Below are 81,484 nucleotides of genomic sequence, written 5' to 3'. Positions count from 1 at the left end.
GGGCATGGCTGGGGTGGTCATGGTCATCACGGATGGCGCCCGCGCCATCATGGTTGGGGTCACCACCACCACCATCATCATGGGCATCGCCACGGCGGCCACTACCGCTTCTAGTGAAAAGGCCCCGGCGGGTTCATCCGCCGGGGCCTCTCTTGCTGGTCTCCCATCGCGGCCCGTCGAATGGCGGATGGTTTGAGGGATCGATCTCACATCCGCACTACGGAAGAGGAGCTTCCGTTCTGTTGCCACGTCCGCATCCGCCGGCACGTCCGGCCAGCTTTAGGAATGGACGCGCGGCGTCGTTCCCCTGTGCGTGCCGGATACCGTGCTCGTCAGGCGATCCGCTGGATGATGTCCGGTCGTGGCAGCGGGGCGGCGGCTGCGATCCGGTAGGCGGCCCGCAGGGCCGCTTCGGCGGCATCCGCTTGGCTTTCGGTGCGGGCATGGACGATACCGAGCAAGTCGGCGGCATCCCCCGGACGGGCGAGAGCCGAGAGCCCCACCGCTGGATCGATGTCGTCCTGGGGCCGGGTACGCCCGCCGCCCAGCGCGATGATGGCGAGCCCGATCGCGCGGGTTTCGATCTGCGAGACGACGCCTGTCGTGAAAGATCGCACCGGGCGGATCACCGGTGCGATGGGACAATACCGGTCGGCCTTCTCTATGAAGTCGGCAGGGCCACCCAATGCGGAGACCATGCGCCCGAAGATTTCTGCGGACCGTCCTGAATCGCGGGCGTCTTCGACCCTTTGCGCCGCTTCGGCGATGTCCCTGGCGAGGCCGCCCAGCATCAGCATTTCGGCGCAGAGTGCCACGGTCACGGCGTGGAAGGCAGGCTCGCATGTGCGGCCGGTGAGGTAATCGACGGCGTAAGCCACTTCCAGCACGTTCCCGGCGGAAGAGGCCAGCGGTGCGTCCATGTTGGTGATGAGCGCCACAGTGTTCAGACCGGCGCCGTTGGCCACCGAGACGATGCTTTCGGCCAAAGCTCGTGCCTCGTCGGCCCCCGCCATGAAGGCGCCGGAGCCGGTCTTCACATCCATCACGAGGCCGCCGAGTCCGGCCGCGAGCTTCTTCGACAGGATCGAGGCGGTGATGAGGTCGAGGGATTCCACCGTGCCGGTAACGTCGCGGATGGCGTACAGCCGCCGGTCCGCCGGGGCGAGATCGTCTGTCTGCCCAATGATGGCGCAGCCGATGGAGCGGGTGACGCTGCAGAAACGGTCGAGGCCGGGCGTCGCGTCGTAGCCGGGAATGCTCGCGAGCTTGTCGAGGGTACCGCCGGTATGCCCAAGGCCGCGGCCGGAGATCATCGGCACGTAACCACCGCAGGCGGCGACCATCGGGGCGAGGGCAAGGCTGACCGTATCGCCAACGCCTCCGGTCGAGTGCTTGTCGAGGACGGGGCCGGGTAAATCCCAATTCAGCACTGTGCCGGACCCAGTCATTGCCCGCGTCAGGGCCACGCGCTCGGGCAGCGACAGGCCGCGGAAGAACACCGCCATGGCGAAGGCGGCGGCTTGCCCCTCGGTCACCCGCCCATCGGTGAGGCCGGAGACGAAGTCGGCGATCTCAGCATCCGTGAGGCCGCGTCCGTCCCGCTTCGCCCGGATCAGCTCCTGCGGCAGCATCATGCATGGCCACCGAGGCTGGTGGTCAGCGCGTCATGCAAGCTGCTTGCCCCGATGCGGAAGGTCGTCGGCTCGACCCAGCCCGGCCCCATAATCCGGTCGGCAATGGCAAGATACAGGGCGGCATCGGCCACGGTCCGTAATCCGCCTGAGACCTTGAACCCCACGGGCCGCCCGCTCTCGCGGATGGCGACAAGCATGGCCTCAGCGGCATCGGGCGTTGCCGAAACGGCGCTCTTGCCGGTGGAGGTCTTGAGAAAATCCGCTCCCGCGGCAATGGCGAGACGGCTGGCTTCGGTGACTTGCCTCGTCTCCGGCATGGCGCCGGATTCGAGAATCACCTTGAGGATCGCGCGCCCAGTGATCTCCCGCACGGCGGCGATCATCTCAGTTGGCATCCCCGCATCGCCCGCGAGAAACGTCCGGTAGGGCATGACGAGGTCGATCTCATGCGCTCCGTCATCCAGCGCCTCGGCGGCATCGTCGACCGCGCGCTCGATATCCGTGCCGCCAGCGGGGAAGTTGATCACCGTGGCGATGCGGACGGAAGTCCCGGCCAGCAATTCGGCACAGCGCCCGATATGCTGGGGCCAGACGCAAACCGCGGCGACGCGGCTCGCCCGGGCCTTGCCGCAGAGCGTCGCGATGGCCTGATCCGAGCAGGAATCGCCGAGATCGGTGAGATCCAGAAGGGGCAGGGCACGCCGGGCAATGGCGGTGTCGGGATGATGGGGATCGACGATCATGCCCCTGTCCTACAGCCGTGCGACGAACGCGTCGATGAGACGGGCGAGGTCGAACGCGGCGGCGGCGGCGGCGCGCTTGGTCTCGTCATGATGCGGATCTCCGTCTCCGATTCCCGCAGCAAGGTTCGTGACCACCGAGATTGCCGCGACCCTCAAGCCGAAGAACCGAGCGAGGATCACCTCCGGTACCGTCGACATGCCGACGAGATCGGCGCCGAGGCGCCCCGCCATGCGGATCTCGGCTGGAGTCTCGAAGCTGGGGCCGGAGAACCACGCATAGACGCCTTCATGCAGTGGAATCGCACACGCGCGTGCCGCCTCGTGGAGAATTCTGCGCGCCGCTGAATCGTAGGCTCCGACCATGGGGACGAAACGGCCATCGCCCGCCTCGCCGATCAGCGGATTGAGGCCCGAAAGGTTGATGTGGTCGGTGAGCGCCACGAGACTGCCCGGCCCTGCCCGCGCCATCAGCGATCCGGCTGCATTGGTGAGGAGGAGGAGCGGGACGCCGAGCGCCGCAGCGACGCCCAGCGGCACCTTCATGACGGCGGCGTCACCGGTTTCGTAGGCATGGCTTCTCCCTTCGAAGACCAGTACCCGCCGCCCGGAGAGGCCCCCGGCATGGAGGGTGCCGCCGTGACCGGTCACGCCGGGAGAGGGAAATCCTGGAATCTTTGAATAGGCGAGGGAGAGGCCGTTTTCGAGCTTGCCGGCGACGAGTCCGAGGCCCGTTCCCGTGACGATGGCGGCCTCGAAGGGACCGCCGAAACCGTGGCTCCGTACAGTGGCGGCGGCGAGGGAGATCGCTGCGTCAGGCATCGGCGCCCGGGTTCTTGCGGCGCAGATTGTCAGGGCCGAACGAGTCGGGAAGCAGCGCCTCCAGGGTGAAGCTGCGGCGGATTCCCTCCGGTCCGGCGATGTGGATCGGCGTTCCGGGGTCGGCGAACTCCCTGATGCGCTGCCGACAGGCGCCGCATGGCGTCACGAGAATCGGGCCGTCGCCTGTGATGAGGATGGTGGCGATGGCGCGTCCGCCGGCTGCGATCATCGCCGAGATGGCGCTTGCTTCGGCGCAGGTGCCGACGGGGTAGGCGGCGTTCTCGACGTTGCAGCCGGCATGCAGGCGGCCGTGCTCGTCCCTCAGGGCGGCGCCGACGGGGAAGTTCGAATATGGCGCGTAGGCCAGGGACTTAGCCGCAGCGGCCGCCTGGAACAGAGCCGCGAGATTCGCGCCGATCGTGTCCGTCATCGCATCGGGTCCGGTGGGAGGATTCGAGGGGTGTTAGAACAGGAACGCCACCCCCCTGTCGAGCGCCATCGGACCCCTTGTTCGAGCGCCATCGGATGCCTTTTCGAGCGCCATCGAACGTCATCGACATGGCGCCGTCGCGATCCTAGAACGCTCTATCGATGCTCTCAGTTGGGAAGCGGGCGAGACATGCTGGGTCGGTTCGAACGCAAGGCCTCCGGCGAGGCGACGGTGGAGTATGGCGACGGCACCATGCGCATCGTGAAGCCAGGCAGTTTCGTGCGCTGCGCGGTGACCGGCGAGCCGATCGCCCTCGACAGCCTGCGCTACTGGAGCGCCGAACTGCAGGAGGCCTACATTACGCCCGAGGCGGTGATGAAGCGTCTGGCCGGACTGGGACGGTCGCCGGGCTGAACGCCTCGATCGCGCGGCGCAGCTGGCCGAGGAGGCTCCCCTCGTCGTCGAACCGGAGGGTGACGCCGAGTGCCGTCACCCCGGCGGCGAAGTCCGCCGGCAGGCGCACCATGTCCTTCTCCGTCGTCACCAGCATCGCGCCCAGGGCATCGGCCCATGCCGCGAGGCCGGCGAGATCCGCGGCGCGATAGGGGTGGTGATCCGGAAAGGTCCGGGTCTCGATGACGCTCGCCCCGGCCTGGGCCAGGGTCTCGAAGAATTTCTGCGGTCGCCCGATCCCGGCAAAAGCCAGCACGGGCTTTCCCGCGACGGCTGCCGGCGCTGTCGGAACCAGCTTGCCCCGATGGACCGGTAGCCCCCGCAACGCCGCCTCCACCGCCACTGCCTCACCCTGGGCGCCCTCGCCGATGACGACGAGGCCGTGGACATGGCGCCATTGCCGCGCGAGCGGGGCCCGCAACGGGCCGGCCGGGAAGGCCAGCCCGTTGCCGATACCGCTGCCGGCATCGACCACCGCAAGGGACAGATCCTTGGCGAGGCTCGGATTCTGGAGCCCGTCATCCATCACCACCACATCCGCCCCGAGAGCCCGGCAGAGCCTCGCCCCTTCGGGCCGGTCGCGGGCGAGGATTGTGCGGGCGCCGCGCGCGAGGAGGAGCGGCTCGTCGCCGACATCCAGGGACGTATGCCGGGTCGGATCCACCGCCACAGGGCCGGACAGACGCCCGCCATAGCCACGGGTCAGGAAGGCGGGCTCCGCATCGATCCTCGTCAGCAACGCCGCCACCGCGAGGGCGGTGGGGGTCTTGCCCGCCCCGCCGAGGGTGAAGTTGCCGATGCAGATGACGGGGCATGCCGCCCGCACGCCCGCGCGGTCCATGCGGGCGGCGACGCGCGAGCCGTAGTGATGCCCGAGGGACGCCAGGGCCCGGCCCAGGGGATGACCGGGGACATCCCAGAAGGCCGGGGGCCGCATCAGGAGCCGGCCATGGCCGCGAGCTTCATCTGGGCGATGAAGGGGTCGAGAATCGCGAGGGTGCGCTCCACCGCCCCTTCGAACGGTCGCAGGGCGGCGTTGCCGGCGTCCGCCATGGCGCTGGATCGGGGTGTGTCGAGGAGGAGGTCGCCCACGGCGGTCGCCAGTTCCGCGGCATCCGCCACCATCATCGCCCCACCGGCCTCGTCGAGGGCGCGATAGACCTCGGCGAAATTCTGGACGTTCGGCCCGTGCAGGATCGCCGCGTCGAGGCGGGTCGGCTCGATCGGGTTCTGGCCCCCGCGCGGCGTCATCGAGCCACCGAGGAACACCAGCGGCGCGAGGCGGTAGAACAGGCCCAACTCCCCGAGCGTATCGGCGACGTAGAGATCGACGCCGCCATGGGGGCGGCCGCCGCGCGAGCGCAGGCCGCTCCGCAGGCCGACGGCGGTGGCGCATTCCGCGACGTCCCCGCCACGGTGGGGATGGCGCGGCACCACGATGGTCAGCAGGTTCGGCAGTCGCGCCCTCAGGGTCGCGTGGGCCTCGGCCACCATGGCATCCTCGCCCGGATGCGTACTGGCGGCGACCCAGACCGGCCGGTCGCCGACGACGTCGCGCAGATAGGCAAGCTGCTGATCGTCCGCAGGGGGGACGGCCGAATCGTATTTCAGGTTTCCGGCGACGCTGACGCGAGGCGCGCCGAGCCTTTCGAAGCGCTCGGCATCGTCCTTGGTCTGCGCGAGGCAGATGGCGATGCGCGAGAGCAGGGCCTCCGCCGTGCGCGGCGAGCGCGCCCAGCCCTTGAACGAGCGTTCCGACATCCGGCCGTTGACGAGGAGGAGGGGGATGCCGCGCTGGTGCAGGGCGATGACCGTGTTCGGCCAGATCTCGGATTCCGCCACCAGCGCCAGATCCGGCTGCCAATGGTCGATGAAGCGCTCGATCCAGCGCGGCGCGTCGAGGGGCATGTATTGATGCACCGCGCCCTCCGGAAGGCGCCGGCCGATCAGTTCGGCGGCGCTGCGTGTTCCCGTGGTGACGAGGACGCTGAAACCCCGTGCGATCATGCCGTCGATCAATCCGACGAGGGAGAGCACCTCGCCGACGCTGGCGCCGTGCATCCAGGCCAGGGGCCCGGTGGGGCGGGCTCGCCCGGCAAGGCCACGGCGCTCGGGCAGCCGACCGGGGTCTTCCTTGCCCTTGCGCGAGCGCCAGGCCAGCAGGCCGGCCACCGCCGGCTCTCCCACATAGAGCCCGTAGCGATAGGCCTGGAGGGCGATGGTGAGGGGAGGTGTCTTCACGCAAACGGCCCGAGGGCGAGGGACCCGGCCACCGGATCGACGACCCGGTCGAGGCGGCCGACGAGGGTGTAGGCGCGGTCGTGGACCCGGTTCATCTCGTGCTCCAGGCGCTGACGCAAACGCTCCAGTTCCTCCGGTTCGACATCGCGCGGGACGAGGACCGGCTCGCCGAAGACCATGGCGCCCCTGCCGAAGGGCAGCCCGAAACAGGCCTTGTCCCAGCTGTTGAAGCGCAGGTGCCGGCTCGTCACCACCGCGACGGGAATGATCGGCCGGCCGGAGAAGCGCGCCAGGGTGAGGATACCGACGTCGCATCGGCGCGACACCTTGGGCACATCGGCGCTGAAGGCGACGCTCTCGCCGTCCTTCAGGGCGCGGATCATGGCGCGCAGGCCTTCTGCCCCGCCCTTCGCCCTGACGTCCCGCACGGCGCGGCCACGGGCCCCGGAGGCGCGGATGACGCGAACCCCCATCCGGGTGAGGGCGATGGTGTTGATGTTGCCGTCCGCCGAGCGCGAGATGATCGTGGCGATCCGGTCCTGCGGCCGGCGCATGAACGAGATCATCGTATGCTGGCCGTGCCACATCCCGGCGATGAACGGCGACAGACCGTCGAGCCACCGGTGCGGCCCGGCCGGTTCCACCGTGAAGCGGTTGGTGGCGCGCACGAGGCGCAGGTAGTGATAGGCGGCAAAGCCGAGGCTTTTCTGAACCGGTGGAGACCGGCCGATGCGTTTGAGAAGGCTCATTCACTCGGTTCCACGGGCCGCCGGATCGGCCATCCGTCCAGTCGGTGCCCGAGACGTCCACGCCCGGTTGCGCCGCCGGCGCATCCGCCGAACGTCGCCCGCTCGGGAGCCATACCGGTCCCGCAGGGTCTAACGCCGTTCGAATTGCCCGCGCAACCATGCCGGGACCGCTTCACCCCGTCCGGCCCGGTCGCTCGATCTTCACATGCGTGAGAGCGTCGCGGCGGGAGCGACGGCGCTTCAAGCAGAGCGCGTCCCTCTCCCCACAAGGGCTACGGCATCCCCACATCTCGCGGGCCGCTCGGGTCCCCTCCGCTGGAAGGAGAAGGACAGGGTGAGGTGTGTGACCTTTTCGCAGACGGACCACACCTCACCCCAGCCGTCTCCTGGAAGAAGAGGGAGCCGGTCGCGCCTCACGCCGAACCTGCTTGAATAGAGCGAACAGGCTTCGAGCAGATGTGTGAACCCAGTAGCCCACAAGGGGGAGGAGGGCAGGGCGGCGCATCCTGCGAGACGTGTGAACATCTTAGGGAATGACGGCGTGGGTGTCGAAACCGGTGTGAACGGTCCCGCAGATCAGATGGCATCGACCCGAATTCGAAGTCCCGCCGGAAAATTGTCGAGGCTTGACGCGGTAGCCGGGAGTGACGATGGCGGGCGCCTGTTTCGAAACGGAGACCGATGTTCCGCCTCGCTCACCTCACCGATCCGCATGTCGGCCCCATCGCCCGTCCGCGCCTGCGCCAGCTTCTGAGCAAGCGGGCTACCGGCTACGTGAACTGGCGGCGCGGGCGCAGCCGGCACCACGATATGGAGATCCTCGCGGCGCTGGTGGCCGATCTGTGGACGCAGCCCCACGATCACGTCGCCTGCACCGGGGACCTGTGCAACATCGGCCTGCCGAGCGAGTGGGCGACGGCCAGGGATTTCCTCGAAGCGCTCGGCACCCCGGACACGGTGAGCTTCGTTCCGGGCAATCACGACGCCTATGTGCGCGGTTCGCTCGAGGGGCTGTTGAAGGCCTGCGCTGCCTGGACCTCGGGCGACGACGGCACCGACGGGGCGTTTCCGTATCTCAGGCGGCGCGGTCCGCTCGCGCTCATCGGAGTGTCGTCGGCCATTCCGACGAAGCCCTTCGTTGCGAGCGGCCGGCTCGGCCCCCCTCAGATCGAGACCGTCGAGGCGATTCTGACACGGTTGGGCCGCGAGCCCGAACCGCCGTTTCGCGTGGTTATGATCCATCATCCGCCCCAGCCCGGAGGCGCATCGCCGGGGCGCGAATTGAAGGATGCGGAGACGTTCACGGCGATGATCGGTCGCGCCGGCGCGGACCTGATCCTGCACGGGCACAACCATGTGGGGAGCATCAGTTTCGTCCGCGGGCCAGACGGCACCAGCGTCCCCGTGGTCGGCGCACCCTCGGCCTCGGCGGTGTCGCATGGCGGCGCGTTGCACCGCCGAGCGAGCTATCATGTCTATGCGGTGACGCGAGCGGACGACCGCTATGTCATCGAGGCCAAGGAACGCGGCCTGACGGAGGCCGGGACGATCGCCGACCTCCGGGTCTTGACGCTGACGCGGCGATGATCGCCCCTCCGCGGTCTGCGCCCGATCAGGCCGACAATGCCACGAGGGGGCGTTGCGCCTGGCGGGTGATGCTGGCTTGATACAGCTCTGCCTGGAGCCGGGTGAGGCCGCTCACGAGGGCCGTCGGCCCGCGATAGACCGTGTAGGTGCCGTCATGGGTCGGTTTGACGTGAATCGTCTGGGACATGGCGTGTCTCCCGGCCTCAACGAATCAGTCGATTCGTTCTTTCGGAGTAGGCAGTGTTAATCGGGCGTTCATCAGCCGCAAGGGCAGCGGCCGCCTGTCCCGCCGACATTCGTCATTGCGCCGCACTGTGACAATGTGGGCCGGCCCGCGGCCTCCGGCGTGAAACCCGCGCGCGTTCAACGGGTAACCGCCGGGCGAGTGCGGCGCACAACAATCCGGGAGCGTTTTTCGTGATGAACCTGAAGCGGGTTGGCGAGGCTCTTTCGGATGAGGAGCCATGCCGGAGCGCGATCGCGCGACGCCCAGCGCCGATGTCGACGGGTGGGGTCCCCCAGAGCCCGCCGAAGGACCGGCGACTTTTAAGGAAGTAGAAGCGCCTCCTGATACCATCATGCCGAAACACAGGGTCTGCGACGGAGAGCCGGGGTCGGCGTTCATGGCGTGACCGGAGCGACCAGGGCGGACCACGATGGCAGGCCACGAGCGATCGCCTGAGCGACCGGGGAGGCTCCTCGAACTCGACGCCCTGCGCGGGATCGCCGCCGTCCTCGTGGTCGTCTTCCACTTCACGGCCGCTTACGGCCATGAGATCGGGTGGAGCGGCACTGAGCCTCTGTTCCGTTTCACATCGGGCCAGGCCGGGGTGGCGCTCTTCTTCGTCATCAGCGGCTTCGTCATCGCGATGACGCTGGAGCGGTCGCGGACGGCCCTCGACTTCATCGTGAGCCGCTTCGCCCGGCTTTATCCGGCCTTCTGGTTCAGCGCTCTGCTCACCACCGGTCTGATCGTCGCCACCGGGTTTAATCCGTTCCACCTGACGATCCGGGGCTTCCTGGCTTCGCTGACCATGGCGAACGGCCTGACCGACATGCCCTTCATCGACCCGGCCTACTGGACGCTGACGCGGGAGATCCTGTTCTACGCGTTCTTCGCCGCCGCCTATTTCGGGCTCGGGGCCCGTCACACCACCGGCGTGCTCCTGGCGTGGATCGTCGTGACCTCGCTCTACAACGTGTTCGTGGCCGATACGAACGTCTATGCCTGCCGGACGGCGGCGAGTTGCGGCGCCATCCTCCTCAACGCCACCTTCGCCCATCTGTTTGCCGCCGGCGCACTCGCCTACAAGCTCCATCGCGGCGAGCGCACGCCCCTGGTCCTGGCGAGCCTGTTCCTCGCGATCGCGGCGGCAAGCGTCTCCTTCTGGCCGGAGCATGGGTTCCAGCCATCCGCGTCGGCGAAGGCGGCGTTCTTCGTCGGACTCGTGATGGCCGCCGCCGCGGGATATCTCAAGGTCCTCCGGTCCCCCGTGCTGATCTTCCTCGGAGCGATCTCCTACTCGCTCTACCTGCTGCATCAGGTGATCGGCTATTTCCTCATCGGCGGGCTCGTCCGGTGGGGGCTCGGCGCCGATCTGGCGATCCTGACGGCGTTCTGTCTCGTCACGATCCTGGCGAGTGCCGTCTGCTACGGTGTCGAACGTCCCTCGCAGCGCGCCATTCTCCGGCTCTATGCGCCCTATCGGGAACGGCGGCGCCTCGATGCCGTCCCCACGGTCTGACGTGACATCGGGTCAGCGCGTCATCAGCTGACGGATGCGCGCGTGGATGGCGCCCCCGAGAAGGGCGTAGCCGAGGCTCGTCGGGTGAAGGCGGTCGGCCATGACCTGGGGTGAGAAATGACCCGCCGCATCGACCATGGCGCGGCCGGGATCGAGATAGATCACGTGCCTGTCGTCGCCGCAGCCGCGGATGAGGTCGTTCACCCGCGCATTCACACGGCGCTCGGGCGACGTCGCGTCCTCGCCCCGTGGCAGGAGGCCGAGGAGAAGGACCCTGGTGTCCGGCGAGCGGGCCTGAAGGACGCGGATGATCTCGGCGATGCCGAGCGCCGTGTCTTCGGGCCGGCTGCCCTTGTCGGCATTGTTGGTGCCGATCAGGAGCACCACGAGATCGGGTTTCAGGGATGGCGGCCATTGCCCGTGATCGAGGCGCCAGAGCACGTCCTGCGTACGATCGCCCCAGAGCCCCAGATTGAGCGGCGACCATTCCCCCCAGAACATGCCCCAGAGGCCGGGATCCCATCCTTGCGTGATGGAATCCCCCAGGAAGACGAGGCGGTGCGCGCCGAGATCCCGTCCACTCAGCTGCGCGGAGAGCGGAGCGCTGCGCTCACGCAGCTCGGCCACGGACACCGACTGGGGCTTTGCCTCCAGCGGCATCGGCTGATGTGGCGCAAGCGCCGGACAGCCGGGCGAAGCGATCCCCGATCCTGCGGCGCAGAGGAGGGCGACACTGACGAGGCTATGGAGCAGAGTACGGTGCATCGCCGGCCTCGGGCCGATCCGGGGGAAAGGGCGAGGCTGTCGTGTCAGGATGACTGACCTGCAAGAACCGCTGGCGCTCCCAAGGGGAATCGAACCCCTGTTTTCGCCGTGAGAGGGCGACGTCCTAGACCGCTAGACGATGGGAGCTTTCCGGCCGGTTGGCGATCGTATAGCGACGGTCCGGCGGGGGAGCAAGGCCTTCCGCGTGCTTAAATTTCATCGGCATCGAAAGAGATCACATCGTGCAAGAACCGCAGGACCGCCGTGTCGTCCTCGACCTGGACGCGCAGGCGGAGCGCATCGACAGGGCGCTCGCCCGCGCGCTGCCGGACGTGTCGCGCTCGCGGCTGCAGGAGTTGATCCGCACCGGCCAGGTGAGCAAGGACGGGGTCGTCGTCCTCGACCTGTCACTGAAGGTTGGCGCGGGCGCCGTCCTCGACGTGATCATTCCCGCGCCGGTGGATGCGACGCCGGTGGCGGAGACCCTCGATCTCGTCATCGTTCACGAGGACGACGACCTGATCGTCATCGACAAGCCGGCGGGGCTGGTGGTCCACCCGGCACCCGGCCACGATGCCGGAACCCTGGTGAACGGCCTCATCGCCCATTGCGGGGAGAGCCTGTCGGGGATCGGCGGCGTGCGGCGGCCGGGGATCGTGCATCGGCTCGACAAGGACACGAGCGGTCTCCTCGTCGTCGCCAAGAACGATCTCGCCCATAAAGGGCTCACGGCGCAGTTCGCCGACCATGGCCGCAACGGACCCCTGGAGCGCGCCTATCTCGCCCTCACCTGGGGAGCGCCGGAGCCCCGGCTGGGCACCATCGACGTCGAACTCGGACGCAGCCAGCGCAACCGCGAGAAGATCGCCATCATGCGCCCGGGCGAGGGGCGCACGGCGATCACGCATTACGTCGTCGAGGACATCCTGGATGCGGGAACCGAAGTCGCCCTGGTCCGGTGCCGGCTCGAGACCGGGCGGACCCACCAGATCCGCGTCCATCTGAGCCATCGCGGCCATCCGCTTCTCGGCGATGCGGTCTATGGCAACGCCTTCAAGACCAAGGCCGCGCGCCTCGGGCCGGCGGCGCGGGCCGAACTCGAAGCGTTGGGGCGCCAGGCGCTCCATGCCGCCATCCTCGGGTTCGAACATCCCCGCACCGGCGAGGTCCTGCGCTTCGAGAGCCCGATCCCGCCGGACATGGCCTCTCTCATCGCCGCGCTGAGGGCGAACGATCGCTCCTGAGGAGGCGGAAGCGCGCGTGGGCGCGGGGCTGCGGCCGCCGCGGGAACCCTTGGCCCGCGGTCCTGTTGCCCGAGTGTCGCTGTCAAGGGTCGCCGGCAAACAGGTGTGCCGGCGCACCCCGGGCCGCGGCCTTTCGTGCCACCTTCGGGCGATCGGCTCGCTGGCGCGTTGATGGCGATGGTCGAGTCACGGACCGCTACCGCACCGTTTCCTTTCCGAGTAGGTTCGGGGAGTGGGACGGTCGGCTCGAAGAGCGGCGGTTCGTTTCTGGTCTGCCCGTTCGGGGGACCTTGCAAGGAGAGATGACTATGGCAGGCGCACTACCCGTGCTCGCCACCGAGGGTGGCCTTTCGCGCTACCTCGATGAAATCCGCAAGTTTCCGATGCTCGAGCCGAACGAGGAGTTCACGCTGGCCAAGAACTGGCGTGAACAGGGCGATCGCGATGCGGCGCACCGGCTCGTCACGTCGCATCTGCGGCTCGTGGCCAAGATCGCCATGGGCTACCGCGGCTATGGACTGCCGATCGGCGAGGTCGTGTCCGAGGGCAATGTCGGCCTGATGCAGGCCGTCAAGCGCTTCGAGCCGGACAAAGGCTTCCGCCTTGCGACCTATGCCATGTGGTGGATCAAGGCCGCGATCCAGGAATACATCCTGCGCTCGTGGTCGCTGGTGAAGATGGGCACCACGGCCAACCAGAAGAAGCTGTTCTTCAATCTCCGGAAGGCCAAGGGCAAGATATCCGCCCTGGACGAGGGTGACCTCAAGCCGGATCAGGTGGCTCAGATCGCGGTCAAGCTCGGCGTGCCCGAGCAGGACGTGATCGACATGAACCGCCGCCTCTCCGGCGACACCTCCCTCAACGCGCCGCTGCGTGAGGAAGGGGAGGGCGAGTGGCAGGATTGGCTGGTCGACAACAGCCCGAGCCAGGAAACCGTGCTCGCTCGCGAGGAAGAGGGCCAGAACCGTCTGACCGCCCTGCGCGACGCGTTGTCTGTGCTGAACCCGCGCGAGCGCCGCATCTTCGAGGCGCGCCGTCTCGCCGATGACCCGATCACCCTCGAAGACCTGTCGGGTGAATTCGGGGTGTCGCGCGAGCGTGTCCGCCAGATCGAGGTCCGGGCGTTCGAGAAGATCCAGGAAGCGGTCAAGCGCAACCTCGCCACCCGCGAGGCACCACGGGCCGCCGCGCACGCCTGAGACCGGGCCTCGATGGGCCCAATTCATCGAGGGCTGCCCGCGCGACTGCGCGGCGGCGGTCGTCCGCCGGACCTCACTGTCCCTGACCTGTGGGTCAGGGTCCGTGGAACGTCGTATGAATCGCTGCCTCGGGGATCGATGATCGAAAAGCCGGTTCCGCGAACGCGGGACCGGCTTTCTTCGTATCCGCGCCTATCGACGCCACTGTTCGAAGGCGGAGCGGATGACCTGATTGCCCGACGAGCCCTTCTCGAAGGTCAGCACGCCGCGGGGCCCGGCGGCGAACTTCATCGGCAGGTCGAACCAGTTGCGGTGCTCCAGAAGGTCGGTGTTGCGGTCCACGTCGGCCTGCAGCGACGACAGGCCGATCAGGAACAGGTTCTCCTTCACGCGCACCGGCAGACCCGACACCGGCGACCCACGGCCTCCCTCTTCATCCTTCGCGCTCAGCAGGCCGATATCCTGCACGGAATGCGTGTCCCCGGCCGGACTCGTCGTGGTGAAGGCCAGTTCGATGGTGTGGGAGGCGGGGAAGGTGGCGTCGAGGTTCCGCCTGATGGTCATCACCAGAGCCAAGCCGGCCTCGGCGAAGGTCAGACGTCCCCGGATGACGGTTTCCAGCGGCTGGCCCTGCTCGCCGTTGATCGCCTCCAGGCGCCACACCACGACGCCCTGGAAGGTGATCGGCTGGGCGTTTCCTCCCGCCGTGTTTTCCTCGAAGAGAACGGCGCGCTGCGCCACCGCCACGTCGGGCTGGGCCGGTGGCTTGGTCGGATCGGCCGGCGTCGTGGCTGGCGACCGGGCGGGCGTCTGGCGGGCGAAGGAGTCGCGTCGTTCCGGGGAGGCGGGAGCCTCCCCGCCGATCCGGTCGGCATATTTCGCGGCCCCGGAATCGGTCGCTTCTCCCTGGGCCTCGGTATCGCCGGGCTGCAGGTCCGAGGGCTTGTCGCGCAGCATGAAGGCCGCCACCGCGATCAGCCCGACGACGATGAGCAGGACGCTTCCGACAAAGATGTTGCGGATCAGGCGAGGGCGGCTCTTGCGCGGGGCGACGACGTCGATGCGCGGGCGATGGCGCCCATTGGCGCCCTCCGCCGCTGCGGGGATCGTTGCGCCTTCGGCGACCGGCGGCTCGGGCGTCGGCTCGCTGGCCGGTTCCGGCTCGGTCGCTTCGCTCGCGGCCTCGTCGTTCGACGCTTTCCGCGCGGCGTCCCGCGCGGCCTTCCTGTCGGCAACCTTGTCCGCGGATTTCGCCTTCCGGGGCTTGATCGGCAGGACCGGCGCGGGCTCCCGGGAGACCGGAGCCGGTCCATCCCCCGCCGACGGCAGCGGCTCGGGCGTCGACGCATCGGGCTGCGCGCCCGGCTGGCGCTCCGGCCGGGTCGGGCGGATGCCGAGATTCGGCTCAGGGGCCGGCGGTAGGCCGGGCTCGGCGATGCGATCTCTCGCATTGTCGGCGGATCGATCGGGCGCCGCCGCTTCCGGCAGCACGTCGCGCTCTTCCGGCACGGCGAAGACCGGTGGCGCGACATCGTTGGCGACGGCGGCGGGTGGCCCGCCATGTTCGCTCTCGACCCTGCTGATCGCGGTTTCGAGAGCCTTGCTCTCGAGGTCGATATCGGCTTCGGACAGGGGCGGTTCGAGCGAGCGAAGCTGCCCGATCAGGGCGCCGCGTGCCCGGTCGTAGACCGCCTTGCGCAAGGCCGGAGAACGATCCGGCATCGCTTGGAGCGCTCGTGCCAGCAGGGGGTAATAGTCGGCCATCGAACCTCGGTCCGCCCTATACGGGCCGGCCGGCAGGCCGCCCTCTTCTCACGGCAGGGATGGAACACCCTTGGGCGAGGCACGTCCGCATCATCCGCGATGTCCACCCTCCGGACGAGGCACCATCGCCCCGCACGGCGCCTCATCCCCTGTCATTCGTCCACCGGTCGCCCTGGAGGAACCGGTGGGCATCGCCTTGGCCGGACGCTCAATCCTCGAAGGGATTGTGCATCAGGATGGTGTCGTTGCGCTCCGGTGACGTGGAGAGCAGTGCCACCGGCGCTCCGATCAGTTCCTCGATCCGGCGCACGTACTTGATCGCCTGAGCGGGAAGATCGGCCCAGGAGCGTGCTCCGGCGGTGGTGCCGGACCAGCCCTCGATGGTCTCGTAGATCGGCTCGACCTTGGCCTGCGCGGCCTGGTTGGCGGGAAGGTGGTCGAGCACCTGTCCGTCGAGGCGGTAGCCGGTGCAGACCTTGATCTCGTCGAACCCGTCGAGGATGTCGAGCTTGGTCAGGGCGATCCCGTCGATGCCGGAGGTCCGCACGGTCTGGCGAACCAGGACGGCGTCGAACCAGCCGCAGCGACGCTTGCGCCCGGTATTGACGCCGAACTCGCGGCCCTTGGCGCCGATCGTCTCGCCGATCTCGTCGAAGAGCTCCGTCGGGAACGGTCCCTCGCCGACGCGGGTCGTATAGGCCTTGGCGATCCCGAGCACGTAGCCGATCGCCGACGGCCCCATGCCGGAGCCGGTGGCGGCCTGGGCGGCGACGATGTTCGAGGAGGTGACGAACGGGTAGGTGCCGTGATCGACGTCGAGGAGGGCACCCTGAGCGCCCTCGAACAGGATGCGCTTGCCGGCCCGGCGTTCGTCGTCGAGCAGTTTCCACACGGTGGTGGCGTAGGGGAGGATCGTCGGCGCGATGGCCTTCAGTTCGGCGAGGAGCGCGCTGGCATCGACCTCGTCGATCCCGAGACCCCGGCGCAGGGCGTTGTGATGGGTGAGCACCCGCTCGATCTTCGATTCCAGGGTGCTCTCGTCGGCCAGATCCACCACGCGGATGGCCCGGCGGCCGACCTTGTCCTCGTAGGCGGGGCCGATGCCGCGCTTGGTCGTGCCGATCTTGAGGCCGGCATTCGACGTCTCGCGAAAGTGGTCGAGTTCGCGGTGCAACGGCAGGATTAGCGTCGCGTTGTCGGCGATCCGGAGGCTCTTGGGCGAGATCTCGACGCCCTGCGCCTGAAGCCGGGCGATCTCGTCCACGAGGTGCCACGGATCGACGACGACGCCGTTGCCGATCACCGACAGCTTTCCGCCACGGACGACACCGGACGGGAGCAGGGCCAGCTTGTAGGTCACGCCATCGATGACCAGCGTATGCCCGGCATTGTGACCGCCCTGGAAGCGGACCACCACGTCGGCCTGCTCCGAGAGCCAGTCGACGATCTTACCCTTGCCTTCGTCGCCCCATTGGGCGCCCACGACGACGACGTTCGCCATTCACTTCAACCTGTCCGGTGCCCGCGTGGAAACGCCCCGCCGCGAGGGCGGGCCGACACGCATCTCCGGGGTCTTTCCGCGATCCCTCGCAGGAAATCAAGCAAACCGGGCCCGAACGCTTGGGGGGCACCCCATTCCTAGCGCGCTTCCGTCCCCGGTTCGCGGCCCGGCAGCTGACCGGGCTTGATCACCGGCATGCCGCTGCTCTCGGACTCGGGAGGCTTGACCACCAGGCCCGGGGCGGAATTGCCGGGCGGCGTGATGACGCCGTCGTTCTTCTCCAGCTTGTCGCTCAGGGTCGAACCACCGGTTCCTTCCTCGGACGGACGGACCTTCTCCGGCACCGTCTCCGTCGATGGCGGGATGTTCGGGGAGGTGTCGCGCCCTTTCAGCGGTGCATCGGGCGACTGGGCATAGGCGCCCGACGCCGTCAGGGCGAAAGCGAGCAATGCGGCGTGACGAAACGGTGTCGGCATCGATGTCCCCCAGGAAGTCGGGAGACAAACCGCTCCGGCGGCGATGCAGTTCCTGTGGCCGCGCCGGATGACGGATGAGACCGGCCCGTCCTTATGCCCCGGCCATCTCCAGATAAAGCGCACGCAGACGCTTTGTCAGCGCGCCCGGCTTGCCGTCGCCCAGTTCGTGGCCGTCGATGTCGATGACGGGCATCACAAAGGCCGAAGCGCTCGTATAGAAGGCCTCCTCCGCCGCGAACGCCTCCTCCACGGAGAACAGCCGCTCCTCGATCGTCAGACCGGCTTCCTCGGCAAGGCGCATCACGGCGAGGCGCGTGATGCCCGGCAGCAGGGCGGTGGAGAGCGGGCGGGTGACGATCGTCCCGCCGGCGATGATGAAGGCGGTCGAGGAGGAGCCCTCGGTGACGAAACCGTCCTCCACCATCCAGGCTTCCGCAACGCCGGCCTTGGCCGCTTCCTGCTTGGCCAGCACCTGGGCGAGGAGCGCCACCGACTTGATGTCGCGCCGCTTCCAGCGGATGTCCGGGACGGTGATGACCTTGGCGCCGCGCTCCGCCAGCGGGTTCCTGGCCACGGTCTTGGCCTGCGTGAACATGACCACGGTGGGTTCGGTCTCGGCCGGCGGGAAGGCGAAATCCCGCTCGTAGGCGCCCCGCGTCACCTGCATGTAGACGAGGCCTTCGTCGACGCCGTTGCGGCGGACCAGCTCGGTCTCGAGCCGGATCCAGTCTTCGGTCGGGTAGGGATTGCGGATGCCGATCTCACCCAGCGACCGGTCGAGCCGGGCCAGATGCGCCTCGTTATCGACGAGGCGCCCGCCGAGGACGGCCGATACTTCGTAGATGCCGTCCGCGAACAGGAAGCCCCGGTCCATGATCGACACGGTCGCCGCCTCGAAGGGCACGAACTCGCCGTTGACGTAGACGATGCGCGACATGGAATTTCCCCTCGATTCGGACAAGCTCGGCGGTTTCTCCGCCACGCGAAGCATAAACCGTGCATCGCGTGGCAGGTCGGCAGATGCGCCCTTTGCTCAGGCCGTACCGAAGACGCGCGAAAAAATCGTGTCCACGTGTTTGTAATGGTAGCCGAGGTCGAAGCACTCCTCGATCTGCTCCGGGCTCAGGGACGCGGTGACGTCCGCATCGGCCTTCAGGAGCGTGAGGAAGTCGCCTTCGCCGCGCCAGACCGGCATCGCGTTGCGCTGGACCAGGCGATACGCGTCCTCACGGGACACGCCCGCCTGCGTCAGGGCCAGAAGCACCCGCTGCGAGTGGACGAGGCCGCCGAGCTTGTCGAGATTGCGCTGCATCTGCTCGGGATAGATCAGCAGCTTGTCGATCACGCCGGTCAGCCGCGCCAGGGCGAAGTCGAGGGTCACCGTGGCGTCAGGGCCGATCATGCGCTCCACCGAGGAATGCGAGATGTCGCGTTCGTGCCAGAGCGCCACGTTCTCCATGGCGGGCAGCGCGAAGGAGCGCACCATGCGGGCGAGGCCGGTGAGGTTCTCGGTAAGCACGGGATTGCGCTTGTGCGGCATGGCCGACGAGCCCTTCTGGCCCTCGGAGAAGAACTCTTCCGCCTCCAGAACTTCCGTGCGCTGCAGGTGGCGCACCTCGATGGAGAGACGCTCCACCGAACTCGCGACCACGCCGAGGGTGGCGAAGAACATGGCGTGGCGGTCGCGGGGGATGACCTGCGTCGAGACCGGCTCGGGCGTGAGGCCCATCGCCTTGGCGACATACTCCTCCACGCGCGGGTCGATATTGGCGAAGGTGCCGACGGCGCCCGAGATCGCGCAGGTGGCGACTTCCTCGCGGGCGGCGACGAGACGGGCGCGGGCGCGCTCGAACTCGGCATAGGCCTGGGCGAGCTTCAGCCCGAAGGTCACCGGTTCGGCATGGATGCCGTGCGAGCGACCGATGGTCGGGGTCAGCTTGTGCTCGAAGGCCCGGCGCTTGATCGCGGCGAGCAACGCATCGACATCCTTGATCAGGATGTCGGCGGCCCGGACGAGCTGGACGTTGAAACAGGTGTCGAGGACGTCCGACGAGGTCATGCCCTGGTGCACGAACCGCGCATCGGGTCCGACGATCTCGGCGAGATGCGTCAGGAAGGCGATGACGTCATGCTTGGTGACCGCCTCGATGGCGTCGATGCGGGCGACGTCGAACACCGCGTCGCGGCCCTTCTCCCAGATCGTGGCGGCGGCCTCCTTGGGTACCACGCCAATCTCGGCGAGCGCCGTGGTGGCGTGGGCCTCGATCTCGAACCAGATGCGGAAGCGGCTCTCGGGAGACCAGATCGCCGTCATCTCGGGGCGGCTATAGCGGGCAATCATACGGGCGCCTCGGGTCGGACGGATCGGGACAAGGAGGCTGGCGCCTAGCATGAGCGGGGCCTGCGCTCAACGCGGGGCCGCGGGGGCGCTCTGTGCGAAGTGATACATTTGTGCATCGCCCCGGCGAAACCAGAGGCGCCGGAATCGCCGCACCGGAATGGGGCGAGGAATTTTCCGTCCCGCGTTCCGCAGCTTAGTCGACAAGTTAGAACGTTTATCAAGAGATCCATCAATTTAGAATGTGGTCAAACCCGCCGCAACAGGTTGCCGATCAACTATGCGTGTCTATTAGACGAGGGTGGTCTGCAGGCGATCGTAATATTGTGCCGTTAATGCAGAATAATTCTAATAGAACTGAGACGCGCCGATGCATCCCTTCGCCCGTATACGCCTGATCACGGTTCTTTCGGCCGTGCCTTTCCTATCGGACGTACGGGTCGCCGAAGCACAGGCCGTTGCCGTCGATCCTGGCAACCACACTGAAGTCACCCTGGATCAGCTCAGTGTCGATGGCGTCGGGGGCAACACGGTGGGCTACCGCGCCAACCGCAGCCGGAGCGCGACGAAGACGGACACCCGGCTGATCGACACCCCTCAATCGGTGACGGTGGTGACGCGGGAACAGGTCCAGGATCAGGGTTTTCAGGGCGTCACCGAAGCGTTGCGCTACGTGCCCGGCGTGTTCCTGCATCAGGGCGCCGCAAACCGGGACGAGGTCGTGATCCGCGGCCAGCAATCCAGCGCCGATTTCTACGTCAACGGCATTCGCGACGACGCGATGTACTACCGCGATCTCTACAACGTCGAGCGGATCGAAGTGCTCAAGGGACCGAACGCGATGATCTTCGGTCGCGGCGGCGGCGGCGGCGTCGTCAACCGCGTTCTCAAGGACGCCACCGGAGCTCCGGTTCGGGAAGTCATCCTTCAGGGTGGCCAGTATTTCAACAAGCGGGTCGCCGTGGATGTCGGCGACCGGGTCTCGGACAGCGTGTTCTTCCGCCTCAACGGCATGTTCGAGGATAGCGGCACCTATCGCGACTACGTCGACCTGCGGCGCTGGGGCATCAATCCGACGGCGACGATCCTGCTCGGGCCCGAGACGACGCTGAAACTGTCCTACGAGTACTTCCACGACGACCGAACGGCGGATCGCGGCATCCCCTCCCAACTCGGGCGGCCCTATCGCTACCGCGACAACATCAGAACCTTCTTCGGCAATCCCGACCTCAGCTACGCCCGCGTGGATGCTCATATCGCGACGGCGGTTCTCGATCACCGCTTCGCCTCGGGCGTCGAGATGCGCAGCCAGTTCCGCTACGCCGATTACGCCAAGGCCTATCAGGTCGTATATCCGAGCATCCGGTCCGGCGGCGCGGTCAACGCCGCCGGGACGGCCGTCGATCTCAGTGCGTTCAACAACGTGACGCCGAGGACGAACTTCTTCAACCAGAACGATTTCACCTACAAGTTCGCTACGGGGCCGCTGGCCCATACGCTGCTCGCGGGGTTCGAACTCGGCAAGCAGGAAGGCATCACCTATCGCGAAGACGGATTCTTCGCGACGACCGGAACGCAGACGCTGACCGTCAATCCGCTCTCGCCGGTCTCGCGGGTCCCCGTCAGCTTCCGCAACTTGGCCTCGGCCTCCAACAGCCGCTACGACCTCGGATTGGCTGCCGTCTACGTCCAGGATCAGATCGAGATCGGTCCCCATGTCCAGGTGATCGGCGGCTTGCGCTACGACCACTTCGATTTCTCCTCGACGGACCGACGCACCAACGTCACCAATTCCCGCATCGACGATCTGCTGTCGCCCAGGGTCGGGCTGGTGTTCAAGCCGGTGGATAATCTGGCTTTTTACGGCAACTACAGCGTGTCGTACCTGCCATCGGCCGGTGATCAGTTCAGCGCTTTGTCCGAGGGGCTCGCCATCGCCGAGCCGGAGCGGTTCGAGAACCGCGAGGTCGGCGTGAAATGGGACGTTTCGTCGACGCTCCAACTCACCGGCGCGCTCTACGACCTCGACCGGTTCAACCAGCGCCTCGCCGACCCGAACCGCCCCGGCTTCTTCCTGCTGAGCGGCCAGACCAACGCGAAAGGTGTCGAGATCGGCGCCAACGGCTTCGTCACCGATTGGTGGCAGGTCGCGGGCGGCTATGCCTTCACCGATGCGCGCATCGTCAGCGGGTTCAGTTCGGCCCTCATCGTTCCGGGCAACCATGTCGGGCTGGTGCCGTTCAACGCGGTCACCCTGTGGAACAAGTTCGCGGTCACGCCGTCCTTCTCGTTCGGTGTCGGCGCGATCCACCAGACCCACACGTTCGCGGCGGCCGACAACACGGTCAGGCTCCCGGGCTACACCCGCTTCGACCTCGGCCTCTTCTATCAGGTCACGGATCTCGTGCGGGCGCAGATCAACATCGAGAACGTCTTCGACAGGGGCTACATCGCCACGGCGGACGGGAACAACAACATCAGCCCCGGCGCGCCGAGGATCGTTCGCGCTCAGGTCATCGCCAAGTTCTGATGATGGCCAAGTTCTGATCATCACAACGTTCTATTCGTGGCCAAGTTCTGACCATGGCCAAGTTCTCGGTTCATCCGGACTTTTGGTGCCGAGAGGTGTCGGGGGCCCGATCGATGCAGTTGGACCGGCCCCTCGGCTGATCACGCGGCATGGAGCAACCGCTCCACGAGCCCACTCTGCTGCAGGAGGTCGAAGCCGGCACGACCGTTTTTCGGCGCAGGTCGCGCGGCGAAGGCTCCACCTTCCCGCTCAACGTCGGTCGCGGCCTCTGGACGGGCGGATCGAACACCGTCGCCCGCGCGACGGGGTGTCTCGACGACCCCTCCGTGGCGCGGGATCCAAAAAAACTTTTGCGCCGCGACATTTTCCCCGCGCCGCAGCAAGCTGAACGGAGTATTAACCGACCCAATGGCTTGAGTTGTGCATCGCAAAGAGCACGATCTGACCTAGAGGTCTCCTTAATATGCCGGCGACGACCACCTCCAGTGCCGACCTCGCCCCGCCGAATTTCACCTCCGGCGAGGCCCATTCCGAGGTGACCCGGAGCCTCTCGCTCCAACCGCGCATCCTCTACGCGACCCCGGAAATGGCGGACTTCATCAAGACCGGCGGACTCGGCGAAGTCGCCGGCGCCCTGCCACGGTCGCTGCGCCGCCATTACGACGTCCGTGTCCTCATTCCCGGTTATCGCCAGGTGGTGGACCGGTTCGATCACATCCCCGTCGTCGCCCATCTGCGCGGCCATGCCGGCATACCGCCCTGTGATCTCGGTCTCATCGAGACGGGGGACGGCCTCAAGGTCTATATCATCCTGAGTTCCGACCTCTATCAGCGCGACGGCACGCCGTATGGCGACGCGCAGGGCGATTTTCGCGACAACGACCTGCGCTTCGCGCGCCTCAGTCTCGCGGCGGCGGAATTGACCGGCGGGGTCGATCCCTCCTGGTCGGCGGACCTGCTTCATCTCAACGACTGGCAGACGGCGCTCGCCCCCGCCTATCTCGAATGGACCGGCCAGCGCGTCCCCAGCGTGCTGACGATCCACAACCTCGCCTATCAGGGCCTGTTCCCGAGCGATTCCCTGGGGCGCCTCGGCATCCCGGACGGCGCCTTCCAGATGGATGGCTGCGAGTTCTACGGGCATCTCTCCTTCCTCAAGGCCGGCATCTTTTACGCCTCGCACGTCACCACGGTGAGCGAGACCTATGCCCGCGAGATCATGATGCCGGAATCCGGTTGCGGCCTCGACGGCCTGCTGCGCACGCGCGCCTCCCAGGGGCGGCTGGCCGGCATCCTCAACGGGATCGACGAGAGCTGGGACCCGCGCACCGATCCCCATCTCGCCACCCGCTTCGAGGCCGACGACTGGAAGGGCAAGCGCGCCAATGCCGAGACGGTCCGCCGCCATTTCGGCCTCGCGGTCTCGCGCGGCCCGCTCTTCGCCATCGTCTCGCGCCTCGTCCACCAGAAGGGCATCGACCTCAGCCTCAGCGCGGCCGAGACCATCGTGGCCGAGGGCGGCCAGATCGTCGTCATCGGCGAGGGCGAGCGCCGGTTCGAGACCGCGCTCAGCGATCTCGCCCGCCGCCATCCCGATTCCGTCGGGGTCCAGGTGGGGTTCGAGGAGAAGGAAGCCCGGCGGATGTTCGCCGGAAGCGACTTCCTGCTGATGCCCTCGCGCTTCGAACCCTGCGGCCTCGCGCAGATGTACGCCCAGCGTTTCGGCTCTCTGCCGATCGTGCGCCGCACCGGCGGCCTCGCCGATACGGTGGAGGACGGCGTGACCGGCTTCACCTTCGGCGAAGCCTCGCAGAAGGGGTTCCTCGGCGCGGTCCGCCGGGCCCTCGACACGTTCGGCGAGAAGAAGCGCCTCAACGCCATGCGCCGCCGCGCCATGTCCCGCTCCTTCACCTGGGACGGTGCGGCCATGGATTACTCAGCGCTCTATGCGCGGGCACTGGGCAATGGCAGCGGTCTTCGCGCCCGCACGGCCTGAACGCACGCCTCGGACCAATCTACCCCATCTGTTTGAGGTGTTTGCCCAAGGCGCTACCTCATCCCGAGGTACTGCGTAGCGGCCTCGAAGGAGCCCTCCAGGGATCGCATCGGCCGCGGGAGGGCTCCTTCGAGGCCTCCGCTACGCTTCGGCGCCTCAAGGATGAGGTGGTCTGCTGGGACGCTCTACTTTAGCGAGAGCACCTGTTGAGCGACCCGATCAAGCAGCCTTCAACAAAAAAGGGCGCCGGTTCATCGAACCGGCGCCCTTTCTCATGGCATCTTGAAGACAGGGACCGATCTCAGCCCTCGCGCACGAAGATCATCGTCCCCAGCGGCGGCGCTGCGAGCACCAGCGAATAGGGCTGGCCATGGCTCTCCAACGGCTCGGCCTGGACGCCGCCCATGTTGCCGACATTCGAGCCGCCGTAACGCTCGGAATCCGAGTTGATCGCCTCGCGATAGAACCCCGCCTCCGGCACGCCGATCCGATATCCGTCACGCGGGATCGGCGTGAAGTTGGAGACGACGACGGCGACCTCCCCGGGATTCGTGCCCTTGCGCGCCCAGGCGATGACGCTGTTGTCCTGGTCGTCGGAGACCAGCCACTGGAAGCCGGCGGCCTCGCAATCCCTCGCATGGAGGGCGGGCGTCGCGGTGTAGAGCCGGTTCAGGTCGCGAACGAGATCCTTCACCCCGCGATGCAGAGGGTCGTCGAGCAGATGCCAGTCGAGGCTCTGGTTGTGGTTCCACTCTTTCTGCTGGCCGAACTCGCCACCCATGAAGAGCAGCTTCTTGCCCGGATGGCCCCACATGTAGCCGAAATAGGCCCGCAGGTTCGCGAATTTCTGCCAGCGGTCGCCCGGCATCTTGTCCAGCAGTGAGCCCTTCCCGTGCACGACCTCGTCGTGCGAGAGCGGCAGGATGAAGTTCTCGGAGAAGGCGTAGAGCAGGCCGAAGGTCAGGTCGTGGTGGTGATAGCGGCGGTGAATCGTCTGCTTCGACATGAATTCCAGGGTGTCGTGCATCCACCCCATATTCCACTTGAAGCCGAAGCCGAGACCACCGGTATAGGTCGGGTGCGAGACGCCCGGCCAGGACGTGGATTCCTCCGCGATGGTCATCGTCCCCGGCGCGTGGCTATAGGTCGCCTCGTTGGTCTTGCGCAGGAAGTTGATGGCGTCGAGATTCTCGTTGCCCCCGTATTGGTTGGGGATCCACTCGCCCTGCCGACGCGAATAGTCGAGGTAGAGCATGGACGCGACGGCATCCACGCGCAGGCCGTCGAGATGGTAGTGTTCGAGCCAGAACCGGGCATTGGCGGCAAGGAAGCTCGACACTTCCGTGCGGCCGAAATTGTAGATGTAGGTCCCCCAATCCTGGTGGAATCCCTGGCGCGGGTCGGCATGCTCGTAGAGATGCGTCCCGTCGAACTGGCCGAGGCCATGGGCGTCGAGGGGGAAGTGTCCCGGCACCCAATCCAGCATCACGCCGATGCCGGCCTCATGGGCCGTGTCGACGAAGGCCGCGAAATCGTCCGGCGTGCCGAAGCGGCTGGTCGGCGCGAACAGCGAGACCGGCTGGTAGCCCCATGAGCCGTCGAACGGATATTCCGTGATCGGCAGCATCTCGATATGGGTGAAGCCCATCTCCTTGACGTAGGGGATCAGGCGCTCGCCCAGTTCCTTGTAGGTCAGGTAGCGGTTGCCCTCCTCGGCGACCCGCGCCCAGGACCCGAGATGCACCTCGTAGATCGAGATGGCGGTGTGGCGCGGGTCCTTCTCGCCGCGCGTCGCCATCCATTTGGCGTCGTTCCAGACCGGCTCGTTCGTGCCCTGGAGCACGGAGGCCGTCTCGGGCGGCTTCTGCGCCGCGAAGGCGACGGGATCGGCCTTCAGCGGCAGCAGTGCGCCGTCGGGTCCGCGGATCTCGAACTTGTAATGGACGCCGGCACGCAGGCCCGGGACGAACAGCTCCCAGATGCCGCCCGTCTGCCAGAGCCGCATGGGATGGCGGCGGCCGTCCCACTCGTTGAAGTCACCGACGATGCTCACCCGGCGGGCATTGGGCGCCCAGACCGCGAAGCGGAAGCCGTCGATGCCGTCGAGCACCATCGATTGCGCACCGAGCACCCGATAGGTGACGTCGCTGCCGATCTCGCGCAGGTTGTCGATGTCCTGCTGATGCAGCGACGAGCCGAAGCTATAGGGGTCGTGGCGCGTGCGCTCGGTGCCGTCCCAGCCTTCGACCGCGAGTTCGTAGAGCGGACGACCCTCGCTCTCCACGCGGGCGACGTAGAAGCCGTCCTGGTGGCGCCGCTCGAACGGGATGCGCTGGCCGGCGGTGAGAAGCGTCGCCGACTTCGCCTCGGGCAGGATGACCCGCACTTCCCACAGGCCGGGGCCGATCTGATGGGGGCCGAGCACGGAGAACGGGTCCCCGTGATCGGCCCGCATGACGGCGGCCACCGCGTCGGGATGGACACCTTGGACGGTCGACGAATCGGCATCGGCCTGGCGAGAATGTCCCGATGCCGCCGAGCGGGCCGCGATCCGCTCGGACCGCTTCCGCTCGTGCTCGGAGGTCTTCTCCAGCCTCTCGTCGATATCCGTCATTCAAGCACCTTTCTTGGTATCGTCCAGAATGGTCAGAACCCCACGGGCTGGGATTTCGATCCAATCCGGCCGGTTATTGGCCTCGTAATCGACCTCGTAGAGGGCCTTCGCCAGGAGCGAGAGCGACAGCAGCCGCGCCTCGGTCTCGGGGTCGGTCACCGCGGCGCGGCTGGTGGAGGCCACGGCACGGTAGGCGTCGAGGAACGCAGCATCGATCATGCCGCGCCAGGCGGTCGAGGCGCTGCGGGCCCGGCCTTCTGAATCCGCGAACCGGCTCGCGATCTCGCGGGTGACGGTCTCGGCGCCGTAGGCGAAGGACCGCAGCATCCCGGCGACGTCGCGGAGCGGCGTCGACTTGGCGCGGCGCTCGTCGGCGGGGCGAGCGGGCTCACCCTCGAAGTCGATGATGATGAGGTCGCTCTCGGAGGCGAGGACCTGACCGAGGTGGAAGTCGCCGTGGATGCGGGTCTTGGTCGCCCCCACCGGCGCACGCGCCGTCATGTCCTCGATCAGCAGCTCGACTTCGCGGCGGCGCCCGGCGAGCTCCGTGATCGCCGTGCTGGAGGTCCGCCCCGCCAGGGCGTCGAGGGCGCGGAAGGCCCTCTCGCCTTGACGACGCGCGTCGTCCCCGAGATCGCGCAGGTCGTCATGCGTGAACGGTTCGGGCGCGAAGGCCGGGTCGTCGGTGTCGATGGCGAAGGCGTTGTGGAGCTCGGCGGTGCGGCGGCCGAGGAGTTCGGCCCAGCGCAGGTGCGGAGCGAAGGCTTCGGTCGGGTCCGGCGCCTCGCTTTCGGGCGCGAGCACGACGGTGTCGAAGTCGCGGCGCAGGCCTTCCAGCATCAGGGTCCAGGCATCGCCCTGGTTCGGCACGAAGGCCTGAAGCACGGCGAGCGCCGTCCGCGTCCCGTCCTCGGCCACATGCTCGACGACGCCGAGCAGGGCCGGGGTGTTGGCGAAACCCGCCTGTTCGGTGAGGAACCGGCCGACCTCGATCTCCGGATGGACGCCCGTCTGCATGCGGCGCAGGAGTTTGAGCATCATCTTCGAGCCGATGGCGATCGAGGTGTTGCTCTGCTCCGCGTTGAGGCTGCGGACTTCCGCCAGATCCACGACGACGTCGCGATCGAAGGCCGAGGTATGAGAGAAGACGAGCTTGCCGGTCTCGGTGGGCAGCTCGGCGCCGTTGCGCATGCCGTCGATGAGGGCAAGCGAGAAAGCGGGGGAGGCGGAGGCCCCGAACAGGAGGCCCGTGCGCGGTCCGCGACGGACGCGGGCGACCGCGTGCGACAGCAGCGTCTCGTCCTCGCGGCCCTCATCGACCCCGAGGGGCACGAAGTAGTCCTGGCGCTCGCCATTGGCGAGATGCACCGCCACGCGCGGCAGCAGGAAGCGGGTGGCGCCGCCGGCATCCTTCAGGGTGGCGCTGTCGATCACCGAGACCGACTTGATGCGGGTGCCCTTGGCGCCGAACCAGCGGCGGGTGCCGATGAAGCGCGGCGCCACGGTGCGCTCGAAGGCGGTGCGCTCGCGCCCGGCCATCAGGGTCTCGACCCCGCCGGTGAGGACGAGGGTGAAGAGTTCGGGCGTCTCCGGCTGCGGGCCGATCTCCCCGGCATTCGCCGCGTTCAGGGAGAACCAGTAGAATCCGTAAGCCGGGAGGGTCAGCAGGTAAGGCAACTCGCCGATGGCCGGGAATTCCGAACCGCCGGTGAGCTCGATCGGCACGGCGCTGCGGAACTCGGAAAGGTCGAGCTGCACCGCCTGCGGCGCGCGGGAGAGGTTGGCGACGCAGAGCACGCGCTCGCCCTCGAACTCGCGGATCCAGGCCAAGACCTTGCGGTTCGTCGGATACAGGAACTGCATGCCGCCGCGCCCGAGGGCGACCGAGTTGTTGCGGATCGCGATCATGCGGCGCGTCCAGTTCAGCAGGCTGGTCTGCGACTGGGTCTGCGCCTCGACGTTGATGGCATCGAAGCCGTAGATCGGGTCCTGCACCGAGGGCAGGAAGAGCTTGGCCGGATTGGCACGGGAGAAACCGCCGTTGCGGTCCGGGGACCATTGCATCGGGGTCCGCACGCCGTCGCGGTCACCGAGATAGATGTTGTCGCCCATGCCGATCTCGTCGCCGTAATAGAGCACCGGCGTGCCGGGCATCGACAGGACGAGGGACTTCATCAGCTCGATCTTGCGGCGGTCGTTCTCCAGCAGCGGAGCCAGACGGCGGCGGATGCCGAGGTTGATGCGGGCGCGGCGCTCGGCGGCATAGAACGACCAGAGGTAATCACGCTCTTCCGCCGTGACCATTTCGAGGGTGAGCTCGTCGTGATTGCGCAGGAAGATCGCCCACTGACAGCCCTCCGGGATCTCCGGGGTCTGGCGCATGATGTCGGTGATCGGGTGCCGGTCCTCGCGGGCGATCGCCATGTACATGCGCGGCATCAGCGGGAAGTGGAACGCCATGTGGCATTCGTCGCCGTCGCCGAAATACTGCGCGGTCTCCTCCGGCCACTGGTTGGCTTCCGCCAGCAGCATCCGGTCGGGGTAGCTCGCGTCCAAAGCCGCGCGGATCGCCTTGATGACCGTATGGGTCTCCGGCAGGTTCTCGCAATTCGTGCCGTCGCGCTCGATCAGGTAGGGGATCGCGTCGAGGCGCAGGCCGTCGACGCCCATGTCGAGCCAGTAGCGCATGACCTCGATCACGCCCTCCAGCACGGCGGGGTTGTCGAAGTTCAGATCGGGCTGGTGGCTGTAGAACCGGTGCCAGAAATACTGCTTGGCGACCGGGTCCCAGGTCCAGTTCGACGTCTCGGTGTCGAGGAAGATGATGCGCGTGTCGGAATACGGCGTGTCGGTGTCCGACCAGACGTAGAAGTCGCGCTCAGGTGAACCGGCCGGCGCCTCGCGGGCGCGCTGGAACCAGGGATGCTGATCCGAGGTGTGGTTGATGACGAGCTCGGTGATGACGCGCAGGCCGCGGTCATGCGCCGCCGCCACGAACTTCCGGAACTCCTCCATCGTCCCGTAGGACGGGTTCACGTCGCGGTAGTCGCCGATATCGTAGCCGTCGTCGCGCAGCGGCGACGGATAGAACGGCATCAGCCAGATGGCGGTGACCCCGAGGTCCCGCACATAATCCAGTTTCTGCGTCAGGCCCTCGAAATCGCCGATCCCATCGTTGTTCGAGTCGAAGAACGACTTGACGTGGATCTGATAGATGATGGCGTCACGGTACCATTGCGGATCGCTACGATCGATCATCGCGTCGTTGCCTCATGCGTCGGGTTCAAGGGCGTGTTCGGCGTCACAGCGGCACCGTTCGCGGATGCGAACGGTGCCAGCCGCGTCGGCCGCAGCTTTGGCACCAGCTTCTGGGCGACAACGCGACGGACGGCTGAAAACTCGAAGTTTTGTGCTGACACGCGGGCCGCTACTCCGCAACCCGCCGGGGCGCGCGCAGACGCCAGATCACCGCGGAGCGCTCCGCCGGATCGAGGGCGATGCGGTGGGACTTGCCGCGCAGCTCGAATGTATAGCCGAGCAGCAGGTCCTCCACCTCGACGGCGCCGTCATCGGGCTCTCCGAGGAGCCAGAGCGGCACCTCGTAGGTGCATTCCTGACGGTTCTTCGGATCGAGATTGACCATCACGAAGATGCAATTGTCGCCCTCCGGCGTCGTCTTGGCATAGGCGACGATCTGGTCGTTATAGGCCCCCGTGAAGGTGACGTTTCGGAAGTCCCAGAGCGCCGGGTTCTCCTGCCTGATCCGGTTGAGCTTGATGATATGCGCCCGGATGTTGCCCGGCGCATGGTAGTCCCAGGCCTTCAGCTCGTATTTCTCGGAGTTGAGATACTCTTCCTTGCCCGGATAGGGTGCTGCCTCGCACATCTCGAAGCCGTTATAGATGCCGTAGACCGAGGACAGGGTGGCCGCGAGCGTCGCCCGGACGACGAAGCCGGCGCGGCCGCTGGTCTGGAGATAGACCGGGTTGATGTCAGGCGTATTGGCGAAGAAGTTCGGCCGGTAATACTCGCCCATCTCGCCGGCGAGCTCGGTGGAATAGTCGATGAGCTCCTGCTTCGTGTTGCGCCAGGTGAAGTAGGTATAGCTCTGCTGGTAGCCGGCCTTGGCGAGCTTCTTCATCATCTTCGGCCGGGTGAAGGCCTCGGCGAGGAAGATCACGTCCGGATAGCGCGCGTTCACTTCGCCGATCATCCATTCCCAGAACGGGATCGGCTTGGTGTGCGGGTTGTCGACCCGGAAGATGCGGGCGCCGAGTTCGGCCCAGCCCATGACGATGTCGCGCAGCTCGATCCAGAGGGAGGGCAGGGCGCCGCCGTAGAAGTGGACGTTGGAGATATCCTCGTACTTCTTGGGCGGATTCTCGGCGAATTTCAGGGTCCCGTCGGGGCGCCACTCGAACCATTCGGGGTGGTTCTTGATCCAGGGATGGTCCGGCGAGCACTGGATCGCGAAATCGAGGGCGATCTCCATGCCGTAGGCGTGGCTCGCGGCGACCAGCCGGCGGAAATCGTCGAGGGTGCCGAGTTCGGGGTGGACAGCTTCGTGCCCGCCCGCTTCCGAGCCGACCGCATAGACGGAGCCCACATCGCCTTCGAGCGCCTTGAGGGTGTTGTTCTTGCCCTTGCGGTTGGTCTTCCCGATCGGGTGGATCGGCGTGAAGTAGAGCACGTCGAAGCCGAGTTCGCGGATCTCCGGCAGGCGCCGGATCACGTCGTCAAACGTGCCGTGGCGGTTGACGTCCATGGATTGCGAGCGCGGGAAGATCTCGTACCAGGCGGAGAACCGGGCCGCGAGCCGGTCGGCGATCACCGGCACGTTAACCGGGTAGCGCGAGCGGTTGACCCGGTCCGCATGCTTGCGGATCAGGGACGCGGTCTCGGGCGCGAGGATGAGGTCGAGCTGCGCCGCCGAACCGGTCTTCTCCGCCGCGAGAGCCGAGACGATGGCCTGCAGCCGGGCCTGGTCCGGCCCGGTGGCGAGGTCGGCCGCCCCCTGCACGAAGGTGACGCCCTCAATGGTCTCGAGACGGACGTCGACGCCGGCATCGCGCTTCTTCAGCGTGTCGCGGATCCAGGACGAGAAGGCGTCGCGCCAAGCCTCGATGGTGAATTCGTAGCGGGCATTGTGTTCGAGGGGGAAGGAGCCGCTCCAGCGGTCGTTGTCCACGAAGACCATGCGGTCTCGGCGCCATGCCTCCTCGCCGACGACGCGCGACAGGATCGCGGCGTCGATGATCTCGTGACCGTCGCTGAAGATGTCGGCGGAGACCGCCACCTGCTCGCCGACCACGCGCTTGACGGGGGAGCGGCCCCCATCGATCTCGGGCGAGACCGCCTCGATCACGACGCGGCCTTCGCCCGACGGCGTCGAGGGCGCCGGGGGCTTTGCCACCACCCGCCGTTCGGCGGTGAGGATGCGGATTTCGCCAGGGGCGAGATCGAGGCTCGTGCCGGGGAGGAACTCGATCGGCTCCGCCTCGGGGGTGACATCCTGGAAGCGGTCGAGCATCCCGCCCGTCCGCGCCACCAGCGGCCCGGCCTCCACCGCCACCGCGACGGGTCCGGGATTGAACAGGACGAGGGTGGCGTGGCGCGCGGAAGCGCCGTGCCCGGTATCGAATTTGAGGAGCGCCACGTAATCCGCATCCGGCGCCGAAATGCGAGACTGTGCGCCCTCCACATTGGCGGAAGCGAGGCTGGCCTTCAGGGCGTTGATGGCGGCGACATAACCCGAGATATCGATGCCGGTGTCGGTTTCGCGGGAATCCGGCGTCGTCTCCACCACGTGCAGGGCGCGGCGGTAGCCCCATTCGTAGCCGATGGGCAGGAGTACGCCGGCGGAGAAGAACGCGGCCAGGGCGTAGCGCGCCTTCAGGTGCCGCGCGACCACCTCCGCGCCACCGCCGAGGCCGGCGGCGAGGCGGGGCATGTCGTGGTTCTCGGGGAAGGCGATCGAGGGGGCAATCACCCGCAGGCGGTCATACTGCTCGAGCGCCCACGGCGCCTTCAGGTCCCACCAGGCGAAGGAATTGAACAGGTAGTCGAAGCCGGCCCCGGCCGTGGCCTGGGCCTCCTCGAAGGTGCAGCCCAGGGTCTCGGCGGCGAACAGGCAATCGGGCTCCAGCGCCTTGGCGGCCCCGATCAGGCCGCGCCAGACATCTGCCGGCACCTTGTAGGCGGCGTCGCAGCGGAATCCGCCGACGCCGAGATCCTGCATCCGGTTGATGTAGCCGGCCCAGAGCCGGGTCAGCTCTTCCCGCGCGTCGGCCGAATGGTAGTTCAGTTCGGCGAGGTCGCCCCAGACCGTGCGGATCGACGGATCGTCCGGATCGACGGCGGCCGGGCTTTCGATGTTGCCGGCCTCGTCGCGCAGGAACAGATCGGGCCGTTCCCGCGCCAGGGGGCCGTCCTTGGCGGTGTGGTTAATGACGAGGTCGGTCATCACGCCGATGCCGTACGAGGCGGCGGCGGCGCAGAAACGCCGGATCTGCTCGTCGTCCGAGGTACCGTCATCGTCGCGGAACCGCTCGTCGAGCCGGTCCGGGTCGGAGACCGCGTAGAGGCTGCGCGAGCCGCCGGTCTGGTGGAACGGGTTCAGGTAGATCCAGTCGAACCCCATCCCGGCGATGCGCGGTAGCTCCGCCGTCCAAGCCGAGACCCGTCCGACGAGGAGGGGGAACAGGTTGTAGATGCGCGGCCCCTCGGCGCGGGGGGCAAGGCCCGCAGGCAGCGCCACGGTTCCGGCTTCGGTCCGCGCGGCGGAGATCTTGGCTGGGCTCGGCGCGTTCATGCGTACTCCGTTCTCGTAAAGACGTAGCCCCGTCTCCCGCAGGAGCCTCCCGCGCGGTGGCGGGTGAGGTGGGGCAGGGCGGTCCTCGGCGAGGACCACCCTTCAAGGTTCTGCTGCCGTCCCGAGTTCGGGACTCAGGCGATCCGCTTCAGGACCGCATAGGGCAAACGCGCGAACAACCGGCCGAGATCGATCGAAGTTCCCTCCGGCTGGACGTCGCCGCCCGTCATCAGGTCGATCCATCGGCTCTCCGCCGCCACCGGCAGGGTGGTGCCGGAAAACGCCTCGCCCGACCACGTCGCGTCGCCGACGAGGCCGGAGACGAGGCGCGGAACGGCGACGAGGAGGTCGCCCTCTCCGCTTGTGGCATCCGAGCGTGTGAATGCGATGACATGGGCGCCGAGCCTGCCCTCGGCCGTCACCGCGATATGGTCGGCATCGGCGTAGAAGCTGGAGCGCTCCGCCCGGTCGGCGAGGAGACGCGCCAGCGTCGCCTGCTTCACCCGCCCGTCCGGCCAGTGATCGAGCAAGGCCGGGAGATCGGCCGTGTTGCTCAGGGCCTCCTCCCGCGCCGCGTAATCCACCGGGCGGCGGTTGTCGGGATCGACGAAGGAGAAGTCCCAGAACTCGGTGCCCTGGTAGACGTCGGGGAGCCCCGGCAGGGTCGCCTTCAGCACCGTCCGGCCGAGGCCGGCGATCATGCCGAGATGGGCGAGCCGCCGCGCGATCGGACGCATCAGCGTCATGAACTTCGCACCCGGCGCGATCAGGCCGGCGAACAGCCGCTTGACCGCGGCCTCGTACCGCTCGTCGACATTGACCCAGCTCGACCGGCGCTTGCCCTCGCGCAGGGCCTTTTCGGAATAGGCGTCCAGCCTGTTGCGGAAGTCCTCGATGGCGGCCTCGTCGTCCCGCTCCAGCAATTCGAGGGGCCAGGCGCCGAGGATGGCCTGCAGGAACATCCACTGGTCGTTGGCGTCAGGCGCGGGGCCTTCCTCCATGGCGGTGAGGTGGGTGCGGGCCGACTGGCCGAGGATGGTCCAGGCCTCGGCCCAGACCTCGGGGATCTCGGACAGGGCCAGCAGGCGCGAGCGGGCATCCTCGCCGCGCTTGGTGTCGTGGGTCGCCGTGGTGATCATGGCGTTCGGCCAGTCGCGCGCCCGCGCCGCCTGGAGCGCGTGGAAATGCTCCAGATCGATGCCGTATTCGCCCGGATCGCCACCGACCTCGTTGAGGGCGAGGAGTTCCGAGAAGCGGTAGAACAGCGTGTCTTCCAGGCTTTTGGCCATCACCGGACCAGTCAGCTGCTGGAACCGGCGGCGGAACCGCAGGATGACGGCGGGGTCGGGACGACCCGGCCCCCCGGCATCGATCCGGCCGAGCAGGGCCTGCGAGGCGAAGTCGTGGACCGACCGATCCGGCAGCGCGCTCCAGCGCTTGGCCTTGGACACCGCGCCCTCGATCAGGCGGATGTCCTCGTCCTCGACATCGCTCTCGTCGAGATCGCTCGCCAGGTAGGAGCGGTAGGTGGGAAAGCGCGCGATGATCTCGATCAGCGCGCGGCGGATGGCGTTCACCGAGAAGTCGCGCGTGCGCCGGTCGGCATCGGCGATGCGCTTGAGATCGGCGGTGAGCACTTCGAGCTCGCTGGCGAAGCTGATCTCGAGGATCTCCGCCTTGGCCGCCCGGAGCTGCGCCTTGTAGGGCTCGTCCATGCCCGTGGCCCAGCGATAGAACCGGGTGATCCGGGTGTGCTTCTCCTGATCCACCAGGATGCCGTCGAGCTGGTTGAGCACGTCGTAGCCCGTGGTGCCGGCGACGGGCCAGGGCCGCAGCTTCTCACCGGGTTCGAGGATCTTCTCGACCACCACGTAGAAGCCCGGACCCACGGCGCTCTGCAGGGCGCGCGCATAGCCCTGCGGGTCGGCGAGACCGTCGATATGGTCGATGCGCAATCCGTCGATCCGCCCCTCGGCGATGAGGCGGAACACCGTCTCGTGCGAGCGGTGGAAGATGTCGGATTTCTCCACGCGCAGGCCGGCCAGGCCGTTCACGTCGAAGAAGCGGCGGTAGTTGATGTCGCTCGCCGCCACCCGCCAATGGGCGAGGCGGTAGGATTGCTGTTCGAGCAGCCGGTGCAGCGGCCCGAAACTGTCGGGCCGGTCCTCGAACCCGTTGAGCAGGGTCAGCGTCCGGTCGATGGCCTTGGCGATGGCGGGCGAGGCCTCCACCGCGTCGGCGAGCCGGCGCTTGAGGCCGTCGGCTTCCTCCGGGAAGCCCCGGCGCCGCGCCGGGTCCGTCTCCTCGCTCATGAGGCGGAGGCGCTCGGACACGGCGAGCACTTCGGCTGCCGCGTCGTCGCCGATCTCGCCATGGGCCGCCAGGGCGCGGTTGAGGATCGACGGATATTGCAGCGGGCAGATCGGGAACTGATGCTCGTAATGCCAGACGCTGAAGGCGCCGGCCGCCGCATCGTATTTCAGGTCGAGGGTGCCGTGTTCGAGGGCTTCGCCGTAGCGGTCGCCGAGGAACGGGATGACGAGATTGTTGCGGGCGCCCTGCCGCTGCCAGTCGATGTCGAAGGCGTGCGCCAGGGGTGAGAGATCGCCCCATTCGAGGACGGAGAGCCACCACGGATTGTCCGCACCGCCGACGCCCATGTGGTTCGGTACGATGTCCAGCAGCAGTTTCAGACCGTGCCGGTGCATTACGTCGGAGAAGCGGACGAAGCCCTCCTCGCCGCCGAGTTCCGGGTTGATCGTCGAATGGTCGACGATGTCGTAGCCATGGGTCGAGCCGGGCCGGGCCTTCTGGATCGGCGAGGCATAGACGTGGCTGATGCCGAGTTTCGCCAGATACGGCACGATCCGCTCGGCATCGGCGAAGGTGAAGTCCTTGTGGAACTGCAGCCGGTAGGTGGCGCGCGGCGGCGTCGAGGCGAGTCGGGCCGCACCCGAACGGGGGCCGCGTTCCTCGGCCGAGAGCGCGGCGGCGAGCTTTGCCAGGGGACCGCCCGGCGCGGCGATGGCCTCAAGGCTGCGGTCGAGCTTGCGCCGCCAGTTCGGGTAGCCTTCGGTGGAGCCCGGCACGTTGGCCTGGCTCAGCTCCGAGACGACGTCCTCGTACTGCACCGCCGTCAGCATGGACGGCGCCCGGGCGAGATAGCGGGCCGCCCCCTCGAACGGCGCCACTTCGGGCACGTCGTTGCTCGGCAGCAGCTGCTCGGAGGCCAAAGCCTCGGTCAGGCGGAAGCGCTCGGTGACGCGTTCCCGGCGCTCAGATTCCGCCCGCTCGGCATCGTAGAGGCCAAGCGCTTGTCGGGTGTCGGTATCGACGCCGCGCCACCAGCCGACGAAGGTCGGCAGGTCGTGGGTGGTGATGGCGGTCAGCGCGTCGCGGGGATAGGCGCCGGGGCTCTTGAAACGGCCGCCATGCTCGCGCTCGAAGGCGAGGATGCGGTAGCTCAGGATGCCGGCCTGCATCAGCGCGTCGGAGAAGCCCTCCGGCGCGGTACCGAGATCCTCGGCGATGACGAGGCATTTCGCCCGGTGGCTCTCCAGCCGCAGCACCGCGAGCATCGGCTCGAACGGCATGGCCACATAGGCCCCGTCCTTGGCCGAGCCGGTGACCGGGATGAGGAAGAGGCGGGCGAGCTGGAACGCGTGGTCGATGCGGATCGCGCCGGCATGGCGCATGTTCGCCTGGACCAGGGCGCGGAACGCCGCGAGCCCGTCGCGCTCCATCTCGAGGGGGTGGAACGCCGGCAGGCCCCAATCCTGGCCCTTGGGTGCCAGCAGATCGGGCGGGGCGCCGATGGAGACGCCGTTGGCGAAGCGCTCCGGATGCGACCAGACTTCAGAGCCGCCGCGATCGGCGCCGACCGCGAGATCGCGGTAGAGGCCGAGGCGCATGCCGCTCTCGAGGGCCGCCTTCGACGCATCGGCCAATTGGCGGTCGGCGAGGTATTGCAGCCAGATATGGTAGGTGACCGCCTCGGCATGGGCCAGCGCGAACGCCTCCACGGCCGGCGTCCCGGCGCGGCGCATCTCCTCCGGCCAGTCGCCGGACCAATAGGCGCCGAGCGCCTTGTAATGGGCGGACAGGGCCTCGAACATTCCGTGAGCTTCGAGATCCGCCCCGCCCGCTTCCCGGAAGGCCGAGAACGCGGCGTCGTCACCGGCGCGCGCCGAGGAGTCTTGCCAGAACGCCTGCAGGACCGGGGACAGCACGTCCCAGATCCCGGGATGGTCGACCAGGGTCGCGGCCTGAAGACCGGCAATGTCGGTGGCCTTGTCCGCCAGAAGCGCAGCGGCGCGCGAATTGGCGAAACCGGGTAGCGCACCGGGCTCGATGAACAGGGTTTCGAGGAACAGGCGCGAGGACGGCGAATAGGGCGAGATCTTGCTGCGGTCCGACTCGAACAGCGCATGGACCGGGCTCAGGCCCAGGAACGAGGCGCCGCGGATCCCGGCATCCCGCGCGGCGCGGCCGGCATCGGCGTAGCTGCCAATGCCGAGGTTGTGCGGCGAGCGCAGTCCGTAGAGCTGTGCCGCGAGGCCCCAATCCCGCGCGCCTTCATCGGCATAGGCGGCCGGGCGCCAGCAGCGTTGCGGCGCGGAGATGATCCAGGCTTCCGACTTGCGCTCGCCGAGCGCCACGGTGAGCCGGTGGTAGCCCGGCGTCAGGGGGGGCAATTCGATATGGGGGTCGCCCGCGCCCGTGATCGACGCCCTTCCCTCCCGCGCAAGGCCGCGCTCGTCGACGAGACGCCACGACACGGCGCCATGCGCGTCCACCGCCTGAACGGGGATCGTCGAGGCACGCCGCGCCTCCACCGGAATCAGCGACGGGACGAGCCCGAGCCGCACGGATTCCACCTCAGCGAGGCTTCTCACGATCTCGTCGTCGCTGCCCGCCGGGAAACCCAGGGCGGCGACCATGCCGCGCCGGGTCTCGATATCGGTCGCCACGGGCTGGCCGAACGCATCGGTGTAGCCCGATGCGATGCCGAGGAGCTCGGCCAGGCGTTCGAGGTCGCGGCTCATCGGGCGGCTCCCGTCAGCACGATGCCCGTCCAGGTGGGAAGCTCGATTTCGCTGCCCGTATGACCGTTCGACCAGATCACCTGACCTCCATGGGAATCGACGGCGAGGGAATCCGCGCCGAAATTGGCGACGAAGCGCAGGGTGCCGCCCGTGTAGCGCCACGTCACGTCAAGGGAATCCGGGGACGGCCGGGTCACGTCGGCCCCGAGATAGCGGGTCTTCGTCAGGGGCACGACGGATTGGTGCCGGATCTGCAAGAGGTTACGGGTGTCGGCCCACACCCCCCGATGGGGCTGCCGCTCCGGCTCCGACCAGTCGAGCTTCGAATCGAGGAAGGTCTGCTCAGCGGTCGGATCGGGGATGACCGAGGTGTCGTCGGCGAAGGCGGCGAAACTCTTGAACTCGCGGCGGCGCCCCTCGCGTACCGCCTTGTTCAGCTCCTCATCCGGCGCGAAATCGACGAAGAACAGGAACGGCGCCGTGGCCGACCATTCCTCGCCCATCCACAGCATCGGGATTTGCGGAGCAAGGAGCAGGCCAGCACGCGCCAGGCTGAGCTTGTCCGGATCGCTCAGCGCGCTGAGCCGCTCACCGAGAGCGCGGTTACCGACCTGATCGTGGTTCTGGAGGAAGGTGACGAAGGCCGAGGGCGGCAGATGGGCCGAGGTCTCGCCGCGCGGGTGATTGTCGAGGCTCGGGAACGGCTCGCCCTGATAGGCGAAGCCTTCCGCGAGGCAGCGGGCGAGATGATCCACCGGCTTGTCGGCGAAGCTGACGTAATAGCCGGCATCCTCCCCGGTCAGCAGCACGTGCCAGCAATGGTGAAGGTCGTCGGCCCATTGCGCCGTGTGCTGGATCGGCTTTGCATTGTCGTCGCGCTCGAGCCAGCGGGCCTGGTTGGCCTCGTTCTCGAGGACGAGGTGGATGTGCCGTCCGGGCAGGCGCGTGCGGATGGTCTCGGCGAGCTCGCCGATGAAGTGTTTCGGCGAATCGTCCAGGATGGCATGGACCGCATCGAAGCGGATGCCGTCGAAATGGTACTCTTCGAGCCAGTAGAGCGCGTTCTCGATAAAGTAGTCGCGCACCACCTTGCCGCTGGTCTCGCCGTCGAAATTGATGCCGGCGCCCCAGGGCGTCTGATGACGCTCGGTGAAGAAGGTCTTGGCATAGGCGTGGAGGTAATTCCCGGCCGGGCCGAAATGGTTGTAGACCGCGTCGAGGAACACCATCAGCCCGAGCGAATGCGCTGTGTCGATCAGGTGCTTGAGCTCGTCCGGCCGTCCGTAGGCGGCATCCGGCGCGTAGGGCAGGACGCCGTCATAGCCCCAGTTGCGGGTGCCCTTGAAATCGGCGAGCGGCAGGAGCTCGATGGCCGTGACCCCGAGATGGTTCAGGTCTTCGAGCTTGGCCTCCAGGGCGGCGTAGGTGCCCTCCGGCGTGGCGGTGCCCACATGCAGCTCGTAGAGCACCGCCTCTTCCCAGGGGCGGCCCGTCCATTCGCCGTCGCTCCAGTCGAACGCCTTCGGATCGATGACCTCGCTGAGGCCCGACACGTCGTCCGGCTGGAAGCGCGAGGCCGGGTCGGGCACGACGAGGTCGCCGTCGATGCGGAAGCCATAGCGGGCGCCGGGGCGGACATCCGGCACGGTGGCGCGGCGCCAGCCTTCGCCGGCCTCGGGGATCGGATGCTCGGCCCCGTCGACCACGAGGGCGACGTCCTTGGCCGTGGGTGCCCAGATGGCGAAGCGCACGCCGTCCGCCGCGATGGCGGCGCCGAAATTCATCTCGTGTGTGCGCCGCATTCAAACCGCCATCTCGTTCATCGGGAAACCTCGCGGCAGGGTCGCACCGGCCACGGGGGAGAAGGCCGTCCGCGAGGGTCTGGTTCCCTCGCCGCACAGCTTCGCTTGCGACGTAATGCGCGGGCCGCGGCCGACAACCGCCGGGCGGACAAGTTTTGTGTGCGGCGCGCCATGGCGCCTCGGTGGTGGGCATTCCCACGGCCCGATGCATCCTGCCGCGCCAGATGCACGTTGGGTGAGCGTCGCCTCGCCGATAAGCCGGCGGCGAACCTCGAGGGAGAGAGCGCATGAGCCGCGGATATCCGTCCATGACCGCCTTGCTGGGCCTGCTCGCCGTGGCGGGCTACCAGAACAGGGACAAGATCGCCGAATTCCTGGGCGGTGCTTCGAACAAGACGGCAGCTCCGGGAACGCCGGGGGCCGTGACCGACAGCCAGGGCGGGCTTCATCAAAGCGGGCTTGGCGGCATCCTCGGCCAGCTCGGAAGCGCCCTCGGCGGCGCGGGAGCCGGCGGCCTCCTCGGCGGCGGGTTGAACGAGCTCGTGGAGCGCTTCACCCAGAACGGCCATGGCGAGACGGCCTCGTCCTGGGTCAACCAGGGCCCCAACCAGGAGATCGCGCCGCAGAACCTCGAAAAGGCCATCGGCCCCGATATTCTCGCCACCCTGGCGCAGCAGACGGGGCTGACCCGCGAGGAATTGCTGTCCCGCCTGTCGCGGGAATTGCCGCAGGCCATCGACCGCTACACCCCCGACGGCCGCGTGCCGGCCTGACGCGTCGTCCCTCCCGGGCGCATTCCGCCCGGGAGGATCGCTGAGGGTCAGAGCAGCGTGCCGCGCAGGATCAGCATCGCCACCGAGAAGTAGATGACGAGGCCGGTGACATCGACGAGGGTGGCGACGAAGGGCGCGGAGGCCGTGGCCGGATCGAAGCCGAGGCGCTGGAGCACGAAGGGCAGCATCGATCCCGTCAGCGAACCGAAGGTGACGATCCCCACCAGGGCCGCCCCCACCGTCGCCGCCACCAGCATCCAATGCTCGCCGTAATCGTAGAGGCCGGCCTTCTGCCAGACGACGATGCGGACGATGCCGATCGTCCCGAGGATGGTGCCGAGCAGCAATCCGGTGGGCACCTCGCGCAGGGCCACGCGCCACCAGTCGCGCAGGCGGACCTCGTGCAGTGCGAGCGCGCGGATGAGGAGCGAGGTCGCCTGGCTGCCCGAATTGCCGCCCGAACTCATGATGAGCGGGATGAACAGGGTGAGGACGATGGCCTTCTCCAGCTGCCCCTCGAACCCCTGCATCGCCGTGGCGGTCATCATCTCGCCGAGGAACAGGGCGCAGAGCCAGCCGGCCCGCTTCCGGATCATCGTGCCGAAGCCGATATCCATATAGGGCTCGGGCAGGGCCTCCATGCCGCCGAACCGCTGCACGTCCTGCGTCTGCTTCTCCACCATGGCGTCGATCATGTCGTCCACGGTGACGATGCCGATGAGGTGGCCCACCGCATCCACCACCGGCAGGGCGAGAAGATCGTATCTCGAAATCAGCCGCGCCGCCTCCTCGCGGCTGGCGGTGGGCGAGACGGCGAGCGGCCGCCGGCCAGCGGCGACGCTGAGGACGTTGTCGTCGGGATTGCCGGAGATCAGCCGGCGCAGGGGCACGGCCTTGGTCAGCGCCTGGGTGCGCGGATCGAGGACGAAGATCGCGTAGATGGTCTCGCGGGTCTTCTCGACGGTACGGACATGGTCGAGGGTCTGCCGCACGGTCCAGTTGCCCGGCACGGTGACGAATTCCGTCGTCATCAGCGAGCCTACGCTCTCCTCGCCATAGGCGCTGAGCCGGTCGATCGTGCCGCGCGTCTCCGCATCGAGCCGCGCCCGGAGATCGGAGCGGCCGGGCTCCTCGATCTCGCGGAACACGTCCGTGACCCGGTCCGCCGACATGCCGGACAGGTAGGAGGCGACCCGGTCGCGCGGCAGCATCTCGATGATGTCGGCGGCCAAATCGAGCTCGGGCTGATCGAGCACCTCCACCGCCCGGTCGTGCGGGAGCCCGAGCAGGATCGCGGCGGCGACCTCGGGCGCCTCCTCGTTCAGCGCCTCGACGATGTCGGGCGCCCGTTCGTCCGACAGGCGGGCGGCCAGCACGGAGGGATCGATCTTGGTCGGGAAAGGGGCGATCGGGTTCATGGGCTCACCTCGGGGGAGGGTGGCGATCGGCCGTGTTCGGCCGGATCGCGGTGAGCCGCGTGTGAACCCGTCAGGGCGTCAGGCGGTCAGAACGATATCGGCCGGGTGGGCTGGATCGACGGGACTGTCGCTGGGCATGGATGGGGAATTCGGGCTCCAAGGCGTCCACCTGCGATCCGCACATGCGGATCGCCGAGGGGACGCCGTCGGCGGCGCCCCCATGCGCTCCACCACGGGGCGCGTCAAGATGAATTTCATCCTGTCTTTCAGACTTCTCGGCGTGACGCGCGGGACGGCCGTGGCAGCCTCCGTTTCGAGGTTCGGACCGGGCAGCGATGCAGCCGGGATCGGGCGCCGGAGGAGTACAATCCTGCATCATAGTTCTTTAAATGAGGAAAATGTTCCGCATATCGGGGCAAGTCCGGCCCTGGCGACCCATCATATGAAAAATATAAGTCTCGTGCCCGCTTGTATTGCGCCCAATGTATTGCCTATCTTGAGGGCGTCGGACACGAAGGAGTTCTGCCATGAGATGGTCTGCCCCCGTTGTTCAAGAAGTTTGCGTCGGCATGGAAGTCACCAGCTACGAGTCGGCGGAAATCGATCCCTTCAACTAAGGGATCGGCGCCCTCACGGGCCCGTGTCACCAAGCCTAATCATCACAACCAACCAGGAGAAACGTCATGACGTGGTCTGCCCCCATCGTTCAGGAAGTGTGCGTCGGCATGGAAGTCACCAGCTACGAGTCGGCTGAGATCGACACCTTCAACTAAGTCGATCGCGACGAAGCCGACCGCTCCCGGGAGCGGTTCGACAGGGCGGCATTCCAGCGGGGATGCCGCCTTTTTCGTGCTCTCGGGTGAACAAAGGGCGGCCGAGCTGCGGTCGAGCCACATGGCGGACAATTCTGGCTCGCAGGGAGATCGATCGGGCCGAGGTGCCGCTACGACATCGTGCAGATCAACAGCCTCGATCTCCAGCGTCATCGATCGTCAGACTATCGCTGTCTGACGTGTCGGGGTCGCTGATCTCGCGGGACGTTTGAACATTTTGGAACCGTTCCATCGAGAACTCTGATAGGACTATCCGTTCGGCTCATGAGATAGGGACCAGTTCGGGTCCCTGCGGTGAACTCGTCATTCGAGAGAAACACCCCATGACCCACGAGATGCCAGCCATGGAATTCTCGGACCTGACCGGACGGGCGACCCAGAACGGCATCACGGTGACGGTGAACGTCTATCGCTTCGCCGGCACGCAGGATCCGTGGACGCTCGAAGTCATCGATCAGACCGGCTGGTCGACCGTCTGGGACACCACCTTCGCCTCCGACGAAGATGCCCTCGACGCCTTCATCGAGGCCATCGAGGAAGGGGACGGCATGCGCGCGTTCCTCGAACCGCCACCGACCCTGCACTGACACGATCCGAATCGGCCCTCCGCCGCCACATGCACCTACCAGCTTCACACATCTCCTCGAAGGCTGTTCGCTCTATCCAAACGGCTTCGACAAAAGGCGCAGCGGAACTCCCTCTCCTGGAAGGAGAGGGGACCCGAGCGGCCCGCGAATAAGGTGAGAACGTAGCGCACGCACCAGGCTATATCGCGGCGTGGATGATGGTGCTGTCGTGCCTCTCACGTCGACCTTCGGGGGCGAGCACGCCGACGACGTTTCTGATCACGCCCGAAGACGCCTCAGCCGCCGCATGGAACATCGCAGCGCGGTGCGCCCTGTCTATGCAGTTGGCCCACATCCCATCCCATCCACCGGAAAGCAGATCCATCATGAACAAACCCGACATGCTCGCTGAGAACGTCTCGATCGCGGATCTCGCCGGACGGAGAGCGGACCGCCTCGAATATCTGAAGGGCGTCTATCTCAACATGGTCCCCGACCAGATCCGTAATCCGACCCTGCGCGTTCGCCTCAGCCGGCTCGGATCGGGAATCCAGCCGGCCTACCGGATCGAGTGCGACGATACCGATGGTCAGACCGTCATCATGGGGTTCTATCAGGGCGACAAGCACAAGCCGCTGGCCAAGAGGCTGCACGATTGTGACGGACCGACCTGGAGCAGCGAGACCATGAGCTACGTCGATCTCCGCACGCTGCACAACAGCCACATCGGGGCTTGAGCCGTCCATGATCGAGTTCTTCGACAGAAATGGCAGCGAGGCGGCCTACTGCCACGACGGACGCTCCCTCTACCTGTGGAGTGGCAAGGCCGCCGCCTTCATCCATGACGACAAAGTCTACGCCTACGATGGCCGCTTCATCGGCTGGGCGGACCGGGGCTGGATCTCGGACGAGGACGGCGCCTGCCTCCTGTTCGAACACGACGCGGTGGGCGGCCCCCACAAGCCCCAGCGGCAGGCCAAGACGACGCCCGGTCCGAGGGGCACGAAGCCCGCGCGCGCCGAACCGGGGCAGGCCCCGCCTCGTCCCGCCGCATCCACGGCCTGGTCCCATCGCGTCTTCTCCGACCTGATCTGACCCGCACCGAACCCGTTCGCACCGCCTCCCTCGCCACGTCGAACCGCGTGATGGGGGAGCTGGTGCGTTGTCTGAAGAGAGGAAATCCGCATGACACCGACGAAGAAGCTGGCTCGTGTCCTCACCGACGAGACCGATGGAGGCTATCGCCTGACCATCGAAACCGTGGACGGGGAGATCTTCCGCATCCTCGCCAGCGAAGATCAGGTGAATGATCTCATCGACGAACTCGATGAGCTGATCGGAGACGATGCCGACGAAAAGCCCGCTCTCACCGAAGAAGAAGAGCATGTCGGCGAGGAGCAGCCCTCGTAAGGCTGGGCCGAGCGTATGAATGGCCGGAGACGGATCCGGCTTGGAGTGCCTCACAAAACTCCCGGTTACGGTCGGTTCTCGCGCGGACCAGGACGACGCAGCGGGAGTTTTGTGAGAGACACTTGTTCCTGACCGTCGATGACGAGCGGATTGGCGGCACGGCAGGGGTTCCCGCCCGGAGGGACCTTGATGACACCGCGTGTCGAACGTCTCACAGGATGCGGTCCCTGTACTGTCTTGGGGCGACCCAACAGGTGTCCCGTCGGCCAAACACACGATACCGGTGGCGGGCGACGAAGCGGTAAATCGGGTCGCGGATCGCGACGGGTACGAGGCGGAACACCCGGACAAGCGCCCAGGGAAAGCCGAGCGTTTCGTAGATGCTGAGGGCGGCGTCGCTGTCGCGACGCATCCGGTTTCCCTCCACGACGAGGAGGCTGGCGGGATCGCCCGGATCCATCCCGTGTCTGCGGTAGAGCGATTGCCCGATCTCGCCCTGCATGGAGGCAAGACGAAACACGGCCTTGCGGTCACGTTCGAGGACGAACCGCGCGTTGGCCGAACACAAGACGCATTCGGCATCGAAGAGGATAATGGGGCCGGTGGAGGGCTTTGCCGAGTGGGGCGCGGTCATCCTGCGATCATAGCCGATGTCCGCGGCCCCGGAGAAGCGCGTCCCGAAGCCTCCGCATCATGCACATTCATCACCGGACATGGACCGTTCCCCCGTGCGGATGGTCAGAACGGGAACCGGGCATCGGTTTTTTGGCGATGAGACGGCGCCGCTCACCTCCGTGGCTCGACGCTCCAGCCCCAACCCGGCGCGCTGCAGACTGGGCACGGCCACAGCAGCGTCCCTGGGCAAGGGCCTCCCCCGTCGATCGGCGGCGCCTGCCGCGGCGTTGTCCACGTGAACGGACGCGAACCGACGATTCACGATGGGCGTGATGCGTGCGAGTCCGGGCTCAGGCCGTCCCTCTACGCCTCGATGACGCCGCGACGTCACAGCGGACCGGCATCGCCTGCGACCGACCCGCCCTCTCGAGCCCATCCTGCGCGCCCGCATCGTCCTGATCTCGGCCAAGCGCCTGAATGTGCCAGAGGTGGCTCGGGGTATAGGAGCAGGCCTCGGGGGTAAATCCATTCATCAAGTCCGCCTAAAAACAGTCGAGGGCGCATCGAGTCCGGAGGAATCACATGGCAATGTTTCGGTACGCCGCGGGCGGGAACTACAATGCGGCGAGTTCGACCGACGTTTCCATTTACGACGGCACCCTCATGGCCGAACAGCTGTTAGTCGGTCAGCCTCAAGCCGTAGGATCCGGCAGACATCCAAAAATACTCGTCGGTAATTCCACCATCATGCAGCTTTTTACTGATATTGCTGCAAATTTTACTTTTCGCGATACGGTCGGTGATTATCTACGATCCACGCAGGCCGGATTTCTCCTCGACGCGTCAGAGGCCACTGGCGTCATGACCTTCTCGGGCGGCGCCTATGCCGATGTCGTGATCACGGGCCTCAACGATGATGCACTCCATGGCAAGGATGGCGACGATGCGCTCTACGGCCAGGACGGCAATGACGTGCTGGAAGGGGGGGCCGGTGGCGATACGCTCGACGGCGGAGCGGGCATCGACACCGCGAGCTACAGGGGTGCCGGTGCCGGAGTGATTGCGGACCTCAGCGGTATCCTCGCCGGGACCGGCGACGAGGCCGGCGACACCTTCATCGATATCGAGAACCTGACGGGTTCGACCTTTGCCGATACCCTCATCGGCAACACCGGCAACAACACCCTCACCGGCAACGGGGGAGGCGATGCCCTTTATGGCATGGGTGGACAAGACCGGCTGACGATCACCGACACCCCGTTCTTGATCGACGGCGGGAGCGAAACGGACTTCCTGTTCGTGACGGGAGGCGGGACCGTGAGCCTCACCCAGGGCGCTTTCACGGGCATCGAGGCCGTCTACGTTCGCGGCGACACCCATCTCGACATGTCCGAGGTGAGCACCGGAGCCACGATCGGGTCTCAGTCGACGTCAGGCCATGGCGCCGAGATCGTCGGGACGTCCGGCAACGATAGCATCAAGGGCGGGAAAGGGACCGATACGTTGGACGGTGGCCTGGGCAACAATCGTATTCAGGCCGGGGCCGGCGGGGCGCAGATCGACGGCGGCATGGGCGGCGACAAGCTTTTCGCGGGCGCGGGCACAGACACCTTGCATGTCCGGGCCGGCTTCGGTCGCGACAACGTCTATAGGTTCAACGTCGATACCGACCACATCGCTGTCGACATCGCGGGGGTCGGCGCTGCCGACATGGAGCTCAAAGGCTTCCACGATGGGCGGGACACCATCGTCACGTTCACCGGCGTCGAGGGGATAAACAAGATCATCCTGCACGATGTCACCATCGCCCAGATCGATGCGGGCCCGAGCGACCTGTTCACCTTCGGAGCCTGACGCAGGCACACCGTGCCCTCCCGTTCGGCCTCCCGAACTCTTCGGCTCGGACCCGCCCGGTCGAGGAATCCACAGCCGGTCCGGGCCATCGCCCGGACTCGCCCGCATCCCCCCCCCTGCGTGAAGCCTCCGAGCGCGTCAGGCGCTTAGAGCCTGTAGCGGATCTGGTCGGTCCAGAAGCGCTCGAGGCGGCCGAGGGCGACGTTGAGGCGTCCGAAATCGTCGTCGGAGATGCCGCCGATCGGCTGGATGGTGCGGGCGTGCTTGTCGTAGAGGCCCTGGATGATGTCGTGGATCGTGCGGCCCTTGTCGGTGAGGCTGATGCGCACCGAGCGCCGATCGGTCTTCGAGCGGGCGTGGTGGAGGTAGCCGGCCTCCACGAGCTTCTTCACGTTGTAGGAAACGTTGGAGCCGAGATAGTAGCCCTTGGTCCGCAATTCGCTCGCCGTCAGTTCCTTGTCGCCGATATTGTAGAGCAGCAGCGCCTGGACGCTGTTGACGTCCTCGCGGCCGCGCCGCTCGAACTCGTCCTTGATCACGTCGAGGAGGCGGCGGTGGAGACGCTCCACGAGATGCAGCGCTTCGAGGTAGGAACCATGCGCCGGGCTGGTCTCGGTGGAAGTATTGCTTTCGATCACCTTGGCGGACTGGGACTTCATCGGGATGCCTCGTCAGGGTTCTTGGGTCGGGCGCCGCTGTGTTCGGTACCGCTTATGAAGCCAATCTACGAGTCACGGATGAAAGACGGTTTAAGCGATACGATGAATTTGCGATTTACCTCTGTCGGTAAATGCAAAATGAAAGTAATCCAGTAAGGTGTTGTTTACCTGACCTCACGCGCGGCAGCCCAAGACAAAGCGAAATAGATCACAATAATACCGCCGAGCATTCCCAGCGCCGGAATCGACATCGGCAGCAGATGCGGCGTGAGGATCGCCAGGGTGACGGCACTCGTGGCGGCCAACAACCAGACCACACCGCCCCAGGCGCTGGTGAGCCACATCCCGATCGCCGCCATGAAGTCGATCACGGCGAAATAGACGATGACGGTCTGGCGGCCGAGCGATTCGGCCTCGAACGGGCGCGCTCCGGGAAAGACATCGAGGATCGTCGCCCAGGTCGAGACGCCCTTTATCAGCCAGACCATCGCCGTGACGCGCATGAACCAGACCAGGACCACGTCCCACCCCGTCTGCGGCACCCGCGGCGACCGCTCGATCCGGTCGCCGGCCACGTTGCTGGCGCGCCCGCGCCCGTCCCGCGTCGCGCCGACCTTGGTCAGTCCCCTCATGACGCGATCCTTTCTGATCCATCGAATCTCGGCGCGTCGCCATCGGGCAGGGCGCTGAAGGCCTCGGCGATGGCCGCCGGGTCCACATCGGCCAGGTTGGCGGGTCGCCAGTCCGGGCGGTTGTCCTTGTCCACCAGCACGGCGCGGACCCCTTCGAGGAAGTCGTGCCAGTGCATCGCGCGCATGGCGAGGCGATACTCCACCTGCATCGCCTCGGCGAAATCCATGGCGAGGCCCCGCTTCATCTGCTCGTGCGCGATGCACAGGGAATGCGGGGAGCGCGTGCGCATCAGCGCGGCGGTCTCGGCGGCGAAGGGCGACCCGTCCGCATCGAGCCTCGCGAGGATTTCGGGGACGCTCTCGGCGGAGAAACAGGCCTCGATCGTACCGCCATGCGCCGTGATCGGCCCGACCTCCGGAAAGGCCGCCGCATGGCGGTCGAAAGCCTGTTCGATGGCGCCACCGCCGGAGAGGTCATCCGTGATGGCGTCGAAATTCTCCGCCGCCGCATGGTGGGTAGCGAGCCCGAGGGCGAGGGCATCGCCGGCACCGATCCGCGCCCCGGTCAGGGCCAGATAGACCCCTGCGCGGCGGGCCAGGCGCGGCAGCGAATGGGTCATGCACACATCGGGAAAAAACCCAATTCCCACTTCCGGCATCGCCAAATTGTAGCGCTCCGAGGAGACCCGATGGCTTCCGTGCAGGGACAGGCCGACGCCGCCGCCCATGACGATCCCCTCGATCAGGGCGATGTAGGGTTTCGTGTAGCGCTTCACATAGGCGTTGAGGTGGTACTCCGCGAGCCAGAACCGCCTGACCTCGTCGTCCAGCCCCTGGCGGGCGAGGTCGTGGATCTGGCGGATGTCACCGCCGGCGCAGAACGCCCGGCCGCCCCGGCCGCGGACGACCACGCGGGTGATCGTGTCGTCACGCTCCCACTCCGACAGGGCGCGATACATCGCCGTCGACATGGAGACCGTGAGCGCGTTCAGGGATTTAGGCCGGTTCAGGGTGATCAGGCCGGCCTTCCCGCGCCGCTCGAACAGGATCTCCGGCTCGTCTGCGCCTGTCATCCATCGTCTCCGATCGGGGGCTGCCTCACCCTCGGGGGCTCCCGGGTTTCCGCACGGTGCGCGCGCCGGGAAACCCCGTGCTCGCACGGTCGCTTAGACGAACTCTGTCAGGACCCGTCAATCGGGGGGCGGCGATCGGCCCGGGTTTCGAAGAGTTTTGGGGATGTGTTAGGCGGACCCCGACGCGCCCGCGACGGGCCTTCGAGACGTAGTGACCATGACCGAAGCGACCCCGACCCCGCGTCCCCTCGCCATCGAGAGCGCCAAGGCGAGTTCCGCCGCATCGCTGAGCATCACGCAGCGCCCCCGACGCAACCGCAAGGCGGAGTGGTCGCGCCGCCTCGTGCGCGAAAATACCCTGACGGTGGATGACCTTATCTGGCCGCTCTTCGTCATCGAGGGGACCGGGCGGCGCGAGCCCATCGCCTCGATGCCCGGCGTGGAGCGCCTCAGCGTGGACGAGATCGTCCGCGAGGCGGAGCGCGCGGCCCGGCTCGGAATCCCGGCCATCTCGTTCTTTCCCTATACCGAAGCGTCGCTGCGCGACCCGACCGGATCGGAATCCCTCAACTCGAACAACCTCGTCTGCCGCGCGGTGCGGGCGGTGAAGAAGGCGGTGCCGGAAATCGGCGTGATGACCGACGTCGCCCTCGACCCCTATACCAGCCACGGCCATGACGGCCTGATCGAGGACGGGGCGATCCTCAACGACGAGACGGTGGCGCTCCTCGTGGAGCAGAGCCTGATCCAGGCCGAGGCGGGCACGGACATCATCGCCCCCTCCGACATGATGGACGGCCGCGTCGGCGCGATCCGCACCGGCCTCGACAAGGCGGGTTTCCGCGACGTCCAGATCATGGCCTACGCGGCAAAGTATGCGAGCGCCTTCTACGGCCCGTTCCGCGATGCCATCGGCACCTCGGCCGCCCTGGTGGGCGACAAGCGGACCTACCAGATGGATCCGGGCAATTCGGACGAAGCCCTCAGGGAAGTCGCCCTCGATCTCGAGGAGGGCGCGGATTCCGTGATGGTGAAACCGGGCCTGCCCTATCTCGACATCATCCGCCGGGTGAAGGACACGTTCGGCGTGCCGACCTTCGCCTACCAGGTCTCCGGGGAATACGCGATGATCGAGGCCGCCGCCCTCAACGGCTGGCTCGACGGCACCCGCGCCATGACCGAGAGCCTCCTCGCCTTCAAGCGCGCCGGCGCCGACGGCATCCTGACCTACTACGCTCCCCGCGTGGCCGAACGCCTGCGCGACGGCATCTGAGATGCTCCCGCGGGCGCCTCGGGCCCCCGGTACGCTCCTGCTGATCGTCCTCGTCTCATCGCTCGCGGGCTGCGACAGCTCCGTCGACCGGCTGCGGATCACCACCTGCCGGCGGACGCTCCCTGCGCTGGTCGCATCCGACCTCTCGCCCCGTCTGCTCCATGTCGGCCGTGGATCGGCGCCCGACAGCGTGCGCGTCGATTACGCTTTGGGCCAACGCCAGCATCGCATCGACTGTCTGTTCGACGGCGGCGCGGGGCTCATCGGCGTCCGTCTGGATCACAAGGCGGTGTCGGGCGGAGCGCTTTTCATGCTTAAGAAATACTATCTCGAGACATTTGATTCGGAAGCAAACGATCCCGCGCTGGTGCGCTAGGCATTTGCGCGGCCTTGGCATTCTCATTGCATCGGGTTGCTTGGGCACGCGACCGAATCGTCTCTGCTCGGCCTGGCTCACATCGTTCCACTGCCATCCGACAGCAAGCCTCCACATTGATTCGATATAAATAATACCAAGCATCGAGCTTGGCCTGTTCATTCCGAGGATGCGATGTCGACGAAAATGAACGAGGTAGATCACCCGGCCGACAGTCTCTCGATGCTCGTCGAGACATCGACCGAACAGTTGAAGGCTCTCACTCACCGCAGCGTCGGATCGATCAAGTCCATCACACGCCGCATGAATCTGCTGGCCCTGAACGCCCTCATCGAGGCGGCGCATGCAGGCGAGCGCGGCGCCGGCTTCTCCGTCGTCGCCAACGAGGTCCGCAGCGTTGCGAGCGAGATCGAGGGCCTCGTCTCGGGCCTCGGCGACGCCCTGGGCGAGGGCGTCGACAGCCTGACCCAGGCCGTGGAGCATCTGGCCAGCGAGACTCGCTCGGCCCGCTGCATCGATCTTGCCCTGAACGCCGTGGAGATCATCGACCGGAACCTCTACGAGCGGACCTGCGACGTTAGGTGGTGGGCGACCGATGCCGCCGTCGTCGCATGCGCCATCGCTCCGACCGACGCAGCCAGGAGCCACGCCTCGCACCGGCTCGGGGTCATCCTCTCCGCCTACACGGTCTATCTCGATCTCTGGTTGTGCAGCCTCGACGGCAAGGTCGTCGCCAATGGCCGGCCCGACCGGTTCAATGTCGTCGGCCAGGATGTGAGCCAGGAGCCGTGGTTCGCCCGCGCCAAGCCGCTGGCCTCCGGCGATGAATTCGCCGTGGCCAACGTGGCGCGGGTCGCCGCGCTCAACGGGTCGCAGAGCGCCACTTATGTCGCCTCGGTGCGGGAGGGCGGCGAGACGAACGGTAAGCCGATCGGTTTTCTAGCGATCCATTTCGACTGGGAGTCGCAGGCACGCACCATCGTCGAGGGTGTCCGCCTCGCGCCGGCGGAACGGGCCCATAGCCGTGTCATGCTGCTCGATGCCCAGAACCGCGTCATCGCCTGTTCCAAGGGCAATGGCCTCCTCACCGAGCGCTATCCTCTTCGCACCGACGGACGAAGCCAGGGAAGCTACATCGATGCCGCGGGGCGCCTCGTCGCCTTCCACGAAACGCCGGGCTACGAAACGTATCGCGGGCTCGGCTGGCGCGGCGTGATCGAGCAATCGGCCTGACCTCGAACCCGGTGTAACCCGTATGACCTTGAGCGAAGGCATGGGCCCTCCCATGTCTTCTCGTGAAGGAGAATCGTCTCCCCTCTCAAAGGCTACCGGCCATGCTCAACACGCCTCCCGGCTACGACCCCGCCGGCTATGCCGAGCGCTACGGGACCGGCTTCCCGAACGCCCTCCCGGTCCCTTTCGTCCGGGCGAGCCTCGGGGCGCGCTTCGTCGCCTATCTCCTCGACATCTTGTTCATCCTCGGCTTCACCGCCCTCCTCACCCTGGCGATCACGGTGCTCGGGGTGCTGACCTTCGGGCTCGGCTGGACCCTGTTCGCGATCCTTCCCGCCAGCGGCATCCTCTACAGCGCGGTGACGGTCGGCGGTGCCGCCCAGAGCACCTGGGGCATGCGGATGATGGGCCTGCGCGTGGTGACTCCAGCGAGCGGCCTGCGGGTGGATTTCCTCACTGCCGCCATCCACGCCCTGCTGTTCTACGTCGCCATCTCGACGTTCCTGCTGTGGTTCGTCGATATCCTGTTCGGACTCATGAGGTCGGATCGGCGCCTGGGCCACGACGTGCTGGTCGGCCTCGCGGTGGTGCGGGTCTAAAGCCGGCCAGGGCGGAGTCCGAGGAGGATTTCGCCTCTACCGCGATAGGGAGGGGGGCTGGGGAATCCCGAGTTCTCCGCCGCTGCTCGATAGAGCGGCGTCGTTCTGGTGGGCCTGCTTCTCCCGATCGGGTCGCTTTTCGAAGCGCCGCCATACGGTGAGGGCCGACAGCACATAATTGCAGGCGGCGCCGATCAGAATGCCCGCTCCCGTGGCCAGCCACCATATGCCGGTGCCCGTGTAGATGAGGTGAGCGACCAGGATATTGTTGAACGCGCCGCAGGAGCAGGACAGGCAGAAGACCGCGAGCCCTCGCAGGAGGTCGGCGCCAACGATCCGCTGGTCCCGATACGTCAGGATGTTGTTGAGGAAGAAGTTGGCCGTCATCGCGCCGAGGGTGGCGATGGTCTGGGACATCAGAAAATTGTCATTCAGGGCGGACAGCATCAGCCCCAGCAGCGACAGGTGAACGATGACGCCGAGGCCTCCGACGAGGGCGAAGGAGACGAACCGGGTCGGAAGCACGCCGAAGGCCGACTTCGCGATGAGAAGGACCGCGAAATCGAAGAGAACCCTCTCGTCGAGCTTGCTCTGCCCGGTCAGTCGAGGACCGAAGACATAGGGGATTTCCCCGATCTTCAGCGACCGCCCGCCTTGGGCCAGGATATCCGCGAGGAGCTTGAAGCCGTCGCGGCTCAGGTGCGGCGCGGCCTTCACCAGAATGCTCCGGCGCATGAGGAAGAAGCCGCTCATGGGATCACTGGTCTGAACCCGGAGAAGGGCTCGCACCAGCTTGTTGCCGGCATTGCTCAGGGCCTTGCGGACCGACGAGAAGGCCGCCACGTCGGGATCGTCGAGGTAGCGGCTGGCGATGACCACGTCGCAATGGGTGGACATCATCAGATCGAGCATCGGCGTCAGCGTCGCCGGTTCGTGCTGCAGGTCCGCATCCATGACGGCGACGAGTTCGGAGCGCGCCGCCAGCATCCCCTCGATACAGGCTCCCGCGAGCCCGCGCCGGCCGGTCCGGGTGATGATCCTGATGCGTGGATCGCTCCGCGCCAGATCTTCGACAACGGCGGATGTGCCATCGGGCGAATTGTCGTCGACGACGATCACCTCGAAACGGTGCGGCGCGAGCGCGGTGGCGATCCGGCCGCAGATGACGGCGATGTTGTCCCGCTCGTTGAATGTGGGGATGACGATGGTGAGCAGGGGCAGATCCGCAGCCGAATTGGACGGTGTCTGGGTAGAGGGAAGCGTCACTGGCGGCCTTTCGCGCCGACCCTGGGCTTCGGCCAGGTCCCATCGAAATGGGTCGCCCGGACGATCCTGAGATCATGCATCTTGCGCCCGTGGAAATTCAGGCGGATGGGCGCATCTTCCGAGAACGTCTCGAAATGCCCGTCGAGATTATATCTGACCGCCTCGAGATTGGCATACCTGTCTATGATGACGGCATCCATGCCGCGGAATTTCTCGGCATCGGCGAGATAGGTGAAGTGGATATTGTCGCCTGCGAGGCACAGGCCGCGGAACTTGTCCCTGACGGCATAGAAGGCCTTGGCGCAATCCTCCCAGCGGGTCGCGGCGATGAAGGTGCGCGAGGGATCGAGCCCGCGAGCCGTCAGCGCCACGGGAAGATCGTCCCAATCGTAGAGTTCCAGCAGGATCGGATCCTGCGACCGGAAGGCTTTGGCCGGGGCGACCCGCTCAGCCCAGCCGGTGAAGACGTGGGTAACGAGAAGACCGATCACCAGGATCGTCGTCGCGGCCAGGGTGGCGAGCCAGCGCCGCGCAGCCTCCGGCCGATCGGCGGCGAGGCCACTCGCCCAGGCGCCGACGAGGGGCAGCAGCGGAAGATAGCCCATTGATGCCCAGTGATAGCCGCGCAGGGGGTGGCTGCTCCACACCATGACGCCGAAGATGAAAACGAGCACGGGCGCGGACATGCAGGCCAGAAGCCAGGGCCCCTCCTGCCTCGGCCCGTTTCGAAGGCCGCGATACAGCATGTACAGCGCCGGGCCGAAGACGAGGGGATGGACGATCAGGACCTGCGTCAGGGACCAGCGGAACGCCCGCGCCGTGTTGATGCTGCCGTCACCACCGGCGCGGGCCCCCTGATACAGGAAGGAGACCCAGCCGTGCTCCGCGTTCCAGACGATGACCGGGAGGAGCGGCACCAGAAGAACGACGAGGCCGAGATAGGTGGCGGGGCGCAGGAGCCAGCTCCTCCCCTCGGCCCGGCTCACCACCGCGACGAGCAGTCCCGGTACCAGGAGAACGGCAAGGTACTTGGACGCGAGGGCGCATCCGAACAGGAATGCGCAGGCGTACCAGACCCCGTTGTCGCGAACGCGCGAAGCGGCGAAGTCGATGTGGAGGAAAGTCAGGAGGGCCGCGAGAATGAAGACGGTCATCGGCCCGTTCGTCTGGGCCAGGCTCCCATCCGAAAGTCCGAGAAGCGGCGACAGCAGATAGGCGCAGACCGCGTAGAATCCCGCACGGGAATCGAAGAGACGCGTCGTGATCCGATAGATCAGCCAGCCCGAGATCACCGACATGACGAGGAACGGCAAGCGCACGATCAAGGCGTCGTCGGAACCGAACAGGCGCATGGCGCCCGCGATCGTCCACCATGTCAGCGGCGGCTGGTCGAAGAACGAAAGCGACGGCTGCCTCGCGACGACCACGCCATAGGTTTCCATGAAGGTGAGGTCGAGAAACCGCACCGCCACGAGACGGACGAGGAACGAGGCGAACAGGACGGCGACGACACGACGGGTGTAATCCGCCGGTCCGGTTTCCTCCCGCGAGGGACCGGCCCAGATATCACTCGACCGGTCGGAGCGCGGCATCGATGTTTCGAGAACGTTGATGAGACGATTTCCCTATCCGGTCTTGAAAGATCGGGTCAACCTCGGCAGCGGTCGGAGCCGACGATCCTGTTATGCCGCCTCACGCATTCGGCCCACCACCGGAAGGCGGCGGGCACCATGCCCACGCGAACTTTGCCACTCTGTTTCCGCCCGTCATCGGTGGCCGCCCGCGACACCGGGTGCATTCATCCTGAATTGGGTCGGAAACGCGACCAGTCTCCATAGGGCGGCATTGATACGGGCAGCAGCCCTGCCATGCCAGTCGCCCTCGTGAAAATAGGGTGCCGCGACGCTCACCCACTTGAGCCCCGCCACGGGGCGGGTACACTCGTCTCGTGCGGGGAACGCTCCCGCCGGCCCCGAGGTCAGCTGCAAGCGTGACGAGCCATCCCCGCGACACACCGCAATTCTATCTGACGGCGCCTTCGCCCTGCCCTTATCTGCCGGGGCAGGAGGAACGGAAGGTGTTCACCCATCTCGTGGGGCGCCGCGCCCGTGACCTCAACGAGATCCTCACCCAGGGCGGCTTCCGGCGCTCGCAGACCATCGCCTATCGGCCGGCCTGCGAGACCTGCCGGGCGTGCATCTCGGTGCGGGTGGTGGTGTCGGATTTCCTGCCGTCGGCGAGTCATCGCCGCATCCTTCAGCGAAACGCCGATCTCATCGGCAATCCCGAGCCCAATCGCCCGGCCTCGGAGCAATACGCCCTGTTTCGCCGCTACCTCGACGCGCGCCATGGCGATGGCGGCATGGTCGACATGACCGTGCTCGACTACGCCATGATGATCGAGGACAGCCATGTGGACACCCATCTCGTCGCCTATCGCCGGCGCGGCCCGGACACGGCGATCAACGGACGGGGCACCGGGCCGACCGTGGCCCTCTGCCTGACGGACGTGCTCTCCGACGGATTGTCGATGGTCTACTCGTTCTATGATCCGGCGGAGGCCCAGCGTTCGCTCGGGACCTTCATGATCCTCGACCATATCCGCCGGGCCGCCTCCCTCGGCCTGCCGTATCTCTATCTCGGCTATTGGGTCGATGGCTCGCGCAAGATGGACTACAAGGCCCGCTTCCGTCCTCAGGAGCGCCTGATGGGACCGGGCTGGCAGCGGGTGGAATAGTCCGCCGCCCCGTTCATCCACCGGAACGGTGTCAACGCGAACGACGCGTCAGAATTGGGTGAACCGCGCCGGGTGTGCCCGCCAAATCCCACCTAATCCCGCCTCCGCCCTGAGATCCCGCACACCACAGCTCAGGTCGGGTTCCCGACGAGGATCACGCCCTCGTTTGCCGCGATATCGAGGGTTCCGGAGGCGGCGAAGTCGACGCGTCCCGGATGGGTCGAGAGGACGATGATCCAGCCTGATCCGGCGCCAAGGGGGAATGCGACCGGGGAGGCCGAGAAGTTCAGCACGATCCGTAGGGTCTCGCCCGCTTCCCTTCTGTCATAGGCCAGAACGTGGTCGAGCCCCTGCGTCTCCAGCCTTCTGTAGCTTCCCACCGCCAAAGCGGGATGGGCGCGGCGCAGGTGCAGGAGCCGCCGGTAGAGGGTGAGGATCGAGGTGGAATCGTCGCGCAGGGCCTCCACGTTCCGCCGTTCCCGGTCGGCGCTCAGGGGCAGCCACGGTTCGGCTTCGCTGAAGCCGGCATGCGCGGTGTCGTCCCACTGCATCGGCGTCCGTTCCGGGTCGCGGCCATGGCCCGGCTCGTTGAAGCCCCAGGGGTCGCGCATCCGCTCTTGCGGAATCTCCACATGGGCGAGGCCGATCTCGTCGCCGTAATAGACCGTGGGCGTACCGCGTAAGGTGAGGAGGAGGATCGCCGCGATCCGCGCCTGCGCCTCGCCGATCCGCGCGGCGATGCGGGGCTGGTCGTGGTTGCCCAGTACCCAGTTCGGCCAGCCGCCGGGGGGCAACGCCTCCTCGTACTCGTCCACCAGGGCCGCCACGGCATCGGCCCGCCACGGGGTCTGGATCAGCTGGAAGTTGAACGGCAGGTCGACGCCGGACAGGCCGGGGCCGTAATAGGCCACCAGCCGCTCGATCGGCAGGTAGATCTCGCCGATCAGCACCCGATCGTCGTAGGCATCGAGCACGCGGCGCATGCCGGCGATGATGTAGAACACTTCCGGGCGGTCGGCGGAATAGACCTGCTCGAACCGGTTGATCTCCGGCTGTTCGGGATGGAAGGCGGGGTTCGCCGGATTGTCGCGAAACCCCTCGTCCTTCATCAGGTGCCAGATCACGTCGACGCGGAACCCGTCGATGCCACGGTCGAGCCAGAAGCGCAGCACGGCGTGCATCGCCTCACGCACGGCCGGGTTACGCCAGTTCAGGTCCGGCTGATCGGCGAGGAACGCGTGGTAATAATACTGGCCGCTCGTCTCGTCGAAGGTCCAGGCCGGGCCGCCGAAATTGCTCAACCAGTTGTTGGGCGGTCCGCCATCCGGTGCCGGATCGCGCCAGATGTACCAGTCTCTCCGCGGATTCCCACGCGAGGCGCGGCTCTCCGTGAACCAGGGATGCGCGATGGAGGAGTGGTTCGGGACGAAGTCGAGGATGACTTTGAGCCGGCGGGCATGGGCTTCCGCGATCAGCGCATCGAGGTCGGCGAGGCTGCCGAAGAGCGGGTCGACACCGCAATAATCGGCAACGTCGTAGCCGTAATCCGCCATGGGCGAGGGATAGATCGGCGAGATCCAGACCGCGTCGACGCCGAGCCAGGCGAGATAGTCGAGCCGGCGCGTGATGCCGGCCAAATCGCCGACACCGTCACCGTTGGTGTCCTGAAACGAACGCGGATAGACCTGATAGACGGTCCCCCGCTTCCACCAGACGGCTTTCGCCAGATCCGGAACAATCGCCTCGCCTGACGTCATCCGTTCCCCGATTCACGCCCGAATCCCCGCCACAGCCTAGCCTGGGCCGGAGCGCCAAGCGACCCCGCCGGGCGCGTCCGCGCGCCGCCGCGCCAGCGCGCTTCTGCCGCATTCATGAAACCTTCAGCGCTAAATGGTCTCATTCCCGCACGGTTTGGATGGGAGACAGGCGAATCGCGGGGATCGGTCACCGCCAGTGGGATCGGTCGATCCCGGAAGGCCGGCTTGTCCATAGCGACGCCGCCGCACGGTCACCGCCGGAAGAAGCGGGTGCCGAAATACGCTTTGCGGCAGCGACACTGAGGGGGAATGAGACCATGCTGAACGAAATCCTGGCCGGCACCGCTCGGAGCGAGGACATCGGCACGCGCACTGCCGCCGCAGAGGCGCCGGCCCGGCCGAGCTGGACCGCTCCCGCCAAGCCCGCCTCCGGCGATCCCGTGGCCGACCTCCGCGAGGCGATCCTCGCCAAGCTCGCCTATGCCATCGGCAAGACCCCCGAGACGGCGCGCGAGCGCGACTGGTTCGCCGCCACCGCCCTGGCCCTGCGCGACCGCATCGTCGATGCCTGCATGGACGGCAGGTCCACCAGCATTCCCAACAAGCGGGTCTATTACCTCTCGCTGGAATTCCTCATCGGCCGGCTCCTGTCCGACGCCATGAACAATCTCGGCCTCGTGGACACGACCCGCCGGGCCTTGCGCGACCTCGGCATCGATCTCGGCGATGTCGAGGCGGCCGAGCCGGACGCGGCCCTCGGCAATGGCGGCCTCGGCCGTCTCGCCGCTTGTTTCATGGAGAGCATGGCGAGCCTGTCGATCCCCGCCATCGGCTATGGCATCCGCTACGATCACGGCCTGTTCAAGCAATCTTTGGAGGATGGCTGGCAGAAGGAGGCGCCGGAGACCTGGCTCGCCGAGGGCAACCCGTGGGAGTTCGTCCGGCCCGAGGCGACCTACGCGATCGGGTTCGGCGGCCACGTCACCATGTCGGCGATCTCCGACGGCGTGATCCGCCGGCACTGGCACCCGGCCGAGACCGTGCGGGCCGTGGCCCACGACGTCCCCGTGGTCGGCTGGCGGGGCAGGCACGTCAATACCCTGCGGCTGTGGAAGGCGGAGGCGGACTCGCCCCTCGAACTCGCTCGCTTCAACGGCGGCGACCATGTGGGCGCGGTTTCCGCCCGCTCCAAGGTGGAGGCGATCTCGCGGGTTCTGTACCCGAGCGATTCCTCCGAGACCGGCCAGGAACTGCGCCTGCGCCAGGAATACTTCTTCACCTCGGCCTCGCTGCAGGACCTCGTCTCCCGTCACGTGGCCGAGCGCGGCGACCTGCGCTCGCTGCCGGACCATGCCGCGATCCAGCTCAACGACACCCACCCGGCCATCGCCGTGCCGGAGCTGATGCGCATCCTCCTCGAGGACCACGGCCTCGCCTGGGAGGATGCCTGGCACATCACCACCCATACGCTCAGCTACACCAACCACACCCTCCTGCCCGAGGCGCTGGAGACCTGGCCGGTGGAGCTGATGGAGCGGCTGCTGCCGCGCCACATGCAGATCATCTACCTGATCAACTGGATGCATCTCGAAGAGCAGGGGCGGCACGGCAGGGCCGACGCGGCGCAGCTCGCCTCGGTCTCCCTCATCGACGAGGCCAACGGCAAGCGCGTCCGGATGGGCCATCTCGCCTTCCTCGGCGCCCGCCGGGTGAACGGCGTCTCGGCGCTCCACACCGACCTGATGCGCTCCACCGTGTTCAAGGACCTCCACGCCCTCGACACCGACAAGATCGTCAACAAGACCAACGGCATCACCTTTCGGCGCTGGTTCCACAACTGCAATCCCGAGTTGACGAAGCTCGCGGTGGAGGTGGTGGGCGAGCGCGTCCTCGACGATCCGGAGGCGCTGCTGGGGCTGGCCGATTACGCCGCCGATAGCGGCTTCCAGGCGCGCTACGCCGCCATGCGCAGGTCCCGCAAGGAGGCGCTGGCCAAGGTGGTGGCCGAGACGACCGGCATCGTCGTCGATCCGTCAGCCCTGTTCGACACGCAGATCAAGCGCATCCACGAATACAAGCGCCAGCTCCTCAACGTCATCGAGACCGTGGCGCTCTACCAGGCGATCAAGGCCGAGCCGCATAAGGACTGGACGCCCCGCGTCAAGATCTTCGGCGGAAAGGCGGCGCCGAGCTACGTCCAGGCCAAGCTCATCATCAAGCTCGCCTGCGATGTGGCCAAGCTCGTGAACAGCGACCCGGATGTCGCCGGCCGGCTCAAGGTGGTGTTCTTGCCGAATTACCGCGTCAGCCTCGCCGAGGCGATCATCCCCGGCTCAGACCTGTCAGAGCAGATCTCCACCGCCGGCATGGAGGCGTCGGGCACCGGCAACATGAAGCTGGCGCTCAACGGCGCGCTCACCGTCGGCACGCTGGACGGCGCCAATATCGAGATCCGCGACCATGTGGGGGCGGACAACATCTTCATCTTCGGCCTCGACGCCGCCGGCGTGCAGGCCCGCTCGGCCGAGCCGGATTACGCCGCCAGGGCCATCGCGGCCTCGCCGCGCCTCGCTGCCGCCCTCGACTTCATCGAGGCGGGCGGTTTCTCGCCGGAGGAGCGCGGCCGCTTCCAGCCGATTGTGGACGACCTGCGCCACAACGACCGCTACTTCCTCACCGTCGATTTCGACGATTACTGGCGCGTCCAGCGCGAGATCGACGCCGCCTGGATCGACAAGGCGAGCTGGTGGAAGAAGGCCATCCTCAACACCGCCCGGATGGCCTGGTTCTCCTCCGACCGCTCCATGCGCGAATATGCCGACGACATCTGGCGGGTGAAGGTGGGGTGAGCCGAACGGCTCGTCATTGCTTGCTTGGGAGCTCGCTCACGGGCGGGCTACCGGCGTGCCGAGCAGCGGCAGCCAAGCCGCCAGCGCCAGGAGTGTGACCAGCAGCACGGGCGGGGTGATGATCAGGCCGACCTTCATGTACTGGCCCCAGGTGATCCTCTGGCCTTTGCTCGCCAGGACATGCAGCCAGAGCAGGGTGGCGAGGCTGCCGATGGGCGTGAATTTCGGCCCGAGGTCGCAGCCGATCACGTTGGCGTAGACCATCAGCTCGCGGGTCAGCGGAGACAGATCCGAGGCCTGCTGGATCGAGAGCGCGCCGATCAGCACGCTCGGCATGTTGTTCATCACCGATGACAGGATCGCGGCGGCAAAACCGGTGCCGATGGTGGCGACCCACGGCCCGTGCCCGGCCAGCCAGACCAGCCCCTTCGCGAGTTCGTCGGTGAGGCCGGCGTTCCTGAGGCCGTAGACCACGAGGTACATGCCGAGACTGAACAGCACGATCTGCCAGGGGGCGCCGGCCAGCACCTTGCGGATCGGGATGACCCGGCCCCGCCGCGCGAGGCCGAACAATCCCGCCGCGCCGGCACAGGTCACGACCGACACGGGCACACCGAGCGGCGCCGTGACGAAGTAGGCAAGCAGCAGCACACCGAGCAGGGGAAACGCGGCCTTGAACACGACCGGATCGCGGATCGCGCCACGGGGCGGCTCCAGCGTGCTCACACGGTACGTCACCGACAGGTCGTGCCGGTAGTAGGCCCACAGCACCACCAGCGTTGCGGCCAGCGAGACCAGATTCACCGGCACCATCACGGCGGCATAGCGCCCGAAGGTCACGTCGAAGAAGTTGGCGGAGACGATGTTGACGAGGTTGGAGATCACCAATGGCAGGCTGGTGCTGTCCGCGACGAACCCGCAGGCGACGATGAAGGCCAGGGCCGCCGCCGGCGTGAAGTCGAGCCGCAGCAGGATCGCCAGCACGATCGGCGTGAGCAGCAGCGCCGCCCCGTCGTTGGCGAACACCGCGGCGATGGCCGCGCCCAGGAGGATCACCAGGGGAAACAGCAGCCGGCCCCGGCCGCCGCCCCAGCGGGCGATGTGCAGGGCCGCCCAATGGAAGAACCCGGCCTCATCGAGCAGCAGCGAAATGATGATGAGCGCCACGAAGGTGAAGGTGGCGTCCCAGACGATATGCCAGACCACCGGAATGTCGCCCGGATGGATCACACCGGTGGCGAGGGCGATGCCCGCGCCGGCCAGGGCGCTCCACCCGATCCCGAGGCCCTTGGGCTGCCAGATGACGAACATGAGGGTGACGAGGAAAATCGCAAGTGCGAGCATCGGGATCGTTTCTTGTTCTGGTTGCCCGTGAGGCTCAGGCGGTGGCGACGCGACGGCCGTGCTCGTCCACCACCCGCTCGCCGTCCTCCTCGACGAACTCGCCCTGCTGCGCCGGCAGGAGATCCAGCACGGCCTCGGACGGCCGGCACAGGCGCACGCCCCTGGGCGTCACCACCAGCGGGCGGTTGAGGAGAATCGGATGCGCCGCGATGGCGTCGAGCAATTGATCGTCCGTCAGCGCCGGATCACCCAGGTTCAACTCCGCGTAGGGCGTCCCTGTCTCGCGCAGTACGTCCCGCACCGACAGGCCGGCTCGGGCGAGGAGCCGCACCAGCAGCGCCCGCGCTGGCGGGGTTTTCAGGTACTCGATCACGTGCGGCTCGAGACCGGCGTTGCGGATCATCGCCAGGGTGTTGCGCGACGTGCCGCAATCCGGGTTGTGATACATCACGACGTCGAACGATTCAGGCATGGGCGCTGTCTCCGGGGGTGCAAAGGCAGGCGGCCAGCGCCTCGGCCGCCGGGGCGCAGACCTCCGGATGGCCCTGGCAGCAGTCTCGCATCAGGAACTGGATCAGATCCGACAGCGCCGGATAGGCGGCGCTGTAGAGGATGGAACGGCCTTCCCGCCGCGAGGCGACCAGCCCCGCATAGCTCAGCTCCTTGAGGTGGTGGGAGACGGTGGCGGCGGAGACGCCCACCGCCAAGGCCAGCACGCCGGAGGCCAGGCCGTCCGGACCCGCGGTCACGAGCGCCCGCACCAAGCGAAGGCGGTGCTCCTGCGCGAGGGCCGCGAACGCGGCGAGGGCTTGTGGTTCGTCCATTTTCGTTACAATCTTCAAACGATCATTTGAAAGTACAAGAAAGCTGATCCTTGAACAAGCCTGCCCAGCCCTTCACCGATGGCCTGCCGAACCTGAATGCGGCGCATTTCCTGGTGCCCACCCACGAGAGCCTGCGAGTGGCCGAGCCAATCACCCACGCGCCCCGGTTCCTGATCCTCTACGGGTCGCTGCGGGAGCGCTCGTTCAGCCGCTTCCTGGCCTACGAGGCCGCCCGCCTTCTCGAAGCCATGGGTGGTGAGGTACGGATCTACGACGCCCACGGCCTGCCCCTGCCCGACGATACGACCGCCGAGCATCCGAAGGTGCAGGAGCTGCGCAACCTGTCGATCTGGTCGGAAGGTCAGGTGTGGGCGTCGCCGGAGCGCCACGGCAACCTCACCGGCGTGATGAAGAGCCAGATCGACTGGCTGCCCCTGAGCGAGGGAAGCGTGCGGCCGACGCAAGGGCGCACCCTCGCCGTCATGCAGGTGTCCGGCGGCTCACAGAGCTTCAACACGGTGAACGCGCTGCGCGTGCTCGGCCGCTGGATGCGGATGATCGTCGTCCCCAACCAGTCGTCGGTGCCGATGGCCTATAAGGAGTTCGACGACGTCGGCCGGATGAAGCCGGGGCCGCTCTACGAGCGCGTCGTGGATGTCTGCGAGGAGCTGATGAAATTCACGCTCCTGACCCGCGAGCAGTCCGCCTATCTGGTGGACCGCTACAGCGAGCGGAAGGAGCGCGAGCCGGAGCGGCTCGGAGCCGTGGCGGCCGATATCGGCTTCGTGAAGCGATAGAGTACCCGTATCCAAGCCGCATCGGTCATGGCACCGATCAGCGCGAGGCCTTGCGACAGGTGGCACGCGGCCACCCGCGATGGCGACCGAGCGTTGGACTTTTACTGCGAGGGGAGGGCGCGCCGCCTCCGGGTCAGATCCGGCACGCGCCTTCGAGCGCCGTGTTCTCCGCCTCCGTAAAAATCCGCGAGCGGATGAGGAAGCGCCTGTCGCGGCCGTTCTCCAGGGAGAACATGCCGCCGCGGCCGGGCACCACGTCGAGGATCAGGTGGGTGTGCTTCCAGACCTGGAATTGCGGGCGGCTGATCCAGAAATCGGCGCCGGCCACCTGGCCGAGATGGACGTCGCTATCGCCGGTGAGGAAATCGCCCACGGGGTAGCACATGGGCGACGAGCCATCGCAGCACCCGCCCGATTGGTGGAACATCACCGGCCCGTGCTCGGCCCGCAATTCCTCGATCAGGGCGATGGCGGCCGGCGTCGCCGTGACCCGCAGGGGCGTTCCATCCGCGCCGACCTGATCGGCGGTGGTCGCTTCGATCGTGCTCATGGAACGCTCCCTTCCGTCTTGTGATCCCGGCCCGGAGTGATCCCCAGGCCGGGGCGTTCGATCACGCCGCCTTCTTGGCCGCGGCGTCGCCGTAGAACGTGCCGCCGGCCTCCGCCATGCGCAGGAGGTTCTCCGGCACCGCGAAACGGGACCCGTGCTTGGCTTCCAGGCCCTGGGCCAGGGCCACGAACGCCTTAGCCCCCATGAAGTCGATGTAGGACAGGGCGCCGCCGGTAAAAGGGGCGAAGCCGAAGCCGAGGATGGAGCCCACATCCGCCTCGCGCGGGTCGGTGATCACGCCTTCGCCCACGGTGCGGGCGGCCTCCAGCGCCTGGACCACCAGGAGCCGCTGCTTCAGCTCGGTGAAATCGACGTCGTCGGGGTCGATTCGCGTCGTCTGGAGCTCCGCCAATCCGGGCCAGAGCTTCTTCGAGGCGCCGTCCGGATAATCGTAGAAACCCTTCCGGTTCTTGCGCCCGAGCCGGCCCTCGCCCTCCACCAGGGTGGTGAGCAGGGCTTTCTGGGCGGGATCGATCGCCTCGGCGCCGAGCTGCGCCTCGGTGGCCCTGACGATCTTCAGAGCTAGATCGACGGCGACCTCGTCGGTGAGGGAGAGGGGGCCCACCGGCATGCCCGCCTGGCGGCCGGCATTCTCGATCATCGCGGCAGGAACGCCCTCGATCAGCATCTTGTGGCCCTCGTAGAGATAGGCGCCGACGCAGCGGTTGGCGAAGAAGCCCCGGCTGTCATTGACGACGATGGGCGTCTTCTTGATCGCGCGCACGTAGTCGAGGGCGGTGGCGAGCGCCGCATCCCCGGTCTCCTCACCCTTGATGATCTCCACGAGCATCATCTTCTCCACCGGCGAGAAGAAGTGGATGCCCACGAAACTGCCGGGGCGCCGGGAAGCCTTGGCGAGGCCCGAGATTGGCAGGGTCGAGGTGTTGGAGGCGAAGATCACGTCCTCGCCGATCACCGCCTCGACCTTGGCGATGACCTCGGCCTTCACCTTCGGATCCTCGAACACCGCCTCGATCACGAGATCACAGGATGACAGGTCGGCGTAATCGGCGCTGGTGGTGATGCGGGCGAGCAGCGCCTCGCGGTCGGCGGTCTTGGCGCGGCCCTTGTTGATCTGGTCGGTGACGAGCTTGTGGGCGTAGGCCTTGCCCTTCTCGGCGGCTTCCGCGGACTGGTCGAGAAGGACGACCTCCATCCCGGCATTGGCGGTGACGTAGGCGACCCCGGCTCCCATGAAGCCGGCGCCGACAACGCCCACCCGCTTCACGCTGGTCTTAGCGATTTCCTTCGGCCGGCGCGCGCCCTTGTTGAGCTCGCCCATGGAGATGAACAGCGTGCGGATCATCGCCGCCGCCTCCGTCGAGCGCAGGATCTTGGCGAAGTACCGGCTCTCGACCCGCAGCGCGAGATCCATCGGCAGCTGCAGGCCCTCGTAGACCGAGGCGAGGATGGCCTTGGCCGCCGGATAATTGTCGTGGGTCTCGCGACGGTAGATCGCGTTGGCCGGCGGCCAGATCATCATGCCGGCGGGCGAATAGACCTTGCCCGAGGGCGCCTTGAACTTCGGTACGTCCCAGGGGGCCACGGGCGAGCCGCCGGCCCTGATCCAGGCCTTGGCTTTCTCGACGATCTCGTCCTTTTCCGCCACCTCGTGGACGAGGCCCATGTTCTTGGCCATGAGCGGGCGGATCTGCTCGCCCTTGAACAGCATCTGCAGGGCATCGCCCGTCTGCATCAGGCGGGGGACGCGCTGTGTGCCGCCGGCGCCGGGAAACAGCCCGACCTTGATCTCGGGCAGGCCGACGCGGGTCTTCGGATCGTCCGACAGCACCCGGTGATGACAGGAGAGCGAGAGCTCGAAGGCGCCGCCGAGGCAGATGCCGTTCACCGCCGCCGCGAACGGCTTGCCGCAGGTCTCGAGCTTGCGGAAGACGAGGGTGAGCTTGCGCGATTCCTCGAAGAAGTGGCGCATGGCCTCCTCCTCGCCCTTCTCAGCTCTCAGCTTGTCGTAGGCCTGGCCGAGGCCCTGGAGCATGGTGAGGTCGGCGCCGCCGGAGAAGTTGTCCTTGCCCGAGGTGATGACGCAGCCCTTCACGGCGGGATCGGCCACCACGGCGTCGATGATCTGATGCAGGTCGCTCATCACCCCCTCGGTGAAGACGTTCATCGAACGGCCGGGCATGTCCCAGGTCGCGAGCGCGATGCCGTCGGAATCGACCTCGAAGCTGAAGTTCGTGAGATTCATGTCTGATCCTTTGGGGGCGGCTTGAGGCGTGAGGCTATTAAGACGTTTTAAAAATTTGGGCTGGATAATGAATTCCAGGATCGAAAAGGTCGAACAGGAAAACTTATCGAATGTTGGCGCGAAACGTCTGCCAGGGATGCCGCGACGGCGCCGATCTCGACTTTAGGTTTACCATGGCGTTCCAACCCATCCTCGATCTCGACGCTCAGCGTGTATGGGGATACGAGGCGCTGGTGCGCGGCCCCGAAGGCCAATCCGCAGCCTCGATCCTCGACCGCGTCACCGAAAAGACGGTCTATCGCTTCGACCAGGCCGCGCGGGTCCGGGCCATTGAATTGGCCGGCCGGCTGTTCCCCGTGGACGACGAGACCAAGCTGTCCATCAACTTCATGCCCAACGCGGTCTACGAGCCGGCGGCCTGCATCCGCTCGTCGCTGGAGGCCGCGCGCCGGGCCGGATTCGCCCATGACCGGATCATGTTCGAGTTCACCGAGAACGAGAAGTTCCGGGACATCGACCATGTGAAGCGCATCGTCGCCGAGTATCGCAAGCAGGGATTCCTCACGGCTTTGGACGATTTCGGTGCGGGCTTTGCCGGCCTCAACCTCCTGGCGAATTTCCGTCCCGACCTCGTCAAGATCGACATGGAGCTTCTGCGCGGCATCGACACGGACAAGGGCCGTCAGATCATCACGGCGGGGATCATCTCTATCGCGCGCCAGCTCGGCGTCGCGGTCATCGCCGAAGGTGTCGAGACGTGGGGCGAACTCGAGACCCTGCGCGGGCTCGGGGCGACGCTGTTCCAAGGCTACCATTTCGCCCGCCCCCAACTCGAAGCCCTCCCGCGTGTCGCCGGATTCGAGGCACCGGAGCCGCGCCTCGCCGCCCTGGCGTCGTAGCACTTCTCCCGGAACGCCCGCCGCGCCGTTGTGCCGGCACGTTCGCGTCGTCAGTCCCATGCAGGGCCGCCCCAGGCGGTGCGGCCCTGCCGTCGATCCTCCGTGGATTTTTTCCCGGTCAGTTTCTACGTCCCAGTCGGTTCTTACTTGGCCGGTGCCGTCCCCGGCAGCGGCGGCGCGCCTGCCGGCCTGTCGCCGGCCGAGGCGATGGCCAGCATGTTCAGGATCTTGGTGACGGCACCCTGCGAGATCAGCGTGACCGTCGAGGCCGGGTCCGAATTGATCGCCTGGAACTTCTGGTAGATCTTGTCGTCGTAGACGCCGCTGAGATGCTTGAGCTCGTCGAGGGTGAACTTCTCGGCATAGGCCTTCGACAATCCCTCGATCATCACTTCGCGCTGCTTGTCGAACTCGGCGCGGACTTCCTTGCGGATGGCTTCGGCCTTGTCCTCGGGCATCGGCTGCACGGTCTTTTCCAAGGCACCGGTGAAGCCGGTTTCGAGGTTCTTGATCAGGGTCTTCTGAACCAGATCCTTGGCGACCGCGACGCGGTCGGCGGCGTCGTCCGCATGGGCGGCGAACGGCGCGCAGAGCGCGGTCGTCAGCATCAGGGTCGCGAGAAGGCGTGTCATCGTGGCGTGTCTCCCGGTGTTTATGATTGCGCCGCCGGCATCGGCGGCGGGAGTGCGCCGTTTAGCAGCGTTCCGAAGGGTTTGGGAGGGACGGCGCCCCATCACACCCGCTCGATGATCGTGGCGGTGCCCATGCCGGCGCCGATGCAGAGGGTGACGAGGGCGCGCTCCTTGCCGGTACGCTCCAACTCGTCGAGCACCGTGCCGAGGATCATCGCCCCGGTGGCGCCCAGCGGATGGCCCATGGCGATGGCGCCGCCGTTGACGTTCACCTCGGACGGGTTGAGCGCGAAGGCCTGGCAGAAGCGAAGGACCACGGCGGCGAAGGCCTCGTTGACTTCGAACAGGTCGATATCGGCGATGGTCATGCCGGCGCGGGCCAGCACCTTCTTCGTCACGTCCACCGGGCCGGTGAGCATCAGCGCCGGGTCCGAGCCGATATTGGCGAAGGCGCGGATGCGGGCGCGCGGCTTGAGGCCGGCCTTCTCGCCCGCCTCTCTCGAGCCCACCAGCACGGCGGCGGCGCCATCGACGATGCCCGAGGAATTGCCGGCATGGTGGACGTGGTTGACTGTCTCCACGTCGGGATGCGCGTCGATCGCCACGGCGTCGAACCCGCCCATCTGCCCCATCTGGACGAAGGAGGCCTTCAGGCCGGCCAGCGACTGCATGTCGGTGGAGGGGCGTATGTGCTCGTCGGCGTCGAGCAGGGTGATGCCGTTGACGTCGCGCACCGGGACGACGGAATTCCTGAACAGTCCGTCGGCCCAGCATTTCGCCGAGCGCTTCTGCGACTCGACCGCGTAGGCATCGCAATCGTCGCGGGAGAAGCCGTATTTCGTGGCGATGAGGTCGGCCGAGACGCCCTGGGGCATGAACCACGATTTGATCGCGATGGCCGGGTCCACCGGCCAGGCCCCGCCCGAGGCGCCGAGGCCGACGCGGCTCATGGATTCGACGCCGCCGCCGATGGTGAGGTCGTGCTGGCCGGCCATGACCTGAGCCGCGGCGAAGTTTACTGCGTCGAGGCCGGAAGCGCAGAAGCGGTTGATCTGCACGCCGGGCACGTGGTCGCCGTAATCGGCCACCAGGGCCGCCGCGCGGGCGATGTCGCCGCCGGCCTCGCCGACGGGATCGACGCAGCCGAGGATGACGTCGTCCACCTGCCGCGTGTCGAGCCCGTTGCGCTCCTTGAGGGCGCGCAGAGCCGTCTCCGCGAGGCGCAGGGCCGTCACCTCGTGCAGCGCGCCGTCCGGCTTGCCGCGGCCGCGCGGCGTGCGGACGTGATCGTAGATGAAGGCCTCGGGCATATGCGCTTCCCTGTTGTCCGCTCCCGCGGAGCGACGGCTTTCAAAGTCCACTCTCGGTCTCACCGTCATTCCGGGGCCGCGAAGCGGAGCCCGGAATCCAAATCCGCTAACACATCCAAGGTTTGTCGCGTCGGCGGTTCTGGATTCCGGGCTCGCTCTGCGAGCGTCCCGGAATGACGTGGTGAGCTGAAAGTCTGTCGTCCGCTCTAAAACGCCTCGGCGCGAAGCGCCATGGTCGTCTCGGCCCCGGCCTTGATCCGCGCCAGCCGCAGGGCGGTCTCGGGCAACGTCCGCTCCATGTAGAAGCGGCCGGTGACGAGCTTGTCGTCCATGTCCTGCGGGCGGCCGTCGGCGATCCGCGCGAGCGCCGCCTTGGCGATCCGGGCCCACATGTAGCCCATGGCGACGAGGCCGAGGAGGTGCATGTAGTCGGTGGCGCCGGCCCCGGCATTGTCGGGCTTGGAGAACGCGTTCTGCATGAACCACATCGTGGCGCCCTGAAGGTCGTTGAGGCCGGCCTGGAGCGGCGCGGTGAACGGGGCCATGCCCTCCGCCTCGGAATGGTCCTTGATGAAGCTCTGGACCTCGCCGAGGAAGCCCATCATCGCCCGGCCACCGTCCTTCGGCAACTTGCGGCCGATCAGGTCCATGGCCTGGATGCCGTTGGCGCCCTCGTAGATCATGGCGATGCGGGCATCGCGCACGAATTGCGACATGCCCCATTCCTCGATGTAGCCGTGTCCGCCGAAGAGCTGCTGGGCCGCCACCGCGTTGTCGAACCCCTTGTCCGTGAGCACGCCCTTCACCACCGGGGTCATCAGGCCCATGTGGTCCTCGGCCTTCTGGCGCTCGGCCGCATCGTCGGAGCGGTGGCCGATATCGGCCTGCAGCGCGGTCCACAGCACCAGGGCGCGGGCGGCCTCGTTGAAGGCGCGGATCCCCATGAGGGTCCGGCGCACGTCCGGGTGGACGATGATCGGGTCGGCGGCCTTGTCCGGCGCCTTCGCCCCCGTCAGCGAGCGGCCCTGGAGCCGGTCCTTCGCGTAGGCCACCGCGTTCTGGTAGGCGACCTCCGACTGGGCGAGGCCCTGGACGCCCACCGCGAGACGCGCCTCGTTCATCATCACAAACATCGCGTTGAGGCCGCGATTCTCCTGGCCGATGAGCCAGCCCGTCGCGCCGTCATAGTTCATGACGCAGGTGGAATTGCCGTGGATGCCCATCTTGTGTTCGAGGGAACCGCAGGAGACGCCGTTCCGCTCGCCCACCGAGCCGTCCTCGTTCACGAGGAACTTCGGCACCACGAACAGGGAGATGCCCTTAGTGCCGGCCGGCGCGCCCTCGATCCGGGCGATGACGAGATGGACGATGTTCTCCGACAGGTCGTGCTCGCCGGCCGAGATGAAGATCTTGGTGCCGGTGAGGCTGTAGGAGCCGTCGCCGTTCGGCGCCGCCTTGGTCTTAAGGAGCCCAAGATCCGTGCCGCAATGGGGCTCGGTGAGGTTCATGGTGCCGGTCCAGGCGCCCTCGACCATCTTCGGCAGATAAGTCGCCTTCTGCTCTTCCGAGCCGTGGACGAGAAGGGCGGCCATCGCCCCCTGCGTCAGGCCCGGATACATCGTCAGCGCCAGATTGGCCGAGGACGCGAATTCGGAGATCGCGGTGTTGATCGTGTGCGGCAGGCCCTGGCCGCCATATTCCTCCGGCACGGCGATGCCCATCCAGCCGCCTGCGGCATAGGCGTCGTAGCCGGCCTTGAACCCGTCCGGCGTGGTGACGCTGCCGTCGGCGTGCCGGGTGCAGCCCTGCCTGTCGCCGATGGCGTTGAGCGGGGTGAGCACCTCTTCGGCGAGCTTGGCGCCCTCGGTGAGCACGGCCTGGATCAGGTCGGGCGACGCATCGGAAAACCCGCGCAGGTTGTTGCGGCCGTGGAAGGCGAAGACGTCGTCGAGAAGAAACTGAACGTTCTCCACCGGTGCCCGGTAAGTCGGCATCTCGTCTGTCCTCCGGCTGTCTCACCGCATGCTCGATTCGGCCCAAAGGCCACGGCGCGCTTGATGGTTCATATATAAACTATCGTGTTCGGGAGGGAAAGGGGGCCTCTTCCCTGGCCGTTGTCAGGAGATATGGCCAGTTTGGCACAGGGCTTAACCAGCTGTTTACCAAGAGTATCAAATGTCGACGGCAATCGATCCGCTTCGGTGCCGCTGCGACACCTCCACGTTGCACACTCACACGTCGGATTGGGTCACGGACCTCGCTGCCCCGGGTTTGACGATGAAACGCAACGCCACGCTCAACCTGGAAGAGTTCGATCCGGAAGTCCTTGACGCCGCGCGCGACGTGGCGCGCCGCGCCGGCGTGCCGGTGGAGGCCTGGATCGCGTCCATCGTGTCGCCGGATCAGAAGCCCAAGGCGCGCCGTTCCCGCATCTCCTCGTCCACGCAGCATCCGCCCCGGCCCCGCCCGGAGGGGCAGGTCACGTCGCCGGTGCCACCCGCCTCCGTCGAGACCACCGTCGTTTCCGACTCCTTACCGGAGGCTGAGACCGCCGCCGAAATCGCTGCCGTCACTGAAGTCGCTTCCCCCGCCGAAGTCGCGGCCATCGCATCGGATCCGACCGAGCCGTTCACCACCTCGATCGCCGAGATGATGCGGCGCCTCGACCAGATCGACCACAAGATCGGTCAGGACCAGCAGGCCTCGCAGGAGACGGCGACCCGGGCGATCGAGGAGATCGAGGCCCGGATCAGCACCGTTCTCGATGCCGGCCTGTCCCCGGCGGCCCAGATGGCCGAACGCCTGGGCCAGATCGAGCGCCGCATGGTGGAGCTCGGCGAGCAGCTGGCGTCCCCGCGTCCGATCGGCCGGCGCGGCCGCCCGGCGGAGGCGGAGGTCCGCGACGCCGTCGCCGAGATCCGCCAGCGCCAGCGCGAACTCGATTCCGACGGGGCCACCGCCCACGGCAAGGCGAGCGGTGCCGCTCTCCGGATGCCGTCTCCCGCCATTTCCGAATTGCAGGCCGAGACGAGCCGCCTGCGCGAATCGATCGGCGGCCTCGCCACGGGTCGCGATGTCGGCGCCCTCGAACAGGCCATGCGCTCCCTCGTCACCGGGGTCCAGCGCGCCCAGGAACCGGCCGATCTCGCCGCCATCGCGGCCCCCATCGAGTTGATCCGCGTGCAGGTCACCCGTCTCGCCGACGATGTGGCCGAGAACGTCCATGCCCGCGTCGCCAGCGACGTCGAGCGCCTCGCGGCGAAGGTCGACGGCGCGCTCAGCAACAGCACGCCGGGCTTCGCCGACCGCGACGAACTCGGCAACCTGTTCCGCGAACTCGACGAAATCCGCCGCTTGATCGCCGCCCTGGCCGGGCCGGAGCGGATCCAGAGCCTCGCGCAGGGCCTCCAGGCCATCAGCGCCCAGATCACCGAGCTGCAGGGCGGCGTCGGCGGCGACGGCACCAACATGGCCGAGCTGCGGCCCCTGCTCGAAGAGATCCGTACCGGATTGCGGACCCCGCAGGCGGGAGGGATCGAGGAACAGATCCAGGCGATGGGCGCCAAGCTCGACGCCCTGCGGGAAGGTGCCTCCGGCGGCGGCGGCAACTCGGACGCGATCATCGTGCGCATCGACGCCCTCGCCGACAAGGTCGAGCGGGCCAGCGTCAATCCCGTCGGCGACCTGATCGGCCGCCTTGAAGATCTCGGCGAGACCCTGCGCCGGCCGGTTATTCCCGGCGGCGACCTCGCCTCGATCCACGGCATGCTCCACGACCTCGCCGAGAAGCTCGACCGTGTGGGCGGCCCCGTCGGGCCGCGCGCCGAGGGGCTGGATGCGCTGGAAAAGCAGGTCCTGGCGCTCGCCAGCCGCATCGACACGCGGGACGCCGACCCGGCCCTCGCCGGCCTTGAGCGGACGATGTCCGATCTTCTGGCGCAGGTCTCGGCGCTGCGCGACGAGGCACCGATCGAGGCCGCCGTCGAGCGTGCGGCGCGCAACGCCGTCGCCGGGAGCATCGGCACCACCGGCGATACCGGGGAACTCGAACTGCTCAAGGCCAGCCTCGCCGACCTGCGCACGCAGCAGGCCGCCTCCGAGCAGCGGATGCAGGCGACCCTCGACGGCGTCCATTCGACCCTCCACAAGCTCGTCGGGCAGCTCGGCGCCCTGGCGGATGACGGACCGCTTTCCACCAGCCGCTCGAGGTCGACCCATGACCTCGCCGAGCGCCTCGCGGTCGCCACCGGCCGTCTGGACGAGCGTGCGCCGATGCAGACCGGCGCGGGGCTTCGGCGTCCCGAGCCCCTGCGGGTCAGCCCTCCGACGCAGTCGTTCGAACTCGGCCATGTCACGGACCTGCCGCTCGAGCCCGGCACCCGGCGTCCGAACCTGGACCGGTCCGCCGACGCCGCGGCGGACGCTGCCGCGCCGACCGAGAGCGACATCAAGACGAGCTTCATCGCCGCCGCCCGGCGCGCGGCTCAGGCGGCGCAGAACGAGGCGGCCGAAGCCGCCCGCTCGCCCGAGATGCGCGGCCGCGCCTCATCCGACAATGCCGCCGAAACGCCCATCCCCGGACGGGGCGCGCGGCTGCGCGCCGAGCTCGACAAGCGCCGCAAGCCGCTGCTTCTGGGCCTCGCCGCCATCGTCCTGGCGCTCGGCGCGCTGCAGGCCATCAACACCCGCCGTACGCAAGCGAACGCGTCCGCCCCTCAGATCGCCGCGACGACGGCCCCATCGGCCGAGCCGTCCGAGAGCCCGGACACGACCCCCACCGCCACGGCCAGCACTTCCCTGGCCGGCACCCCTCCGGCGGCTACGTCGACCGGCGGCACGGAACCGGCCGCCAGGCCCGATCCGGAGACCACCCAGTCGATTTCGGAATCCGCCCCGCCGCCGGCCGTCCCCGCCACCGCTCCGGCCGAATCTGCGGCTCAACCGCTCCAGCGCTCCGTGCCGAAGGTCGCCGCGCTGCACAGCCTGGCAGGCGATCTCGCGGCCGTGCCCACCGGTCTGGCACAGCTTCGCAAGGCCGCCCTCGAAGGCGACGGCGCCTCCGTCTACGACCTTGCCGCCCGCGCCCTCGAAGGTCGCGGCATGCCCCGTGATTTCGCCGTGGCCGCGAAGCTGTTCGAGGCCCTGGCCGATGCCGGCTACGCCCCGGCGCAGTACAAGCTCGGCGGCCTCTACGAAAAGGGCTCGGGGGTGGTGCGCGACCTCGCCCAGGCCAAGCTCTGGTACGGGCGCGCGGCGGAACAGGGCCATGCCCGCTCGATGCACAACCTCGCCGTGGTCTATGCCGAGAACCCCGCCGCGAACGGTAAGCCGGACTACACCACGGCCTCGCAATGGTTCCGGCGCGGCGCGGAACACGGCATGCGCGACAGCCAGTACAATCTCGCCGTCCTGTATGCGCGCGGCCTCGGTCTGCAGCAGGATCTCGTCCAGTCCTACCTCTGGTTCTCCGCCGCCGCGGCCCAGGGCGATGACGATGCGGGCCGGAAGCGCGACGACGTCGCCGCGAAGCTGGCGCCGAAGGATCTCGTCGTGGCCCAGAAGCTGACCGCCGCCTTCAAACCGAAGGCGCCGGTGCCGGCCGTGAACGAGGCTCCCGCGCCGACGGGGACCGGGGTGGACGGATCGATGAGCCTGATCGGCGCTCCGCCTCCCGCCGCGCCCGTAACGACGACGCCGCGCCGCAGCACGGGCGCATGACGCGGTGCGCGTGATAGCGACGCGCACGGTCGAAAAGAACGCCGCGCGTGGGCGAAACGGCGTTTTATACCAGAAGCTTATCCGGGTTTTGGCGTTGCGCCAGCCCGTGGGCGGCGTGGCGTCGGGTCGGCGTTTCGGGCCGTCGCAACCGTGTATATGATCGAATGCGATGCGATCCTGCCTCCCGGATCGCGGATAACGGAGCCGGAGATTTGATGGCGCGTGTGACGCCCATACCAACGTCAGCCCTCGTTCTCGGCGTCGCCGGCCTCATTCCCTTTCTGGGGTTCGCGGTTCTCTCCCTGAGCGGCAGCGATGGCGGCCTCGGCAATGTCGGGCTCGCGCCGCGCACCATCCTCTCCACCTACGGTGCGGTCATCGCCTCGTTCCTCGGCGGCATTCGCTGGGGTGCGGCCGCGTCCAGCGATGCGGGCGGACGCGACTACGTCATCGCCATCCTGCCCTCCCTCATCGCCTGGGCGGCGCTCGCCTGTCCCGTGCCGTGGGACCTGCGCGTGCTCGGCCTGCTCGTCCTCGGCTGGGGTTTCGTCGATCTCGACCTCGTCCGGCGCGGCCTCGTTCCGAGCTGGCTCGGGCGCCTGCGGCTCGTCCTGTCGGTCGTGGCCGGCTGCGCCCTGCTGATCGCGGCGTGAGGATTCAGGGCCGGTCGGGGTTCAGCCGCGCGAGATAGCTCCTGGCCGCGTCCCATGACCCGCTCGCCCCCGAATAGCCGACATAGCCGTCGGGCCGGATGAGGATCAGCCGGTCGCCGTCCGGCGGACGTCGCGGCGTCGGCTCGACGAGGGCGGGAAACCGCGCGGCGAAGCCCGCGCCCCGTTCCGTATCCGCCGCGTAGAGGACGAAGAGCGGCACCGATCCGGAGCCGGGGGGCTTTCCGTCATCCTGGGCCGGTGCCCAGCGCATCCCGGCCTCCGGGCCGTGCGAGAGCGGGCTGTCGCCATAGGCGATCTCCACTTCGCTCATCGTGGCAGCCAGCTTGTCCTGCACGGCGTGGAATCCGAGCATGAACCGGATCGCGAGGTTGCGCATGCCCTGCGCCACGGGGTTGGACAGGGTCCCCATGTCGGTGAGCCGCCGGGCGTTCCGCAGCACCTGATCGCCCACGGCGTTGCGCTCGGGGCTATAGCTGTCGAGGAGCGAGGGGGCGGCCTGCCCCCGCTGCACCATCGCCAGTTTCCAGGCGAGGTTGATGGCGTCCTGCATGCCGGTATTCATGCCCTGGCCACCAGCCGGGCTATGGATATGCGCCGCGTCCCCGGCCAGGACCGCGCGCCCCCGCGCATAATGCGAGACCTTGCGCTCGTTGATGCGGAAATGCGTGAGCCAGACCGGATCGGCGACACGGAAGCCGCCCGCCCGCCGGTCCGCCAGGGCCTGCACCTCATCGAGGGTCGGGTCCGGGCGTGGATGCGCTGGATCGGTCTTGCCGACCTGCGCAATCACCCGCGCGCGGCCGCCGGGGATCGGGAAGACGACGAGCGGCCCGTCCCGGTGGAGATAGGTCGCGATCTCGTCGCCGGGCGGTGCGCCGTCGCCCTCCACGCGGATGTCGGCGAGGAGCCAATCGTCCCCCTGCGCCTCGCCCGCGAAGGCGAGATCGAGTCCGTGCCGCACGGTGCTGTGGGCGCCGTCGCAGCCGATCAGCCAGGAGGCGGACACGGTCTCCTCGGCACCGTCCGCATGGCGCAGCGTCGCCTCGACGTGGTCGTCGCCTTGTCTGAAGTTCACGAGCTCCACCTCGCGCTCCACCGCGATGCCAAAGGTGGCGAGATGGTTGATCAGCAGGCGCTCGGTCTCCCGCTGCGGGATCATGAGGGCGAAGTTGTAGGCGCTGTCGATCGCCTGGAACCGGGCATGGCCGAGGATGCTGCCGGCGCTGCGCAGGGTCGCCCCGTGGGCGCGCAGGCCGGCATCGAGGAAGGCCTGCTTGCAGCCCATCCGGTCCATGAGTTCGAGGGTGCGCGCCCAGACCACGAGCGCCTTCGAGGTCTGCGTCGGCCGCGGGCTCTTGTCGATCAGGCGAAGGCCGATGCCGTATCGGGCGAGTTCGGCGGCAAGGGTGAGGCCGACCGGGCCGGCTCCGACGATGAGCGCTTGAAGCATGACCGTGCCCTGTCTCCGCTGCGATTCGTACTCACCGCCACTGTATCGGAGATTCGATCACACTCGGTGAGATAGACCTCCCTGGCTGGAAGGATGGGGCGATAACCATTCCGGGCGGGTGGCAGCGATGGATTCCAAGACGACCGCGTGCTTGCTTCTAATCGTTTGCGGATTAGCCTCCCTGAATGCGGCCCTGCTGGTCGCGTTCGTCCTCGGCCGGCTGCTCTCTTGATCCGAAACACGACCTCATCCTGAGGCGCCGCGAAGCGGCCTCCAAGGAGGGCTCCAGCAACTCGCCGGGCGAACTGGAAGCCTCCTTCGAGGCCTCCGCTACGCTACGGCACTTCAGGATGAGGGGGGTGGTTGGGATGGTCCATTCCCGACGGATCATCGCCCGACGCATCCGTTCGAAGACGCTCTCAAAACGGGGAATGCCCATTCATCCCGGCATCGATGGCCGGGCAGGATTTGCCGCGCGGGACGCTGCAGCGGCGATGGAATTATCCTAAACCCCTGATAGGGAACGATATTTTTCGTTGCGACCGGCGGCTGCGTTCTTGCAATGCAGGCGTGTGTCGCTGGGAAAGTCGTGCCGCCATGTCCATCGGTCTCAACGGACTATCCGCCCCGGCAGCGAGCTACCCCGTCCGTGAGACATCGTCCGGATCGAAGGACGCGTCGGTGAAGGACGACTTCCTGAAATATGCCAAGATGACGCCCGCCGAGAAGATCCGCGAACAGATCCTCAAGAAGATGGGCCTCACGGAGGAAGCGTTGGCCGGCCTGCCGCAGAAGGAACTCGACAAGATCAACCAGGCGATCAAGGAGAAGATCGAGGAACTGGTGAAGCAAGGCCGGGAGACAATCGTCGGAGCCTTCGCCGACATCAAGGTCTGACGGGACGGCCCCCTGTCAACCGGCGTTCAGTCCCGCGCCAGCATCGCCTTGCCGATGGCGAAGACCCGGCCGTCCCCCAGGAGATGCGCGGTGAAGCCGGTTGGAAACAGCGGATCGAAGGCCGGGTTGCGCACGTTGAGGCCGCCCGCATAGGCGCCGAACGCCGGCATCACCAGACGCTTCCCGTCGGTGACGAAGCAGCGGCGCCGAACCGCGCGGCCGCGCATGGCGACCTTGCCGCAGGGATGCAGATGGCCGGCGATCTCGCCTTCCGGCGCCTCCGGCGACGGCTCGTGCCGCAGGGTGAGCCCACCCAGGGCCAGCGTCTCGGCATAGCGCCCGCCGACGCCCTCCGACACCGCATGGTCGTGGTTGCCGGCGATCCAGACCCAGTCCCGGCCTTCCTGCAGGGCGGCGATCATGGCGCGGTCGCCGGGCTCCATCCGCTCGGGGCCGCGCGCATCATGGAAGGAATCGCCGAGCGCCACGACGCAGGCCGGATCGAAGCGGGCTACCGCCTCGTGCAGGCAGGCCAGGGTCTCGCGGGTATCGTAGGGCGGCAGGAACTGGCCCGAGCGCGCGGCAAAGGCCGAGCCCTTTTCCAGATGCAGGTCGGAGACGATCAGGGTCCGGTGAGCCGCGAGCCACAGCCCACCGCAGAGGTCGAGGGTGAGGGCTTCGCCGGCCAGCGTCAGGCCGGGGGTCTTGATGGTCCGTTCGAGTTTCTGGCCAAGCGCCAAGATCGCATCCTCTAATCCGGGGAAGGGGCGCGTCACCGAATCGTCACCCGAGCGCCTCTTCGAGAAGCTGCGCCTCGGCTTCCGCTAGGATCTCGTCCGCGCCCTCGCCGTAGACCTTCTCACGCCCGATTTCGAGCATGACGGAGACGGAGAGCGGCGAGACGCGATTCAGCGCCTTGTGGGTGATTCGCCCCTGGATGCGCCTCAACATCATGCCGAGGCGGGCCACGTCGAGGAGTCCGGTTGCCGCATCCTGCCGCGCGGCGCGCAGAAGCAGGTGGTCGGGCTGGTGCTTGCGCAGCACGTCGTAGACGAGATCGGTGGACATGGTGACCTGGCGCCCGGTCTTCTTCTGGCCGGGATGGCGCCGCTCGATCAGACCGGCGATGACGGCGCATTGGCGGAAAGTGCGCTTCATCATCGAGGATTCGTCGAGCCACGCTTCGAGATCGTCGCCGAGCATGTCCTGGGCGAACAATTCGGCCAGGAAACCGGGCTCGCGGGCGATGGCCTCGCTCACGTCGCGGGTCATCCAGACGGCGATGCCGTAATCGTTGGCGGCAAAACCGAGCGGACGCAGGCGGGCGCGCTCCATGCGCCGGGTGAGGAGCATTCCCAGGGTCTGGTGGGCGAGGCGGCCCTCGAACGGGAACGCCGTGAGGTAGTGGCGGCCGCCACGCGGAAACGTTTCCACCAGCAAACCCTCGGGGCCGGGCAGGATCGAGCGCTGGCGCTGGAGCAGCAGGTAATCCGCCACCTGTTTCGGCAGCCGGTCCCATTCGAACGGATCGGCGATGAGGGCGCGGACGCGGGCGGCGAGGAAGGTGGAGAGCGGGAACTTCGCCCCGGCATAGGACGGGATCGCCGGGTCGGTGCCGGGTCCCGCCCGCGTCGCCAGGGCCTCGTCCTCGGACAGGCCCTCGAAGCGCAGCACCTCGCCGGCGAAGAGGAAGGTATCGCCCGGCGTCAGGGTA

65 protein-coding genes and 1 tRNA gene (1 of these 66 running past the window's edge) are annotated in these 81,484 nt (G+C 67.2%); 27 read left to right on the top strand and 39 right to left on the bottom strand.

Annotated features, from left to right (window positions below; translation table 11 throughout):
- On the top strand, window positions 1-196 hold a 196-nt coding region (locus FPV16_RS06630; RefSeq protein ID WP_227437245.1), incomplete at its 5' end, for a hypothetical protein.
- A 136-nt stretch (window positions 197-332) separates the two neighbouring features.
- On the opposite strand, the gene deoA is transcribed toward FPV16_RS06630, so the two are convergent.
- Genes deoA through cdd form a run of 4 tightly spaced genes read right to left on the bottom strand, consistent with a single transcriptional unit; the run spans window position 333 to window position 3,626 of the window.
- A complete protein-coding gene (gene deoA, locus FPV16_RS06625; RefSeq protein WP_227437243.1) occupies window positions 333-1,634 on the bottom strand; it encodes a thymidine phosphorylase in 1,302 nt (433 codons plus the stop codon).
- Window positions 1,631-2,377: a deoxyribose-phosphate aldolase gene (deoC, locus tag FPV16_RS06620; RefSeq protein WP_227437241.1), complete on the bottom strand. Its 747-nt coding sequence runs from the start codon at window positions 2,375-2,377 to the stop codon at window positions 1,631-1,633. The genes deoA and deoC overlap by 4 nt, the downstream gene beginning before the upstream one ends.
- Window positions 2,378-2,386: 9 nt before the next feature.
- Window positions 2,387-3,196, bottom strand: coding sequence for a purine-nucleoside phosphorylase (locus tag FPV16_RS06615; protein ID WP_227437239.1), 810 nt, complete (start codon window positions 3,194-3,196; stop codon window positions 2,387-2,389).
- Window positions 3,189-3,626, bottom strand: a complete 438-nt coding sequence (gene cdd, locus FPV16_RS06610; RefSeq protein WP_227437237.1) for a cytidine deaminase — start codon at window positions 3,624-3,626, stop codon at window positions 3,189-3,191. Before cdd ends, FPV16_RS06615 begins: the two co-directional genes overlap by 8 nt.
- A 189-nt stretch (window positions 3,627-3,815) precedes the next feature.
- On the opposite strand from cdd, the gene FPV16_RS06605 reads away from it, so the two are divergent.
- A complete protein-coding gene (locus FPV16_RS06605; protein WP_227437236.1) occupies window positions 3,816-4,040 on the top strand; it encodes a DUF2093 domain-containing protein in 225 nt (74 codons plus the stop codon).
- Here FPV16_RS06605 and lpxK read toward each other — a convergent pair.
- Genes lpxK through FPV16_RS06590 form a run of 3 tightly spaced genes read right to left on the bottom strand, consistent with a single transcriptional unit; the run spans window position 3,985 to window position 7,069 of the window.
- Entirely contained in the window at window positions 3,985-5,016 is a 1,032-nt protein-coding gene (lpxK, locus tag FPV16_RS06600) for a tetraacyldisaccharide 4'-kinase (protein ID WP_227437233.1), read from the bottom strand. The genes FPV16_RS06605 and lpxK overlap by 56 nt on opposite strands.
- Entirely contained in the window at window positions 5,016-6,320 is a 1,305-nt protein-coding gene (locus tag FPV16_RS06595; RefSeq protein WP_227437231.1) for a 3-deoxy-D-manno-octulosonic acid transferase, read from the bottom strand. The genes lpxK and FPV16_RS06595 overlap by 1 nt, the downstream gene beginning before the upstream one ends.
- A complete protein-coding gene (locus FPV16_RS06590) occupies window positions 6,317-7,069 on the bottom strand; it encodes a lysophospholipid acyltransferase family protein (RefSeq protein ID WP_227437230.1) in 753 nt (250 codons plus the stop codon). The genes FPV16_RS06595 and FPV16_RS06590 overlap by 4 nt, the downstream gene beginning before the upstream one ends.
- A gap of 681 nt (window positions 7,070-7,750) precedes the next feature.
- Between FPV16_RS06590 and FPV16_RS06585 the strand changes: the two genes are divergently transcribed.
- On the top strand, window positions 7,751-8,656 hold the full coding sequence (locus FPV16_RS06585) for a metallophosphoesterase family protein (protein WP_227437228.1): 906 nt from the start codon (window positions 7,751-7,753) through the stop codon (window positions 8,654-8,656).
- A gap of 25 nt (window positions 8,657-8,681) precedes the next feature.
- Here FPV16_RS06585 and FPV16_RS06580 read toward each other — a convergent pair whose 3' ends face one another.
- The gene (locus FPV16_RS06580) at window positions 8,682-8,843 is read right to left on the bottom strand and encodes a hypothetical protein (RefSeq protein WP_227437226.1); all 162 of its coding nucleotides are present in this window, start codon (window positions 8,841-8,843) and stop codon (window positions 8,682-8,684) included.
- A gap of 469 nt (window positions 8,844-9,312) precedes the next feature.
- On the opposite strand from FPV16_RS06580, the gene FPV16_RS06575 reads away from it, so the two are divergent.
- On the top strand, window positions 9,313-10,401 hold the full coding sequence (locus FPV16_RS06575) for an acyltransferase family protein (protein ID WP_227437223.1): 1,089 nt from the start codon (window positions 9,313-9,315) through the stop codon (window positions 10,399-10,401).
- A gap of 12 nt (window positions 10,402-10,413) precedes the next feature.
- Here FPV16_RS06575 and FPV16_RS06570 read toward each other — a convergent pair whose 3' ends face one another.
- Together FPV16_RS06570 and FPV16_RS06565 are read right to left on the bottom strand one after the other, a co-directional pair.
- On the bottom strand, window positions 10,414-11,166 hold the full coding sequence (locus FPV16_RS06570; protein ID WP_227437221.1) for a GDSL-type esterase/lipase family protein: 753 nt from the start codon (window positions 11,164-11,166) through the stop codon (window positions 10,414-10,416).
- Between the two features lie 71 nt (window positions 11,167-11,237).
- Window positions 11,238-11,313 (bottom strand) — tRNA-Glu (locus FPV16_RS06565).
- Window positions 11,314-11,408: 95 nt separating this feature from the next.
- Between FPV16_RS06565 and FPV16_RS06560 the strand changes: the two genes are divergently transcribed.
- Complete coding sequence (locus FPV16_RS06560; protein WP_227437220.1) at window positions 11,409-12,410, top strand: RluA family pseudouridine synthase; 1,002 nt, start codon at window positions 11,409-11,411, stop codon at window positions 12,408-12,410.
- A 308-nt stretch (window positions 12,411-12,718) separates the two neighbouring features.
- Window positions 12,719-13,609 carry an RNA polymerase sigma factor RpoH gene (gene rpoH / locus FPV16_RS06555; protein WP_056252170.1) on the top strand — a complete coding sequence of 297 codons (891 nt, stop codon included), beginning with the start codon at window positions 12,719-12,721 and terminating at the stop codon, window positions 13,607-13,609.
- A gap of 192 nt (window positions 13,610-13,801) precedes the next feature.
- On the opposite strand, the gene FPV16_RS06550 is transcribed toward rpoH, so the two are convergent.
- From FPV16_RS06550 to purB, 5 genes are all read right to left on the bottom strand, one after another.
- Entirely contained in the window at window positions 13,802-15,373 is a 1,572-nt protein-coding gene (locus FPV16_RS06550) for a histidine kinase (RefSeq protein ID WP_227437218.1), read from the bottom strand.
- 208 nt (window positions 15,374-15,581) lie between these two features.
- Window positions 15,582-16,874: an adenylosuccinate synthase gene (locus tag FPV16_RS06545; RefSeq protein WP_227437216.1), complete on the bottom strand. Its 1,293-nt coding sequence runs from the start codon at window positions 16,872-16,874 to the stop codon at window positions 15,582-15,584.
- Between the two features lie 137 nt (window positions 16,875-17,011).
- Window positions 17,012-17,350 carry a hypothetical protein gene (locus FPV16_RS06540; protein ID WP_227437213.1) on the bottom strand — a complete coding sequence of 113 codons (339 nt, stop codon included), beginning with the start codon at window positions 17,348-17,350 and terminating at the stop codon, window positions 17,012-17,014.
- Between the two features lie 91 nt (window positions 17,351-17,441).
- Window positions 17,442-18,287: a D-amino-acid transaminase gene (locus tag FPV16_RS06535; RefSeq protein ID WP_227437211.1), complete on the bottom strand. Its 846-nt coding sequence runs from the start codon at window positions 18,285-18,287 to the stop codon at window positions 17,442-17,444.
- 96 nt (window positions 18,288-18,383) lie between these two features.
- Complete coding sequence (gene purB / locus FPV16_RS06530) at window positions 18,384-19,691, bottom strand: adenylosuccinate lyase (protein WP_227437209.1); 1,308 nt, start codon at window positions 19,689-19,691, stop codon at window positions 18,384-18,386.
- Between the two features lie 367 nt (window positions 19,692-20,058).
- Between purB and FPV16_RS06525 the strand changes: the two genes are divergently transcribed.
- Together FPV16_RS06525 and glgA are read left to right on the top strand one after the other, a co-directional pair.
- Window positions 20,059-22,218: a TonB-dependent receptor gene (locus FPV16_RS06525; RefSeq protein ID WP_227437207.1), complete on the top strand. Its 2,160-nt coding sequence runs from the start codon at window positions 20,059-20,061 to the stop codon at window positions 22,216-22,218.
- A 463-nt stretch (window positions 22,219-22,681) separates the two neighbouring features.
- The gene (glgA, locus tag FPV16_RS06520; RefSeq protein ID WP_227437206.1) at window positions 22,682-24,214 is read left to right on the top strand and encodes a glycogen synthase GlgA; all 1,533 of its coding nucleotides are present in this window, start codon (window positions 22,682-22,684) and stop codon (window positions 24,212-24,214) included.
- A 301-nt stretch (window positions 24,215-24,515) separates the two neighbouring features.
- On the opposite strand, the gene glgB is transcribed toward glgA, so the two are convergent.
- From glgB to treZ, 5 genes are all read right to left on the bottom strand, one after another.
- Window positions 24,516-26,828 carry a 1,4-alpha-glucan branching protein GlgB gene (gene glgB, locus FPV16_RS06515; RefSeq protein WP_413629206.1) on the bottom strand — a complete coding sequence of 771 codons (2,313 nt, stop codon included), beginning with the start codon at window positions 26,826-26,828 and terminating at the stop codon, window positions 24,516-24,518.
- Window positions 26,829-30,086, bottom strand: coding sequence for a maltose alpha-D-glucosyltransferase (treS, locus tag FPV16_RS06510; protein ID WP_227437203.1), 3,258 nt, complete (start codon window positions 30,084-30,086; stop codon window positions 26,829-26,831). It abuts the gene before it with no gap.
- 169 nt (window positions 30,087-30,255) lie between these two features.
- A complete protein-coding gene (locus FPV16_RS06505; protein ID WP_227437201.1) occupies window positions 30,256-33,639 on the bottom strand; it encodes a maltotransferase domain-containing protein in 3,384 nt (1,127 codons plus the stop codon).
- Between the two features lie 134 nt (window positions 33,640-33,773).
- Window positions 33,774-38,684 (bottom strand): malto-oligosyltrehalose synthase, encoded by a 4,911-nt coding sequence (locus FPV16_RS06500; RefSeq protein WP_227437199.1) that lies wholly within the window; start codon window positions 38,682-38,684, stop codon window positions 33,774-33,776.
- Window positions 38,681-40,486, bottom strand: coding sequence for a malto-oligosyltrehalose trehalohydrolase (gene treZ / locus FPV16_RS06495; RefSeq protein ID WP_227437198.1), 1,806 nt, complete (start codon window positions 40,484-40,486; stop codon window positions 38,681-38,683). The genes FPV16_RS06500 and treZ overlap by 4 nt, the downstream gene beginning before the upstream one ends.
- 287 nt (window positions 40,487-40,773) lie before the next feature.
- Here treZ and FPV16_RS06490 point away from each other — a divergent pair, with 287 nt between their 5' ends.
- A complete protein-coding gene (locus FPV16_RS06490; RefSeq protein ID WP_227437196.1) occupies window positions 40,774-41,259 on the top strand; it encodes a YidB family protein in 486 nt (161 codons plus the stop codon).
- Window positions 41,260-41,306: 47 nt separating this feature from the next.
- Here the strand turns inward: FPV16_RS06490 and mgtE are convergent, their stop codons facing one another.
- Complete coding sequence (gene mgtE, locus FPV16_RS06485) at window positions 41,307-42,677, bottom strand: magnesium transporter (RefSeq protein ID WP_227437194.1); 1,371 nt, start codon at window positions 42,675-42,677, stop codon at window positions 41,307-41,309.
- A gap of 527 nt (window positions 42,678-43,204) precedes the next feature.
- On the opposite strand from mgtE, the gene pqqA (FPV16_RS06480) reads away from it, so the two are divergent.
- The 6 genes from pqqA (FPV16_RS06480) (at window position 43,205) to FPV16_RS06455 (ending at window position 45,486) form a co-directional block, all read left to right on the top strand.
- Window positions 43,205-43,294 carry a pyrroloquinoline quinone precursor peptide PqqA gene (gene pqqA, locus FPV16_RS06480; protein ID WP_227437192.1) on the top strand — a complete coding sequence of 30 codons (90 nt, stop codon included), beginning with the start codon at window positions 43,205-43,207 and terminating at the stop codon, window positions 43,292-43,294.
- 66 nt (window positions 43,295-43,360) lie between these two features.
- The gene (pqqA, locus tag FPV16_RS06475) at window positions 43,361-43,450 is read left to right on the top strand and encodes a pyrroloquinoline quinone precursor peptide PqqA (RefSeq protein ID WP_018042171.1); all 90 of its coding nucleotides are present in this window, start codon (window positions 43,361-43,363) and stop codon (window positions 43,448-43,450) included.
- A gap of 383 nt (window positions 43,451-43,833) precedes the next feature.
- Complete coding sequence (locus FPV16_RS06470) at window positions 43,834-44,097, top strand: hypothetical protein (protein ID WP_227437190.1); 264 nt, start codon at window positions 43,834-43,836, stop codon at window positions 44,095-44,097.
- A gap of 365 nt (window positions 44,098-44,462) precedes the next feature.
- Window positions 44,463-44,813 carry a hypothetical protein gene (locus FPV16_RS06465; protein ID WP_227437188.1) on the top strand — a complete coding sequence of 117 codons (351 nt, stop codon included), beginning with the start codon at window positions 44,463-44,465 and terminating at the stop codon, window positions 44,811-44,813.
- Window positions 44,814-44,820: 7 nt separating this feature from the next.
- The gene (locus FPV16_RS06460; protein WP_227437186.1) at window positions 44,821-45,171 is read left to right on the top strand and encodes a 4-fold beta flower protein; all 351 of its coding nucleotides are present in this window, start codon (window positions 44,821-44,823) and stop codon (window positions 45,169-45,171) included.
- Window positions 45,172-45,261: 90 nt separating this feature from the next.
- Window positions 45,262-45,486, top strand: coding sequence for a hypothetical protein (locus FPV16_RS06455; RefSeq protein ID WP_227437184.1), 225 nt, complete (start codon window positions 45,262-45,264; stop codon window positions 45,484-45,486).
- 211 nt (window positions 45,487-45,697) lie between these two features.
- Here the strand turns inward: FPV16_RS06455 and FPV16_RS06450 are convergent, their stop codons facing one another.
- Window positions 45,698-46,120 (bottom strand): thiol-disulfide oxidoreductase DCC family protein, encoded by a 423-nt coding sequence (locus tag FPV16_RS06450; RefSeq protein WP_227437182.1) that lies wholly within the window; start codon window positions 46,118-46,120, stop codon window positions 45,698-45,700.
- Window positions 46,121-46,689: 569 nt separating this feature from the next.
- Here FPV16_RS06450 and FPV16_RS26030 point away from each other — a divergent pair.
- The gene (locus tag FPV16_RS26030; protein ID WP_264483721.1) at window positions 46,690-47,955 is read left to right on the top strand and encodes a calcium-binding protein; all 1,266 of its coding nucleotides are present in this window, start codon (window positions 46,690-46,692) and stop codon (window positions 47,953-47,955) included.
- 146 nt (window positions 47,956-48,101) lie between these two features.
- On the opposite strand, the gene ldtR is transcribed toward FPV16_RS26030, so the two are convergent.
- The 3 genes from ldtR to FPV16_RS06425 all read right to left on the bottom strand — a co-directional run bounded on the left by ldtR (window position 48,102) and on the right by FPV16_RS06425 (window position 50,319).
- Window positions 48,102-48,614, bottom strand: coding sequence for a transcriptional regulator LdtR (gene ldtR / locus FPV16_RS06435; RefSeq protein ID WP_227437180.1), 513 nt, complete (start codon window positions 48,612-48,614; stop codon window positions 48,102-48,104).
- A gap of 164 nt (window positions 48,615-48,778) precedes the next feature.
- A complete protein-coding gene (locus FPV16_RS06430; protein ID WP_227437178.1) occupies window positions 48,779-49,246 on the bottom strand; it encodes a DUF6163 family protein in 468 nt (155 codons plus the stop codon).
- Window positions 49,243-50,319 (bottom strand): enoyl-CoA hydratase/isomerase family protein, encoded by a 1,077-nt coding sequence (locus FPV16_RS06425; protein WP_227437177.1) that lies wholly within the window; start codon window positions 50,317-50,319, stop codon window positions 49,243-49,245. The genes FPV16_RS06430 and FPV16_RS06425 overlap by 4 nt, the downstream gene beginning before the upstream one ends.
- A 217-nt stretch (window positions 50,320-50,536) precedes the next feature.
- On the opposite strand from FPV16_RS06425, the gene hemB reads away from it, so the two are divergent.
- The 4 genes from hemB to FPV16_RS06405 all read left to right on the top strand — a co-directional run bounded on the left by hemB (window position 50,537) and on the right by FPV16_RS06405 (window position 53,800).
- On the top strand, window positions 50,537-51,592 hold the full coding sequence (hemB, locus tag FPV16_RS06420) for a porphobilinogen synthase (protein ID WP_227437174.1): 1,056 nt from the start codon (window positions 50,537-50,539) through the stop codon (window positions 51,590-51,592).
- 190 nt (window positions 51,593-51,782) lie between these two features.
- Window positions 51,783-51,968 (top strand): hypothetical protein, encoded by a 186-nt coding sequence (locus FPV16_RS06415; protein WP_227437172.1) that lies wholly within the window; start codon window positions 51,783-51,785, stop codon window positions 51,966-51,968.
- 186 nt (window positions 51,969-52,154) lie between these two features.
- A complete protein-coding gene (locus FPV16_RS06410; protein WP_227437170.1) occupies window positions 52,155-53,201 on the top strand; it encodes a methyl-accepting chemotaxis protein in 1,047 nt (348 codons plus the stop codon).
- A 101-nt stretch (window positions 53,202-53,302) separates the two neighbouring features.
- A complete protein-coding gene (locus FPV16_RS06405; protein ID WP_048437773.1) occupies window positions 53,303-53,800 on the top strand; it encodes an RDD family protein in 498 nt (165 codons plus the stop codon).
- 36 nt (window positions 53,801-53,836) lie between these two features.
- Here the strand turns inward: FPV16_RS06405 and FPV16_RS06400 are convergent, their stop codons facing one another.
- Together FPV16_RS06400 and FPV16_RS06395 are read right to left on the bottom strand one after the other, a co-directional pair.
- Entirely contained in the window at window positions 53,837-55,066 is a 1,230-nt protein-coding gene (locus FPV16_RS06400; RefSeq protein WP_227437168.1) for a glycosyltransferase, read from the bottom strand.
- The gene (locus tag FPV16_RS06395; protein WP_227437167.1) at window positions 55,063-56,658 is read right to left on the bottom strand and encodes a glycosyltransferase family 39 protein; all 1,596 of its coding nucleotides are present in this window, start codon (window positions 56,656-56,658) and stop codon (window positions 55,063-55,065) included. The genes FPV16_RS06400 and FPV16_RS06395 overlap by 4 nt, the downstream gene beginning before the upstream one ends.
- A gap of 398 nt (window positions 56,659-57,056) precedes the next feature.
- On the opposite strand from FPV16_RS06395, the gene FPV16_RS06390 reads away from it, so the two are divergent.
- On the top strand, window positions 57,057-57,803 hold the full coding sequence (locus FPV16_RS06390) for an arginyltransferase (protein WP_227437165.1): 747 nt from the start codon (window positions 57,057-57,059) through the stop codon (window positions 57,801-57,803).
- A gap of 131 nt (window positions 57,804-57,934) precedes the next feature.
- On the opposite strand, the gene FPV16_RS06385 is transcribed toward FPV16_RS06390, so the two are convergent.
- Window positions 57,935-59,560: an alpha-amylase family glycosyl hydrolase gene (locus FPV16_RS06385; RefSeq protein ID WP_227437163.1), complete on the bottom strand. Its 1,626-nt coding sequence runs from the start codon at window positions 59,558-59,560 to the stop codon at window positions 57,935-57,937.
- A 317-nt stretch (window positions 59,561-59,877) separates the two neighbouring features.
- On the opposite strand from FPV16_RS06385, the gene FPV16_RS06380 reads away from it, so the two are divergent.
- Window positions 59,878-62,409 (top strand): glycogen/starch/alpha-glucan phosphorylase, encoded by a 2,532-nt coding sequence (locus FPV16_RS06380; protein WP_227437161.1) that lies wholly within the window; start codon window positions 59,878-59,880, stop codon window positions 62,407-62,409.
- 36 nt (window positions 62,410-62,445) lie between these two features.
- Here the strand turns inward: FPV16_RS06380 and FPV16_RS06375 are convergent, their stop codons facing one another.
- Genes FPV16_RS06375 through FPV16_RS06365 form a run of 3 tightly spaced genes read right to left on the bottom strand, consistent with a single transcriptional unit; the run spans window position 62,446 to window position 64,577 of the window.
- A complete protein-coding gene (locus tag FPV16_RS06375; RefSeq protein WP_227437159.1) occupies window positions 62,446-63,753 on the bottom strand; it encodes an arsenic transporter in 1,308 nt (435 codons plus the stop codon).
- A gap of 34 nt (window positions 63,754-63,787) precedes the next feature.
- Complete coding sequence (arsC, locus tag FPV16_RS06370) at window positions 63,788-64,225, bottom strand: arsenate reductase (glutaredoxin) (RefSeq protein ID WP_227437157.1); 438 nt, start codon at window positions 64,223-64,225, stop codon at window positions 63,788-63,790.
- A complete protein-coding gene (locus FPV16_RS06365; protein ID WP_227437154.1) occupies window positions 64,218-64,577 on the bottom strand; it encodes an ArsR/SmtB family transcription factor in 360 nt (119 codons plus the stop codon). The genes arsC and FPV16_RS06365 overlap by 8 nt, the downstream gene beginning before the upstream one ends.
- A 50-nt stretch (window positions 64,578-64,627) precedes the next feature.
- Between FPV16_RS06365 and arsH the strand changes: the two genes are divergently transcribed.
- Complete coding sequence (gene arsH / locus FPV16_RS06360; protein WP_319802221.1) at window positions 64,628-65,374, top strand: arsenical resistance protein ArsH; 747 nt, start codon at window positions 64,628-64,630, stop codon at window positions 65,372-65,374.
- 133 nt (window positions 65,375-65,507) lie between these two features.
- Here the strand turns inward: arsH and FPV16_RS06355 are convergent, their stop codons facing one another.
- Window positions 65,508-65,924, bottom strand: coding sequence for a DUF779 domain-containing protein (locus tag FPV16_RS06355; protein ID WP_227437152.1), 417 nt, complete (start codon window positions 65,922-65,924; stop codon window positions 65,508-65,510).
- Window positions 65,925-65,985: 61 nt separating this feature from the next.
- Window positions 65,986-68,190, bottom strand: a complete 2,205-nt coding sequence (locus tag FPV16_RS06350; RefSeq protein WP_227437150.1) for a 3-hydroxyacyl-CoA dehydrogenase NAD-binding domain-containing protein — start codon at window positions 68,188-68,190, stop codon at window positions 65,986-65,988.
- 110 nt (window positions 68,191-68,300) lie between these two features.
- Here FPV16_RS06350 and FPV16_RS06345 point away from each other — a divergent pair, with 110 nt between their 5' ends.
- Window positions 68,301-69,089, top strand: a complete 789-nt coding sequence (locus FPV16_RS06345; RefSeq protein ID WP_227437148.1) for an EAL domain-containing protein — start codon at window positions 68,301-68,303, stop codon at window positions 69,087-69,089.
- A 143-nt stretch (window positions 69,090-69,232) separates the two neighbouring features.
- Here FPV16_RS06345 and FPV16_RS06340 read toward each other — a convergent pair whose 3' ends face one another.
- The 3 genes from FPV16_RS06340 to FPV16_RS06330 form a co-directional block, all read right to left on the bottom strand.
- The gene (locus FPV16_RS06340) at window positions 69,233-69,721 is read right to left on the bottom strand and encodes a hypothetical protein (RefSeq protein ID WP_227437146.1); all 489 of its coding nucleotides are present in this window, start codon (window positions 69,719-69,721) and stop codon (window positions 69,233-69,235) included.
- Window positions 69,722-69,822: 101 nt separating this feature from the next.
- On the bottom strand, window positions 69,823-71,031 hold the full coding sequence (locus FPV16_RS06335) for an acetyl-CoA C-acetyltransferase (RefSeq protein ID WP_227437144.1): 1,209 nt from the start codon (window positions 71,029-71,031) through the stop codon (window positions 69,823-69,825).
- 206 nt (window positions 71,032-71,237) lie between these two features.
- Complete coding sequence (locus FPV16_RS06330; protein WP_227437142.1) at window positions 71,238-73,025, bottom strand: acyl-CoA dehydrogenase C-terminal domain-containing protein; 1,788 nt, start codon at window positions 73,023-73,025, stop codon at window positions 71,238-71,240.
- Between the two features lie 283 nt (window positions 73,026-73,308).
- Here FPV16_RS06330 and FPV16_RS06325 point away from each other — a divergent pair, with 283 nt between their 5' ends.
- Both FPV16_RS06325 and FPV16_RS06320 read left to right on the top strand, forming a co-directional pair.
- Entirely contained in the window at window positions 73,309-76,749 is a 3,441-nt protein-coding gene (locus FPV16_RS06325) for a tetratricopeptide repeat protein (RefSeq protein ID WP_227437140.1), read from the top strand.
- A gap of 215 nt (window positions 76,750-76,964) precedes the next feature.
- Entirely contained in the window at window positions 76,965-77,402 is a 438-nt protein-coding gene (locus FPV16_RS06320; RefSeq protein ID WP_227437138.1) for a DUF3429 domain-containing protein, read from the top strand.
- A gap of 4 nt (window positions 77,403-77,406) precedes the next feature.
- Here the strand turns inward: FPV16_RS06320 and FPV16_RS06315 are convergent, their stop codons facing one another.
- A complete protein-coding gene (locus FPV16_RS06315) occupies window positions 77,407-78,873 on the bottom strand; it encodes an FAD-dependent monooxygenase (RefSeq protein ID WP_227437136.1) in 1,467 nt (488 codons plus the stop codon).
- A gap of 597 nt (window positions 78,874-79,470) precedes the next feature.
- Here FPV16_RS06315 and FPV16_RS06310 point away from each other — a divergent pair.
- Window positions 79,471-79,770 carry a hypothetical protein gene (locus tag FPV16_RS06310; RefSeq protein ID WP_227437134.1) on the top strand — a complete coding sequence of 100 codons (300 nt, stop codon included), beginning with the start codon at window positions 79,471-79,473 and terminating at the stop codon, window positions 79,768-79,770.
- Between the two features lie 26 nt (window positions 79,771-79,796).
- Here the strand turns inward: FPV16_RS06310 and pdeM are convergent, their stop codons facing one another.
- Both pdeM and FPV16_RS06300 read right to left on the bottom strand, forming a co-directional pair.
- Window positions 79,797-80,510 (bottom strand): ligase-associated DNA damage response endonuclease PdeM, encoded by a 714-nt coding sequence (gene pdeM, locus FPV16_RS06305; RefSeq protein WP_227437132.1) that lies wholly within the window; start codon window positions 80,508-80,510, stop codon window positions 79,797-79,799.
- A gap of 43 nt (window positions 80,511-80,553) precedes the next feature.
- A protein-coding gene (locus FPV16_RS06300; protein WP_227437130.1) for a ligase-associated DNA damage response DEXH box helicase crosses the window boundary here: on the bottom strand, window positions 80,554-81,484 show its 3' portion. The gene runs 1,712 nt beyond the window's last position; the window shows 931 of its 2,643 coding nt (coding positions 1,713-2,643); the start codon falls outside the window, past its right edge; the stop codon is at window positions 80,554-80,556.

Origin of the sequence: Methylobacterium sp. W2, from assembly GCF_020662345.1 — a bacterium.
Taxonomy (GTDB): domain Bacteria; phylum Pseudomonadota; class Alphaproteobacteria; order Rhizobiales; family Beijerinckiaceae; genus Methylobacterium.
The sequence above is the reverse complement of the archived record's forward strand: the minus strand, read 5'-3'. Positions and strand labels throughout refer to the sequence as shown.

Bases quoted from the DNA above. Each gene is read 5' to 3' on its own strand.
- deoA (WP_227437243.1), bottom strand. From the start codon at position 1,634: ATGATGCTGCCGCAGGAGCTGATCCGGGCGAAGCGGGACGGACGCGGC.
- deoC (WP_227437241.1), bottom strand. From the start codon at position 2,377: ATGATCGTCGATCCCCATCATCCCGACACCGCCATTGCCCGGCGTGCC.
- FPV16_RS06615 (WP_227437239.1), bottom strand. From the start codon at position 3,196: ATGCCTGACGCAGCGATCTCCCTCGCCGCCGCCACTGTACGGAGCCAC.
- cdd (WP_227437237.1), bottom strand. From the start codon at position 3,626: ATGACGGACACGATCGGCGCGAATCTCGCGGCTCTGTTCCAGGCGGCC.
- FPV16_RS06605 (WP_227437236.1), top strand. From the start codon at position 3,816: ATGCTGGGTCGGTTCGAACGCAAGGCCTCCGGCGAGGCGACGGTGGAG.
- lpxK (WP_227437233.1), bottom strand. From the start codon at position 5,016: ATGCGGCCCCCGGCCTTCTGGGATGTCCCCGGTCATCCCCTGGGCCGG.
- FPV16_RS06590 (WP_227437230.1), bottom strand. From the start codon at position 7,069: ATGAGCCTTCTCAAACGCATCGGCCGGTCTCCACCGGTTCAGAAAAGC.
- FPV16_RS06585 (WP_227437228.1), top strand. From the start codon at position 7,751: ATGTTCCGCCTCGCTCACCTCACCGATCCGCATGTCGGCCCCATCGCC.
- FPV16_RS06580 (WP_227437226.1), bottom strand. From the start codon at position 8,843: ATGTCCCAGACGATTCACGTCAAACCGACCCATGACGGCACCTACACG.
- FPV16_RS06575 (WP_227437223.1), top strand. From the start codon at position 9,313: ATGGCAGGCCACGAGCGATCGCCTGAGCGACCGGGGAGGCTCCTCGAA.
- FPV16_RS06570 (WP_227437221.1), bottom strand. From the start codon at position 11,166: ATGCACCGTACTCTGCTCCATAGCCTCGTCAGTGTCGCCCTCCTCTGC.
- rpoH (WP_056252170.1), top strand. From the start codon at position 12,719: ATGGCAGGCGCACTACCCGTGCTCGCCACCGAGGGTGGCCTTTCGCGC.
- FPV16_RS06550 (WP_227437218.1), bottom strand. From the start codon at position 15,373: ATGGCCGACTATTACCCCCTGCTGGCACGAGCGCTCCAAGCGATGCCG.
- FPV16_RS06545 (WP_227437216.1), bottom strand. From the start codon at position 16,874: ATGGCGAACGTCGTCGTCGTGGGCGCCCAATGGGGCGACGAAGGCAAG.
- FPV16_RS06540 (WP_227437213.1), bottom strand. From the start codon at position 17,350: ATGCCGACACCGTTTCGTCACGCCGCATTGCTCGCTTTCGCCCTGACG.
- FPV16_RS06535 (WP_227437211.1), bottom strand. From the start codon at position 18,287: ATGTCGCGCATCGTCTACGTCAACGGCGAGTTCGTGCCCTTCGAGGCG.
- purB (WP_227437209.1), bottom strand. From the start codon at position 19,691: ATGATTGCCCGCTATAGCCGCCCCGAGATGACGGCGATCTGGTCTCCC.
- FPV16_RS06525 (WP_227437207.1), top strand. From the start codon at position 20,059: ATGCATCCCTTCGCCCGTATACGCCTGATCACGGTTCTTTCGGCCGTG.
- glgA (WP_227437206.1), top strand. From the start codon at position 22,682: ATGCCGGCGACGACCACCTCCAGTGCCGACCTCGCCCCGCCGAATTTC.
- glgB (WP_413629206.1), bottom strand. From the start codon at position 26,828: ATGACGGATATCGACGAGAGGCTGGAGAAGACCTCCGAGCACGAGCGG.
- treS (WP_227437203.1), bottom strand. From the start codon at position 30,086: ATGATCGATCGTAGCGATCCGCAATGGTACCGTGACGCCATCATCTAT.
- FPV16_RS06505 (WP_227437201.1), bottom strand. From the start codon at position 33,639: ATGAACGCGCCGAGCCCAGCCAAGATCTCCGCCGCGCGGACCGAAGCC.
- FPV16_RS06500 (WP_227437199.1), bottom strand. From the start codon at position 38,684: ATGAGCCGCGACCTCGAACGCCTGGCCGAGCTCCTCGGCATCGCATCG.
- treZ (WP_227437198.1), bottom strand. From the start codon at position 40,486: ATGCGGCGCACACACGAGATGAATTTCGGCGCCGCCATCGCGGCGGAC.
- FPV16_RS06490 (WP_227437196.1), top strand. From the start codon at position 40,774: ATGAGCCGCGGATATCCGTCCATGACCGCCTTGCTGGGCCTGCTCGCC.
- mgtE (WP_227437194.1), bottom strand. From the start codon at position 42,677: ATGAACCCGATCGCCCCTTTCCCGACCAAGATCGATCCCTCCGTGCTG.
- pqqA (WP_227437192.1), top strand. From the start codon at position 43,205: ATGAGATGGTCTGCCCCCGTTGTTCAAGAAGTTTGCGTCGGCATGGAA.
- pqqA (WP_018042171.1), top strand. From the start codon at position 43,361: ATGACGTGGTCTGCCCCCATCGTTCAGGAAGTGTGCGTCGGCATGGAA.
- FPV16_RS06470 (WP_227437190.1), top strand. From the start codon at position 43,834: ATGACCCACGAGATGCCAGCCATGGAATTCTCGGACCTGACCGGACGG.
- FPV16_RS06465 (WP_227437188.1), top strand. From the start codon at position 44,463: ATGAACAAACCCGACATGCTCGCTGAGAACGTCTCGATCGCGGATCTC.
- FPV16_RS06460 (WP_227437186.1), top strand. From the start codon at position 44,821: ATGATCGAGTTCTTCGACAGAAATGGCAGCGAGGCGGCCTACTGCCAC.
- FPV16_RS06455 (WP_227437184.1), top strand. From the start codon at position 45,262: ATGACACCGACGAAGAAGCTGGCTCGTGTCCTCACCGACGAGACCGAT.
- FPV16_RS06450 (WP_227437182.1), bottom strand. From the start codon at position 46,120: ATGACCGCGCCCCACTCGGCAAAGCCCTCCACCGGCCCCATTATCCTC.
- FPV16_RS26030 (WP_264483721.1), top strand. From the start codon at position 46,690: ATGTTTCGGTACGCCGCGGGCGGGAACTACAATGCGGCGAGTTCGACC.
- ldtR (WP_227437180.1), bottom strand. From the start codon at position 48,614: ATGAAGTCCCAGTCCGCCAAGGTGATCGAAAGCAATACTTCCACCGAG.
- FPV16_RS06430 (WP_227437178.1), bottom strand. From the start codon at position 49,246: ATGAGGGGACTGACCAAGGTCGGCGCGACGCGGGACGGGCGCGGGCGC.
- FPV16_RS06425 (WP_227437177.1), bottom strand. From the start codon at position 50,319: ATGACAGGCGCAGACGAGCCGGAGATCCTGTTCGAGCGGCGCGGGAAG.
- hemB (WP_227437174.1), top strand. From the start codon at position 50,537: ATGACCGAAGCGACCCCGACCCCGCGTCCCCTCGCCATCGAGAGCGCC.
- FPV16_RS06410 (WP_227437170.1), top strand. From the start codon at position 52,155: ATGAACGAGGTAGATCACCCGGCCGACAGTCTCTCGATGCTCGTCGAG.
- FPV16_RS06405 (WP_048437773.1), top strand. From the start codon at position 53,303: ATGCTCAACACGCCTCCCGGCTACGACCCCGCCGGCTATGCCGAGCGC.
- FPV16_RS06395 (WP_227437167.1), bottom strand. From the start codon at position 56,658: ATGCCGCGCTCCGACCGGTCGAGTGATATCTGGGCCGGTCCCTCGCGG.
- FPV16_RS06385 (WP_227437163.1), bottom strand. From the start codon at position 59,560: ATGACGTCAGGCGAGGCGATTGTTCCGGATCTGGCGAAAGCCGTCTGG.
- FPV16_RS06380 (WP_227437161.1), top strand. From the start codon at position 59,878: ATGCTGAACGAAATCCTGGCCGGCACCGCTCGGAGCGAGGACATCGGC.
- FPV16_RS06375 (WP_227437159.1), bottom strand. From the start codon at position 63,753: ATGCTCGCACTTGCGATTTTCCTCGTCACCCTCATGTTCGTCATCTGG.
- arsC (WP_227437157.1), bottom strand. From the start codon at position 64,225: ATGCCTGAATCGTTCGACGTCGTGATGTATCACAACCCGGATTGCGGC.
- FPV16_RS06365 (WP_227437154.1), bottom strand. From the start codon at position 64,577: ATGGACGAACCACAAGCCCTCGCCGCGTTCGCGGCCCTCGCGCAGGAG.
- FPV16_RS06355 (WP_227437152.1), bottom strand. From the start codon at position 65,924: ATGAGCACGATCGAAGCGACCACCGCCGATCAGGTCGGCGCGGATGGA.
- FPV16_RS06350 (WP_227437150.1), bottom strand. From the start codon at position 68,190: ATGAATCTCACGAACTTCAGCTTCGAGGTCGATTCCGACGGCATCGCG.
- FPV16_RS06345 (WP_227437148.1), top strand. From the start codon at position 68,301: ATGTTGGCGCGAAACGTCTGCCAGGGATGCCGCGACGGCGCCGATCTC.
- FPV16_RS06340 (WP_227437146.1), bottom strand. From the start codon at position 69,721: ATGACACGCCTTCTCGCGACCCTGATGCTGACGACCGCGCTCTGCGCG.
- FPV16_RS06335 (WP_227437144.1), bottom strand. From the start codon at position 71,031: ATGCCCGAGGCCTTCATCTACGATCACGTCCGCACGCCGCGCGGCCGC.
- FPV16_RS06330 (WP_227437142.1), bottom strand. From the start codon at position 73,025: ATGCCGACTTACCGGGCACCGGTGGAGAACGTTCAGTTTCTTCTCGAC.
- FPV16_RS06325 (WP_227437140.1), top strand. From the start codon at position 73,309: ATGAAACGCAACGCCACGCTCAACCTGGAAGAGTTCGATCCGGAAGTC.
- FPV16_RS06320 (WP_227437138.1), top strand. From the start codon at position 76,965: ATGGCGCGTGTGACGCCCATACCAACGTCAGCCCTCGTTCTCGGCGTC.
- FPV16_RS06315 (WP_227437136.1), bottom strand. From the start codon at position 78,873: ATGCTTCAAGCGCTCATCGTCGGAGCCGGCCCGGTCGGCCTCACCCTT.
- FPV16_RS06310 (WP_227437134.1), top strand. From the start codon at position 79,471: ATGTCCATCGGTCTCAACGGACTATCCGCCCCGGCAGCGAGCTACCCC.